This window comes from Nocardia sp. NPDC019219, assembly GCF_040632645.1.
Taxonomy (GTDB): domain Bacteria; phylum Actinomycetota; class Actinomycetes; order Mycobacteriales; family Mycobacteriaceae; genus Nocardia; species Nocardia sputorum.
Genome location: NZ_JBEYCG010000016.1, coordinates 56,842 through 172,184, shown reverse-complemented (window position 1 = coordinate 172,184; position 115,343 = coordinate 56,842). Strand labels below are relative to the sequence as shown.

At 68.8% G+C, this 115,343-nt stretch carries 94 protein-coding genes and 2 pseudogenes (2 of these 96 only partly in view); 28 read left to right on the top strand and 68 right to left on the bottom strand.

Annotation, left to right across the window (positions count from 1 at the left end):
* Window positions 1-349, top strand: partial view of a type VII secretion integral membrane protein EccD gene (gene eccD / locus ABZ552_RS26530; protein WP_357440462.1) — the 3' end only. It extends 1,118 nt beyond the left edge of the window; the window shows 349 of its 1,467 coding nt (coding positions 1,119-1,467); the start codon falls outside the window, past its left edge; its stop codon occupies window positions 347-349.
* On the top strand, window positions 346-1,752 hold the full coding sequence (gene mycP / locus ABZ552_RS26525; RefSeq protein ID WP_350356427.1) for a type VII secretion-associated serine protease mycosin: 1,407 nt from the start codon (window positions 346-348) through the stop codon (window positions 1,750-1,752). The genes eccD (ABZ552_RS26530) and mycP (ABZ552_RS26525) overlap by 4 nt, the downstream gene beginning before the upstream one ends.
* A gap of 156 nt (window positions 1,753-1,908) precedes the next feature.
* Here mycP (ABZ552_RS26525) and ABZ552_RS26520 read toward each other — a convergent pair whose 3' ends face one another.
* Together ABZ552_RS26520 and eccB (ABZ552_RS26515) are read right to left on the bottom strand one after the other, a co-directional pair.
* Window positions 1,909-2,178 carry a hypothetical protein gene (locus ABZ552_RS26520; RefSeq protein WP_281916653.1) on the bottom strand — a complete coding sequence of 90 codons (270 nt, stop codon included), beginning with the start codon at window positions 2,176-2,178 and terminating at the stop codon, window positions 1,909-1,911.
* A gap of 1,002 nt (window positions 2,179-3,180) precedes the next feature.
* Window positions 3,181-4,671 carry a type VII secretion protein EccB gene (eccB, locus tag ABZ552_RS26515; protein WP_281916652.1) on the bottom strand — a complete coding sequence of 497 codons (1,491 nt, stop codon included), beginning with the start codon at window positions 4,669-4,671 and terminating at the stop codon, window positions 3,181-3,183.
* 112 nt (window positions 4,672-4,783) lie between these two features.
* On the opposite strand from eccB (ABZ552_RS26515), the gene eccE (ABZ552_RS26510) reads away from it, so the two are divergent.
* On the top strand, window positions 4,784-6,427 hold the full coding sequence (eccE, locus tag ABZ552_RS26510) for a type VII secretion protein EccE (protein WP_357440459.1): 1,644 nt from the start codon (window positions 4,784-4,786) through the stop codon (window positions 6,425-6,427).
* 122 nt (window positions 6,428-6,549) lie between these two features.
* A complete protein-coding gene (locus ABZ552_RS26505) occupies window positions 6,550-6,801 on the top strand; it encodes a hypothetical protein (RefSeq protein WP_357440456.1) in 252 nt (83 codons plus the stop codon).
* Between the two features lie 184 nt (window positions 6,802-6,985).
* Here the strand turns inward: ABZ552_RS26505 and ABZ552_RS26500 are convergent, their stop codons facing one another.
* Window positions 6,986-7,546 (bottom strand): NAD(P)H-dependent oxidoreductase, encoded by a 561-nt coding sequence (locus tag ABZ552_RS26500; protein ID WP_357440453.1) that lies wholly within the window; start codon window positions 7,544-7,546, stop codon window positions 6,986-6,988.
* A gap of 215 nt (window positions 7,547-7,761) precedes the next feature.
* Window positions 7,762-8,571 carry an S-methyl-5'-thioadenosine phosphorylase gene (locus tag ABZ552_RS26495; protein ID WP_281875493.1) on the bottom strand — a complete coding sequence of 270 codons (810 nt, stop codon included), beginning with the start codon at window positions 8,569-8,571 and terminating at the stop codon, window positions 7,762-7,764.
* A gap of 199 nt (window positions 8,572-8,770) precedes the next feature.
* On the opposite strand from ABZ552_RS26495, the gene ABZ552_RS26490 reads away from it, so the two are divergent.
* Window positions 8,771-9,094, top strand: coding sequence for a metal-sensitive transcriptional regulator (locus tag ABZ552_RS26490; RefSeq protein WP_195084603.1), 324 nt, complete (start codon window positions 8,771-8,773; stop codon window positions 9,092-9,094).
* Between the two features lie 5 nt (window positions 9,095-9,099).
* On the opposite strand, the gene ABZ552_RS26485 is transcribed toward ABZ552_RS26490, so the two are convergent.
* The 5 genes from ABZ552_RS26485 to ABZ552_RS26465 all read right to left on the bottom strand — a co-directional run bounded on the left by ABZ552_RS26485 (window position 9,100) and on the right by ABZ552_RS26465 (window position 14,646).
* Complete coding sequence (locus tag ABZ552_RS26485; RefSeq protein WP_357440450.1) at window positions 9,100-10,035, bottom strand: TAXI family TRAP transporter solute-binding subunit; 936 nt, start codon at window positions 10,033-10,035, stop codon at window positions 9,100-9,102.
* Window positions 10,032-11,504, bottom strand: coding sequence for a HAMP domain-containing sensor histidine kinase (locus ABZ552_RS26480; protein WP_281916649.1), 1,473 nt, complete (start codon window positions 11,502-11,504; stop codon window positions 10,032-10,034). The genes ABZ552_RS26485 and ABZ552_RS26480 overlap by 4 nt, the downstream gene beginning before the upstream one ends.
* 28 nt (window positions 11,505-11,532) lie before the next feature.
* Entirely contained in the window at window positions 11,533-12,192 is a 660-nt protein-coding gene (locus ABZ552_RS26475; protein WP_281875496.1) for a response regulator transcription factor, read from the bottom strand.
* A gap of 46 nt (window positions 12,193-12,238) precedes the next feature.
* Window positions 12,239-13,645, bottom strand: a complete 1,407-nt coding sequence (locus ABZ552_RS26470) for an MFS transporter (protein ID WP_281875498.1) — start codon at window positions 13,643-13,645, stop codon at window positions 12,239-12,241.
* A 167-nt stretch (window positions 13,646-13,812) separates the two neighbouring features.
* Window positions 13,813-14,646 (bottom strand): LLM class F420-dependent oxidoreductase, encoded by an 834-nt coding sequence (locus tag ABZ552_RS26465; protein WP_281916647.1) that lies wholly within the window; start codon window positions 14,644-14,646, stop codon window positions 13,813-13,815.
* Window positions 14,647-14,819: 173 nt separating this feature from the next.
* Between ABZ552_RS26465 and ABZ552_RS26460 the strand changes: the two are divergent.
* Window positions 14,820-15,251, top strand: a pseudogene (locus tag ABZ552_RS26460) (Hsp20/alpha crystallin family protein); the annotation flags it as partial.
* Window positions 15,252-15,398: 147 nt separating this feature from the next.
* Here the strand turns inward: ABZ552_RS26460 and truA are convergent.
* The 8 genes from truA to infA all read right to left on the bottom strand — a co-directional run bounded on the left by truA (window position 15,399) and on the right by infA (window position 20,340).
* Window positions 15,399-16,268, bottom strand: a complete 870-nt coding sequence (gene truA, locus ABZ552_RS26455) for a tRNA pseudouridine(38-40) synthase TruA (protein ID WP_281919455.1) — start codon at window positions 16,266-16,268, stop codon at window positions 15,399-15,401.
* A 97-nt stretch (window positions 16,269-16,365) separates the two neighbouring features.
* Window positions 16,366-16,893, bottom strand: a complete 528-nt coding sequence (gene rplQ / locus ABZ552_RS26450; RefSeq protein ID WP_281875502.1) for a 50S ribosomal protein L17 — start codon at window positions 16,891-16,893, stop codon at window positions 16,366-16,368.
* Window positions 16,894-17,021: 128 nt separating this feature from the next.
* Complete coding sequence (locus tag ABZ552_RS26445; RefSeq protein WP_039796155.1) at window positions 17,022-18,080, bottom strand: DNA-directed RNA polymerase subunit alpha; 1,059 nt, start codon at window positions 18,078-18,080, stop codon at window positions 17,022-17,024.
* A gap of 107 nt (window positions 18,081-18,187) precedes the next feature.
* The gene (gene rpsD, locus ABZ552_RS26440; RefSeq protein ID WP_063021328.1) at window positions 18,188-18,793 is read right to left on the bottom strand and encodes a 30S ribosomal protein S4; all 606 of its coding nucleotides are present in this window, start codon (window positions 18,791-18,793) and stop codon (window positions 18,188-18,190) included.
* 20 nt (window positions 18,794-18,813) lie between these two features.
* Entirely contained in the window at window positions 18,814-19,227 is a 414-nt protein-coding gene (gene rpsK, locus ABZ552_RS26435) for a 30S ribosomal protein S11 (RefSeq protein WP_039795647.1), read from the bottom strand.
* Window positions 19,228-19,236: 9 nt separating this feature from the next.
* Window positions 19,237-19,608 (bottom strand): 30S ribosomal protein S13, encoded by a 372-nt coding sequence (gene rpsM, locus ABZ552_RS26430; protein ID WP_039795645.1) that lies wholly within the window; start codon window positions 19,606-19,608, stop codon window positions 19,237-19,239.
* 248 nt (window positions 19,609-19,856) lie between these two features.
* Window positions 19,857-19,970 (bottom strand): 50S ribosomal protein L36, encoded by a 114-nt coding sequence (gene rpmJ, locus ABZ552_RS26425; RefSeq protein WP_011207363.1) that lies wholly within the window; start codon window positions 19,968-19,970, stop codon window positions 19,857-19,859.
* A 148-nt stretch (window positions 19,971-20,118) separates the two neighbouring features.
* The gene (infA, locus tag ABZ552_RS26420; RefSeq protein WP_003418601.1) at window positions 20,119-20,340 is read right to left on the bottom strand and encodes a translation initiation factor IF-1; all 222 of its coding nucleotides are present in this window, start codon (window positions 20,338-20,340) and stop codon (window positions 20,119-20,121) included.
* A gap of 2,959 nt (window positions 20,341-23,299) precedes the next feature.
* On the opposite strand from infA, the gene ABZ552_RS26415 reads away from it, so the two are divergent.
* Window positions 23,300-24,778: an AAA family ATPase gene (locus ABZ552_RS26415; RefSeq protein WP_357440510.1), complete on the top strand. Its 1,479-nt coding sequence runs from the start codon at window positions 23,300-23,302 to the stop codon at window positions 24,776-24,778.
* Window positions 24,779-24,828: 50 nt separating this feature from the next.
* Here the strand turns inward: ABZ552_RS26415 and ABZ552_RS26410 are convergent, their stop codons facing one another.
* Window positions 24,829-25,140, bottom strand: a complete 312-nt coding sequence (locus ABZ552_RS26410; RefSeq protein WP_281875507.1) for a DUF4254 domain-containing protein — start codon at window positions 25,138-25,140, stop codon at window positions 24,829-24,831.
* A 358-nt stretch (window positions 25,141-25,498) separates the two neighbouring features.
* On the opposite strand from ABZ552_RS26410, the gene ABZ552_RS26405 reads away from it, so the two are divergent.
* Both ABZ552_RS26405 and ABZ552_RS26400 read left to right on the top strand, forming a co-directional pair.
* Window positions 25,499-26,302 carry a GntR family transcriptional regulator gene (locus ABZ552_RS26405; protein WP_281916645.1) on the top strand — a complete coding sequence of 268 codons (804 nt, stop codon included), beginning with the start codon at window positions 25,499-25,501 and terminating at the stop codon, window positions 26,300-26,302.
* A 3-nt stretch (window positions 26,303-26,305) separates the two neighbouring features.
* Window positions 26,306-26,911: a GNAT family N-acetyltransferase gene (locus tag ABZ552_RS26400; RefSeq protein ID WP_281875511.1), complete on the top strand. Its 606-nt coding sequence runs from the start codon at window positions 26,306-26,308 to the stop codon at window positions 26,909-26,911.
* A gap of 149 nt (window positions 26,912-27,060) precedes the next feature.
* On the opposite strand, the gene eccCa is transcribed toward ABZ552_RS26400, so the two are convergent.
* Genes eccCa through eccD (ABZ552_RS26385) form a run of 3 tightly spaced genes read right to left on the bottom strand, consistent with a single transcriptional unit; the run spans window position 27,061 to window position 34,062 of the window.
* Window positions 27,061-31,131, bottom strand: a complete 4,071-nt coding sequence (gene eccCa / locus ABZ552_RS26395) for a type VII secretion protein EccCa (RefSeq protein WP_357440442.1) — start codon at window positions 31,129-31,131, stop codon at window positions 27,061-27,063.
* A 46-nt stretch (window positions 31,132-31,177) separates the two neighbouring features.
* Window positions 31,178-32,557, bottom strand: a complete 1,380-nt coding sequence (mycP, locus tag ABZ552_RS26390) for a type VII secretion-associated serine protease mycosin (RefSeq protein WP_357440439.1) — start codon at window positions 32,555-32,557, stop codon at window positions 31,178-31,180.
* Between the two features lie 32 nt (window positions 32,558-32,589).
* Complete coding sequence (gene eccD / locus ABZ552_RS26385; protein WP_357440436.1) at window positions 32,590-34,062, bottom strand: type VII secretion integral membrane protein EccD; 1,473 nt, start codon at window positions 34,060-34,062, stop codon at window positions 32,590-32,592.
* 245 nt (window positions 34,063-34,307) lie between these two features.
* On the opposite strand from eccD (ABZ552_RS26385), the gene eccA reads away from it, so the two are divergent.
* On the top strand, window positions 34,308-36,140 hold the full coding sequence (eccA, locus tag ABZ552_RS26380) for a type VII secretion AAA-ATPase EccA (RefSeq protein WP_281875519.1): 1,833 nt from the start codon (window positions 34,308-34,310) through the stop codon (window positions 36,138-36,140).
* A 12-nt stretch (window positions 36,141-36,152) separates the two neighbouring features.
* Here the strand turns inward: eccA and eccB (ABZ552_RS26375) are convergent, their stop codons facing one another.
* Entirely contained in the window at window positions 36,153-37,661 is a 1,509-nt protein-coding gene (gene eccB / locus ABZ552_RS26375) for a type VII secretion protein EccB (RefSeq protein WP_357440433.1), read from the bottom strand.
* Window positions 37,662-37,803: 142 nt separating this feature from the next.
* Between eccB (ABZ552_RS26375) and eccE (ABZ552_RS26370) the strand changes: the two genes are divergently transcribed.
* Complete coding sequence (eccE, locus tag ABZ552_RS26370; RefSeq protein WP_357440430.1) at window positions 37,804-39,579, top strand: type VII secretion protein EccE; 1,776 nt, start codon at window positions 37,804-37,806, stop codon at window positions 39,577-39,579.
* A 72-nt stretch (window positions 39,580-39,651) separates the two neighbouring features.
* Here eccE (ABZ552_RS26370) and ABZ552_RS26365 read toward each other — a convergent pair whose 3' ends face one another.
* The 19 genes from ABZ552_RS26365 to dtd all read right to left on the bottom strand — a co-directional run bounded on the left by ABZ552_RS26365 (window position 39,652) and on the right by dtd (window position 67,168).
* Window positions 39,652-39,945, bottom strand: coding sequence for a type VII secretion protein EsxR (locus ABZ552_RS26365; RefSeq protein ID WP_281875522.1), 294 nt, complete (start codon window positions 39,943-39,945; stop codon window positions 39,652-39,654).
* Between the two features lie 60 nt (window positions 39,946-40,005).
* Complete coding sequence (locus ABZ552_RS26360) at window positions 40,006-40,311, bottom strand: WXG100 family type VII secretion target (protein ID WP_281875523.1); 306 nt, start codon at window positions 40,309-40,311, stop codon at window positions 40,006-40,008.
* Window positions 40,312-40,405: 94 nt separating this feature from the next.
* Complete coding sequence (locus tag ABZ552_RS26355) at window positions 40,406-41,197, bottom strand: ESX secretion-associated protein EspG (RefSeq protein WP_357440426.1); 792 nt, start codon at window positions 41,195-41,197, stop codon at window positions 40,406-40,408.
* Window positions 41,194-42,192: a PPE domain-containing protein gene (locus tag ABZ552_RS26350; RefSeq protein ID WP_357440423.1), complete on the bottom strand. Its 999-nt coding sequence runs from the start codon at window positions 42,190-42,192 to the stop codon at window positions 41,194-41,196. The genes ABZ552_RS26355 and ABZ552_RS26350 overlap by 4 nt, the downstream gene beginning before the upstream one ends.
* 43 nt (window positions 42,193-42,235) lie before the next feature.
* Window positions 42,236-42,577 carry a PE family protein gene (locus ABZ552_RS26345; protein ID WP_281875527.1) on the bottom strand — a complete coding sequence of 114 codons (342 nt, stop codon included), beginning with the start codon at window positions 42,575-42,577 and terminating at the stop codon, window positions 42,236-42,238.
* A gap of 32 nt (window positions 42,578-42,609) precedes the next feature.
* Window positions 42,610-43,986: a hypothetical protein gene (locus ABZ552_RS26340; protein ID WP_357440419.1), complete on the bottom strand. Its 1,377-nt coding sequence runs from the start codon at window positions 43,984-43,986 to the stop codon at window positions 42,610-42,612.
* Window positions 43,983-44,300 (bottom strand): type VII secretion target, encoded by a 318-nt coding sequence (locus tag ABZ552_RS26335; protein WP_281875529.1) that lies wholly within the window; start codon window positions 44,298-44,300, stop codon window positions 43,983-43,985. Before ABZ552_RS26335 ends, ABZ552_RS26340 begins: the two co-directional genes overlap by 4 nt.
* Window positions 44,301-44,399: 99 nt before the next feature.
* The gene (locus ABZ552_RS26330; RefSeq protein ID WP_281875531.1) at window positions 44,400-44,699 is read right to left on the bottom strand and encodes a YbaB/EbfC family nucleoid-associated protein; all 300 of its coding nucleotides are present in this window, start codon (window positions 44,697-44,699) and stop codon (window positions 44,400-44,402) included.
* A 25-nt stretch (window positions 44,700-44,724) separates the two neighbouring features.
* Entirely contained in the window at window positions 44,725-45,081 is a 357-nt protein-coding gene (locus tag ABZ552_RS26325; RefSeq protein WP_357440416.1) for a hypothetical protein, read from the bottom strand.
* Window positions 45,082-45,094: 13 nt separating this feature from the next.
* Window positions 45,095-45,883: an ESX secretion-associated protein EspG gene (locus ABZ552_RS26320; RefSeq protein ID WP_357440413.1), complete on the bottom strand. Its 789-nt coding sequence runs from the start codon at window positions 45,881-45,883 to the stop codon at window positions 45,095-45,097.
* Window positions 45,884-45,891: 8 nt separating this feature from the next.
* Window positions 45,892-47,736 (bottom strand): hypothetical protein, encoded by a 1,845-nt coding sequence (locus ABZ552_RS26315; protein WP_357440410.1) that lies wholly within the window; start codon window positions 47,734-47,736, stop codon window positions 45,892-45,894.
* 513 nt (window positions 47,737-48,249) lie between these two features.
* Entirely contained in the window at window positions 48,250-49,842 is a 1,593-nt protein-coding gene (locus ABZ552_RS26310) for a hypothetical protein (protein ID WP_357440407.1), read from the bottom strand.
* A gap of 107 nt (window positions 49,843-49,949) precedes the next feature.
* Window positions 49,950-50,393 carry a hypothetical protein gene (locus ABZ552_RS26305; RefSeq protein WP_357440404.1) on the bottom strand — a complete coding sequence of 148 codons (444 nt, stop codon included), beginning with the start codon at window positions 50,391-50,393 and terminating at the stop codon, window positions 49,950-49,952.
* The gene (locus tag ABZ552_RS26300; RefSeq protein ID WP_357440402.1) at window positions 50,390-50,881 is read right to left on the bottom strand and encodes a DUF6301 family protein; all 492 of its coding nucleotides are present in this window, start codon (window positions 50,879-50,881) and stop codon (window positions 50,390-50,392) included. Before ABZ552_RS26300 ends, ABZ552_RS26305 begins: the two co-directional genes overlap by 4 nt.
* Window positions 50,882-50,909: 28 nt before the next feature.
* Window positions 50,910-51,194: a hypothetical protein gene (locus tag ABZ552_RS26295; RefSeq protein ID WP_281916627.1), complete on the bottom strand. Its 285-nt coding sequence runs from the start codon at window positions 51,192-51,194 to the stop codon at window positions 50,910-50,912.
* 48 nt (window positions 51,195-51,242) lie between these two features.
* A complete protein-coding gene (locus tag ABZ552_RS26290) occupies window positions 51,243-65,657 on the bottom strand; it encodes a hypothetical protein (RefSeq protein ID WP_357440399.1) in 14,415 nt (4,804 codons plus the stop codon).
* Between the two features lie 37 nt (window positions 65,658-65,694).
* Window positions 65,695-66,195 carry a YbaB/EbfC family nucleoid-associated protein gene (locus ABZ552_RS26285; protein WP_281875546.1) on the bottom strand — a complete coding sequence of 167 codons (501 nt, stop codon included), beginning with the start codon at window positions 66,193-66,195 and terminating at the stop codon, window positions 65,695-65,697.
* 18 nt (window positions 66,196-66,213) lie between these two features.
* The gene (locus tag ABZ552_RS26280) at window positions 66,214-66,537 is read right to left on the bottom strand and encodes a hypothetical protein (protein WP_281875547.1); all 324 of its coding nucleotides are present in this window, start codon (window positions 66,535-66,537) and stop codon (window positions 66,214-66,216) included.
* 187 nt (window positions 66,538-66,724) lie between these two features.
* Window positions 66,725-67,168, bottom strand: a complete 444-nt coding sequence (gene dtd / locus ABZ552_RS26275; protein ID WP_281875548.1) for a D-aminoacyl-tRNA deacylase — start codon at window positions 67,166-67,168, stop codon at window positions 66,725-66,727.
* 168 nt (window positions 67,169-67,336) lie between these two features.
* Between dtd and ABZ552_RS26270 the strand changes: the two genes are divergently transcribed.
* The 4 genes from ABZ552_RS26270 (at window position 67,337) to ABZ552_RS26255 (ending at window position 70,929) form a co-directional block, all read left to right on the top strand.
* A complete protein-coding gene (locus tag ABZ552_RS26270) occupies window positions 67,337-68,860 on the top strand; it encodes a hypothetical protein (RefSeq protein ID WP_281875549.1) in 1,524 nt (507 codons plus the stop codon).
* 348 nt (window positions 68,861-69,208) lie between these two features.
* Window positions 69,209-69,667, top strand: coding sequence for a DNA-directed RNA polymerase subunit beta (locus tag ABZ552_RS26265; RefSeq protein ID WP_281875550.1), 459 nt, complete (start codon window positions 69,209-69,211; stop codon window positions 69,665-69,667).
* Entirely contained in the window at window positions 69,664-70,092 is a 429-nt protein-coding gene (locus ABZ552_RS26260) for a DUF4254 domain-containing protein (protein WP_281875552.1), read from the top strand. The genes ABZ552_RS26265 and ABZ552_RS26260 overlap by 4 nt, the downstream gene beginning before the upstream one ends.
* Window positions 70,093-70,128: 36 nt before the next feature.
* A complete protein-coding gene (locus ABZ552_RS26255) occupies window positions 70,129-70,929 on the top strand; it encodes a class I SAM-dependent methyltransferase (RefSeq protein ID WP_281916624.1) in 801 nt (266 codons plus the stop codon).
* Between the two features lie 426 nt (window positions 70,930-71,355).
* On the opposite strand, the gene map is transcribed toward ABZ552_RS26255, so the two are convergent.
* The 9 genes from map to rpsH all read right to left on the bottom strand — a co-directional run bounded on the left by map (window position 71,356) and on the right by rpsH (window position 76,897).
* Window positions 71,356-72,153 carry a type I methionyl aminopeptidase gene (gene map, locus ABZ552_RS26250; protein ID WP_357440393.1) on the bottom strand — a complete coding sequence of 266 codons (798 nt, stop codon included), beginning with the start codon at window positions 72,151-72,153 and terminating at the stop codon, window positions 71,356-71,358.
* A gap of 30 nt (window positions 72,154-72,183) precedes the next feature.
* Window positions 72,184-72,729 (bottom strand): adenylate kinase, encoded by a 546-nt coding sequence (locus ABZ552_RS26245; protein WP_043687391.1) that lies wholly within the window; start codon window positions 72,727-72,729, stop codon window positions 72,184-72,186.
* Window positions 72,726-74,048: a preprotein translocase subunit SecY gene (gene secY, locus ABZ552_RS26240; RefSeq protein WP_357440390.1), complete on the bottom strand. Its 1,323-nt coding sequence runs from the start codon at window positions 74,046-74,048 to the stop codon at window positions 72,726-72,728. The genes ABZ552_RS26245 and secY overlap by 4 nt, the downstream gene beginning before the upstream one ends.
* 172 nt (window positions 74,049-74,220) lie before the next feature.
* Window positions 74,221-74,664 (bottom strand): 50S ribosomal protein L15, encoded by a 444-nt coding sequence (gene rplO / locus ABZ552_RS26235; RefSeq protein WP_281875560.1) that lies wholly within the window; start codon window positions 74,662-74,664, stop codon window positions 74,221-74,223.
* Between the two features lies 1 nt (window position 74,665).
* The gene (rpmD, locus tag ABZ552_RS26230) at window positions 74,666-74,845 is read right to left on the bottom strand and encodes a 50S ribosomal protein L30 (protein ID WP_039795559.1); all 180 of its coding nucleotides are present in this window, start codon (window positions 74,843-74,845) and stop codon (window positions 74,666-74,668) included.
* Window positions 74,845-75,504: a 30S ribosomal protein S5 gene (gene rpsE, locus ABZ552_RS26225; RefSeq protein ID WP_063021309.1), complete on the bottom strand. Its 660-nt coding sequence runs from the start codon at window positions 75,502-75,504 to the stop codon at window positions 74,845-74,847. Before rpsE ends, rpmD begins: the two co-directional genes overlap by 1 nt.
* Before the next feature lie 31 nt (window positions 75,505-75,535).
* On the bottom strand, window positions 75,536-75,943 hold the full coding sequence (gene rplR / locus ABZ552_RS26220) for a 50S ribosomal protein L18 (protein WP_281875564.1): 408 nt from the start codon (window positions 75,941-75,943) through the stop codon (window positions 75,536-75,538).
* A 2-nt stretch (window positions 75,944-75,945) separates the two neighbouring features.
* Window positions 75,946-76,485, bottom strand: coding sequence for a 50S ribosomal protein L6 (gene rplF, locus ABZ552_RS26215; protein ID WP_063021307.1), 540 nt, complete (start codon window positions 76,483-76,485; stop codon window positions 75,946-75,948).
* Window positions 76,486-76,498: 13 nt separating this feature from the next.
* The gene (gene rpsH, locus ABZ552_RS26210) at window positions 76,499-76,897 is read right to left on the bottom strand and encodes a 30S ribosomal protein S8 (protein ID WP_039795549.1); all 399 of its coding nucleotides are present in this window, start codon (window positions 76,895-76,897) and stop codon (window positions 76,499-76,501) included.
* Between the two features lie 325 nt (window positions 76,898-77,222).
* Here rpsH and ABZ552_RS26205 point away from each other — a divergent pair, with 325 nt between their 5' ends.
* The 3 genes from ABZ552_RS26205 (at window position 77,223) to ABZ552_RS26195 (ending at window position 78,633) form a co-directional block, all read left to right on the top strand.
* Window positions 77,223-77,834 carry a Uma2 family endonuclease gene (locus ABZ552_RS26205; RefSeq protein WP_357440385.1) on the top strand — a complete coding sequence of 204 codons (612 nt, stop codon included), beginning with the start codon at window positions 77,223-77,225 and terminating at the stop codon, window positions 77,832-77,834.
* Window positions 77,835-77,929: 95 nt separating this feature from the next.
* The gene (locus tag ABZ552_RS26200) at window positions 77,930-78,307 is read left to right on the top strand and encodes a type II toxin-antitoxin system RelE/ParE family toxin (RefSeq protein ID WP_281875567.1); all 378 of its coding nucleotides are present in this window, start codon (window positions 77,930-77,932) and stop codon (window positions 78,305-78,307) included.
* Window positions 78,307-78,633 carry a helix-turn-helix domain-containing protein gene (locus ABZ552_RS26195; RefSeq protein ID WP_067807919.1) on the top strand — a complete coding sequence of 109 codons (327 nt, stop codon included), beginning with the start codon at window positions 78,307-78,309 and terminating at the stop codon, window positions 78,631-78,633. The genes ABZ552_RS26200 and ABZ552_RS26195 overlap by 1 nt, the downstream gene beginning before the upstream one ends.
* 356 nt (window positions 78,634-78,989) lie before the next feature.
* Here the strand turns inward: ABZ552_RS26195 and ABZ552_RS26190 are convergent, their stop codons facing one another.
* Window positions 78,990-79,532, bottom strand: coding sequence for a hypothetical protein (locus ABZ552_RS26190; protein WP_357440381.1), 543 nt, complete (start codon window positions 79,530-79,532; stop codon window positions 78,990-78,992).
* Window positions 79,533-80,286: 754 nt separating this feature from the next.
* On the opposite strand from ABZ552_RS26190, the gene ABZ552_RS26185 reads away from it, so the two are divergent.
* The gene (locus ABZ552_RS26185) at window positions 80,287-81,186 is read left to right on the top strand and encodes a helix-turn-helix transcriptional regulator (protein WP_281875570.1); all 900 of its coding nucleotides are present in this window, start codon (window positions 80,287-80,289) and stop codon (window positions 81,184-81,186) included.
* Entirely contained in the window at window positions 81,176-81,382 is a 207-nt protein-coding gene (locus ABZ552_RS26180) for a DUF397 domain-containing protein (RefSeq protein ID WP_281875571.1), read from the top strand. Before ABZ552_RS26185 ends, ABZ552_RS26180 begins: the two co-directional genes overlap by 11 nt.
* A 227-nt stretch (window positions 81,383-81,609) precedes the next feature.
* On the opposite strand, the gene ABZ552_RS26175 is transcribed toward ABZ552_RS26180, so the two are convergent.
* From ABZ552_RS26175 to ABZ552_RS26160, 4 genes are read right to left on the bottom strand one after another with little or no spacing between them, the layout of a single operon-like run.
* On the bottom strand, window positions 81,610-81,954 hold the full coding sequence (locus ABZ552_RS26175) for a hypothetical protein (protein ID WP_281875572.1): 345 nt from the start codon (window positions 81,952-81,954) through the stop codon (window positions 81,610-81,612).
* On the bottom strand, window positions 81,955-83,295 hold the full coding sequence (locus ABZ552_RS26170; protein ID WP_357440377.1) for a hypothetical protein: 1,341 nt from the start codon (window positions 83,293-83,295) through the stop codon (window positions 81,955-81,957).
* Window positions 83,292-83,591 carry a WXG100 family type VII secretion target gene (locus tag ABZ552_RS26165; RefSeq protein WP_281875574.1) on the bottom strand — a complete coding sequence of 100 codons (300 nt, stop codon included), beginning with the start codon at window positions 83,589-83,591 and terminating at the stop codon, window positions 83,292-83,294. The genes ABZ552_RS26170 and ABZ552_RS26165 overlap by 4 nt, the downstream gene beginning before the upstream one ends.
* A gap of 10 nt (window positions 83,592-83,601) precedes the next feature.
* Window positions 83,602-84,108 (bottom strand): WXG100 family type VII secretion target, encoded by a 507-nt coding sequence (locus tag ABZ552_RS26160; protein ID WP_357440374.1) that lies wholly within the window; start codon window positions 84,106-84,108, stop codon window positions 83,602-83,604.
* A 21-nt stretch (window positions 84,109-84,129) separates the two neighbouring features.
* Here ABZ552_RS26160 and ABZ552_RS26155 point away from each other — a divergent pair, with 21 nt between their 5' ends.
* Together ABZ552_RS26155 and ABZ552_RS26150 are read left to right on the top strand one after the other, a co-directional pair.
* On the top strand, window positions 84,130-84,468 hold the full coding sequence (locus ABZ552_RS26155; RefSeq protein ID WP_357440371.1) for a hypothetical protein: 339 nt from the start codon (window positions 84,130-84,132) through the stop codon (window positions 84,466-84,468).
* A 554-nt stretch (window positions 84,469-85,022) separates the two neighbouring features.
* Window positions 85,023-85,682 carry a hypothetical protein gene (locus tag ABZ552_RS26150; protein WP_357440368.1) on the top strand — a complete coding sequence of 220 codons (660 nt, stop codon included), beginning with the start codon at window positions 85,023-85,025 and terminating at the stop codon, window positions 85,680-85,682.
* A gap of 266 nt (window positions 85,683-85,948) precedes the next feature.
* On the opposite strand, the gene ABZ552_RS26145 is transcribed toward ABZ552_RS26150, so the two are convergent.
* From ABZ552_RS26145 to rplN, 5 genes are all read right to left on the bottom strand, one after another.
* Window positions 85,949-87,502 (bottom strand): acyl-CoA carboxylase subunit beta, encoded by a 1,554-nt coding sequence (locus ABZ552_RS26145; RefSeq protein ID WP_195080372.1) that lies wholly within the window; start codon window positions 87,500-87,502, stop codon window positions 85,949-85,951.
* A 392-nt stretch (window positions 87,503-87,894) separates the two neighbouring features.
* Window positions 87,895-88,080, bottom strand: a complete 186-nt coding sequence (locus ABZ552_RS26140; RefSeq protein WP_014981705.1) for a type Z 30S ribosomal protein S14 — start codon at window positions 88,078-88,080, stop codon at window positions 87,895-87,897.
* 4 nt (window positions 88,081-88,084) lie between these two features.
* Window positions 88,085-88,648, bottom strand: a complete 564-nt coding sequence (rplE, locus tag ABZ552_RS26135) for a 50S ribosomal protein L5 (protein WP_067807951.1) — start codon at window positions 88,646-88,648, stop codon at window positions 88,085-88,087.
* 1 nt (window position 88,649) lies between these two features.
* Entirely contained in the window at window positions 88,650-88,967 is a 318-nt protein-coding gene (gene rplX / locus ABZ552_RS26130) for a 50S ribosomal protein L24 (RefSeq protein WP_039795507.1), read from the bottom strand.
* A 1-nt stretch (window position 88,968) separates the two neighbouring features.
* On the bottom strand, window positions 88,969-89,337 hold the full coding sequence (gene rplN / locus ABZ552_RS26125) for a 50S ribosomal protein L14 (RefSeq protein WP_067807954.1): 369 nt from the start codon (window positions 89,335-89,337) through the stop codon (window positions 88,969-88,971).
* 337 nt (window positions 89,338-89,674) lie between these two features.
* Between rplN and ABZ552_RS26120 the strand changes: the two genes are divergently transcribed.
* Window positions 89,675-91,723, top strand: coding sequence for a M13 family metallopeptidase (locus ABZ552_RS26120; RefSeq protein WP_281875582.1), 2,049 nt, complete (start codon window positions 89,675-89,677; stop codon window positions 91,721-91,723).
* A gap of 48 nt (window positions 91,724-91,771) precedes the next feature.
* On the opposite strand, the gene ABZ552_RS26115 is transcribed toward ABZ552_RS26120, so the two are convergent.
* Window positions 91,772-92,431, bottom strand: a complete 660-nt coding sequence (locus tag ABZ552_RS26115; protein ID WP_281875583.1) for a TetR/AcrR family transcriptional regulator — start codon at window positions 92,429-92,431, stop codon at window positions 91,772-91,774.
* 69 nt (window positions 92,432-92,500) lie between these two features.
* Between ABZ552_RS26115 and ABZ552_RS26110 the strand changes: the two genes are divergently transcribed.
* The 3 genes from ABZ552_RS26110 (at window position 92,501) to ABZ552_RS26100 (ending at window position 94,984) form a co-directional block, all read left to right on the top strand.
* Window positions 92,501-93,949, top strand: a complete 1,449-nt coding sequence (locus tag ABZ552_RS26110) for an MFS transporter (protein ID WP_281875585.1) — start codon at window positions 92,501-92,503, stop codon at window positions 93,947-93,949.
* 100 nt (window positions 93,950-94,049) lie between these two features.
* A complete protein-coding gene (locus ABZ552_RS26105; protein WP_281875586.1) occupies window positions 94,050-94,439 on the top strand; it encodes a cupin domain-containing protein in 390 nt (129 codons plus the stop codon).
* 104 nt (window positions 94,440-94,543) lie between these two features.
* Window positions 94,544-94,984, top strand: a complete 441-nt coding sequence (locus ABZ552_RS26100; RefSeq protein WP_281875588.1) for a nuclear transport factor 2 family protein — start codon at window positions 94,544-94,546, stop codon at window positions 94,982-94,984.
* Here the strand turns inward: ABZ552_RS26100 and ABZ552_RS26095 are convergent.
* Both ABZ552_RS26095 and ABZ552_RS26090 read right to left on the bottom strand, forming a co-directional pair.
* Entirely contained in the window at window positions 94,933-96,066 is a 1,134-nt protein-coding gene (locus tag ABZ552_RS26095; protein ID WP_281875589.1) for a DUF6545 domain-containing protein, read from the bottom strand. The two genes, ABZ552_RS26100 and ABZ552_RS26095, sit on opposite strands and share 52 nt — an antisense overlap.
* 139 nt (window positions 96,067-96,205) lie before the next feature.
* Window positions 96,206-96,487: pseudogene (locus ABZ552_RS26090) on the bottom strand (MFS transporter); the annotation flags it as partial.
* Between the two features lie 65 nt (window positions 96,488-96,552).
* Here ABZ552_RS26090 and ABZ552_RS26085 point away from each other — a divergent pair.
* The gene (locus ABZ552_RS26085; protein WP_281875590.1) at window positions 96,553-97,533 is read left to right on the top strand and encodes an ABC transporter substrate-binding protein; all 981 of its coding nucleotides are present in this window, start codon (window positions 96,553-96,555) and stop codon (window positions 97,531-97,533) included.
* Between the two features lie 38 nt (window positions 97,534-97,571).
* On the top strand, window positions 97,572-98,942 hold the full coding sequence (locus ABZ552_RS26080) for a SagB family peptide dehydrogenase (RefSeq protein WP_357440362.1): 1,371 nt from the start codon (window positions 97,572-97,574) through the stop codon (window positions 98,940-98,942).
* 104 nt (window positions 98,943-99,046) lie between these two features.
* On the opposite strand, the gene ABZ552_RS26075 is transcribed toward ABZ552_RS26080, so the two are convergent.
* The 5 genes from ABZ552_RS26075 to nbtC all read right to left on the bottom strand — a co-directional run.
* Entirely contained in the window at window positions 99,047-102,529 is a 3,483-nt protein-coding gene (locus ABZ552_RS26075) for an amino acid adenylation domain-containing protein (protein ID WP_357440507.1), read from the bottom strand.
* 113 nt (window positions 102,530-102,642) lie between these two features.
* Entirely contained in the window at window positions 102,643-103,719 is a 1,077-nt protein-coding gene (locus ABZ552_RS26070) for an MAB_1171c family putative transporter (RefSeq protein WP_357440360.1), read from the bottom strand.
* Between the two features lie 89 nt (window positions 103,720-103,808).
* Window positions 103,809-108,845 (bottom strand): amino acid adenylation domain-containing protein, encoded by a 5,037-nt coding sequence (locus ABZ552_RS26065; protein ID WP_357440357.1) that lies wholly within the window; start codon window positions 108,843-108,845, stop codon window positions 103,809-103,811.
* 55 nt (window positions 108,846-108,900) lie between these two features.
* Entirely contained in the window at window positions 108,901-113,436 is a 4,536-nt protein-coding gene (locus ABZ552_RS26060; protein WP_357440354.1) for an amino acid adenylation domain-containing protein, read from the bottom strand.
* 35 nt (window positions 113,437-113,471) lie between these two features.
* Window positions 113,472-115,343: the 3' portion of a nocobactin polyketide synthase NbtC gene (nbtC, locus tag ABZ552_RS26055; protein WP_281875599.1), read on the bottom strand. It continues 1,170 nt past the right edge of the window; only the last 1,872 of its 3,042 coding nucleotides appear in the window; its start codon lies beyond the right edge, outside the window — the gene reads right to left on this strand; the stop codon is at window positions 113,472-113,474.

Here is a 115,343-nt window from a genome sequence, read left to right as displayed (position 1 = left end):
GTACTGGCCCGGCATCGCGCTCGCCCTGGTCTGCGCGGCGGTGCTGATGTTCCGCAGCCGCACCTACGCGGGCGCGGAGCAAGCCGTCGTGCTCATCGCGGGCGGCGCGGGCATCGTGCTGATCATGCTGGTGGGCGCCGGTTTCGCGATGCACCAGCCGCTGGCCGTCTTCGGCGCGGCGATGGTGGTCTTGGTCGCGGCGCTGATCCTCGGCATCATCATCCCCAACCAGTCGGCCACCCCACCGATGCGCCGCGGCGTCGAACTGCTCGAGTACACGTTCGTCGCCGCGGTCCTGCCGCTGGTCTTCTGGGTAGCGGACCTCTACGCCATCGTCCGCGGGCTGTGAACCGGGCACTGCGCACCGGTGCAGCCGCAGCGGTGCTGTCGCTGAGCGTGTCGTTCGGAGTAGGTGCGAGCCAAGGCGTCGCCTACGCCGACCGCCCGCCGCCGGTGGATCCCGGACAATTGCCCGCAGGGGATCCCGCACGGCCGCTCGACAAGACCGAGCGTCCAGGTAATACGCCCTGTTATTCGACCCAGCAGGGCGGCGACGGTCCCGCCCCTCCCGCCCCGCAGCGCTCGCTCGACCTGCCGCACGCATGGGAATTCTCCCGGGGTGAGGGCCAACTCGTCGCGGTGATCGATACCGGCGTCGCTCGTCATCCTCGCCTGCCCGACTTGGAGGCGGGCGGCGACTACGTGGCCGACGGCGGCGACGGGGTCAGCGAGGACTGTGATGCGCACGGCACCGTCGTCGCCGGAATCATCGCCGCCAAGCCACAGGCTGGACAAGGATTCTCGGGTGTGGCGCCGGAAGCGCGAATTCTATCGATTCGCCAGACCAGCGCGCTGTACGACTACGCGAACCGGCAGGACAGGAAGCCGGAAGATCCCCCAAATGGGTACGGCAGGGTCGAGGCACTCGCCGCCGCGATCCGGCGTGCCGCCGACCGGCACGCGTCGGTCATCAACATTTCGCTCGTCTCGTGCATGCCCAATGGTGTGAGCTTCGGCGATGGCGCGGTCGGCGCCGCAGTGCGTTACGCCACCCTCGAAATGGACGCCGTTGTGGTGGCCGCCGCGGGCAATACCGACGACAAGTGTAAGGCGAGCAATCCGGGGATCGACCCGCTGAATCCGAATGGCGATCCGTGGAACAACGTGACCACCAACGTCACGCCCGCGCGTTACGACGAGTACGTTCTCTCCGTCGGTTCGATCGACCAGAATGGCCTGCCATCGAGTTTCACCGTGCCGGGACCTTGGGTCGGCGTGGCCGCACCCGGCGAGGACATCGTCTCGCTGGATCCGCGTGGAACCGGCACCATCTCGGGCAAGTACGTCAACCAGAGCCTCGTACCGCTGAAGGGAACGAGCTTCGCAGCACCGTATGTGTCCGGAGTGGTCGCCTTGGTGCGCGCTCGTTTTCCGGAACTCAGAGCCCCGGACGTGATCAGACGTATCCAGGCGACCGCCCACGCACCAGGCGAAGGCTGGAACCCCTATATCGGTTACGGTGCGATCGATCCGATCGCCGCGCTGACCGCCGAGGTCCCGAGAACACTTCCGCCGAAACGACCCGCGGCAGCCCGAAGCGTCCAATTGCAGGTGCCGTCACCAGCTCCGCCGCCCGACAACCGCGCCCGCAACGTGGCGCTGATCGGCAGCGGCAGCGTCGCGGCACTGCTGGTCCTGGGCATGCTCGCCTCCTTCCCAATCCGGCGCCGGCTCGGCGTCCGCGAAGACTGAGGAAGATCCGCTCACCGCACCGTCGAAACAACTGTGGCCCGTCGTTCGACGGGCCACAGTTCCTACAACAGCCACATCACCTCAACCGAAATACGCACTGGCGCAGTCCGTCTCAGGTGATGCAAGTCTGCAATTCAGTTCACCGAGGAAGATTGCTCAGCCGACATAGATCTTGTCGACATAATATCCGTTCTGCCCCTTCTTACAGCTATAGAACGGCGCCCACGATGGTGATGTCGATGTCGGTTCCTCACGCCTACGCCGACGTTCGGCCTCGTTTTCGGGATCCTTGCGGCTCAGCTCATCCTTGACCTGTTCGCAGTGCGACTTGGTCATACCGTCGCCCGTGACAGGCTCTGCATTGGCAGCACCCGCCATTCCGGTCCAGCCAGCGCTTACAACGACCAAGGTACCGATTCCCGACACGACTACACGCCTAGACTTCATGTGTTCCTTCACCTTCCGATAAGCCCAGCGAAGAAACCGCTGAGCTCGACGACCCGAGTTGAACTACCAGAATTCGTAAAAGTACAGATGCTCCGTTGCCGAAGGAGTGGCGCTTTCGCGATGTTGTGATTTCGATGTCACGGCCGCACCGGCCCGAGTACCTAGTTGCCGCTGTAATAGACGGTGATCGAAGGCCACGCACCTTCGGACGTGATCTCGTTGTGCAGGACCAGGTCCTGGATGGAGACGTCTCCGAGCTGTTCGATCGAATCTGCCACTGTCCGAAGCAGTTTCACAACGTCCCCCTGCCCTGGACCGGCCGGGTTCGATTGCGAGAAGTGATTTATTTGATACTGATCGCCTGCCATGGCTTTCTCCTCTAGACCTCAGACCTTATCGGCGGTTGCGCTTCTGCTTGTTCCTATCCCCGTTGTACTTTTCCGCCTGCTTGATCTTCTGCATAGCACGGTTGTACGCCGCCTGATCGTAGGGACGACCCGCGTTCTTGTTATCGACGGCCTCTTGCTCTTCAGGAGACAGCTGAGCCGGAGACGGCGCTTCCTTGACGACGCCAGAAACCGGGCTGCCGCTATCGGCGCGGTACCGACCGCACCGGCGCCAAAGGCGGCAAGCAAATCGCGGCTGCAGCGATTGTGTGGCGAGTGTAGGACACGTGACTTCCCCTCCTGGTTGTGTACAACACTGACATCGCGCTCGATGCGCGATGCAAAATCCGCATGTTATGCGGCTTCCGAGGGTGGGGATGACGACCCTCAACCTCCGATGCCCTTGATGCAGACTTTGCCTGTCATTTCTATAGACGCGCCCCATCGAAGATCGGTTCCCTCGATCTTCAAAATATTTTGGGTAACCAGCTTCCCAGGTCAGCGCCGCCACGCAGCGACACATGATGAACGGCACGTGGCAGTACTGTTCGCGCCGACAAGTGTCCATGCGCCATGGAACTCAGCTGTCCTCCGGTTATTTGGCCGAGGCGACCGGTTGTTTGGCGGGGGCCGGGTCCGGGGCGACGCCGTCGTGGGCGACCATGGCGGCCTCGCGGCTCAGGGTGGGTCCGCTCGCGAGCAGCCCGACAATCGGCCAGGGCGCGGGTTCCGGAGTCACGCCCGATTCCTTGTCCATGCCGAGCGCTTTCGCGGCGTCGTTGTCTCTGATGCCGAAGCGGACACCGGTGTCGGCGATGTAGAACATGCTGTCCTTGCGGCGGCTGTCCGGTTCGATGCCGGTGGTTTGGACGAAGGCGCCCGAGCCGGGCTTGAAGTACACGGAATCCACGTTGTCGCCCCTTCCGTCGGCCTGAGCGAGCGGAACCAGCTTGGCGCTGCTGGACATCGGCAGGTCGCTGCCGTCGATGAGGGTGAGCTCCGCACGTACGGCGACGTCGGTATTGCTCGCGACTCCCGGAATCGGTTTCCAGGACAGGCAACTCACCGGTCGAGCGGTGGGCTGGATGATGGTCGGCGCCACCTCGGGATAGGTGTCGACCTTCAACGCTCTGGACTGCGGCGCATGCGTCTGCTCGAAGTCACCGATAGCGGCGCCGTGATCCGGGTTGCGCTGCGAGCTGCGGATGACTTCTGCCGTGAACGGGCTGATGGGCTGCAAGCCGTTGTGCAGGATGACGAAGTTCTGGTTCGACTTGCCTGCCACCTGGACGACGGTGCCGATTCGCAGGCCATTGATCGAGTAGCTGGGCTGCCCGCCCGGATCATCGATCCTCGGCGGGACGATCGCGTCCACCTCGGGAATCGCGTTCAACAGACCCTCACTGATCGGGCGCGGGGTCATGCCGCGGATTCCCAGGGCGCCTGTGACGGCCGGCTCGTTCATGTCCACCCGAGCGCGTGTCTTGTTCCAGACGAGGTACGTCGCGTCCTTGCCCTTCACCAGCAGCGCCTTGTCCCGACCTGTCGCCGAAGCCTTGTCACCGAGTTCCGGGTCGCCGATGAGGACGGAGGTGCTGCGGTCGTCGGTGCCGTCCGTCTTCAACGAATCACACACCGTCCAGGCGCGCCCCTCGCCCTCCTTGTCGAAGTGCAGCGAGCCGGGAGCGCCTGGGATGCCGATCAATTGGCCGCGCGGCTTCTTTCCGAGCTCGGACTCCTTCACGGTCGCGGGCTTGGCCGCCTCGCCCGCGGCCAGGCGGGCGGAGGCGAGGTTGAGGGCCGGGTGCACCACGTCGTCGAGCACCACGTAGACGGCGCCGGAGTCCTTGCCGATCAGGATCTTGTTGTCGTCGCCGATCTTGCCCTGCGGACGCAGCAACGCGAGCACGCCGCACCCGGCCAGCACGACGCACGCCAGGATCAGCCCGGCCGCGTACGCGCGGGACTGGGAACGCATGGGGTCGTGCAGCATTCGCACGTCCCGGCGCACCAAGGCGTGCTCCATTCGCCGGACCAGAAAGCGGTAGCCGCTCACCTGCCAGCGTGTGGTGGGTTTTGAAGGCATTATTCCTCCCCCGAACAGTGCTCACGTTCGCCGAACACAGTACAGTTCCCGAGGACGTTTGTTCAGCTCGGCCACAGCGCACCGGCCGACATTGGGTACTTGGGGGACGACGATGGCGGAACCGGCAGGCGCGGGACCACGACCGCTCTTCGGGCGCGTCTCGATGCAGAACCTGCTGATCGCGCAAGTCATCGGGTTGCTCGCCGCGGTTGTCGCGCTGTTCGCCGGCCTGCCGGGTCTCGCCGCGTTCGGCGTCGCGGTGGTCGTCGGGCTGATCCCGCTGATTCCCGTCGCCAAACGCACCCCGCTGGACTGGGTCGCCACCTGGTGGCGCTACCTGACCCACCGTGACTACGAGATCGGCGACACCGTCGACTTCCGCGGCGCGGACGGACGTTCGCTCGGCCTGTTCTGGGACGGCAGCCGCGTGGTGACGGTGGTCGAGGTGCTGCCCCCGCCCGGCGGACTGACCAGGATCGCCCGCACCACGGTGCACGCCTCGCACCTGCTTCCGCTCGCCGAGCTGGCGAAATGCCTGAACCAGCACGACATCCTGCTCAGCGGCATCGACATCATCAGCCACGGGCACCGCAGCCGCTCCGGCACACCCGCGGGCAAGATCTACGAATCGCTGCTCGGCCCGCTGCCCGCCACCGCTCATCGCACGGTGTGGCTGGCGATCAGCTTCGACGCGGTGGCCTGCCCGGAGGCCGCGGACCGGCGCGGCGGAGGAGCCGAAGGCGCCTCGCGCGCGGTCACCATCGCCACCCAGCGGATCATGCGCACGCTGGAGGACGCCGACTGCAACGCCCGCATCCTGACCGCACCCGAGATCCGCCAGGCGGTCCTGCAGATCACCAGCGGCTACGACCCGCGCACGCTCGAACACCGCTGGCGCTACGCCGAGATCGGCAACAGCGTGAACGTCGGCAGCGCACTGGATCCCAAACGGCTGGAATCCGACTTGCTCGCGCAGCTGTGGGTGGCGCCTTCGCGCGGCACGACGGTGGCGGTGCGGTTGCGTCCCGGCAGTTCGGCAGCCTCGGTGAGCATCGGCGCCGCCTGGCGCCTGACCGCGCGAGAGCTGCCGGAACGCTCCGAACTTCCGGGCATGATCTCGATGAACGGACGCCACCGCGACAGCCTGCTGGCCCATCTGCCCATCGCGGTTCCGGGCGTGGACGACACCGTCCCGATGATCGAGCACCTCATCGACATCGTCGACGATCTGCATCTGCCCTCCTCCGGCTGCGGCCAGTTGATCGGATCGGACGACGAAGGAAACGGCGTCGCGGTCCGTATCGTGGGCGCGGGCATCTCGACGGTGTATGTCGCGGGCGAGCTGTATCTGGCGCAGCAGTTGGTCTTCCGCGCGCTCGCGGTCGGTGAACGGATTCTCATTCGCACCGACCGGGCGCGGGCATGGGAGAACCTGGTCACCACGATCGGCAATCCGGAGCGGCTGACCATCGCGGTCGAAACCCACCAGTCCGACGCGGGTTTCACCGCCACGGTGGTAGACGGCGTGCTCGCACCCGCTCCGCACGCGGGTGTCACCACCATCTACGTGACGGGCGATCCGATGGGCTGGCCCGCCAGCCGACCCGACCTGGCCATCCATCAGCCCGGCGCGATCGGCAACCACGTGGTGCTGCGCACCGGGACGGCACAGGTCGACCTCACGCTGGTGTCGATCCCCGCCGAGGCCACCTACATCGGCCAGCCGCGTGGACGCCGGGCTATGCAGCCGCAATAGAACGCAGCCGCGCGAGCAAGCGCGTCGTCGTCGGGTTGACGGTTTCGAGATCGTGAAGCTAACGTCTGGCGCGGCGGCTCGGTACGGGCCGTCCTGGTTGGGAGTTCCAGGAGGGGAAATTCATGAGGCTGTCGGCCTATGTGTTCACGTCATTGTTGGCCGCGGGCGTCGCTTCGGCGGTGCTGAATCCGGGCGTCGCGAGTGCGCTGCCGTCGAGTTGTCATACCGGTGGTTTCGGGGTCTCGTGCAAGACCGCGAAAGACTGCGAGGCAGCGCGCTCGGAGCTGAAGGGCAAGCATCCGTCCATCAGCCGTTGCTATCGTCAACAGCCGGACAAGGAGCGGTTCTCGTACGTGTATTCGGCGAACTGGTAATCGTCGGTGCACGTTACGAGGATCCGTTTACGCGGTTCTCTGCAGGCCTCCCGTCGGCCGCCGGCTCAACGGCCGACGGAATGCCCGGCGCCGCAGGCACTTCGCGAAATCGTATACGGTGACGCGATTGTCGATGGCGTATGAGCGCCCTGTCCGATGGAAGGGCCCGCTTGTCGCGGCGGGTCTATCCGGGGTACGGGTCATCCGTCCTCGCCGCTCGTAATGTGCGTCCCCACCAGGCCAATTGACGGAGCATTCGTTCCGCCGCGTCGATCGCGGCGCCGTCGCGGGTCTCTCCCGTCTCGTCGAACCGCTTCTTGGCCTGATGGAAGCTGACCGTCTCGCGGACGGAGACCATATGGATCTCCGCGACGACCTGACGCAGCTGTTCCACCGCACGCAGGCCACCGGAGAGGCCCCCGTAGGAGACGAAGCCGATAGGTTTCGCACGCCACTCGTGTTTCGCGGTGTCGAACGCAGTCTTCAGCGACGCCGGATAGCCGTGGTTGTACTCCGAGGTGACGACGACGAATGCGTCGGCATTCCGCAGACGCGCGCGATAAGCCGCGGTCTCCTCGTTCTCGGTGAGGTCCACGGGCAACGGTGTGTGCGCGAGATCGATAAGGCCCGTGTCGAATTCGGTATGGTCGCGCACGGTGCGCAGGAACCAGTCCGCGACCACCGGCGCGAACCGCTCCGGACGCACACTGGCCACGATGACCTCGAGCCGCAACGGGGTATCCACCGCGCGAGCCTAACCCGTGCCCCATCCGTCCTCGCCCACCGGCGCGCTTCCCTCGATCCACCTCCCCCAGGTGCACCGAATACCTCGGCCGGAGCACCATGAGTTCGACATGGCCGCATGCCTGAGCACGCACAGCCGGCCGACCCCAGTCGTTGCGGCTGATCGAGCAGGTCTCGGTGCCGCCGCACGCGGGACCGGCCGCACCCGCATCGAACTCAGGGCAGCTCGAACGGCAGCGACACTCCCGCGTGGACGCGGCACCGGTCGCACGTGTCGGTGGCGTCCACCGCGGCCACCGCGCGGCGGATGAGCTCCTTGAACGGCGTGAGATTGCGCTTGAACTCGGCGAACACGTCGACGGCGTGCACTCCCTCGCCCTCTTCCAGACCGGCGTCCAGATCGGTCACCAGAGCCACGGCGGCGTAGCACATCTCGAGTTCGCGGGCGAGCACCGCTTCCGGGTGGCCGGTCATGTTCACCAGTTCCCAGCCCTGCGCGGCGAACCACCGGCTCTCGGCGCGGGTGGAGAAGCGCGGGCCCTCGACGACGACCATGGTGGCCGCGTGCATCATGTGCAGTGCGTCGGACTGGGCCTTGATGGCGGCCGCGCGCAGCTCCTCGCAGTACGGGTCGGCGAAGGATACGTGGATGCCGCCGCCGTCGAAGTAGGTCTGCGGGCGACCGGAGGTCCGGTCGACCAGCTGATCCGGCACCGCGACCGTGCCCGGGCCCCAGTCCGCCCGCAGGCTGCCGACGGCGCAGGGCGCGAAGACGCGGCGCACGCCCAGTGATCGCAGGGCCCACAGGTTGGCCCGGTAGGGCAGGGTGTGCGGTGCGAATTCGTGGTTCTTGCCGTGGCGCGGCAAGAACGCCACCGGCCTGCCCTCGACCTCTCCGACGGCGATACCGGCACTCGGGGCGCCATAGGGGGTCTCGACCTCGACGGTGGTCGCCTCGTTGTCGAAGAAATCGTAGAAGCCGCTGCCGCCGATGACGGCGAGCGCGGGCCGAGGGTGCGAACTCATAGGTCCAATTGTCTCGTCCCGCGACGGCGGTCGCGCGCCGGGATCCGCGTTACCCTGCTTCCGTGGCGGCCCCGAGGCTGCTCACATACCGGGTCCGCGCCGTCGTCAGGCCGCCGGACCTGACAAGACGACCCGGTAGCTGTACCCTAGGGGGGTATGAATCCGGTTCTGGCGACCGGCAGGCAGCGAGGAGACATCGGTGGCAGATTCCCCCCACGACCACACGGCGGGCGACCACGCCGCGCACGGCTACATCACCGCCAAGGACGACTACCTCAAGCGGCTGCGGCGCATCGAGGGCCAGGCCCGCGGTCTGCAGCGGATGGTCGAGGAGGAGAAGTACTGCATCGACATCCTCACCCAGGTCTCGGCCATGACCAAAGCCCTGCAAGCGGTGGCGATGGGCCTGCTCGAGGACCACATCAGCCACTGCGTGGTGGACGCGGCCGTCGCGGGCGGCCCGGAGGCGGAAGCCAAGATCAAGGAGGCCACCGACGCCATCGCCCGCTTGGTCCGGTCCTGACGCGACTACCCGTGCCAGCGGCGGTAGACCGCGGCCGCGCCCGGGTGTAGCGGAATCGACCCGGTGCTGATCAGCGACCGGCCGTCGAGGAACTGGGTGCCCGCCGCCTCGGTGGGCACCAGCGCGTCGGCGTGCCACACCAGCAGTTCGATGATCGAAGCGGCCACCTCGTCGGGCATGCCGCCCGCGGCGAGCAGCAGATTCGCCACTCCGATGGTGTGCACCGCGGCACCGCCCGGATAGGCGTCCGCGGGGATCGCGACCCGGTCGTACACCGGCCCGAACAGCTCTCGCATCGGCGTGGCCAGTTCACCCATGTCCACCAGCCGCATTCGGCTCGGCACCGCGAGCAGCGCGGTCGGCACGCCGCCCGCCCACAAGAGCGCATCGACGTCGCCTGCGTCGAGGGCAGCTACCGCTGCTGTCAAGGGCCGATGGACGATCGCCACGTCGGTACCCGGATCGAGCCCCGCGACGCGCAGGATCCGTTCGCCGGTCAAGGCCGCGCCCGATCCCTCCGCGCCCAGGCTCACTCGTGTCCCGCGCAGATCCGCGACCGAACCGATCGGGCTGTCCGAGCGGACGACCAACTGCAGGTAGTTCTCGTAGACCCGCCCCAGCGCGAACATCTGACCGGCACTGTCGCGGACCGAATCCGCGAGCGTGAGCGCGGCATCGACCTCACCCCGCGCCAGCAACGCCAGATTGGCTTGCGAGCCCGAGGTGGTGACCCGCTCGATCCGCACGTCTCCGATGTCCGCGGCGGCCAAGCCCAGCAACCCAGCGAAGGCATGATAGAAACCGCCTACCTCACCGGAAGCCAGTCGCACGGTGGCGCCCCGGCCGCTCGGCGCGCACCCCGCGGCACCTGCCGCGACGGCCAGCGCGAGAAAGCCGCGCCGCCCGATGCCGCGCCGGCCGATCGGTTCCCGGCCGGTCATCGAGCCTCCGCCGCCGGCAATCGCACGGTCACCGCGAGGCCGTGCGGACGTACCGCCGCCACGGTGAGCACGCCGCCGCGCGCCTGCGCCAACGCCGCGGCGATCGGCAGGCCCAGTCCGGAGCCACCGGTCCCGGCGGACGAGCCGCGGAAGAAACGCGTGGTCAGCTTGTCGATCTCGGCGGGGGGAACACCGACGCCGTCGTCGCGGACGGTCACCGTGACCCAGCCCGGTTCGGTTGTGACGATCAGCTCGACGCGCGCACCCGCGCCCGCATAGCGCGTCGCGTTACTCAGCGGTACATCGAGCATCTGCGCGAGCACGTCGGCTGGGACCGCGACTTCGGCGTGCTCGCCCGCGGCATTACCGGTGTCGACCGCACCGCCCAGCGTCGCCGCGCGAGCCGCCGCGGGCGCCACCCGCAGCTCCTGTCCGGCCGCCTCGAACGCCGAGCACCAGGCGTCGAATCGGTCGGCCACCACCTGCACGGCGTCGCACTGGTTCTCTCCCTCGGTGGCGTGAGTGACGTCGAATGCCGCGGGCGTCTCGGCGACGGCCAGACTGAGCAGGCCGTCGAGCAGTGCGGTGAGCCGGTCGACCTCGGCGCCCGCGCTGCGAAAGGTGCCCGCCGCGCTCGCCGGGATCGCGGGCTCCAGGGAATCCAGGCGAATGGTCAGCGCGGCGAGCGGATTGCGCATCGCGTGCGCGGTGTCGGCGACCAGCTGACGTTGCGCGTCGGCCGAATCGGCGACGGCCAAGGCCATGGCGTCGAAGGATTCCGCCAGTGCGCGCATCTCCGGTGGCCCTCCGTAGCGTCCCGCGATCGATACGGGAGCGACAGTGTCGGCGCGCGGTTTGGGCAGTGTCGCGGTCAACTCCGCCACACCGTGCGACAGCGCCGCCAACGGCCGCAGCACCCAGCGGCCGATCGTCACCGCCAGCAGCACGAACAGACCCATCGCGACGACGCCGCCGAGCACGATCATCGCCCAGGTCCGTGCGATGTCGCCCCGGGCGCGGGCGGTGGACGCCTCGATCACCACGGCTCCGTTCACCTGCACACCGGTCCCGACCGGCCGCGCCACCAGCATGGTCGGCGCGCCCCACGGCGTCAGTTTGTCCGCCGCGTGCGGGCGCTGGTTGCGGCGCGCGGCCGCCACCGCCGCGATGACGCCGGCATCGTCCACGTCCGCGCCCGCGTTCACGGTCGTCGCGCCGGTGGCGTCGACCACGAGCACGTTGTCGCCGTACAGCTCGTGATAGCGGAGGACCTCGTCGGCCAGCGCTCGGCTGTCCCCGGCGGTGACGGCGTTGTCCGCGAGGGTGGCGAAGCGATCGGCGTCCCCGGAGCGCGCCAGCACCAGCTGCTGGGTGCGGCTGGTGGCGACGGTCAGCGACAGCGGGACCGCGAAGCCCAGCACCGCGATGGCCGCGAACAGCGTCAGCGCGACGAGCAGGCGACGCCGCATGACCTACCTCCGGCCCACCGAACCGTGCTCACTGCCCCCACCGGTATCCGTATCCGCGGATGGTGGTGATCAGGCCGGGCCGGTTGAGTTTCGCCCGCAAGCCGGTCATGTGCACATCCAGCGAACGCGAGACCGCGACGAAGGCGTCACCCCAGATGCGGTCCATCAACTGCTGGCGGCTCACCGCCGCCCCCGGCCGTTCCACCAGCGCCTCGACCAACTCGAACTCCTTCTGGGTCAGCGACACCGGCTCCCCGGCCACCTCCACCACGCGGGCGCCCAGATCGACCCGCACGTCACCGGTGACGACCACCGACTGCGCCTGCCGCGCCGCTGCGGCCGCTCGCCTGGCGACCGTCTCCAGCCGCGCGACCAATTCGGCGATCCGCGGCGGCTTCACCAGATAGTCGTCGGCGCCCCCGCGCAGACCCCGCACGATCGAGCGCTCGTCACTGCGAGCGGTCAGGATCAGCACCGGAACCGAGCTCACCTCGCGCAGCCGGCGCAGCACGTGCAGACCGTCGCCGTCGGGCAGTCCGAGGTCGAGGATCACCGCGTCGTAGTCGCGATGGGCGATCAGCAGATCCGCGCCGCGACGCTTGCGTTCGGCGCGGTACCCGCGGGCGTTGAGCGCTTCGACCAGCGCGTCTCCCACGCCGTCGTCGTCCTCGACCACCGCAAGCCGCACGCGCCGATCCTCCCACAGGGGGTGGATCGGCGCGTGTGCCGGTCGGTCAGTCACGCACGGTGACCATCGGCCGTCCCGGCTCGGCCGCCGCGGCGCCGGGCCCGGTATCGGCGCCGGCGGCGGGCTCGGCCGCGTCGATCGCCGACGAGGCCGAGGTCTCCCGCATGAAGTAGTAGGTGACCAGCGAGACGGCGATGCAGCCCGCGACGTACCAGAAGTACAGCGATTCGTGGCCGCCTTTCTTCAGCGCCAGCGCGATCGTCTCCGCCGTGCCGCCGAAGATGGCGACGGTCAGCGCGTAGGGCAGACCCACGCCGAGCGCGCGGATCTTCGTGGGGAACAGCTCGGCCTTCACGATCGCGTTGATCGAGGTGTATCCCGTGATGATCACCAGAGCGCCCATCATCAGGGCCCACGCGGCGACCGGATCGGTGGTGTGCGCGAGCACCGTCATGATCGGCACGGTCAGCAGGGTGCCGGCCACGCCGAAGAAGATCAGCAGTTTGCGCCGGCCCACCCGGTCCGACAGCGCGCCCGCCAGCGGCTGCAACACCACGAAGACCAGCAGTGCGATGAAGTTGATCCACGCGACGGTCGACTTGGAGATGCCGGAGGTGTTGATCATGAACTTCTGCATATAGGTCGTGTACGTGTAGAACGCGACCGTTCCGCCCAGCGTCAGCCCGACCACCAGCAGACACTCGCGAGGGTATTGCAGCAGGATACGCAGCGAACCACGCGACTGCCGCGCTCCGGCTGGCGACGCGCCCTCTGCGCGCTCCGCGTGCTGCCCGGATTCGGCGCGGAACTGCTCGGACTCGTCCATGCCCCGCCGCAGCCACATGACGATCAGCGCACCGGCGGCGCCGATCACGAACGGGATCCGCCAGCCCCAGGCGTTCATCTGGTCCGCGTCGAGGAATTGCTGCAACACGATCTGCACCCCCAACGCGACGAGCTGGCCGGCCACCAGCGTCACGTATTGGAAGCTCGAGTAGAACCCGCGCCTGCCCGGGGATGCCACCTCGGACAGATACGTCGCACTGGTGGCGTACTCACCGCCGACCGACAGGCCCTGCAACAGCCGGGCGACCAGCAGCAGAGCTGGAGCGGCCAGACCGATGGTCTGGTAACCGGGCGTCGCCGCGATCAGCAGCGAACCGGCCGCCATCACGGTCACCGACAGGGTCAGCGCCGAGCGCCTGCCGAACCGGTCGGCGTACCGGCCCAGCGCCCAGCCGCCGATCGGGCGCATCAGGAAGCCGACCGCGAACACGGCGGCGGTGGACAGCAACTGCGCGGTCGGATCGTCCTTAGGAAAGAACGTTTTCGCGAAGTACACGCTGAACGCGGCGTAGACATACCAGTCGTACCACTCGACGAGATTGCCGATGGAGCCGCGCAAAACGTTCGCGACCACCCGGCGCTCGCCCACGGGCTGTGTCGTAGTCACAAGATCTCCTTCTCCGACGCCTCATCACGTCGTCGCAGATCAGTGTGTCGGCAGTCACACGCGCACGGAATGGCTCTCGAGGCTTCCTAACAGTCCCTTAGGACGATCGGAGAACAGATCCGGCCCCCGGCCGCGAGGCCGGGGGCCGGAGGATTCCGTCGGATCGCTCAGGACCGTTTGGTCAGCAGCGGGGCAAGGGTGCGCAGCGCCGGGAGGTAGTTGTCGCCGAGGATCTGCACCGCGACGTGATCGGCGCCCGCGTCCAGGTGTTCGGTCAGCCGGTCTGCGATCCGCTCCGGCGTGCCGTGCGCGATGACGGCGTCGAACACGCGATCACCCGGCGGGACGGTGAGGTCGGCGTCGGTGAAGCCGAACCGGCGCAGGTTCGACACGTAATTGGTCAGGCCCAGGTAGAACGCGACGGTCTCGTCGGCGACCGTGTGCGCCGCGCGGGCGTCGTCGGTCAGCACCACCTTGTGCTCGGTCGCCACCAGCACGTCCGGGCCGACGATCTCGCGAGCCTTCGCGGTATGCGCCGAGGGCACGAAGTAGGGCAGCGCGCCCAGGGACCGCTCGGCGGCCAGCTTCAGCACGCGCGGGCCGAGCGCGGCCACCGCGCGGCGTTCGGCGGGTACTCCCGCGGCGTCGAGGTCGTCGAGGTACTCGGCCAGCGCGTCGTACGGTTTGCGGTACTCGCCGGTGTGCTCCGGGTGGCCCGCGCCGATGCCGAGCAGGAACCGGCCGGGGAAACGCGCCTCGATCCGATGGAACGAATCGGCGACCTCCTTCGCGGGCGCCGCCCAGATGTTCACGATGCTGGTGGCCACGGTGATCGTTTCGGTCGCCTCGAGCAGCGGTTCGACCACTGCCAGATCCGCCGGGGGCGAGGCCCCCAACCACAGCGCGCCGTAGCCCAGCTGCTCCAATTCCCGTGCGTCCGCCGGACTGAACCCGTTGAACGCCCGCCACACTCCGAACCGTCCGAGACTGTCGAATGCCATGTCCCGAGCCAACACGTGCCCGGGGGCGGCTATTCCGGCTCCGCGGATCTCCCGCTTGCCGGAACCGTCGAGTCGATGCTCTGCGGATTGCCGAGGGCTAGTGTGGCTATTGCACAGCTATCGGCGCCCGCCGCCGTGGCGGTCGCCACCACGAGGAGATGGAGGTGATTGCTGTGCTTCGATTCGATCCATTCCATGACATCGACACCGTCGCCCGCCAATTGCTGGGTGAAAGCGTCGGAACCGGACGCGCACCGCGATTCATGCCGATGGATCTGTTCAAAGCGGGAGATCACTACGTCTTGAACGCGGACCTGCCCGGCGTCGACCCCGGCTCGATCGACGTCAGCGTCGACAACGGCACGCTCACCCTGCGGGCGCAACGCACCGTGCCTAGCGAGGAAGGCGTCCAGTGGATCGCCTCGGAACGCTTCGCGGGCACCTTCATGCGCCAGATGTCCCTCGGGGAGAACGTCGACGTCGAGAACATCAGCGCGACCTACAACAACGGCGTGCTGTCCGTGACGATCCCCATCGCGGAGCGGGCGAAGCCGCGCCGCATCCAGATCTCCGGGGCGTCCCAGGAACCGAGGACCATCGAAGCGCAATCGAGCCGGTCCGGGCAGATGTCGCCGACGCAGCAGGAACAGAGTCAGCAGCCGGGGCAGTCGCAGCAGCAATATCCGCAGTCGTCGAAGTGACCGTGCCGCTACCCGCACCCACGCACGGGTGCGGGTAGTCCACGGACGTCCTCAATCGCCGCAACAACCTCCGCCCGCAACCGGAACCGACCGCATCTCCCGTGTCTGCGCGTTGCGGGCGGCGAGTTCTTCGTCGGCCGGGTAGTCGACGCCGATCAGGCTCAAACCGTGTGCGGGCGCGACGGTGACCGAACTGGAACGCTCCGTCTCCCGCAACAGATCGCTCACCCATTCCGGTGTGCGCCGCCCCTCGCCGACGGCCAGGACCGCACCGACCAGGCTGCGCACCATCGACCAGCAGAACGCGTCGGCGCTGACGTAGGCGACCAGCAGATCGCCGTCGCGCACCCAGTCGAAGCGCTGCAACTCCCGGACCGTCGTCGCGCCTTCCCTGCGTCGGCAGAACGCGGCGAAGTTGTGCAGCCCCAGCAACTTTCGCGAAGCCACCCGCATGGCGTCGACATCGACGTCGGATCGGCAGGCGACCACGCTGCGCGCGTGCAGCGGCTCGGCCCCGTACGGCGCGGTGGTCAACCGATAGGCGTAGTGGCGGCGGACGGCGGAGAACCGGGCGTCGAACTCCGGTGCGGCCGGGGCGGCCCGCTTGATCCGCACGTCCTTCGGCAGGAATCGCGCCATCCGGTGCACCAGTTTTCCCGGGTCCAGTTCGCCGGACGTGTCGAAATGCGCGACCTGTCCCTCGGCGTGCACCCCCGCGTCCGTCCGGCCCGCCACGGTCAGCTGGATCGGCTCGCGGAACACTTTGCTCAGCGCGTCCTCCAGCACGCCCTGCACGGTGCGCAGCCCGGGCTGGCTGGCCCAGCCGAGGAAATCCGTGCCGTCGTAGGCGATGTCCAGCCGCACCCGGACCCGCGACGACTCGGGTTCGCCCGGCGCGTCCGCGCGCGGCCGGTCCGGCATCGATACCTCCACGGTCACATGATCCTCTGGTCGAAACGAACGAGCCCGCCGACCCAGTGCGGGTGGCGGGCTCGTGCGCGAACTCCGACGCTCAGCGTCAGGCGTCCTTCTTGTCCTCGACGGCCTCGTCGGCAGCCGGAGCCTCGGCCTCGGCGGTCTCGGCGGTGGCCTCGTCGGCCTGCGCCTCGACGACCTCGGCGGCCGGAGCCTCCTCCGCCTTCTTCGACGCGGCGACGCGGCGAGCGCGATCGGCCTCGTTGGTCACGGTCTTCTCCCGGACCAGCTCGATGATCGCCATCGGCGCGTTGTCACCCTTACGCGGCAGCGTCTTGGTGATGCGCGTGTAGCCACCCTCGCGCCCCTCGAACGACGGGCCGATCTGAGCGAAGAGCTCGTGCACGACGTTCTTGTTGCGGATCACCTTCAGCACCTCGCGACGGTCGGCCAGGGTGCCGCCCTTCGCCTTGGTGATCAGCTTCTCCGCGTAGGGACGCACGGCCTTGGCCTTGGCCTCGGTGGTGGTGATCCGGCCGTGCTCGAAGAGCGCCGTGGCCAGATTGGCGAAGATCGCCTTCTGGTGCGACGCCGACCCGCCGAAGCGGGCACCCTTCTTGGGCTTGGGCATTGTGGTGTTCTCCTGTGTCTTTTTGCGGCGCTCCCGGCGCCCTGCGTGGTTACGCTCTGCTACCGCCTCCGGGCGCGTCGCTCACGCCGCGGGTACGAGGCCGGGACCGGGGCGCCTACCCCGGCGGCCTAGAGCTGTTCGGTCTCGGCGTAGTCCTGCTCGCCGCCATCGGTGTCACTGAACGTGCCGCTGTCGCTCCACGTGCCGGTGCTCGCGTCGTAGCCCACCACGCTGGACGGATCGAACGACGCCGGGCTGTCCTTCAGCGAGAGGCCGAGCGCGTGCAGCTTGACCTTGACCTCGTCGATGGACTTCTGGCCGAAGTTCCGAATATCCAGCAGATCCGACTCGGTGCGGGCGACCAGCTCGCCGACGGTGTGCACACCCTCGCGCTTGAGGCAGTTGTAGGACCGGACGGTGAGGTCCAGGTCCTCGATCGGCAGGCCGAACGAGGCGATGTGGTCCGCCTCGGCCGGCGAGGGGCCGATCTCGATGCCCTCGGCTTCGACGTTCAGCTCGCGGGCCAGGCCGAAGAGCTCGACCAGGGTCTTGCCCGCCGAGGCGAGCGCGTCCCGCGCGCTGATGGAGTTCTTGGTCTCCACGTCCAGGATGAGCCGGTCGAAGTCGGTGCGCTGCTCGACACGGGTGGCCTCGACCTTGTAGGTCACCTTGAGCACCGGCGAGTAGATCGAATCCACCGGGATCCGCCCGATTTCCGCGCCGGACGCCTTGTTCTGCACGGCGGGGACGTAGCCGCGACCGCGCTCGACGACGAGCTCGATCTCCAGCTTGCCCTTGTCGTTCAGGGTCGCGATGTGCATGTCCGGGTTGTGCACCACGACGCCGCTGGGCGGGACGATGTCACCGGCGGTGACGGTGCCCGGGCCCTGCTTGCGCACGTACATCGTGACCGGCTCGTCCTCCTCCGAGGACACGACCAGGCCCTTGAGGTTCAGGATGATGTCGGTGACATCTTCCTTCACGCCCGGGACGGTGGTGAACTCGTGCAGGACACCGTCGATGCGGATGCTGGTGACCGCCGCCCCCGGAATCGAGGACAGCAGGGTACGCCGCAGCGAGTTGCCGAGGGTGTAACCGAAGCCCGGCTCGAGCGGTTCGATGGTGAACTTCGAGCGGTTCTCCGCGACGACCTCTTCGGTCAGCGTCGGACGCTGTGAAATCAGCATGGGGATCATCCTCCTTTTTGGGCGCCCGCTATTTGACGCCTCGTCTCAGGGGTTGTGCGTGGCCGCCCAATCCAGAGCGACCACGCACCAGCAGCACGTGTGCCGTGTTACTTCGAGTAGTACTCGACGATCAGCTGTTCCTGCAGCGGCACATCGATCTGGGCGCGCTCCGGCAACTGGTGGACCAGGATCCGCAGCCGGCCCGGGATCACCTGGAGCCAGCCGGGGACCGGACGGTCGCCGAGGGTCTCGCGGGCCACCTGGAACGGCAGGGTGCCCAGCGACTTCTCCTTGACATCGATGATGTCGTACTGGGTGACCTGGAAGCTGGGAACGTCGACCTTCTTGTTGTTCACCAGGAAGTGGCCGTGCGAGACCAGCTGGCGAGCCTGCCGGCGGGTACGCGCCAGACCGGCGCGGTACACGACGTTGTCCAGGCGGGTCTCGAGCAGACGCAGCAGGTTGTCACCGGTCTTGCCCTTGAGGCGGTTGGCCTCTTCGTAGTACCGGCGGAACTGCTTCTCCATGACGCCGTAGGAGAAGCGGGCCTTCTGCTTCTCCTGCAGCTGGAGCAGGTACTCGCTCTCCTTGATCCGCGCGCGGCCGTGCTGGCCGGGCGGGTAGGGGCGACGCTCGAACGCCTGGTCGCCGCCGACGAGGTCGACGCGCAGACGACGCGACTTGCGGGTGATAGGGCCTGTGTAACGAGCCATTGTTCGTTATTCCTTTCCCGCTAGACGCGACGCCGCTTGGGCGGACGGCAGCCGTTGTGCGGCTGCGGGGTGACATCGGAGATCGTGCCCACCTCGAGGCCGGCGGCCTGCAGCGAGCGGATCGCGGTCTCGCGGCCCGAACCGGGGCCCTTCACGAACACGTCGACCTTCTTGACGCCGTGTTCCTGCGCCTTGCGGGCGGCGTTCTCGGCGGCGAGCTGCGCGGCGAACGGGGTCGACTTGCGCGAGCCCTTGAAGCCGACGTGACCCGACGACGCCCAGGAGATGACGTTGCCGTTCGGGTCGGTGATCGACACGATCGTGTTGTTGAACGTGCTCTTGATGTGCGCGTTGCCGTGCGGGACGTTCTTCTTGTCCCTGCGACGCGACTTCTGGGTCTTCTTCGGGCCCGCGGCCCGACTCTTCGGAGGCATCGGTTATCCCTACTTCTTCTTGCCGGCGACGGTGCGCTTCGGGCCCTTGCGGGTGCGCGCGTTGGTCTTGGTGCGCTGGCCACGCACGGGCAGGCCACGACGGTGGCGCAGACCCTGGTAGCAGCCGATCTCGATCTTGCGGCGAATATCGGCCTGCACCTCGCGGCGCAGGTCACCCTCGACCTTGAACTCCGAAGCCTCGATGTAGTCACGCAGCTTCGTCAGATCGTCGTCGCTGAGATCCTTCGAACGCAGGTCCGGGCTGACGCCGGTGGCCTCGAGGATCTCCTTGGAGCGGGTACGGCCAATGCCGAAAATGTAGGTCAGTGCGATCTCCATGCGCTTCTCGCGCGGGAGGTCGACGCCCATGAGACGTGCCATCTGGCAGTTTCCTTAATCGTTGCGGAGGTCTGCTCCCTGTCCGTCCCCTCGTCGTGGTGGGGCACCGGCCTCCGAACCGGTGGTAGGCGCACACGCCCCAGGGCGAACCCTGATTTCCGCAGCGTGCGGCTGGTGCTGGGAGTTCTTCTTGCCAATCCGAACTGCGGTTCGGTGCTTGGCTGGTGTCGCGTCGAGCGGCGCCTTCGGCAAGCCTCGGGCGGGTGGGACGAGGTCGCCCTCGCCTTCGCTCAGCCCTGGCGCTGCTTGTGGCGCAGGTTGTCGCAGATCACCATGACCCGGCCGTGACGGCGGATCACCTTGCACTTCTCGCAGATCTTCTTGACGCTCGGCTGAACCTTCACGTCCGTCCAATCTGTTGTGGTTCACAGGGGTGTGAACACAGTTTTTCCCCAGTCGGCGACTGGGGAAGCTCTGAGGTGAGTCTTTCGACTCGGCCCCGGCTCGCGCCGGGACTGCCGGTGCGCACCGACCCGATCGCGGCGGGCGCGATCACTTGTAGCGGTATACGATCCGGCCACGCGACAGGTCGTAGGGCGAGAGCTCGACGACCACACGGTCCTCGGGGAGGATGCGAATGTAGTGCTGCCGCATCTTCCCGCTGATGTGCGCGAGAACCTTGTGCCCGTTCTCGAGCTCGATCCGGAACATCGCATTGGGCAGCGGTTCGACAACTCGACCCTCGACCTCGATGGCCCCGTCTTTCTTCGCCATGTCCTCCGCGATCCCGGTTACGCTCAACCTGGTTTGTTTGCCTGGTTCTGTTCGGATGGATCGGCCGCCGGAGCGGACCGCTCGCACACAAACAGGCGGCGCGTAGGTGCACCGCCGCTCCAGCTTACCGATCCGTTCCGCTTCGGGCAAAAATGCCTCCCTGTATACCCGTGTCGCCAGGCGTTTCGCAGCCGACTTCCCAGCCGTGGCGGGCATCGGACGCTGTGCCGCGACGGCCCCTGGTTGTCGCGTAAACTGGCCGCTGTCCAGGTATTTGGGTCGAACGGATCGAGGGGGACGCGTGAGCCGGCGCAGCGAGCGAGGCACCGGCGGAGGCGCTCCTCGGTCGGGTCGAAGCGAGCGGCAGGGAGGCGAGGCCGTGAGTAAGCGTAGCGAGCGAGTCACCGGCAGAGCACTCCTGGTCACGACCGAGCCGAGCGGCAGCGAGGGCAGTCGTGGCTGAGCACAGCGAGCGGATCGACGACACGCCGAGCGGCAGCGAGGCGGAGTCGTGAGCCGTAGCAATGACGGCCTGCCCATGCTGCCGCCGTGGCTGTCGGAGAGCGATGTCGGCCAGAGCGGCTACGAGGCGCCGGTACAGAACCTCCCGCACGACGAACTCATCGAGGACACCCCCAACCGCAGGCGCGGCCGTTTCAAGAACCGAGCGCCAGAGGCGGAACGGCCGGAGGCCGCGCGCCCGGAGAAGCGCCGCAAAGGCTGGCGCCGCGACAAGCACGACGGGCCCTCCGACGAGGAACAGCGGCAGAACGTGGCGAACCGTGCGCCCGCGCCCGGTCCGGACGAGCCCGCGCCCGGCCCGTTCGCAGGCGAGTCCTGGCAGCAGCAACCCGGCTACGACCGGCCCGCCCCGGCGCAGGGCAGCCCGTGGCAAGCGCCGCCTCAGCACCACAGCACTCCGCAGCACGGTCTGCCCACCCGCAACCCGTCGCAGCCCTCACCCGGTTTCCAGCCCCTGGGCAGCAGGTCCGCGGACCAGGCCGCCCCGAACGACCGGCAAGCCGGCAGGCCGGATCTCCCGCCACCGCCGCCCCGGCAACAGGCCGACGAGCGGCCCGCTCCAGCGCCGGGCGGCGAGCACGTCCGGCCGCCACGCGGCGAGAGCACACCCGGCCCGGCAGCGGGCGGCCGCCCTCCGGCCGGACCGCAGCACGGCGGTTGGCCGTCCACCGGCAATCCCCGGCTCGACGCCGCGCTGTCGGCGGTGCTCCCGAACCACTGGCCGGCCCCGCCGGCACCCGGCCAGGCCGCTGCACCGGCGGCTCCGGCCCCGGCCGGAGACGAGACAGCTCACCTCGGTAGCGGGTCGCGCGGGTTGTCGCCCGCCGGCCCGAATCAAACGTGGCCCACCGGCGACCGCCCGGCAGGTCCGGCCAGCGCCGACGCGTCCGGCGACCCGGCAACTCCGCCACCCGGCCCGACCCACGCGGCATGGCAGAGCGAACACTCGACGCCGGGTGCGCAATTCGCGCCGCTACCCGGCAGCGACCAGGCGATCCCGACCACCCGCCCGGGCTCAGCTGGGGCGCCGACCGGCGGCACGTCGGCCGAGATTCCGGACACCGGCCCGGAGCACATCGCGGGGCAAGGCGGTCGGCTGCCGACCGGCACGCATCCCGCATCGCCGGTCGCGACTCGCGCGGCATCCGGCGGCGGACCGGCGGCTGGGGCACCGGCCGCGGCCGAGCACACGGGGTGGCAGGCGTCCGACCCTCGGATAGAGCAAGATGCGGCGGACCCGAGCCGCGGGCGGCCCGACTTCCCTGCCGACGAGCAGACCCGGCGATTCGGCGAACCCACATCCACGTCCGGCGAGGGGAGCTCGGCGTCCGAGGAAGCGGACGCGTTCGGGCAGGCCGGAAGCCACCGAGCCACGCCGTCCGCAACGTCGCCCAGCGGCGTGAACTCGGCGGAGCAACCGCACGGCGGGACCACCGCCGCCGCGCCGAGCCCTGACGCGGCGCCGGTCCAGCAGCCGACCACGTCGGCAGGTGGCCCGGCCGCAGGAACGAGCGGCACCACGCCCTCGCCTGATGCCACCCGCGCCGACCATTCGGCAGCGTCGGCGATAGACACGAGCAGCGGCACAACACCGATCGATGGCGGCACGCCACCCCACGGCGACCATCAAGCGTCGACGACGACCGGCACCACCCCTCCAGGCGACGCCCACCCGACACCCCACGGCCACCACCAACCGTCGGCCACGACCGGCACCACCCCTCCAGGCGACGCCCACCCGACACCCCACGGCCACCACCAACCGTCGGCCACGACCGGCACCACTGCTCCAGGCGACGCCCACCCGACACCCCACGGCCACCACCAACCGTCGGCCACGACCGGCACCACTGCGGGCGAAGTCGACCTGAAACCGGACGGCGGCCATCAGGCGTCGGCGGCGCAGGCTGGCGCGCCCGATTCCACCGCGGTGAGTTCCGATGGTCCGCCGCCCTGGCTCGCCGCACCGCGGTCCGAGCAAGCCGAGGTGCCCGCGACGGACGCGCCCCGCCGACTGCCGCCGCTGCCCGACCCGCCCGCGCCGCATGAGCGGCCGCAGAGTGGTGTCGTTCCAGTACCGGCACACGACGAGCACCGTCCGCCGACGCGCGGTGCGGATGGTCCGCCGCCCTGGCTCGGACACACCGCACCGTCGCAAACCGGTCGTCCGGTCCAGCCCGCGCCGCAGGACACCGCCGCGCAGGCCGATCGAGCGCCCACCCACTCGACGCCGGAACCCGGCGTCCCCGCCGATCACCTACTGGCGGCGCACCCGCGGCCCGTGGACCACGGCCCTGTCGAACCGACCGCCGCGTCCGGTCCGCACCGTGAACAGGGTGGCGCCCTAGTACCGCCCGCGCCCCACACCGTCTTCGCGACCGGGGCTGCGCCTACCGCAGTCCCTGCACCGGAGTCCGCCGCGCAGTCGGCTGGATCGGTGGACGCGACGCGCGCGCAACAAGATGCCGGGATCCCGGCGCCTGGCTGGACCAGCGCGCATGAGGCAGGCGCTGCGTCGGCGCGCTCCGCCGGTGGACGGCATCGGCTCTCCGCCGACCCGAACGCCCCGTCGGCTCCGCAGGCGCCGGTCGAACAAGCGCCGGATCTCGATCAACAGCCGGTCCCCCCGCAAGGGCCGGATCCGGCCTACAACGCGGGCGGCCCGCAGCCCGGTCCCGATGCCGCGAGCGGCATGAACACCGGCCATGCAACACATTTCGCTGGAGTCCAGACACCCGGTCCCGCTCCGCAGGCATCCGCCGACCAGTGGCGCAATGCCGCCGCACCGTCCGCCGCGCCCGAATCGATCCCGGTGCCACCGCATTCCGCGCCGCCGCCGTATCCCGCCGAACATCAAGGCACGGGGCAACCCGCTCCGCAGTGGAGCGCTCCCCCCGGCTACGCCCAGCCGCCGGGCATCCAGTTCCAGCAGCCTTCGCCCGACTACGCCCAGCCGCCCGCGCAACATCCGGGCGCGCAGTTCCAGCACCCTTCGCTGGACAATGTGCCACTGCGCCGGGCCAAGAAGGCACCGGCGGGATCCGGGTGGCGCAAGGCGGTGCACCACGTGTCCGGCGGCGCGATCAACCCCGGCATGTCCGCCGAGGAACGCAGGTTGCAAGAACTGGTCGCGCGGATCAGGCAGCCCGTGCGCGGTGACTACCGGATCGCGGTGCTCTCGCTCAAGGGTGGTGTCGGGAAGACCACCACCACAATGGGTCTCGGCTCCACCTTCGCCTCCATCCGCGGCGACCGGGTGATCGCCGTCGACGCCAATCCCGACTTCGGCACGCTGTCGCAGCGGGTGCCGTTGCAGACCCGCTCCACCGTGCGCGACCTGCTCCTCGATTCCACGATCCAGCGCTATTCGGATGTGCGCAGGCACACCTCGCAGGCGACCAGCCGCCTGGAAGTGCTGGCCAGCGAACGTGATCCGGCCGCGTCGGAGGCGTTCAGCGAAGACGAGTACCGCGCGGTCGCCCGGATCCTGCAGCGGTTCTACAACATCATCCTCACCGACTGCGGCACCGGGCTCATGCATTCGGCGATGGCGGGTGTGCTGGACCTAGCGCATTCGCTGGTGTTGATCTCCTCCCCCGCGATCGATGGAGCCCGCAGCGCCGCAGCGACTTTGGACTGGTTGTCGCTGCACGGCCATGACCACTTGGTCCGCAACGCGGTGGTGGTGATCAACTCCCCGCGAGCCGGATCACCGAATGTCGGTATCCAGCAACTGCGGGAGTACTTCCTGTCCCGGTGCCGCGCGGTGCACATCATCCCGTTCGACCCGCACATGTCCGAAGGCGCCGAGATCGATCTGCATCGGCTGCACAAGCAGACCAAGCGGGCCTATGTCGAGCTGGCCGCGACCGTCGCGGACGATTTCGCCACCGATCACCGTCGTTACCGCCCCTGACACCCGCCGGGCAGTGGCCCGGCGGGCAAGGGAGCGAACGGATCAGCCGCTCACCACTCGGGCAGGCGCCGCCTGCCGGCCATGACGTCGCGCACGAGATCGTCGTAGGCGTCCGCGAGTTCGGCGAGATGATGCCACGCGTTGTGCAGCAGCTCGTCGTGCGCGTTCAGAGTCATCAACGCGTGGTGCGCGCGCACCGACGACTCGGCGAGGCGATCGATGACCGCACCCACCGTTTCGGTGTGCAAGGTGGCGCCGAGCCGATGCTGCGGCACACTGCGCATCACCCAGTCGTCGATGGCCATCACCAATTCGACTCTGCGACGCTCGATTTCGCGGACCACCGCCACGGAGGTGTCCACCGATCCACCGCGGCCGACCAGGCGGCGCTCATGTAGCACTGCCAGATCACGTGCGAACCACAACAGCGGGCCACCGACCACCCGGTGCCCGCGACACGCCCGAACCAATAGGTCGGACGTGGGAAGTAACCCCGGCGCCGAAGAGCGCACCGAAGGATCGACACACCGCGGTGTGCCAGGGAGGGCCATTACGACCGTTGTATCCGAACCTGCCACGTTGCCTCGCCGTCATCGCCGCACAACACCGGATCAGGACTTCATTACAATAAACCTCTGAAGGCACCTGTCAAGCGTTAACCGGCCGTATGGAGTCACGAAGAGTACACTTCGTTACCTGCATGACCAACCGAGGAGCAAGATGCCGGACGGTCCGACTTATCACCGGATCGCAGACCTCCTCCGCGAGGAGATCCGCGCAGCAAAGTGGAAACCGGGCGATCGACTGCCCAGTCATTCCGAGCTTGCCGATCAGATGCAGGTCTCGATAACCACCGCGCGCAACGCGATCCAGGTGCTGGTGACCGAAAATTTGGTCTATACAGCTACTTCCCGCGGAACCATCGTTCGAAACCAAGAAGTTCTGGAATCCGTGGTGACCGACTCTATCCGCCCCGACCGGCCGCAGACCCCGCACGACATCTTCGAGGAGATCGCGCGGGCCGCGAACCGGGAGCCGTCGAAGGAGTTCAGCGCGAAGATGGAGCCCGCAGGCCCCGACGTCGCGTCATGGCTGGGTGTACCGCCGGATTCCTGGGTCCTGGCCAGGACCGTGGTCCAGTACCTCGACCACGAACCGTGGTCCTGGGAGGTCAGCTTCTATCCCCGGGATCTGGCCGAGGCCACCGGAATCGACTCCCCGCACGACATTCCGGAGGGCACCACCCGCCGCCTCGCCGACCGGGGACACGCCGAGACCGCGCACCGCGACACGCTCGTCGCACGGCCGGCCACCGCCGAGGAAGCCCTGGTGCTCGGCGTCACCGCGGGCACCATCCTGCTCGACCATCTGCGTATCGGGGCCACCCACGAGCGAGTCACCCGTGCCACGCGGCATCGTTCCCTCGCCACCGGGAATCGGCTCGCCTACGAACTCGGCGACGCCGAGGGCACCGCGGTCATCCGGAGCACGCTCGCCGGTTCGCCCGGGTCCGGTTCGGCCTAGCCCATGACCATCGCGCTGCGCCAGGCGACAATCGGAGATCTCGGCATGATCTGCCGCCTGCGCGTGCAGCGCACGGCGTGGCTCACCGCGCGCGGCTCCGACCAGTGGACGGTCGCCGGACGCGGGCTGCCGATCGAGATCTTCGCCCGCGGCGTCGGACGCTCGCTGGACGCGGGCGAGACCTGGATCGCCGAAGTGGCGGGCGAGCCCGCGGGAACCATCACGGTCAACGACCGCGCCGATGCCGGTCTGTGGTCGCGGTGGGAACTCGAGGGCGCGGTGATCGTCCATTTCATGATCGTCGACCTGCGCTTCGCCGGGCAGCGCGTGGGCCACCACATGCTCGCGCACGCGGGAATGCTCGCCCGCTCGCACAGACGCGCCTGGGTGCGGCTCGACGCCTGGACCACCAATACCGGCCTGCACGACTACTACCGTTCCGCGGGGTTCCGGTTGGTGCGGATCGCGGGGCCGCTGGCGCTGGGACCGTCGCGCGCGCTGTTCGAGCGGAGGGCCGACAGCTGGGATTCCGCGTTGCCCGTGACAGTTCCGGCCGTCGGTCGCCCGGCCGCTGCGGCGCTCTTGCGCCCACCACCGCCGAACAACTGATCGGAACGCCACAGCGGCGACACGTGAACGGCCCGGGAGTCCGGCGCGACACGATGATCCGTTCCGACGACCACTACCGAGAGGACGTCGGACGAAGACGCGGGCCGGGCACAGTGCGGCACGTCCTGCGCGAGTGCCCGGCGCGCCGGTCAGATGGGCGGCAAGTGCGCGATGTGCACCATCTCGATACCCCTGCTGCGCGAGACCAGGGTTCCGCGCCCGGGCGGCAACTTGCTCGGCCGCACGTCGCCGATCAGCTTGCCCTCGTCGCGCGACCCGCTCATGATCAACGTCTCCACCGACAGGTTCTTCATGGTGCCCAGGATCGGGTCGTACAGCGCGCGGGACACACCGCCGCTGCGGCGCGTGACCACGAAATGCATGCCGATGTCGCGGGCCTGCGGCAGGTATTCCAGCAGTGGCGCGAACGGATTCATGCCCGCGCCGGTGGCGACCATGTCGTAGTCGTCGACCACGATGTAGATCTCCGGGCCGCTCCACCAACTACGTTCGCGCAGTTGCTGCGGGGTGATGTCGGAACCGGGAATCCGTTTGGCCAGATACCCGGCCACCTCCTGGATCATCGGACCGCAGGTCTGTGACGACGTGGAGTACCCGGCCAGGTGGTCGCCCTCGACCACGCCGAGCATGGTCCGGCGGTAGTCGACCATGATGATCCTGGCCTGCTCGGTGGTCGACTGTTCGACGACCCCCAGCACGATGTTGCGCAGCAGGGTGGTCTTGCCGCACTCCACGTCCGCGAAGGCCATGAAGTGCGGTTCCACGCCGAAATCCAGCACCAGCGGCTGCAATTCGGACTCACCGAGTCCGACCACGACGCGGGTGGGGCCGAGCTCGATGCCCTGCGCCTTCGCCGAGGACATCAGCTCGTCCCTGCCGAAACGCAGCGGCAGCATGCGCACTTCCGGCGCGCGACGGTCCGGGTACTGCTGTTCGAGTCCGGCCCGCGCCTGCCCGACGCCGTCGGCCAGGCTGCCCGCATCGGAGTCGGAGTCCAGGCGCGGCAGGGCGATCAGCATGTGCAGCTGGTCCCGGGTCAGACCGCGGCCGGGGCGACCGACCGGGACCTGGTGCGCGGTGCGCCTGCCCATCTCCGAGTCCGACGGATCGCCGAGCCGCAGCTCGATGCGGGTGCCGATCTGGTCCTTGACGACCGGACGGATCTCCGCCCAGCGCGAGGCGCCGATCATCAGGTGGATGCCGAACGACAGACCCTGCGCCGCGATGGCGTTGATCTGTGGTTCCAGCATGTCGAATTCTTCGCGGATCGCGGCCCAGCCGTCGATCACCAGGAAGACGTCGCCGAACTTGTCGTCCGCAAGCGGATCGGCGGTCCCGGCCGCGCCGTCCGCGACACGCCGGTCGGAGCCGAACTTGCGGCGCCGGAACTCGGCCATCGACTCGATGCCCAGTGCGGCGAACCGCTCCTCGCGCTGCCGCATCAGCGTGGTGAGCTCGGCGACGGTGCGGCGCACCCGGTCACCGTCGAGGCGGCCGGCCACCGAACCCACGTGCGGCACGCCGGACAGGCCCGCCATGCTTCCGCCACCGAAGTCCAGGCAGTAGAACTGCGCCTGGTCGGGGGTGTGCGTGGCCGCGGTCGCGATGATGATGGTGCGCAACGTGGTCGACTTGCCCGATTGCGGGCCGCCGACCACCGCGACGTTGCCCTGGGCGCCGGCCAGATTGATGGTGAGCACGTCGCGGCGCTGCTCGTAGGGCTTGTCGATGACGCCGATCGGCATCCACAACTGGCCGTGCCGGTTGACCGGCGAGCGCCAGTCGGGGTCCGGCAGCAGCATGTCCACCGTCGGGGATTCGTCCAGCGGCGGCAACCACACCTCGTGCGCCGGGCGGCCGTGCCCGGTGAGCCGCTTGACGACCACGTCCAGCAGCGTGTCGGGGATGCCCTCGTCGGCGCCCGGCGCGCCGCCGACCGCCGACGGTGGCGGCGGCAGTTCCAGCAAGGGGTTCGACGGCGCCGTGGGGTGCTCTTCGTCCTCGATCGGCTCGGGCAGTTCCACCGGCGCGGCGGTGAACAGCGCGGGCCGATGTCCGGAGACCGGGCTGCCGTCGTCCGTCACCGTCCCCTGCGGCGCGACGTAGGGCCCGGAGACGTAACTGGCGTTGAACCGCAGCGGATCCGACGCATCGCTTTTCAGATAGCCGGACCCGGGCACGCTCGGCAGGTGGTAGGCGTCGGTGATGCCGAGCACCGCGCGTGATTCGTTGGCCGAGAACGTGCGCAGGCCGATCCGGTAGGACAGATGCGATTCCAGCCCGCGCAGCTTGTTCTCCTCCAGGCGCTGCGAGGCCAGCAGCAGGTGCACGTGCAGTGATCGGCCCAGGCGGCCGATCATCACGAACAACTCCGCGAAATCCGGCTTCTGCGAGAGCAGTTCGGAGAACTCGTCGACCACGATGAACAGCGCGGGCAGCGGATCGAGCGGCACGCCCGCGGCACGCGCCTTCTCGTAGTCGGTGACGTTGGCGTAATTGCCCGCCGAACGCAGCAGCTCCTGGCGGCGGTTCATCTCGCCGGCGAGCGCGTCCTTCATGCGGTCGACCAGCGACAGTTCCTCTTCCAGGTTGGTGATCACCGCGGCGACGTGCGGCAGCGAGTCGAGACCGAGGAACGTCGCGCCGCCCTTGAAGTCGACGAGCACCAGGTTCAGCGCGTCCGGCGAATGCGTCGTGACCAGCGAAAGCACGAGAGTGCGCAGGAATTCGGACTTTCCGGAGCCGGTGGCGCCGATGCACAGGCCGTGCGGGCCCATGCCGTTCTCCGCCGATTCCTTGATGTCGATCTCCACCGGGGTGCCGTCGGGGGTGATGCCGATCGGCACCCGCAGCCGCTCCCGGCCGGTGCGCGGCCGCCACACCCGCGCCGGATCGATCTGGGCCGCGTCCGGGATCTTCAGCAGCGCCATCAGTCCCGGGTCGGTCGTGGTCCCCTCACCGAGACTGACGATCTGCGCCGCCGTCGCGAGCCGGTATCTGGCCAGCGAGCGGGCGAAGGACTCGGCCTCGGCCGTGCTCACCTCGTCGGCGGCGGCGAACTTCTCCACTCCGGCCGCACTGCGCGCGGCCACCTCGCCGTCGGCGGCGACCAACTGCAGCCCGCGGCGCGCGGCGAGCCCGCCCTCGGGCGCGGTGAGGTCGAGCACGGTCACCGAATCCAGGCCCGATTCGCTGACCAGTCGTTCGCTGCCGCTGACGTAGCCGTCATCGATGACGACCACGAGGTGCAGCCGCCCCTGGGTCGGCTGGGGGTTGCGCATGAACCGGCCGCGCTCGAGCAGCTCGGCCGCCAGCGCCGTCTCCAGCTCGCCGAGCGAGTGGTACATCATCCGCGCCGAGCCCATGCCGTCGCGCTGCGTCGGATGTTGCAGCTGCGGTAGCCATTTCGCCCAGGACCAGGCGGGGCCGTCGGGGTCCGAACAGACGATCGCGATGGCGAGATGGTCGGGCCCGTGGAAGGCGGCCAGTTCCATCAGCATCGCCCGCACCAGCATGCGCGCGTCCTCGGCCGGACCGCTGATGTTGATCGCGGGGAACGCGCGCAGCGACACGGCGGTCGGCAAGCGGTGCACCACCGAATGGGTGCGCACGAAACGGCGCAGGGCCACGGTGGACACCGGCTCCAGGTCCTCGAGCGGCCCGGTCTCCGGGCGGGCCAGTTTGGTGGCCAGCCGGTGGCTGCCGACTCCGACGCGCACGTGGCCGAAGTCGGGATCGTTGGGTCTGCGCTCCCACATCCGCCTCGTCCCGATCAGGGAGGTCAGGTCGGCGGGCTCCGGATGACTCCACCGGAGCGTCTCCAGTTGCTTGCCGCCGGTGCGGCGCACCTCTTTGCGGACCTGGTCGAGGTAGCGGAAGTAGTCCTTGCGTTCCTCGTTGAGTTCGACCGCGCGTTTGGGCCCTCCGCCGCGGTAGCCCGCCATCATGCCGACCATAGACATGAGCATCATCATCGGGAACATCATCATGAACGGATTGGCCAGCAGGTTGCGGCCCATCATCGCCATCATCGCGATCATGCCGACCACGGCGACCACCATGACGATCGGCATCAGCTTCATCATCAGCGGCGCGGGCAGCGCGCGGGCGATCTCCGGTGGAGCGGTCAGCGCCACCTCGCCGCCGGGTGCCCGGGGCGGTGCGATGCGGGGGCGGCGCACAAAGCCTTCGGTAGCCATGATTCCTTCGTTCGGTCGGCGACGAGCGGTCGATACGTCGCCCGCGCTACGGATCGAATTCGGCGTTCAGGTCCTGCCTGGTCCGGCGGAACGGGATCGCCAGCGCGAGTCCGATGGCGAGGCAGGACAGGCACACGATGGAGCCGATCACGGCGACCCGGCGCGGCCGTGGGTCCGGGCCGGGCGGAAACACCGGCGCGGCAACGGCTCGCGCGGTGTCGGCGCCCGCGCTCACGGGTTTCTCCGGCAGTTGCGCGGTCAGCGCGGCGAGCGGATCGATCAGGCCGTGCCCGATCCGGTCGTCGCGTCCGGTGCCGGGTCCGTGCGCGGTGCGGATGATGCGGTCCATCACCTGCTGCGCGGTGAGTTCCGGGAAGCGGGCCCGCACCAGCGCGGCCAGCCCGGCGACGTAGGGCGCCGCGAAGCTGGTGCCCTCCACGGACCTGATCCCGTCGGTGGTCTGGACGCCGTCGACCAGTCCGGTGGCGCCGGGTTTGCTGTCCAGCGACACGATGTTGCGGCCGATCGCCGCCACGGCCACCCACGGGCCGTGCAGCGACAGCTCCGACACCTGGCCCGTCGAGTCCACCGAGCCCACCGAGAGCACGTAGGGCGTGAACCAGGCGGGGCTGGCGATAGTGGCCACCGAGTTCCACCCGGAGCCCTCGTTCTGTTTCGAGCACGCGCCGTCGGGCTGCAGGTTGCCCGCGGCGGCGACCACCACGACGTTGCGGTCGTAGGCGTACTTCACCGCCGCGCCGAGCGAGGCGTCGGCCGTATCCGAACCTGCTGCGGTACAGGCGACTTCGGAGATATTGATGACGGTGGCGCCGAGGTCGACCGCGCGGACGACGGCCGCCGCCAGCGTGAGCACGCTGCCGTAGCCGTCGCTGCTGATCTTGCCCGGCGGGTCGCCCCGGCCGTTGCGGTCCTTCGGCTCGTAGGCCAGACTCAGCTGCCGGATGGTGAGCAGGTCCGCGTCGGGCGCGACGCCGGCGAAGGCGTCGCCCGGACTCGGCCGGGCCGCGATGATTCCGGCCACCAAGGTGCCGTGACCGTCGCAGTCGACCGTTCCGTCGCTGTCGGAGACGAAATCGCCACCCGGTTGCAGGGAACGCAGCCGCGGGTGTGGATTCACCCCCGTGTCGATGACGGCCACCTTCTGTCCGGCGCCGCGGCTGAACTGCCACGCCGACGGTAGATCCAGCACCCGTTGCGCCATCGGGGGCTCGCTGGGCGCAGCGCCGGTGAGCAGGGGTTCGGCGCAGACGGCGCGCTGTTCGGTCGGTTCCAGCGGCGCGGGGCGCGCACTCAAGCCTTGTGCGGCGCCGAGTGCGCCGGGATCGATCCCCGGCGGGGAAATCGCTTGCGCGCTCGGCCATGGCACCGCGAGTCCGGCGCCCATCACCGTTGCGGCGCAGACCATCCGCAGGACACTTCGGCGGAAGGCGCTGCGAATCATATGTTCCGGGCCATCGAATAGATGTCCATCACCCACAGCACCAGGGGGATCACCGAAACGATCAGCAGGTACTCGAAGATCTCGATCAGCCGCCTGGTCACCGGGGTGACTTCGATGTGCGGACCGATGACGCCGAAGCCGACCACGCCGGTCGCGAACGCGAGCAGGAGGCCCGCCGCGAACAGGGTGTGATCCGCGTCGCCCAAGGCGAAACCGACGGTCAGCGCGAGGGAAGCCAGGCACCCGCCCGCGATCATCGTCGCGGCCTGGGTGAGGTCGGCGAACGAGCGGCCGCGCAGTGCGAGGATGATCGCGGTCACGACCGCCAGGGCGCTGCCCTGCCACCGCGCGGAACCCAGCGGGTCGGCCACGCCGAACGCGCCGACGACCGCGCCGGCGGTGCACGCCGCGATCAGACCGGACTGGAACTGGTTGGCCGTGCGAGCCCGGACCCCGAGCCCGGCGGCCGAGGGCAGCGCGCTGGCGCCGATGGCGCCGATGCCCTCGATGGTCGGTCGCGGTTCGTGGTCGGCCGGGTCGATCGCGCCGCCCGCGGTGGGAACCGGCGGAATCGGCAGCCGCGCGAGCACGGCCGCCAGCCGCGGCACCGCCGAGATGATCGCGATGCCCGCCACCAGCAGACCGGCCGCCAGCTTCGGCAGGCCCGGATGCCACACCAGGTAGACCGCCGCCGCGAGACCCGCGATGACGGCCAGCGCTGCGGCACAAGAGAACAGCGTCGCGCCCGCACCGGTGATCCGATAACCCACCAGCGCCGCGACCAGCAGCACCGAACTACCGAGCAGCAGATGGGCACTGCCCAGCGTCCCCGGCACCAGCAGTGCGGCGCCGCCGAACAGCAGCAGCAGGCCGTCCAGCGACAACCAGGTCGCGGTCACCGTGTCGGTGTACCGGTGCGTCGCGATGCCCGCCGCGGTGAAGGCCGCGATGCCCGTGCCGAGCAGGGCGAACGCGGGCGCGAGCGGATCGCCGTTTCCGCGCGAGACCACCAGTACCGCCAGCGCGACCAGCACGGTCAGCGCCGAGACGACCAGGCCCATCCAGCGGGCGGCCACGCCGGACCAGCTGCGGAATTCCTCTGCGGTCAAACGCGATACCGCGTCGATGACGTCGTCGAACAGCGCGGGCGATTCCTTCGCCGCGACCGACCGCAACACCAGCAGCTCGCCGTCGTAGACCTCGGCCTCGGTGAGGGTGCGGCTCGGCGCGATCGCCTCCCGGCCGAGCCGGGCCAGCGTCCAGTGCCGCGCGTCCAGCGGCGCCGACTCCTCCTCGGCGTCGGCCCGCTCCGGGTTGCGCGATTCGATCAGCGCCACCAGATCGCCGATGAAGGTGGCGATCGGCACGGTGGCCGGCAATCCGACATCGACCTGAGTGTTTCCACCGATGACCGAAACCCGGCTCAATACGGGCTCGGTGGCACGTGTTCCGCTCGCCGACTCGATCAACGGCAACCTTCCCCCGCCCTCATCCGGAACAACGATTCACGCATCGATAATATTTGCTGGAACACGTCCTGAGTGAACGACTTCACCACTCGTCAAGCACTCTCACACATAGACGACTCTTGCGTTGCGACCTCCCGGCAGCTGAACCTAATGTAACGGACGCACCGGGCCCCGCGCGATCGGTAGTCTGGTATCCAGATGAACGTCTCTACTACGAGAAAAGAAGATTTCGGGGTTCGACAGCAATGACCGGCAACCGTCAAGCGCAACGGGCATTCGATGCCGGAATCCTGTCACTCGGATTGTCCATCGAGGGGCAAGAATCCGCGCGTGATCTCGACTACGCGAAACTGGCTTTTCAACGCGCCACGGAGTGGGACCCCACGATGTGCGACGCCTGGCTCGGCCGCGCCGCCGCCGGCGAGCTGACCAAGGACGTTCTGTTCAATCTGTACAAGACCAGTACGAGCACGCTCTATCGCGAGCAACGCAGGCTCGGTCTGCGTCCGCGGGAACTCGCGGGCCGGTTCCTGCCGGGCTTGTACATCGACTACCCGTTGGCCAACCACACCGAGATCACGCTGGCCTGGGCGGCGCAGCTGATCGCCGACAAGGAGTACGACGAGGCCGAGCGGGTGCTCGACGAGCTCGACACGTTCCGCGTCGGTCAGCTGAGCAATCCCGAGGCCGAGATCGACAACCGCGTCTGCGCGTATGTCCGTGGCGTACTGCACTACAACACCCAGCGCTGGCCCGATGTGATGGCGGTGCTCGCGGGGTCGGCGGACTGGGAGGATCCGTACCTGGCGGCGGGCGCGCACGTGATGGTGGGCACCGCGTGTGCCCAGCTCGGCTTGTTCGGCGAGGCGATCCGGCGGATGCAGCAGGCCGAGGCGGGCCCGATCCCGGCGGCCCGGTCCACCGCGATGTTCTGCCGCGGTCTGTGCCTGCGGGAATCGGGCAACGAGGAGGAAGCCCAGGCGCTGTTCGAGAAGGTGTATTCGCAGGCGCCGGATTTCGAGGCGAACGCGGCCGCGATGCGCGACCGCACCTACCGGATCACCGTCACCAGCCGCGAGGTGATCGATGCGCGGACCGACAAGTGGGATCCGGCGTCCTCGCCGTCGATGGAGCAGATGGAGCAGGCCGAGAGCCAGGACCGGGCGAAGAAGATCCTGGTCGAGGCCCGTGCCGAGCTGGACGCGCAGATCGGCCTGGCGTCGGTGAAAACCCAGGTGGCCAAGCTCCAGTCGTCGGCGCAGCTGGCGAAGATCCGGGCCGAGAAGGGGTTGGCGAGCCAACCGCGCGGCCAGCACCTGGCCTTCACCGGGCCGCCCGGCACCGGCAAGACGACCATCGCCCGGGTGGTCGCGAAGATCTATTGCGGCGTGGGCCTGTTGAAGACCGACAAGGTGGTCGAGGCCAAGCGCGTGGACTTCGTCAGCCAGAACCTCGGCGGCACCGCGATCAAGACCGAGAAGCTGATCGACACCGCCATGGACGGCGTGCTGTTCATCGACGAGGCGTACACGCTGATCCAGACCGGCCTGCAAGGCGGCGACGCGTTCGGCCGCGAGGCGGTGGACACGCTGCTGGCGCGCATGGAGAACGACCGCGATCGGCTCGTCGTGATCATCGCGGGCTACGACGGCGAGATCGACCGGCTGCTCGCCGCCAACGACGGTCTGGCGTCGCGCTTCTCGAAGCGGTTGCAGTTCCCCTCCTACACCCCAGGGGAACTGGGACAGATCGGCCAGGTCATCGCCCGCAAGCGCGACTCGGACCTGTCCGAAGGCGCGCTCGAGCAGCTGGTCCGTGCCTGTGAGCGCCTGTACGCGATGCAGAGCACAGATCAGAGCGGTCAGCCGCGCCGCGGTGTCGACCTCGCGGGCAACGGGCGGTTCGTCCGCAACGTGATCGAGGCGGCCGAGGAGGAGCGCGAATTCCGCTTGGCCAACGACGAATCGCTGGACCTGACCGATATCGATGAGGCGGTGCTGCGGCGCATCGAGGCCGCCGATATGGAGCTGGCGTTGTCCGGGCTGCTCAGCACGCTGAACGTCGGCCGGACGGACTGACGCCCCCGCAGGTCAGGGGTGGGACAGTGAGTCGTGGGCGACCAGCGCTTCGCGCGCCGACAGCGTGGGCCCGGGAACCATCTGGCCGATGATCGCCCAGGGTGCGAGGCGCGGGGCGGTGCCGAGCCCGAGCACGGTCGCGGCGGCCGCGTCCGGAATGCCGTAGCGGACACCGGTGTCGGCGATGTAGAACAGGCTGTCGCGGCGCGGGCTGCCCGGCTCCATGCCGGTGACCTGCACGAACTCACCTGACCCCGGTGCGATGTAGGCCGCGTCGATCCGGTCGCCGACGCCGTCGGAGGTGGACAGCTCGACGGGTTTCGCGGATTCCGCGATCGGGAGGCGGGTGCCGACCAGCAAACTGATCGCCGCGCGTTCCCCGGGCCCGTCGCCCGCGTTGTCCGTGCCCTGCCCGGGAGCGGTACCCGGGGACTTCGACCAGGTCACGCACGCGACGGGCGCGTCCTCGGCAGGCAGGATCCTGGGGGTTCGCACCGGAAAGTCGTCTAGCGGCAGCTGCCGGACCACCGGGACCCGGTCCAGCACATCGGGCGGCACGGTCGCGATCTCCCGCATCCCGTGCGAATCGGCGTACCTGATCACCTGGGCGGTGAACGGTGACACCGGTTGCAAACCGTCCGCTAGCACCACGTACAGCGCGGAACCGCCGTCGGGCCCCACGCCGGACACCGAGATGACGCCGCCGATCGGGAGGTCCGACAGCGGGCCAGGACCTCGTTCGCCCGCCTTGGGAATCTGCGGCGCGGCGAGCGCGGGGACCTGCGTCGTCGCGCCGAGCAATCCGGTGCCGACCGGCCGGGGCCGCTGCGATTTCAGGTCCAAGGCCCTGGCCATCACCGAGTTCGCCGGGTCGACCTCGGCGCGTTTGCCGTCGTAGACCAGATAGGTCTTGTCGCCGCGGCGGACCAGCAGCGCTTCGTCCTGATGCGAGGTCCTGATCCGGTCGGTGAGCGTTGGCCGGCCCGCGATCACCGTCGTCGTCCCGCCCGAGGAGGACGCGGCGCTGCCGCCCTCCGACAGCGCGATCGACTCGCACAGCGACCATTCCGAGCTGTTGCCCTGTCCGGACCCGGGCAGCGCGGCGGGCGCGCCCGGGATGCCGAGCAGCGGGCCGCGCGGCAGGTCGTTCAGCTTGTCGTCCTTCACCGCATGTGGCTCCGCGTCGGTGCCGGTGATCAACCGGGCCGACGCCAGATTCAGCACCGGGTGCAGGGTCTTGTTGCCGTCCGGGCCCGATACCACCACATACAGCGCGCCGCTCTGTTTTCCGGAGACGATCAGGGCATCGCCGATCGCACCCTGCGGGCGCAGGAAGGCCAGGATCGCGGCGCCCGCCACCACGAGCACGCCGAGCACCGCGCCGACGAGCAGCGAGCGGATCTGGGAGCGCATCGGATCGTGCAGCATGCGAACGTCGCGGCGAACCAGCGCGTGATCGAGCCTGCGCAACAGGAATCGGTATCCGTTGACCTGGGCGCGGGTGGTCAGCTGTGCCGGCACATGGTCTCCATCGAGCTATCGATCACCATTTCCTCCGACACGGTACCGTAATTCCCCGACGGCCCTGAACCGTTGGAATCCGAAGCCGAACAACGGCGGCCGCACGCAGGTGAGGCAGGGACAAACAACTGTGAACGAGACGATGAACGACGGGACAACCGCCGGCGAAATTTCGAATACGCCGACGCCGGGAAATAGACGCCGTTCGGACTATGACACGCTGCGCGATCCGGAATTCTGGTTGTTCCGTATTTTTCCCTTGCGGGTGACGGTGCCCGTCGTGTTATCGGCCGCGGCCACCGCGTGGATTGTTCTCGCGCTCAGCGATTCGATCCGGTGGGCGATCGCCGCGGGCGCGATATTCGCGCTGGCCGGTCTGGTACCGATCGGCGGCCATACGCCCGCCTGGCGCATCGGCAGCGCGATCGCCCGCAGGCGCCCCGGCCTGCGCCCGGCCGAGCGCCTGGCGCAGGCGCCCGCGCTGGACGTGCCGCTCACCGAAGGCGGCGGTTACGGCGTGCGCTGGGACGGCGATCTGCTGCTCACCATGCTCCGGATCGATCCGCCGCCGGACACGCTGACGCTGCTGGATCGCGGATCGCTCAGCACCGACCAACTGCTTCCGCTTCCGGAAATCGCCCGCTGCCTCGATCAATTCGATCTGACCCTGGCCGGTATCGACGTGGTCAGCACCGGCGCGCGCACCGCGGGCACCGGCGTCGCCGCCCAGCTCTACGACCGCATCCTCGGCCCGCTGCCCGCCATCGCGCACCGCACCTGCTGGCTGGTGCTGCGGATGGATCCGCTGGCCAACGCCGAGGCGGTGGACAACCGCGGCGGCGGAGGCGACGGTGCGCTGCGCACCGCGATCATCGCCACCCGCCGGGTCGCCAACCGGCTCGCCGCGCACGACATCGCCGCTTCCGTGCTGACCGCCACCGAGATGAACACCGCGGTGCGCCAGCTCACCCACGGCTTCGACGTCGACCAGCTCGCCGAGTCGCCGAAATGGCTGGAGTACCAAGGCCGTTTCCTCACCCAGTACCAGATCGCGGCCGACATGATCGGCCCGCGCGGCCTGGCCGACGTCTGGGCGGTGCCCAGTTTGTCCACCACGGTGACGTTGCGTTTGCGGCCGGGAGCAGGCCGCCGCGATCGGCACACCGATTTCGCCGACACCGTGGTGCTCAACGCCCTCGTCCGGTTCGACACCGTCGCACCGCCCGGGGAACCGCCGCTGCCCGGCTTGCGTGAACTGGTCGGCAGCCAGCTGCGAATCCTGCTGGACACCTTGCCCATCGGCTACGCGGGCCGCTGGGGCAGCGACATCGCCTATCGCGGCACCCTGGCGGCGCTCACCGGATTCGCGGTGCCCACGGCGGGCTGCGGCCAGCTCATCGGCGCCGACGAGCGCGGGCAGGGCATCGCGGTGCCGTTGATGGGCGAGGGCACCAGGCACCTCGAGGTGATCGGCAACCTGGACCTCGCCCAGCAGGTGATCCTGCGGGCCACCGCGCTCGGCGCCCATGCCATCGTGCACACCGCACGACCCGAGGAATGGCACACCATGGTGGCGAATCTGAATGCACCACATGTGCTTTCGATAGCGCCGCGCGCCGCGGGCGCCAGCTACCACCCACCCGCTCCCCCGCCGCCGCCCGCAGCGCCGTACCCGAGCACGACGGTGCTGGTGTTCGACGGGATCCCGCCGATCGCGCACGCGGGCGGCGCGACGATCGTGCACGTGCGACGGCCGGACGATCCCGGCGGCTCGGTCGACGCGGACGTCACGCTGATCCAGGATCCGGACGCGCCCAACCGCATCACGGTGCGCACGGCCGCACGGAGCGCGACCGTGCTCATGGTCACCACCCCGGACGAGATGCACTACATCGGAGAGTCGCTCGCGGCGCGCTGACCGCCGGACACCAGAAGACGGCCGGCTGGAACCCTCACGTTCCAGCCGGCCGTCGTGCGTCGCGATCCGCGCTCAGAAGGCGGCGAAACCGTCGCCGACCTTGCCGTCGGCCTCGATGGCGCGCCCCAGCGCGTTCTCGACCTTGGCGGCGAGGTTGTCCAGCTTCTGGAGGGTGTCCTCCAGCTCGGTGGTCAGGTTCTTGTGCGCGGTGTCGAAGTTCGAGACCGCCTGCTCACCCTGCAGGTTCTCGCGGAACGCGGCGGCCGCGCCGTTGAGCTCATCGATCTGCGCCTTCATGTTGGAGCCGTACTGGTTGAGGTCACCGACCATCTCGGTGATGGCGGGCGAGTTGTACTTGATCGTCATTGTTGTTTCCTTCTGGTCGTGCGATGGGCGATCCGGCTGGACGGCAGGGCCATCCAGCGGTCACAGGCCTGCCGCGTCGGAGCCGACAATGGTGTTCTTGCCCGAGGTCACAGCCTGCGAGAGCCGGTCGAGCTTGCCGTTGAGCGCGGTGACCTCGTCGTGCCATTCGGTGGCCGCGGTGTTGAACTCGCGGTGGGCGTCACCCTGCCAGCCGCGCGCGACGGCCTGCACCGACTCGTCGATCTGGTTGATCGAGGTGCGCAGCGTCGAGATCGAGTCCTCCATGCGGCTGACGACGCTGTCGATGCCGCCCTCTTCGACACCGTAGGTGTTCCCCGAGCCGTCGCCGAGAGTTGTGTAAGCCATTTCGTTGTGCCTTTCGTCAGAACTTGTGATGGTGGGGAGATCCGGACGATCTCACCGAGCGATGTGGCAACCGAGTTTTCTTGCGACTCGACAGCTACTGAGGCAGCCACCTCCCCCCGGGCAGCCCTTCCAGCAAGGTGGCGACCGCCTGAGTCACGCGGTGGTCGGTGCCCGTCGTGACCGTCGACCAGATCTGCTGATCCGGCGAGACCATGGGGGCGACGACGATGCGCCCGCGACCGGTGTCGTACACCGCCACCGCGCCGGGCGCCCGGTTGGTCAGCCCGTCCTGATGGGTGTAGGCCACGACCTCGGCGTAAGCGCGGCAGGAGCCGAAAGCCAGCCCGAGCACCGCGGCGTCGCGTTCGCCGACGCCGAGGGCGTACATCGCGTCGGCGTAGTCGGTGGAGCGCTCGGCCGCGTCCAGTCGGTCGGCCAATTCCGCGGCGAGCGCGCTGAATCCGGCGACCTCGGCGGGATCGCACGGGCCGAGTGCGGCCAGCAGCGGACGAGCCAGCGACACGTCCGAGCCGTCGGCCCAGATGGGGTGAACCTCGAAACTGTCACCCGAGCGCACGGCGAGCGCGTGCTGTTCGCCCCGGCGCGCCAGGCAGAAGCGGCGAGCGCCGTCCCCGGTGTAGATGCGGGCGACGAGCTCGCGGTCCGGCTGCGCCAGGACGAACAGCGCACCGGCCAGTTCCGCCGCGACCTCGCCCTCGGCATCCAGCAAGCCGTCGCCGATCAGTGCGGTTGTCGCGCGCTCCCGCGCGGCGCGGTATTCCTCGATCGAATCCTGCTGCGGGCCGACGGCGAGCGCCAGCGGCAGCGTCTGCACGCCGAGCCGCTCGGCGACGACGAGCAACGCGTCGTTCGTCAACGACGTCACGCCGCACCTCCCGTCTCGGGGCCGGCCTCTTGCGCCACGGCGCGCGCCGCGGGTTCGGGGCCGCCGAGGACCGCGGGCGCCGCTTGGATGCCGCCCTCGAACTCGATCTGATCGCTCGCCTCTGTGGGGAGGCCGGCGCGCGGGAACCGAGCCCCGTCCTGAGCCTGCCCGGCCTGTCCCAGCGCGCCGGGGACGAGCGGAGCGGGCTGCCCGCCGGTGCTCACCGTGGCCTGCGGGGCACGCGGCACGACTTCGGCCGTCGCGGCCGATTGCGCGTACACGGGCGCCTGGTACGCGGTGGGCACCCGCGGCATCGCCGGGACGGGTACCGTCCCGATCGGCAGCGCACCGATCGGCGCCGCCCCGCGCGGCAGCGCGGCCGACGGCGTGGCCTCGGCCGACGCCGCGGTCCGTTCGGCGGTCAGCGCCTGTTCCGGGGCCACCACGGGCGGCTCCCGGTGCTGCCATGGCAAGGCCAGCGGTTCGGTGGCCTTCTCGTAGTTCTGCATGACCCGCGACGCCACCGCTTTGGCCATGTCGGCCTCGGCGTCCGTGTCCGCCGCGATCGCCCGGATCGGCGCACCGACCATGCCGCCCATCGACTCCAGCATCCGCTGTACCTGCTGGAGGGATTCGAGGTCCCCGGTGTTCGGCACCGCCAGCCGGGCGATCTCATAGGCGGCGACCTGTGCCTGGAACCGGGTGGCATTGGCCGCCGCCGCCGCGGCCGCGTCGATCAGCCAGTCCCGCAGGGTCGAGACGCGTTGGATCACTTCGTCGCTGCGCCCCGACTGCCAGGCCCCGCGCAGGTCCGCGAGGACTTTCTCGTACTCGGCCACAGCGGCGCCGAACGACGCGGCGAGGCGCGACCATGCGGTGACGGCCTCGGCCATCGGCACGGCGCCCGGCCCCGTGGTGAGGTCACGCGCGAGCCGCTCGGGCGGGCGCGCGGTCCACACCACGCCGGTGAAACCTGGCTGCGGTGGTTCGATCATTGCTGGGGAGGACCTTTCGGTTGCTCGACGACGCCCGCGACGATCAGGCGGACCGGCCGCCCGTGGTGTCGAAATCCGCCGTGTTGGCCGATTCCATGCCGTCGAACTGGTTCGACTGCCGCCGCAACGTGGCCGCCAGCTTGCGCATCTCGTGCACGCCGGCCTGCGCGCCGGCCAGATACGACGACGCCACGTCGTTCGCGGTCCGCGCGGCCCGGCCGGAAACCTCGTCGGTACCGGCCGGAACGACGGTCAGCGCTTCCTCGGCGGCACGCAGATCCGACGCCAACCGGTCGGCCAGCGCGTCCAGCCCGGATGACGCCTTGCCCGCCGTGACCGAGTCGAATTGCACGCTGTCGTACACCTCACCCCGCCCGTCACTCATCAGACCCTCCTGTGTACTGCTCGGCACTCGCGTCAGAGCGTGAGTTCCTTGTCCGGCGGTGGTTCCGATGTCGTGTCGGCCGCGCCGACCACCGGCAGCGAGACCCCTTCGATCCGCCCGACCACTTCGTCACCGTGCCGGCCGGTGACCATCTGGCCGCGCAGCGCGTCGGTGCCCGATTCGCCTTCGCGGGCCAGGCCGGCGCCGGCCGTGCCCGCACCGCCCATCGGCAGGTATCCGGTGCCGGTTCCGGTGCCCGCCGCGGTGGTGGACACCGCGGACGATCCCGGCCCGGTACCGGCCGCGGTCGCACCGCCGATACTGCCCAGCGAGCCGCCTGCGACCCGGGTGCCCGGCCAAGGGTTCAGCGGGGCGGCGGCCGCGGGGATCCCGCCGGGGACACCGCCGCCGACGCCACCCACACCGCCCGGGCCCCTGCCTGCCTTGGCTTCCTCGGCGTCCTTGCCTTCCCCCGGCTCGTCTTCGTGAACACCGGGTGCGGCGATGGGTTTCGGCGCCGACAGCGACGGGTTCGCCGCGGCGAGCTGCCCCAGCGACTGGGCAACCTGACCGGCCGTGCTGATCAGCGGCGTGATCATGCTCATCAGCTGGGTCAGCTGCTCGGCCGACTTCACGCCGGTCGGCGCGTTCGTGATCGGCACCTTCTGCCCGGCCTGCGTCATGCTCGCGCTGTGCCCGACCATCTCGGCCTTCGTCTTCGCCGTGATCGCCAGCGCCTCGGTCATCGCCTCGATCGCGGAGGCGACCAGGAAACCCTGTCCGCCCGGCGAGGCCGCCAGCAGCGGCGCGAAGGCCATGGTGGTGGAGAACTTCGCCAGCACCGCCGACATCAGGCCCGCACCGGTGAACACGCTGCCCGCCGCGCTCACGAGCACCGACTTCTCCTGCGTGCTCTGCGCCGCCAGCTCGCTCGCGTCGGTCTGCGCCTCGCCTGCCTTCTTCGCCGCCTCCATCGCCGCCATGCCCTGCCAGACCGTCATCAGGGTCTGCACCAGCGACGAGCCGACCTGCATCACGGTCTGCATCACGGTGGACACGTTCTGCAGCAGTTGCGTCGGGTCCACCGGCGGCGCGGCGGGCGCGGCCGCGTTCGCACCGGCGGGCGCCTGCGGGGGCGGCGGCGCGCCGAGCTGACCGGTGCCGAACGCGGAGGCGAGATCGGTCAGCGGGCGCATGAGCGCGCCGAGATCGATCGTCGGCAGCGGCGGCAGCTCCGGCAGCTGCACGAAGGCGGGCAGCTCCGGCAGATTCGGTAAACCCATGCTGCGCAGGACATCGTTCACCGGCAGGTCCAGCATGGGCGCAAGAGCGCTGGCGCGCAGCAATTCCAGAACTGTCGGATCCAGCGGATCGGCGCCAGGCGGTGGAATGGCTCCCGGCGCGGTCATGACTGCGTGCGGATCGCTCCGATGGCCGCGCCCGACGCGGTGTCCGTGCCCTCATAGGTAGCGGCGGCCTGATGCGCCGTCAACGCGGTACCCGCGTGCACCGCGGCGAGCTGCGCCACCGATGACAGGTGATTGGCCTGCGCGAAAGCGTACGAGACGAGGAACTCCTGGCCGATCAGGCCGAACACCGGGACCACCGCGGCAACCGTCGCGGCCTGATCGGCCGCCGCGATCGCCCCGACACCGGCAGCCATGGCCGCCGATTCGCTTCCATATACACGCAGCGCATCCGGGACTACTTCAATATGGCTCATGATCATCGTCCAATCCCGAAACATCCCCCGATGTTTCGTATTCAACCTTACCTAGCGAGGACCACGTATCGCGATCCCGACGTGGTTAACATCCGATGACTACCCGGTGGCCTCCTCATTGAATGCGGTGATAAGTTCCCCGCGTTCCGCGAAAGCCTTGTGCGCTGCCGCTCTTGCGGTGCCCACAACAGTATTCTCGAACTCCTCCGGCGAAAGCCGGGATACCGCAGCGGAAAAGCGGAGACCGACCAGCGCGGCGTTTCCGTCCACTTCCGCTGTCACTGCGCCGTCGGGCGATGTCTCGGTAACCCGGATCGCATTCATGGCTTCGTTGAGATCGGTGAGCCGGTAGAGCTGATTCTGTACGCGAGCAATCAGCTCGTCCATTGTTTCGACCATGCCGGCCTCCTGAATCCCCTGCCGCTCAGATCGATCGCAGCCAGCTCTGCGGTTCGGTGTCGTACTCCTGCTCGTCGATGATCTCCTGTGCCGCCACCTGCTGTTCGGTGGGCAGTCCGGTCAGCGACAGCATCTCCGAGGTCCATCCCAGTTGCCGCAATTGCGCTCGACGCGCCAGGCCCGCACGGTTCGCCGCCTGTTTGCACAAGCGCAGGATCTCGCTCGCCAGCGCCTCCGGGTCACGGCGCAGCTGATCGGCGTCGACCTTGACGCCCAAGGGCAGGCCCATTTCGGTGGTGCGCACCGAAATCGACCCCGTGAGCGAAGTGGCCGCGAATTCGGTGGGAAATTCACCTGCCTGTCCCGGCTGCGCTGCGGTCATCGGTATCGGCCCCTTATCCTCGTTCGTCTTTGATGGCGCGGACGACTTCGGCGATGCGCGCGTTGATCACCGAGACCATCCGTCGCCCGTCGGCCGCGGTCGCGACCGGAGGGTGTCCGTCATCGATCACGTAGCGCCCGTCGTCCACGAGATCCCGCCATTTCAAACGGTGCCGGGTCATGCCACGCGGGCCGAAGATCGAGTGTGCTTGCAGCACATCGATGAATCCGAAACGTTCGGTCGCGGCGGACCGGAAATCGGCCGAACGATCGTGCACCGATCCCTGAAACGAATCCCGCACCGCGGAGGCGCCGTATTCGTAATCCAGTTCCGCGCCCTCGTCTTCGTCGGCGAGCACGATATCGGCACGCTTACCGGATTCCACCTCCGGCAGCGCCCGCACGACTACATCGGCCAGTTCCACCGCCGCGCACTCGGTGACAGTGAATCCGCCACTATGACCGACGGTCTCCCCGGGCAATTGCGTCACCAGATACCCGCGATCCGCGCGACGCGCCGCCATCAGCCGCACATTGTTCGCCACGTTCGTGTAATCCCGGCCATCGAATGCGAGCACCCGCAGACGGATGTCCGGGCGATGGAGATCCTTGAGCATCTCTTTCCGTGCCGGAGTCGACGAGGCGAGCAGCGCCGCCCGGGTTTGCGACTTCTCCACCAGATAGTCGTTCCACAACGGCGTGCGGCTGGTGAAGGAGAACGGCCTCGGCACGCCGACCTCACCGAAATCCTCCCAGAGCACGAGGAATTCGAGATCGGTAAATTTCCACGTGTGCGTCGCCACCCCGGCCGTCATTTCTCGACCACCGGTTTCGCCACGACCGGAGCCTCACCGATCGCCTCTTCCAGATGCTCGGTGGAGTCGAGGTAGTCCGCGCGCTTGTGCTCCTTCTGCTGTCCGCCGGCGGCGGCGCCGGGACCACCCATCGGCATGCCGCCCATCGGGGCGCCCGCCATTCCGGTTCCTTGCGCGAGCCCCGCCCGCACACCGGCCGCCGTGGCCGCGATGTCCGTCGTCGCGCGGGGGAACAGCTTGGACGCTCGCTCGAGGTTCTGCCCGCCCGGTGGGGTGGCCTTGCCGATCCCCGGCCCCGGCCCACCGCTGCCCGTCGCTCCCTTCGCGGCTGAGCTCATCTTCTTGGCCGCGTCCTGGAAGTCCGGCAAACCAGCCGGCAGACCCGGCAATCCGGCGAGGGCGCTCTGCTGCGCGATCTGTTGCGCGGCTTGCTGCGCGGCCTGCTGCGCGGCACCGGCCAGCTGCTGGCCGACCTGTTGCGCCTGCTGCGCGGCTTGTTGCATCGCCTGCTGGGCGGCCTGTTGCGCCTGCTGCTGTTGTTGTGCGGCGGCGCTCTGCCGGGCCTGTTGCTCGGAGGTGCGCCGCGCTTCCTCCAGCGCCTTCTGCTGCTGCGACAGCGCCTGCCGCTCCTGATCGGACTGCTCTTGCGCGGCACGCAGCGCCGCCAGTTGCTGTTGCGACGCCCCCGGAGCGGCCGTGCCGGGTGCCGCCGTACCGGGCGAGGCCGTGCCGGGTGGGCCGGGCGGTCCCGGCGGAGCGGGCGGCTGCGCGGGCTTCACCGTCGGGGCGGGCAGGATCGGGATCGCGGCGTTCGTGTACCCCATGCCCTCGACGTACCAGTTCTGGAATCCGCGCCGGTGCCAGAGATCCAGGCAGCTGTCCTCCTGGATCTCGCGGTCGACGTAGCCGCCCTTGTCCCGGGTCTCACCGGGCATGAACTTCTTGGTCTCCGACAACCAGCCCGCGGTGTAGGTGAGGTTCTGGCTCAGCGCGCGCATGCTGGTGGTCAGCGCGTTGGCCTGCGATCGGTACGTCACCGCGGCCGCGATCGCCGCGTTGATGCCGCCCTCGCCTTGTGGCGACTGCCAGGATCCCTCCAGCGGGAAGCGCGCCAGCCGATTGTTCAGGTCTCCGAAGGTCCCGTCGAGTTCCACGGCCATCCAGTCCCAGACCAGAGCGTCGCTGACGACCGCAACGGGATCGAGTCCGGTCTCGAATGATTCGAAGAATGGATGATCCTTTTCATACGGGTTCTCGACATCGATCGGAGTGGTGTCCCGGCCCTCCTGCGCCCGCGACAGTGCGTCCATTTCCGAGAACTGCCCGCTCGAATTGATGTGCTCATCAGAGGGTTTCTGCAGCTTGTCGCCGAAGTATTCGTGGTCGCGCAGGAAATCCGGGATGTGGTGACTTCCGCCCACCGGAGGCGTGGCGGGATTTCCGCCCTGTCCGGCGTCCGCGCGCCGAGGCGTATTGTCCCGGATTCTCCTGAACTCCGCGCCCGAGTCGGTATCGGTTTCGTTGTACCGCTTTCCGGCCGCCAGGAAGGTCTCACCCATGGCGTTCAAGATCTCCAGGAAGCGCCGGAGGATGTCATCCAGGTCTCCGGCCGCTTTCGCGAACTTCGCCTGCAACAGATAACTCGATTGCGCGGCCCCGAAACCCCGGGGATTCAGCACATCCGCCACATGGCGCTTGACCAGTTCCACCGCGTTCGCCGCCGCGGCGGCGAGTGCGGCCGCTTCCCCGGCCGCACTGTCGCTGAGTTGCAACGTGCCGCTGTGCGCCTGCTGGTTCAGGCCGGTCCACGGGTTGTCGGTCTCGGGCTTCGGCTGTGCCATATGTCACGCTCCCGACCAGGTGCTCGACGATCCATAGTCGGCGCGGGCAGACCCCCACCGGTGGGAATAGTGGCCGGAACGCGGTGCGGCGAAGGGCGATACGATGCCGACGTCCGATCCCGGAGCCCAAGACTCCGACCCGCACAACTGAAGACACATCCCCCGACGTGGGCGTCGAGTATGCACGCGCCACGGCGCGGTGACCCGTCCGCCCCCGCGCACGGGATCATGCTGCTGCGCCCGGCAACTCATACGCTGACGACCCTCCTCATCGCTGGCGTGCCGCGACCGGCGGTGCGCCACACGTCAATATGGCAGCCGGTTCTTACGGCACACCAAATATTGTCTTACGACGCACCAACGATTCTATGGTCAGTCGGGTCGCTTCCGCATGTACAGACCCGAATCCTGGCGGCCTCTCCGCGCCTGACCAGTCGGTTCGCGCCGCGGAAGAACCTGACCGCGCTGACCCGACGTGCGCCGTGCGCGGCCGTGGATGTCACCGATTGCGGCTCAGGGCTTTTCGCGCTGTGGCCAGAACGCGCCCACCGGGCCGTGCCGATCCCGGAACCGCCGCTCGAACTCGCCGATGTACACCGACGGCGCCACCGAAGACGAAGAGCGTTCCAGCACACCGTCGTCGGCGATGTAGTAGATCGCCCGGCCGATCGCGATCTCGCCCGGCTCGACCGGGACGTACACCATCCAGCCCACGTCGAGCCGATCGGCGCGCAAGTCCTCCAGCGGATAGCGCACGGTGGCGGCGCCGCTGTCCCGGATGAACCGCTCGACCAGGGCGATCGCCTCCTCCCGCGGCATCGGCCCCGGCGCCGTCATGGTCACACCGGCCATGGTGAGCTGGAAGAAGGCGCCGTCGACATCGAACAGGTCGTCGTCGCCGAAGACGTCCGCGAGCGCGTCACGGGTGACGACACCCGCCTCCGCCGCGGACACGAGCGCGTCGACCGCCGCACGCCGCTGCGCGTCCACGTCGTCGCCGAGCAGGCCGCTCACGATGTCCACCACGACCGCCGCTGTCCACACACCCGGCACCGCTTCGGCGAACCGATCCGGCCCCGGGGACTCACCGCGGTACCAGCGGCCGTTCTCCCACCAGTAGCAGAACGACAGCAGACCGCTGGCGCAGCGATGGTTCAACACCTGCCCCGCCACCCACTCCGGCGCACCCGCGTAGAGATCGGGCAACCTGGCGCCGTCGTTGTAGGCCGCGGCCAGCTCCGGCGCGTTCCATACGCCGCCCGAGAGCACCGCCCGCCCACCGGGCAGCGCGTACAGCGAACAGCCGCTGCGCTTGGCGCCCTCGAACCAGCTCACGGACGGCAGCAGCCGTGGACCCCACTGGGATCCGGCCGCGACGAACGCCGCGGCGAGCACCGCCCACCGGGCGGCCATGAGCGGGAACGGGGGCAACTCGTCCTCGCACGGCACGGCGCGCACGCCCGCCTCCCGATCCGCCCGCGTCCGCGCCGCCGCGACCTGCGGCGACCGCAACTGGCGGTCGCCGTGACCGACGTAGGCGCCGAGCCAGACCGGCAGCGACTCGCGCGGAAAGGCCGCCAGGTCCGCGAGGTAGACCTCGGGCGGGAACAGCTGATCGTCCGGGAACGGTTCGTCGCCGTAGTCGTAGTCGACCTCCATCCGGCCCGCGCTGGTCACCGTGAAGAGCAAGCGCCAATACGGTCCGTCACCGAACCCGGCCGCCAGCTGCCGATGCTCCCGGACCAGCGCCACGATCCCGGGATCGGGAGTCGCCCGCACGGTGCGTTCCCGCTCGTCGGAGTAGACGGCCACCGCCACCTCCGCGGCCACGGTCAGCGTGAATACCGCGTCCACCCGCTGCCAGCCCGGCGGGCCGCCAGCGCCCAGCTCGCGGGCGACCTGATGCATGAGCGCCTTGGCTCGTTCGGCGACATCCTCCACCGGCGCCGCGTCGGACAAGGTGAAGCCGACATCGGGCTCCTCCGCACCGGATGCGGTGGCCTCGGCCTGCTCCGCCTCATCGGCGGACAGCTTCGGGTGCGTCTCGGTCGCGTCCCCCGCCCCGGCGGGCTCGTCGCCGGTTGCCTGGCCGCCTGGTCTGGTCACGTCGCGGAAATCCCCTCATCCACCACATCGCGGCAGGCGTGCCCGCCGCGATGCCTGCTTCGTTCGTCGTTCATCCTGGCACGGCGCCGGTTCGCGCGCGGCCCGCGTCAGGGCTCCTGCCGCAGGCCGAGCAGCGGCAGCTCCAATCGGCGATTCTCCGAGCGTTCGTCCCACGCGGTGTAGGCCAGGGCGGTGGGAGCGTGGATGCCGAACCCGTCGCGCAACCCGGTGACGACCATGTCGGCCAGTCGGCGATAGTCGACCGTGGGACTCGGCCAAGGCAGCTCGGTCCACCAGTTGACATGGCCGGCATCGCGTTCCCGCCACCCCGACTCGGCGATCAGCGCGCGTCCCGCCGCGCCGGCGCGCGCCTCCGGGGCGAGCCATTCGTCGTCGACCAATTCGGCGGCGAGGGCCTCATCGAGCTGGAGGAATTGCGCGTATCGCCGCCGCGGTCCCGTGCCGGACTCGACCAGCTTGACGATGGAACCGGCGCGCAGCGCGGCGAGTTCCGCGGCCAGGCCGGCGGCGAGATCTCCCCATCCCGTCAACTCCGCTCCTGTCGCCCCAGCTCGACGGCCTGATCGTGCAGTCGCAACCAGGAGTTGGCCGTCAGGGACAACTGCACCGAGCGGCCCAGATCCTCCAGCACCAAGGTGGTCTCCGGACCCGCCCAGCGGACCTCCGCGGTGACGCCGGGGACTCGCGTGGTCGGATCGCCGAGTGCGCCGGTCAGCGCCGCGGCCATGGCCGCGAACGCGTCCCGCGACCGTGACCGCCCGTCCGCGTCGTTCGGCGCGAAATCCGTGACGCGCAGCTTGATATCGACGATCAGGCCCGCACGTCCATGAATCTTCCCGCTGGCCATCCCGAATCCGGCATCCAGCATCGCCCGGTCCGGATGGGCGGTCAGCACCTTCCAGCCGAAATCTTCCGCCAGCCGCGGTACCGCGTCCATCGGCTGGGAGCCGTCGAGCGAGCGCAGGCCTGCGGCCAGGTCGACGATCTCGCTGTCGGTCAACGCGCGCCACTCGGTCATGCGCCCACCTTAGGTCGTGACGTCGGGATCACCGGGCCGGCCGGCGACGGTTGATTTCCTCGATCTTGCGCGCCAGCGCCTCCTTGCGCGCACGGGCGTTGGAGCCGTCGAGCTGGCCTGCGAAAGCCGCGCGAGCCGCGTCGACCAACGCGTCCGGCACGTCGGGGTACGCACGGGCGATCGCCCACAGGGCGTCCTCGGTCTTCATGTCGAGTCCGGTCTCCGTGCGGATGCCGCCGCCGGTCAGCACGGAGCGCAGCATCTCGTCGAAGTTCTCCCGCAATTCGTCATCGGTCGGATGGTCGATCCGCATCCGTCCTCCTCACGTCGATGGTTATCTCGGGACATCGTCGGCCTCCGGTCATCCGGCGAAGATCTCGGTGCTGCGCACGGGGTCGGCGACCACGGCCCGGATCAGCGCGCCGATGTCCATCTCCTCCGGCACCGAGCGATAGGTCAGCTCGCAGAAAACGGCACCGCCGACGACCACCGCGAATCGGGTGGTCCGCCACCCGACCGTGCCCCACTCGACGCCGACGGGCCCGTCGAGATCGACCGTGCGATCGCCGAAGCGCAGGGTGAGCCTGCCGTCGTGCCGATAGAACACCACCGGGACGCCACCGAGTTCACCGTAGACGCCGTTGTTCGTGCCCGTCTCCGACGGGTTGGCGCGCAGCGCGCCGGTGATCGGATCGAACTCGGCGGGCACGCCGAAGCCCGCGAAGGGGCGGACGAACAGACGACCTCCCGTATCCGGGCCGCGATGCCCGTCGCCGCGCCGACCGCTCGTCCGCGAGCCGCCGTTCGCCGGAGGGGGCACCGGCATGCCCGGCGGCATCGGGGGCATGGGCATGCCTGGCGGGATGGTGCCGTCAGGATGGCCTGAGCCGTTCTGGTCAGCCGGCCAGGCCGGTGCGGTGGGTGGATACGGCGGTGCCGACGGTGCCGGAGCCGGTATCGACGGGTACGAGGGTGGGGCCGACGGGTACGGGGGCAGCGGTCCTGGCGGCGTCGGGTATGGGGGCGTCGGCTGGGTAGGTGTAGGCGCGCCGGGTGGGGGCGGCGTCGGTGGGGCCGGAGGCATCGGCGGAACCGGAGATGTCGGCGGCTCAGGTCGTGTCGGCGGAACCGGAGATGTCGGCGGCTCAGGTGGTGTCGGCGGAACCGGAGATGTCGGCGGCTCAGGTGGCGGTGGCGGAACCGGAGGCATCGGCGGAACCGGTGGCGACGTCGGCGGCGGCGTCGGTGGGACCGGAGATGTCGGCGGCTCAGGTGGCGTCGGCGGAACGGGAGGGGTCGGCGGGACCGGAGGCATCGGCGGCTCAGGTGGCGTCGGCGGAACGGGAGGGGTCGGCGGGACCGGAGGCATCGGCGGCTCAGGTGGCGTCGGCGGAACCGGAGGGGTCGGCGGGACCGGAGGCATCGGCGGAACCGGAGGGGTGGGCGGTGTCGGCGGGGCCGGAGGCCGTGGGGGCTGGGGTGGGTTCGGCGGCTGTGGAGGTTCCGGCTGCGGCATTGGGACGGGCCACGGCTCCACCTCGTTCAGGAACGGGCCCGGCATCTCGAAGTCGTAGTCCTTCGGCGGATGCGGAATGTGTGAGCGCAGAGCCCGGTCGGGCGGCATCCATCGGGGACGTGCCGGGTCCGAAGCCGACGGACCTTCGGGCGGCTCGGAATCACCGTCGCGGTCGGAGCGGGAGCCGGCCGAGGGCCGATCGCCGCCATTGCGATTGGCGCGAGGGCCGCTGTCCAGCGAATCCTCACCACCATCGCGATTCGTCCGAGCGCCACCGTCCAGCGAATCCTCACCACCGCCGCGATTCGTCCGAGCGCCGCCGTCCAGCGAATCCTCACCACCGCCGCGATTCGTCCGAGCGCCGCCGTCCAGCGAATCCTCACCACCGCCGCGCACCGACCACGACGCGTCCACATCCGGTTCTCCGCCCTCGCGAGCCACCCGGGGCCCGGACTGCCTCTCGTGCGAAGAACGATCCGGTGAGCGCTCCCTACCGGCGTTGCGCACCGCGTCTTCCGCCCGCGCAAGCTCCTCCTGAGCGTTGAACACCCGCCGGGCAGCACGCTCCAACTCCGCAACCCGCTCCTGCCATGGACCCTGCTCGTCCACCCGCATCGTGCGTCCACGCAGACCTTCGAGGGCATCGTCCAACGCCTCGCGCGTCAGATCCTCATCATTCATCGGCAGACCGCGCCGAGCCTCCGCGAGATCAGCCTGTGCATCCGCCAGTTCCCGCGCGGCCGCATCACGCTGCGCGGACACACGCGCCCGCTCCGCATCCGCCGCAGCGCGCCCGGCTTCCTCGCCAGAACTCGAATCCGATTGCTGCGAACCATTTCCCAAGCGGATATGCGCGTCCCGCGCAACCCGCGCAACGGCCTCATTCGACCGCGCGAGTTCGTCCTCGGCGTCGAACACTCGCCGGGCAGCGCGCTCCAACTCGGTGACCCGCTCCTGCCACGGACCCTGCTCGTCCACTCGCATCGTGCGTCCACGGAGGTCATCGATGGCGGCGTCCAGCGTCTGGCGCGTCAGATCCTCGTCGTTGACCGGTAGACCACGCCGAGCCCGCACTAGATCGGCTCGTGCACCAGCCAATTCGCGCTCGGCGGCATCACGCCGCGCGGATGCACGCACCCGCTCCGCCTCCGCCGCGAGTCGGGCCGACTCTTCCGATGCCGGCCCAGCCGGTTCTTCCACTCCGTCCCGCACCGGCGACTCGGCGACTCGGGTGGCCTGCTCGAGCATGTCGTCCAACCGTGCGAGTTCGTCCTCGGCGTCGAACACTCGCCGGGCAGCACGCTCCAACTCCGCAACCCGCTCCTGCCATGGACCCTGCTCGTCCACCCGCATGGTGCGTCCACGCAGACCTTCGAGCGCATCGTCCAACGCAGCCCGCGTCAGATCCTCATCATTCACCGGCAGACCGGGCCGAGTCTCCGCAAGGTCAGCCCGGGCATCCGCCAGTTCCCGCGCCGCCGAGTCACGCTGCTCGGACAGACGCGTCCGCTCGGTATCGGCATGCGACACCTCCGGGCGACCATCCGCCTCCCGTGGATGCGGTTGCTGGGCAGCATCGTTCGCGGCCGCTTCGACCGCGTCGTCCAAGCGAGCCTGTTCCGCCTCGCCGTCGAAGACACGTCGGGCGGCGCGCTCCAACTCCGCAACCCGCTCCTGCCATGGACCCTGCTCGTCCACCCGCATCGTGCGTCCACGCAGACCTTCGAGCGCATCGTCCAACGCCGCGCGCGTCAGTTCCTCGTCGTCGACCGGCAGACCACGCCGGGCTTGCGCGAGATCTATTCGTGCCTCGGACAACTCGCGTGCCGCCGCATCACGCTGAGCCGTCGAGCGATCGATGTCGGCGCGGGCGGCGCGCTGGACGAGGTCGGTGAGGGCCGCGATGTCCTCGGCGCGCTGGACGACCTCGGCGCGCAGCTCGGCCTGCACCTCGGCGAGCTGGGCCGGGGTCAGGCGCTCGTGCTGGTCGAGCTTGCCGTCGCGGTAGACCTCGTAGACCTCGGCCCACCGTTCTGGGCCCGCGTCGGTCAGGTCCACGCCGACCAGGCGTGCGAAGTCTCGGCTTGCGCCGCGGTCGGGGCCGGGCGGTATGTCGGTGGCGCCGTCCAGCATGCCGAGGCGGCCGGGGGCCTCGGTGAGGTGGGCGACGTCCCCGATGACGTCCAGCAGATGCCGGACGGCCTTGTCGTGCACCGGGAATTCGACATCCGACACGCGGGGATCGATCGCTCGATCGCCGTGGGCTCGCGGGTCGAACACATCGACCGCGGCGAGCGCGTCGGCGTAGTCGGTGAGCGCGTCGACGAGATGTGGGTGCAGGTTCGGCCGCTGCGACAGGTTGGCGATCACCTCGCCGAGCTGGGCGATGCCGGTGATCCGCACCGTCCCCGGCACGGCGTCGAGGCGCCGGATCAGCCGGTCGTCGGCGGCATCGATCGCGGCCCGATCCATGCCGCGCAACAACTTCGCGTACTTGACCAGCGCCTCGGCCCGCTGCTGACGCAGGGCGTTGCGGATGTCCGGGTCCGCCATCGACTCGGCGAGGCGCTGCGGTGTCAGATCCGCCGGGTCCAGGCCGAGCCGGTGCGCCAGCAGATTCCGCGCGTCGCCGACCTGGTGATAAGTGTCGATGTCCCAGGCGGTGCGCGCGTAGTCGATGATGGCCTCGATCTGGCCCGCGCGGATCGCGTTCTCGTCGCGCAGGGTCGCGAGCCGCTGGGCGAGCAGTTCGGGGGAACCCAGTTCCGCTTCGGTGATGCCGAGGCGCTCGGCCAGTTCGCCGATGGCGTCGCCGATCTCCTCCCGCGACAACGCCTCCTCCGCGACGGGAAGCGCGTCGGGGTCCACGGGCGCGTCCGGCACGACCCGCCAGCCGTCGCCGTCGTTCACCACGGTCACGTCCAGCCTGCGGGCCTCGACCTCGCCGGTGAAGTGCCGCACCTGCGTCGCCCCACCGTCGACGATCGCGATCCGGTCCGGACGGACGTCGGTCACCAGGTAGTGGACCTCGACGATGCCCTCGTTGACCGCCTCCGCGAGCCGGGGGTGCGCGGCGAGCGCGTCGGCGATGACCCGGTCGTGGTCCAGGCCGCCGTCCACGACCACCAACCGCATCGGTGCACCGGGCTCGCCGGGGACCAGGCCGAGCCCGGTGCCGTCCTCCAGCAGCGCACCACCCCGCGCGAGCACCCAGTCGCGGCCTGCCATCTCGCCGATGAGGCCGGTCAGCTCGTCCGCCGCGGCGTCGGCGAGGAAGAAGTCCTCGGCGTCGGCGAGGAACGCGGTCAGGCCGCGGGCGTGTTCGCGGATGCGATCCATCTCCTCGGCGAGCGCGTCCGCCAGCTGACGCGCGTCCAGCGCGTGCAGATCGGCGCCCAGCAGCTGCGCCCAGACGGAGCGCTCGTCCTTGATCTGGTCGCGGCGCAACGCGTTCTCGAAGAACGAGCGCAGACCCTGGTCCTGCCCGGGCTGGTCGGTGTCGTAGAGGTCACCCCACTCGCGGCTCGGTTCGCCGCCGTTGTTGACGCCCTCCCAGTCCAGCAGGGTGGGATCGCCGCCGAAGGCGCGCGCGACCTCGCCCAGGAACCGGTTCATCGGGTTGGCGTCGAAGAAGCCGATCTCGTCGCGGTACGGGATCCGCCCGTGCTCGGCGTTGTACCGGCGCGACGCCTCGGCGAGGCCGGTGAGCGCGCCGATCCGGCGGATCTGCTGATACCGCAACAGATCGACGGCCCGGCGGACGTTCTCGGCGGTCGGTTCACCGAGGTCGACGCCGAGCGCATCGGCCGCGGCCGCCAGGGCGTAGGCCAGTTCCTGCCGCCGCGCCGAGGCCTCGGACAGCTCGTGCAACCAATCCGCGAGCGCACCGGAGGCGGGCAGTTCTTCGCCGGGCCGCTCGGACAGGTCCGCCGTGGCGTCGCCGTCGGTCAGCTCCGGCCTGGTCTCGGGCCCGGGGATCGCACGGGCGGCGCCCTCGGCCTGACGCTTCAAATCGTCGAGTTCCACCCCGAGTTCCCGGCGCACCAGCTCCGGATCTGCCTCCTCCAGCCAGTACCGGTATTCCTCACCGTCGCGGGTGGTCGGGGTGTCGTACTCGGCGGCCTGGTCGTCGATCCGGGAGGTCAGGCGCTTCAGCAGCGGAATCAGCTCCCGCTTGCGCCACATGGTGACGGCTTCCTTGAGGATGCGGACCGGGCTGAACTTTGTTTGCAGCACCTCGTATTCGTCGCCCGGCGCGGGTGTCGGATCGTAGTGCTTGGTGAGCGGCAGCCCCGCTTCGTGGGCGAGCAGCGACTGACCCGCGCTGTCGACGCCGGAACCGGACGGGTATTTCGGGCTCTGTCCGCGGAAGCCGGCGTTCAGCGCCTCCCACAGGCGGCGCAGCCGTGACTTCGGCCGCGCCGGTTCCCGTGGCGCGGGCGCGTTCGGATCGGCAGGCTCGGGGGCGTCCAGACGCTCGGGCACTTCGACCCGCCATCCGTCGTTCTCGTCGGCGACCAACCGCGCCTGCACCCGCTCGCCGTCGACCTCGAGGGTGTATCGGCGGGTCTCCCCCGGCGCGGGCGGCTCGGCGCCGGTCGTTCCGCGCGCCGCCTGAACGGCGTCGGCGAGGTCGGTGATGGCTCGCGAGTCCCGGCGCACCGCTGCCCGTGCCTGGGCCAGCGTCCCGGCGGGGTCGCGGTCCAGGTCCGCCGGATCGATGCGCAGCCGCCGCGCCCAGGCATCGCGGGTCGCCGTCACCTGCGCGCGCAGGTCGGGGTGGCCGGTGTCGCGGGCCCGCTCGGTCGCCGCGGCCAGCGCCTCGACCGCGCCCGCTCGCAGCAGGTTTCGGTAGCGCAGGTCGGCGATCGTCGCGCCGAGGTTTTCCGGCGACAGATCGGACTCGTCGAGGCCGAAGCGGCGCGCCAGCCGGTCGCGGGTGCGGTCGATCGGTTCGGGGCGCGGGGCGCGGTGCGCTGGGTCACCGGCCCCCGCGTCGCGCGCCGGGCGCTCGGACTCCGCCTGGCGGGCATCCGGTTCCCGGCCGTGCGCGGACCGCTCGGCATTCCGAACTGCCTGCGCGAGGGCTTCTTCCAGCCGCGCCGCTTCCGCTTCGACGTCGAAGACGCGCCGGGCGGCCTGCTCGAGGCTCGTGAGACGGTCCTGCCAGGGGCCTTGCTCGTCCACCCGCATCGTGCGTCCGCGCAGACCGTCGAGGGCGTCGTCCAACGCCTCGCGCGTCAGATCGCCGTCATCGACCGGCAGACCACGACGAGCCTCAGCGAGATCCGCCCGCGCCTCCGCCAATTCCCGCGCCAGCGCATCCCGCTCACCAGTCAGGCGTTCCACATCGGCGTCGGCCACAACGCGATCGGCAGTCGCGGGATCGGCTCGGCGCACAGCGTCATCCGCGCGAGCCAGTTCATCTTCGGCGTCGAAGACGCGGCGTACGGCACGTTCCAGCTCCGCGACGCGCTCCTGCCATGTGCCCTGCTCGTCCACCCGCATCGACCGGCCGCGCAGGGCCTCGAGTGCGTCGCCCAATGCCTCGCGGGTCAGATCCCGTTCATCGACGGGCAATCCACGACGAGCCTCCGTGAGATCCGCCCGCGCCTGTGCCAGTTCCCGCGCCGCCGCATCGCGGTCGGCGGTCAGGCGATCCAGGTCGGCAGGAGCCGGATGGCCGGTGTCGGCGGACCGGGCCGTAGTGGCGGGATCGACGGGTGGAAGGGCATTCGGGCTCGTCGGGGCAGGCAGTCGCGGTGGTCGCGGGTCCTCGACCGGCAGGCCCGCGCGGCGCAGGTCGTTTTGGACCTCGCGCAGGCTGTCGTCGAGCGCCTCGGCCAGCCAGAATTGTTCGTCGCCGTAGCGTTCCGCGCTGGTGAGCGGCTCGAAATCGGCCGGGAAACGCATGTGGGGGCTGTCGGCATCGTCGAGGAAGCCACGGGCGCGGGCGAGTTCGGCGAGTTCGGCCAACGCCGCGAGCGGGTCACGCAGCCCGGTGAAGGTCTCATCCAGACCCAGCGCCTCGGCCAGCCCGCGGACGTGCTCGGCCTCGGCCTCGGTGAGCGGGTCGGCGGCGCGCTGGTTGGGCCAATCGCGTTGTTCGCGCAGGAAGGCGAGCACGTCGCGGAGGGGGTTCCCGGCGCGGGGATGATCCGGACGACCGCCGGCTGGCGGCTGCGCGGCAGCGGGGGGAGTCGGCGGGCCGGAGGGCGGGTCGCCACCCGCACCGTCGCCGGCGGCCTGCGGCTCTGTCGGCTCCCGCGCCACCGTATCCCGCCGCACTGCCGGACGCGCCTGCTCCACCTCCCTCTCGGCACGCGCCGATGCGCCGGTTCGATGCTCCACATCCCCTGAATCCGGCCGGTCTCCGGCAACGAATCTGGTCGCGCGCGCGTCGGTCACGGTGCCCTGGATGAGGACCTGGGAGAACTGATCCGGCAGGTCGAAGATCGGTTTGAACTTCCAGGACGCGCCCTCCGGCGGCAGCCCGGTGCGCCATTCCAGGATCACCCCGTCGCCGTTGGCGAACCGCTCGGCGGCGCCGCGCGTAGGCGACCACGACGTGGTGTCGCTCTCCGCGGCGCGGCGCTGGCCGATGTGCTCCTCGGCGGACAGGTCCACGGTCCCCCGCGGCACCGCCCGTCCCGAGACTGCTTCGAGGAACGCGGGATTGACCGATCCGTCGGACAGCAACCGGGGGATGCCGCGGTACAGCGGCGTCCCGTCCTCCGGCAGGTCGCCCTCGAACAGGATGTCGCCGTCGCGGCCGAACGCGTCCGCCTCCTGGCCGTCGTCCGGAAGGTCCACGTGGTCGGGCTCGAGCGAAAGGGGTGCGTCACCGGTGGTCGGCGGCTCGGCGGCCGCCCGGGTCAGTAGGTCGTGCAACGCGCGAGCGGGGGCGCTGACCGGGTCGCCGTCGTCGCCACGGAGCACCTGATCCGCGAACGCCTCGGGCAGCGCCTCCTCCGGCCGCAGGTTGCCCTCCTGGTCGAAGCTGTGGCCGCTGAGCTGGTGCAGCCAGTCCTCGAAGCCGACATCCGGGGCACGGGTGTCGTCGTCGAGATAGCGCTCGTAGAGGTATTCCTCGGCGCGATGGCGCGCGCTCTGCTGACTGGCGTAGTCGAGCGCGTGCCCGTATTCGTGCGCCACGACGGCACGTACCGGACGGCGCAGCACTTCCGGCGAGAACCGGCCGTTGTCGACGCCGAGCTGCATCCGGTCCCGGAAGGTCTGCGCGCTGCTCGCATGGTCGTAGCCGAGCACGATCGATTCGGTGTACATGCGACCGGAGGCGTCCAGCCGTGGCTGGGCCATGCCGATCACCTTGGGCGGCAGCCCGCCGATGCCGATACTGCGCAGGTCCACGGCCGGGAACCGATCGGCCAGGTCGACCAAGGCCCGGGCGTACTCCCGCACCACCTCCGGGTTCAGACCCTCGAGGTCGAAGCCGAATACCTCGAAGCCGGGATCGCGCATCGCGTCGCGCAGGTGCTCCTGCAGTCGCTCTCCGACTTCCTCCGGACCCAGGTGCGACCATTCGTCCGCGCCCGATACGCCGAGCAGTTCCCTGTCCCGGGCGTCCGCCGCATCGCTGTCCTGTGGAAGAGACGATTCGTCCGCGTCACGCGCCACGTCATCGGTGTCACGCGCCGCGTCATCGGCGTAACGCGCCGCATCGTCCGCGTCACGCGCCGCATCGTCCGCGTCACGCACCGGGATGGTGGAATCGCGCGCCGCACCCTCAGCGTCACGCCCCACACCCTCGGCGTCACGCAACGGAGACGCGGCGTCGCGCACCGGAGCAGCGGCATCACGCGGTCCACTCTCGGCGTCGCCTGCTCGGGTCTCACCATCGCGCACAGGACCCGCGGCATCACCCGCCGGGCCGGCGGCATCCCGCCCCGGAGACGCGCTATCACGCGGCGCACCCCCGATATCGCGGGCCGGAGCGGCGGCATCACGCGGTCCACCCTCGGCGTCGCGTGCCGAAGCCGAACCATCACGCCGCGGCCCGACCGACGCACGCACAGGGCTCGGGGCCGCACGCGCCGCAGCGTCACTGTCGCGCGTAGGGCTGTCGGTCCCACGCACCGGAACTTCGGATTCAGCCACCGGAGACTCGGCGTCAGGCCCCGAGGTCTCGTCATCACGCGTCCGGGTCTCCCCATCGCGGGCCGCGCCCTCGGCATCGTGCGCCGGTGCCCCGGCGACCGGCGTCTGGCCCGGTATCCGCACCAGCGCCGGGGATTCGATGCCGCCGATGACATCGATCCGCACGAGTACACCGTCTCGTTCGAGATCGAACTCGCGGGAGATGACGTCACCGTTCTTGGCGACGTGCACGAGGTGGTATTCGACCTCGAGCGTTCCGCCCCGATGCGCCTGCAGCAGTTGCTCACGTGCCCGTAGCAGCGCCCGGCCCTCCGGGCTGTCCGGCTCGACTCCGCGCGCCGCCATCTCTGCGGGCGTCTCGGTCAGGATCCGCCGCAGGTTCTTGTCGATCGCGGCCGTGCGACGCAGGTACTCCGGCGAACCCTGTTGCGCCTCGGCGGCTTTCGAGCCACCGAGCTGCGAACCCACGCCCTTGGCCTCGATCACCACGAGCTTCGGCGGCCCGCCGTCGACACCGGGGACGAGCACCGCTATGTCGACGGTGTCCGCACCGTCGATCGCGCCTTCGAAAGGGCTCAGCAGCACCGCGTTCGGCCGCTGATCCGCGTCGAGCGCGAACGCCCTGCCGCCCAGCTCGCCGAGCGTCTTGGACGCGTTCACCAGCAACGGCCCCAGCCGGTTGAATTCCGCTGCGTTGCGCTCCATCTCGCCGAGACGATCAAGTTTCGCTTGTTTCTCGTCGTCGGAGAGATCGGACTCCAGGATCTCGATCTCGAGATCCGCCATGCGCGGGCCGAGTTTTTCCTCGGCGAGGTCGCTGATCTTCTCGATCCCGAACTCCGCCATGTGGCGCTTGACACCGTCGTTGGCCGTGTCGCGTTGCGTCTGCAACGTCGCCCGCTCGGTGACCGCCTTCGCGATCTGCCTGGCGATCACGTCGTCGACCACGGTGTACGGATTTTCCGGGCCGGGATCGGCCATGAAGCGGTACGGCCGCTTCGTCAGATGGTCGGGGACGTACTCGTTGCTCGACTCGTCGCGCAACCGGAAGCTGTCGTCGCGGTAGGTGCCGGGGTCGTCGTCCTGGTGATGCCAGGTGCCGTCGGGGTCCCGGTACGAATCGGGGCGATCACCGAACTTGTGCAGCAGTCCGTCGGCATCGCGGTACATGCCGTTCGGGACGTCGTCACCGTGCTCCCACCCGTGCTCGACGTCGTCGGATTCACCGAGGAAGTCCGGCGTCTCGTCGAGGGTCCGATCGGGGACGAGCCGCGCCGCATCCTCGCCGTCCGGCCCGGCGCGGCCGGGTGCCGCCATATCCCGCTCACCCGGTTCCGCCCCGTCGTCTACGCGGCGGCGCGAGGTCGCCGGGTCGGAAGGCTGACTCGCCTCGTCCGTGCCCGAGTCGCGGTCGGGCCGCGCCGAGTCATCGTCCACCCCGCCCAGGTCACGATCGCGGGCCGACCGTGCCGCACCGTCCACCCCGTCCCCGCCGCGCTCGCGGGCCGGCTCCGCCGCATCGTCCGCTTCGCCCGCTGCGCGCGAGTCGCGATCGGCCTTGGCTGCGTCATCGTCCGCGCGGCGGTCACGATCGCGAACCGACTGAGCCGTGCCGTCCGCCCGGTCGCCATCGCGATCGCGAGCCGACTGCGCCGCATCATCCACCCCGCTCTGATCGCGATCGCGGGTCTGCGGTGCCGCATCGTCGCCCACCCTGCCGTGGTCACGATCGCGAACCGCCTCTGCCGAGTCGTCCGCCCGGTCGCCACCGCGATCGCGATCGCGGGTCGACGGTGCGGCGTCGTCGGACCCGTCGCCATCGCGGTCGCGGATCGGCGATGCCGCGTCGTCCAGCCCGTCGCGGTCGCGGATAGGCACCGCCGCCGCGTCCTCCGCACGCCGGGGTGAAGTCGCGGGATCGGAGAGCCGATTCGCCTCGTCTCGGTCGCGGTCGCCCCGTGGAATCCGGGACGGCTCCGGTGGATCGGACTCGTCGCGCGTGCGCGCCGGATCCGGTTGCGGAGTCGGGTCCGACGGCGCACGCGGCGGGATCGGGGCGTCCTCCGCAGGCCGTCCACCGGCGACCCGCCACCAGGTGTCGGCATTCTTGCGGAACTCGCGGGCATTCCACTCCGCCTGCGCCGCCCTGATCCGCAACGAACGTTTGGACACTCCTTCCGGCAGGTCCGCCTCATCGATGCGGTCTACGAGATCGCGCAGCCGCCGCGCCTGCTCGGCTTCCCCGCGGGAATTCATGTCGGCCAGTTCGGCCCGCATCCGCGCCCGGAACTGCTTCGGCGTCTCGTCGCCGCGCCGACCGGCGATCTCGCCGTCGCGGCCGTAGATCGGGCGGTCGTCGGTCGGTCGCACCCGCGGATCGGTTCCGTCGGGCGGCACGACCCTGCCCTGACCGTCGAACAGGATCGCCGACACCGCGCGGAGGTCCATCGGCGCGTCCGGCGGAAACCCCTTGCGCCTGTCCGCCCCTGGATCCGACACTTCGATGCGGAATCCGCCGGTGTCCGCGTCCACGCGCACGGTCAGGGTGTAGGCGTGCGCGCCGACTCCGTGTTCATCGACCGGTCCGGTGTACTCGTCCACCACGAGCGCGCGCGGACCACGGCCCTCGGCGACATCGCGGGGGTCCATCCCCTCGGCCATCCGCAGCAATTCGTCGGCGATGCCCTGGTGACGAGGCTGGTCCGGTCCGCCGTCCGGGTAGTCCCACAGGCGGCCGCCCGCCGCGTCCTGGATCTCGCGCAGCGACATGCCGCGTTCGCCCACCGGCTCGTCCGGAGGACGGATGGTATCGCTTCCGGTGGCCTGCTGGATCTCCTCGAGCGAGAGCCGGGCGCACTCCCCGCGATTCTTCGGCTCTCGCTGCGGCGCATCGGTATCCGGCTCGTCGCGGGAGTTCTGGTCCGAGTCCCTGCGCGCCGGACCGTCGGTGTCCGGACCCGGTCGGCGCGCCGGTCTGGACTCTCCCGCGTCACCGGCGAGGGGCAGCACGACCGGTTCGGCGGTGTCGCGCCGTCCGTCGTCGGATTCCGGTGTGTCGCGGGACCGCGACGGCTCGCCCTCCGGCCGGTCCGCGCTCGCTGCACGTGGCTCACCGGGGCGCGTCGCACTGTCCTGACGCGGCTCACCAGCCGGGCGCGTCTCACCGACCTGACGGGTCGCACCGGTTTCCCGCCTGGATTCGGCGCGCGGCGCTTCGGAGTCGGTCTTGCCCGCTCGCACCGCGGGTTCGTCGCGGACGGCCCCGGAGGAGCGATCCGCGATACCGGCCCGGCCCCTGTCGGCGGCAGCCCTGCTGTCCGATGTGGGCTGAGGGCGCGCGTCCGCCGACGACGCGGGCCGTGCATCGCTCGTCCCCGGCGAAGCGGGCGACGCGTGGGTAGTACCCGCACCGGTCGAGGGCGGTGCGCCCGCAGCCGTCGGCCCGGTGGCCGGCGTGGCCGCCGGACCGGTCAGCGGCGCGCCGCCGATCGGTGCCGCGCCCGTCGGCGGCGTGTCCGACACCGACCGCGTCAGCGGGTTCTGCACGCCGTCGCCTGCGCCGCGCTGCGAACCCGCCGGGTCGCCAGCCGCGCTGTCCTGACGGCCCGCGGAGACCTTCGGCTCCTCGGCGCGGTGGGTACCGGCCCCGTGGTCCTGTCTTCCTTCGTCGGCGAGTCCCGCGCCGGTGTCGGACGCGGACCGCTCGCCCGACGTCGACCGCTCACCCGACGCGGACCGCTCACCCGACGACGCACGCTCACCTCCGGAACCCTGCTCACCGGACGTTTGCGCCGGAGTACCGGACTCACCGCTCCGCCCGGCCTCGACATCCGCCTGCACCCCGCCAGTGGAGGAGCTCGAAACCCCTTCTCCGGCAGCAGAACCCGTGTCACCAGCCGTACCGGAGCGGTACGTGTCCGCGTTCCCGGCGTTCGACGACCCACTGCTGCCGTTACCCGCCGCGGCGGGCATTCCGGCGCGCGGAGCACCCGCGGGGTTCTGCGTCCCGGCCCCCGGAGCCAGGCCGCTGCCGTCGCCCGCCCCGGGTGTTCCCGCACCGTCGGGCCGGTAGCCGACCCGCGGTCCGCTCGCGTCGGCGAAGAGGTTGTCCAGGCGAGTCCCCAGATCGGGGCGGCTCATCGTGGTCGGCATCAGCTTGTTCCACATGCGCGCGGAACCGACCTTGGCCACACTGGTCATCGCGCCGTTGGAGGCACCCGCGGTGAACATGCGCCAGTCGACCGGCGTGTTCCCCAGGTTCTGCAGCGCCTGGTCCAGCCCGTCGGTCGCCGCGTCGAAGCCGAACTGCGTCGCGGTCGCACCAACGAAACCCGCTCCGGCGCCGACCAATCCCGCCGCCGTCCCGGTGATCGCGCCGTGCAGGAACGGGTTGAAATCCGGCCCGAACCGCCGCGTCAGCGCGTGGCCGAGCTTCTCGCCCAGCGGCCCCGCCACGGCGCCGCCCGCCGCGGAACTGACGGCGGTCACGATGACCTGCTCGACGTTGATGTTCTCGCGGTGCCCCTGCTCCACCTGGTATGCCTGCACCCCCAGTTCCTGCATGGTGCCGAGGATGGTGTCGATCGCGACATGCCGGAGCAGGAAGCTCACGAACCGGTTCGCGACGATCCGCCCGACCCGCTGGATCACCGCCTGCACCAACCGCTGACCGATGATGCGGACCGCGATGCGGGTGGCCGCGATCGCCGCCGCGTCCACCGCGGGCTTGAACGGACCGGAGAAGAACGACGCCGCCAGCTCCGCCGCCAGCAACGCCAGCGACGACCAGTACATCAACTTGCCGTACTCGATCTCCGTGCCGACGTCGTAGGCGGAGTCGCCGATCTCCTTGAAGTAGTCGGCCAGCTTCGACAGCGTCTGGTCGTCCTGCGGGTTGCCGCCGCTGAAGGTCAGGAAGCTGTCGAAGGCTTTGACCATCTCCTCGAAACCGTCGCCCGAGGGATAGGCGGTCATCGACGCGCTCTTGGCCGCCTCGATATCGGGGATGACCGAACGCAACTCGCTCGCGGCGGTGCGCCAATCACCGCCCAGGCCCCACATCTGGTCCTCGTTGCCCTCGGGCCACTCCATGCCGACGATCGGCTCGAGGTATTTCAGCGCGGCGGGCAGCTCGATGGCCATGGGCAGCTACCTCGATCGCCCGGTGCGGCTACCGAGTTCACCAGCTGGAATCGGTGACCGATCCACCACGATCGCGTTCTACGGTCTCGGTATCGGTGAAGCGCATGCCGCTGCCGTCCGAGAACTCCCTGCGCTCCTTCGCGTTCGGCGGCGCCGTCGGGGCCGGGACGGGTTCCGGTGCGCGCAGGTCGGGCATGCCCTCGACCAGGTCGGACAGCTTCGGCATCCGTGCCCGATGGGTGTCCAAAGGCGCCATCAGGTCTCGCGTCTTGCGGGCCACCTCGGCGCTGGCCTGCTGCGCGGCGTCGGTGATCGCCTTGGCGATCTCGGCATAGCTGAGGTCATCGATGTTCGGCCCGAACTGGGTATCGATGACCGTGTTGTCGGCATTGACGACCACCGTGACCCGCTTGCCGCGCACCGTCGCGCGGCCGGTGAGTTCGGCGCGTTCCTGTTGCAGCCGTGCGATGATCCGCATCTGCTCCTGGACGCCGTCGAGGATGTCGGCCAAGTCCGCCTTGGCTTGCTCGTTCGTCATGGGTCGGTGAACCTCGCGTCAGCGGATGCCGTCGCGGTTGCCGTGCTCCATGTCGCGCAGGAGATCGGCGGTCTCGGTCTGTCCCTCGCTGAAGTTCTCGAAGGTCCCCGCCACGTTGCGCGCGCCTTTGATCAGGTTGTCCCTGGTCGTCGTGTAACCGCCCGAACCATCGGGGCCGTTGGCGAAGTTCCGGCCGATGGTGTCGTTGCCCCAGCAGTTTCCCCGCGCGGCGATCGACGTGCTCAATCTGTCGATGATGCCGGTGATCCGGTCCTGGACATGCCCCGTCTTCTGGGCCGCCTTGCGGAACAGATGCTCATCGAATTCGACATTGTCCGCCATCGCGTCCGCTCCTCCACCCGCTAGTCCTTCCCAGCCACGGTAACACCGGATGACTAATCACCAGTGACGCCAATGTGAACGGGAACTTCCTCGGTGTTTGCGGGCGTATTCCGTGCCCAGGTCGAGCAAAGTGCCGGATCGGTGGAGGCCGTCGCCGCCCCCCAATTTTCGGGGCAGGACAACGACTTCACAGTTCCAGCAACACGGTGACCGGGCCGTCGTTCACCAAGTCGATGTGCATGTGCGCACCGAACCGCCCCGTCGCGACAGTTGCGCCGAGTTCGCGCAACGCCTGCGCGAAGACGTCGACCAGAGGTTCGGCGATCGCGCCGGGAGCCGCCGCCGACCAGGACGGACGCCTGCCTTTCCGGGTATCCGCGTACAGGGTGAACTGACTCACCACCAGGATCGGCGCGTGCAGGTCCGCGGCCGAGCGCTCCCCGTCGAGGATGCGCAGCCGCCACACTTTGTCGGCCAGTGCCTTCGCGGTCGCCTCGGTGTCGGAGTGCGTCACGCCGACCAGCGCGACCAGGCCGTGCGGGACACCGTGGGCGGCCGGGTCGATCCGGCCCACGACCTGGTCGTCGACGGTGACCTGCGCGGAACTCACGCGCTGTAGGAGGGCTCGCACAACCCTCGATCATGCCTTCCGCTACGGCGGCGACCGCCGCACGGGTCCCCGGCCGTCGGACAACCCGGTCTGCCTGGCCGGATACAGGTGCGCGCGGACGGCAAGCGTGACAAACTCGGTGCGCAGAGAGTTGCGTTGCGCGGGTTTGCCGCGCGTTGGCGGAGGATCATGCTGGAAACAAGGAGCGCGATGGATCTGGACGCGATGGAGCGTCAGATCGCCGCGGATCGGTATGCGGCGCTCGACCGTACGGTCGAATCCGAATTGCGCTTGGCCACCTCCCTCGGCGAACTCGCCAAGGGTCTGATCGCCACCAAGACCAACGGCTCGACGCGCGACCGCACGCGGGAGGCGCTGGCGCCGGCCGAGGAGGCGGTGGCGATCCGCCTGCGCCTGCTGTCCAGGGGCCAAGTGCTCACCGCCCGTCTCGCCGGCGAGTTGAACGATGCGCTGCGCTCGTTCGAGCAGGCGGCACGGCACAGCGGCCGCAGGGAGCTGGCCACCACGACGATCCGTCGCGCCTGTGAGGTCTACCGCCAAGTGGCGCGGGAGCACCCGGAGGTCGCGGGCCCGTGCGCCGACGGTCTGTCCAAGTGCGGTGTCTGGCTGGGCAGGCTGGACCAGGACGCCGCCGTTGCCGCGACCGAGGAGGCCGCCCGCATCCGCGCCGCACTGGCCGCGGCGAACCCGGAGCTGTCCGGCAAGTACCTGGCCAGCCTGAGCACGCTGCTGCGCACGCTCATGGTCGGACGGTCGCGCAAGCAGGCCATCGCCATGTACCGGGAGCGGTACGCCGCGTTCACCTCGACCACGATGTCGATCCGGCTGCGCGCGTGCGGCATCCAGGACCTGGACCTGACCCCGAAGTCGCACCGGGCGCTGGTCGAACTGGGCTGCCGCACACTGGAGCAGGCGGGGCGGCTCACCCAGCAGCAGATCATGTTCAAATCCTCCGGCGACCTGTCGACCGTCGAGGAGATCAACTGGAAGCTGGCCCTGGTCGGCCTGCGGCCGCTCGCGCCGGGCGCCGAGCAGGATCAGCCCGCGACGCCTGTGCAGATCGGCTCCACCTTCGGCGCGCTGAGCGTGTACTTGCCGGAACGGGACGCCATCGCCCAGGTGCGCGCCGCGATCATCGCGGCCTACGCCGTCGACGACGCCTACCCGCTCGACCGGGAGAGCTACCTCGGTACACATGGGTCGAAGTGGCAGACCCGCGAGCCGAAGCTGAACACCTCCGCCACCCTCGGCGACGACATCGTGCTGATCGACCAGCCCTACGGCGGCTGGGTGACGGTGCTGAGCCTGAACTGGGAACTCACCCCGGTGGCGAAACACCCGCTGGCGCTGCGCCTGTCCCAGGACTGGCCCGTCGCGGCGATCACGGTGACGGAGAACGTGGCCTACGAATTGTGCTGGTACGAGCGCGGTGCGGCCACCCAGTACGCCGCGCTCGGCCGTCCGGCGGGGCAGGCTCCCCTCGACAAGCCGCTCGCGCCACTGGACTTCGAAACGCTGGCCTTGTACAACCCCGACCGGGCAACCGAGAGCAAACTGCGCGCGGCCTTCGGCAACACGAAGGTGTTCGCCAACCTCACCTATCTGCCGGACTGCGGCCTGCGCCAGCTCAGCGTCAACACGCCGTTGTCCGAGCACGGCGACCGCGTGCTGTTCTTTCGCACCACGCCCTGAGACCGGAGCGGGATGACGCTGCGGCGGGATCGATTTGCGGCAAAGTAGCACCGACGGTGAACAAAATGCCGGAGGTTCCCGCCCCCGCATCTCCACAGGTCATTTGACCAGCAGATACGTACGCCGAAGTGAACGCCGGGCTATGCCGCGAAGCCTGCCGGTCACCGCACCCGCCGGTAACCGGCAGGCAAACGAATTTCTCGCGAACTAATTGAACGGAATGTTTGATCCGCTCCATGGAGTGCTCTACTGAGACAACGCTCGCACGGTGTACCGGATCACAGCACGGATGCCGCAGCGCCGTCCGGGCGGCTTGGAAAAAATCACACGAAGCTACCCGAGGGCTCTATGGACCAACTGGCGTTGGCGGACACCCCGACCGCCCGATGCGCCTACTATCGACACACTTGCGACCTGCCCGCCGGAGTTCATCCGGAGATCGGCCGAATCGTCCTGCGCGCCGGATTCGTCGGCGCGATCACGATGCCGGCCGCGCTGGGACAAAAGGTTCGCGACGATCTCACCCGGCGCCGCAGCGAGCTGGGTCCGATCATCTCGCACGTCCGGTCCAAACGCTGGACCTTCTTGACCCGCCCCGATTTACCGGACGACGTCCGGTTGTTCGCCGAGCTCTTCCGCCTGAACGTCTCGATCGTGCCCAGCGGCGGTGAGATCGCCTTGCCTTCGCCTGCCGCCGCCGACGCCGACTATCGGCACTGGATCGTGGCTCCGGAGAACAACTTCCGACCCTCCGGCGCGTCCATCGTCGACATCGTCCGGTCCTGCACGAGAACGGCCAGGCGATGACAACCGGGGCCCTGCCCGCGAAACACCAAGTGCTGCAAGCCTGCCGAGGTGAACTACACGAAAGCAACCCGCTGCTGCGCTGTGCACACGAGCTCACCACGTTGCACGAACGCAGGCTCAGCGCGGGATCCGACTCGCTCGACGAGATCGATGCGTTGCGGGCCGGCCTGATCCGGGACATCGACCGCTGGATCACGGTGCAGCTGCCACCCGCGCACGGCGCGGCGCACGTGCACACCGAGACCGTCGGCGCCGTGATCGATCGGCTGGCCCAGTTCACGGCGAACGCCTATGCGGCGCTGGCCAGTGCGTCGGAATGGGACCTGTGGGACGCCTGGCAGCGCTTGGCCGAGCTGGCCGTCGGTTACGACGACCTGGCGGCCGAGGTCTGCGCGGGCGTGCGCAGACTTCCTGGCGCATCGTAGGTTCGGCCGCGGCTCCCCATCCGTATGGTGGTATGGATGGGGAGCCCGGACGACCGCGCCGACGACAAGCTCGCTCTGCACGTCAGAAGGGCGGGTTCGTTCGGGTCACACGCTGCCGCGTATGCCGAGCACCGTCCCGACTATCCCGCCGCCGCCATCCGCTGGGCGCTGGCCGCCGTCGCGCATCGGCGACCGCTCACCGTCCTCGACCTCGGTGCCGGAACCGGCAAGCTGACACTCGGCCTGCTCGAAGCCGGTGCGACGGTGATCGCCGTGGAACCGGACGAGCACATGCGCGCCGAACTGACCCGCCGGCTCCCGGCCGTCACCGCGCACGCCGGGACGGCCGAAGCCCTTCCGATCCCGGATGATTCGGTGGACGCGATCGTCGCCGGGCAGGCATTCCACTGGTTCGACCTGGACCGCGCTTATCCGGAGTTCCTCCGGGTGCTGCGACCCGGCGGCGTTCTCGCAGCGCTGTGGAACACCGATGACAGCACCGTGGACTGGGTCGCCGGGCTGAAGCGAATCGCCGGATCCAGCGCGTCCACGGCTCTGCCGTTGCTCGGGCAGCTCGAGGTACCCGACCACGCGCTGTTCCGCGAGCACGAGTTCGAACACAAATCTTTCCCGCATCGGCATCGGCGCACGGTCGAGTCCCTGACGGCGACCATCGGCACGCATTCGCACACGCTGGTGATCTCCCCACAAGAGCGGGCCGAGGTGCTCGCTCGTATCACGGCCTATCTGCGCGAGCGGCCGGAGACGGCCGAGGGCGAATTCGATCTGCCCATCGTGACTTCGGTGCTGCGATCGACACTTCGCCCCGTGGACTGAACGGCTACTTACGCACACGAAATACCCTGGCCACAGCGTTCCACGCGCCATCACGGAGTCGGTGGGCAGGCCCGGATGACGGCGAACTGCGGCGTGGGGCAAGCGAATTCGAGTAGCGGTCTACTCACGTCACCGCCACCTGCCCGGCCATACGCTGACGGCATCGTTCAGCACAGTATCGAACCAAGGAGAAGTAAACGTTCCGCCCACACGGGCACTCCCCGGACCCACGCTTCGGCTCGACGCGCAGGACGCGGGTGCAAGGAACGACGTCACCGATCCAGCGGAAGCTGGGTATCGCCCGGTGCCGGCGCATGGCGTCGGCACGCGAAAAACGGCGAGATCGACCAGGACCCCTGGCGTCGGTGCGGCTCGTTTCCTCGCCGCGCAGTGTTACCCGAACGCCGACCGTCCGGCGGTCGCCCGCTACTCCGGACGCAGCGTCAGGATCCGGGGTCCGTCCTCGGTGACGGCGACCGTGTGCTCCCAATGTGCCGCACGACTGCCGTCCACGGTGACCACGGTCCAGTCGTCGTCGAGCACCTTCGTCTGGGTGGTGCCGAGCGTGAGCATCGGCTCGATCGCGAGCACGGAGCCGACCACGAGCTTGGGGCCCTTACCCGGTTCGCCTTCGTTGGCGAGGAACGGATCGAGGTGCATCTCCCGCCCGATGGCGTGCCCACCGTAGCCGTCGACGATGCCGTACGCGCGCCCGTGCTCCTTCTCGGCCGCCCGGGTGCCCTGCTCGATGGCGTGCGAGACGTCGGTCAGCCGGTTGCCGGGCAGCATCGCCGCGATACCGGCCTCCATCGACGCCTTGGTCGCCTCGCTGAGCAGCCGATCGGCCTCGATGATCGTGCCGACGCCGAAGGTCCAGGCCGAATCGCCGTGCCACCCGTCGAGAATCGCCCCGCAGTCGATGGAGACCAGGTCGCCCTCGGCGAGAATCTCCTCCGCGGTCGGAATCCCGTGCACCACACGGTCGTTCACCGAGGCGCAGATGGACGCGGGGAAGCCGTGGTAGCCCTTGAACGACGGAACCGCGCCCGCCTCACGGATCACCTGTTCGGCGACCTCGTCCAGTTCCAAGGTGGACACCCCGGGCTTGGCTGCCGCGCGCACGGCCACCAAGGCGTGGCCGACGATCGCGCCGGCCGCCGCCATGGCATCCAGTTCACCTGCCGTCCGGAACGGCACGACCTTCTTCTTGCGGTGGAAGACCATCCGGGCCTCAGCGCTCCATCGCGAGCTGACTCAGTGGCCCAGCGCGCGCAGCGCCCGCGCGTTGACGTCATCGACCTCGCCGACGCCGTCCACCGAGACGACCAGGCCGTCGTAGTGGTCCAGCAGCGGTTCGGTCTCTTCGCGGTACACCCGCAGGCGGTTACGGATCACGCCCTCGTTGTCGTCGGTGCGACCACGGGCGAGCATCCGCTCGACCACGGTGTCCTCCGGCACCACGAAGCGCAGCACCGCGTCGAGCTTGGTGTTCATGTCCTTGAGGATCTTCTCCAGCGCGTCGGCCTGGTCCACCGTGCGCGGGTATCCGTCGAGCACGAACCCGTTGGCGGCGTCGGGCTCGTTGACCCGCGCCTCCACCATGCGGTTGGTCACGTCGCTGGGCACCAGGTCGCCCGCGTCCATGTACTTCTGCGCCTCGCGGCCCAGCGGAGTCTGCTGGCTGATATTCGCGCGGAACAGGTCCCCGGTGGAGATGTGCGGAACGCCCAGCTTCTCCGACAGCAGGACGGCCTGGGTGCCTTTACCGGCGCCCGGCGGACCGAGCAGTACAACTCTCACTTGAGGAACCCTTCGTAATTTCGATTCATCAGCTGGCTCTCGATCTGCTTCACGGTGTCCAAACCGACGCTCACCATGATCAGCACCGCGGTACCGCCGAACGGAAGGTTCTGCGTACCGCCGGAGGCGCCGATGTCGAGGAACAGGTTCGGCAGCACCGCCACCAGACCGAGATAGATCGAGCCGGGGAGGGTGATACGGCTCAGGACGAAGTTGAGGTAATCGGCGGTCGGCTTGCCGGGCCGGTAGCCCGGGATGAAGCCGCCGAACTTCTTCATCTCGTCGGCGCGCTCCTCCGGGTTGAAGGTGATCGCGACGTAGAAGTAGGTGAAGAACACGATCAAACTGAAGTAGATCGCGATGTACACCGGGTTGCCGGGATTCACCAGGTATTTCTGGATGATCTCCTGCCACCAGCTCGGATTCTGGTTGTTCTGCGCCCCGGTCAGCTGTGCGATCAGGTTCGGCAGATATAGCAGCGACGAGGCGAAGATGACCGGGATGACACCCGCCTGGTTCACCTTCAGCGGCAGGTAGGTCGAGGAGCCGCCGTACATCTTCCGGCCCACCACGCGCTTGGCGTACTGCACCGGGATCCGGCGCTGGCCCTGCTCGACGAAGATCACGGCGGTGACGATCGCCAGCGCGGCGACGCACACCAGACCGAACACCAGGCCGCCGCGGCTGTCCAGAATGGCCTTGCCCTCGCTCGGGATGCGAGCGGCGATACCGGCGAAGATCAGCAGCGACATGCCGTTGCCGATGCCGCGCTCGGTGATCTGCTCGCCGAACCACATCACCAGCGCCGCGCCCGCGGTCATCACGAGCACGATGATGATCATGCCGAAGATGCTGGTGTCGGCCAGGATTTTTTCCTGGCAGCCCACCAACAGCTGATCACGGGCAGCCAGCGCGACCAGACCGGTGGCCTGCAGGATCGCCAGGGCGATCGAGAGGTATCTGGTGTACTGCGTCATCTTCGTCTGGCCGGCTTGGCCTTCCTTGCGCAGTTCCTCGAACCGCGGGATGACGACGGTGAGCAGCTGGATGATGATGCTCGCGGTGATGTAGGGCATGATGCCGATCGCGAAGACCGACAGCTGCAGCAGCGCACCACCGGAGAACAGGTTGATCAGCTGGTAGATGCCGCCGGAGTCACCGCCCGAGACCAGGTCGATGCACTCCTGGACCGCCTGGTAGTCGACGCCGGGGGACGGCAGCGAGGCACCCAGCCGGTACAACGCGATCAACCCCAGCGTGAAGAGAATCTTCCGCCGTAAGTCCGGAGTCCGGAAGGCCGATACGAAGGCGGAAAGCACTGATCCTCCTGGCGAACGACATGGTCATGACATGGATATTCAGCGATGGTCCCTGCTCGACACAGAAGGGACGCCGAAAACCACGGCGAGGCTGGCAGACAACAATTGAACTCTAACAGTGGCACCGGACGAGCTCGTCACTCGTCCGGTGCCACTGTCATGCAGAGTACCGTCAGCCCAGCTCGGTGACGGTGCCACCGGCGGCGGTGATCTTCTCCTTCGCCGCACCGGTGACCTTGTCGGCGGTCACCTGGACCGCGACGCCGATCTCGCCGTCGCCGAGGACCTTGACCAGCTGGTTCTTGCGAACCGCGCCGGCCGCCACGAGCTCGGCCTTGCCGACCTCGCCGCCCTCGGGGAACAGCTTCGCGATCTTGCCGACGTTCACGACCTGGTATTCCGTGCGGAACGGGTTCGTGAAGCCCTTCAGCTTGGGCAGCCGCATGTGGATCGGCATCTGCCCACCCTCGAAGGCGGCAGGCACGTTCTTGCGCGCCTTGGTGCCCTTGGTACCGCGACCCGCGGTCTTGCCCTTGGACGCCTCACCGCGACCCACACGGATCTTCTCGGTCTTGGCGCCGGGAGCCGGACGCAGGTGATGCAACTTGATGGTCATGTCAGACCTCCTCAACGGTCACGAGGTGGCGCACGACGTTGATCAGCCCGCGGTTCTGGGCGTTGTCCTCGCGGACCACGGTCTTGCGGATACCGCGCAGACCGAGGGTCCGAAGGCTGTCCCGCTGATTCTTCTTGGCGCCGATCGAGCTCTTGATCTGGGTCACCTTGAGATCTGCCATTACTTGACACCTCCGGCAGCCTGAGCGCGCGCACGCAGCATGCCGGCAGGGGCGACGTCCTCGAGCGGCAGGCCACGGCGCGCCGCGACCTCTTCCGGACGCTGCAGCTGCTTGAGGGCAGTGACAGTCGCGTGCACGACGTTGATGGCGTTGTCGCTACCGAGCGACTTCGCCAGAATGTCGTGGATACCGGCGCATTCCAGCACGGCACGAGCCGCGCCACCGGCGATCACACCGGTACCCGGCGAGGCCGGGCGCAGCATGACCACACCGGCGGCCGCCTCACCCTGAACCGGGTGCGTGATGGTGGAGCCGATCATCGGGACGCGGAAGAAGTTCTTGCGAGCCTCCTCGACGCCCTTCTGGATGGCCGCGGGAACTTCCTTGGCCTTGCCGTAGCCGACGCCGACCAGGCCGTTGCCGTCACCGACGATCACGAGGGCGGTGAAGCTGAAGCGCCGACCACCCTTCACGACCTTGGAGACGCGGTTGATCGCGACGACCCGCTCGAGCTGGTTCTTCTCGGCGGCGTTGTCGCGACGGTCGCCGCCGCCCCGACGGTCGCCACCACCGCGACGGTCGCCGCGGCCGCCCTCGGGGGCGCTGCCATTCTGTCCGGCGGGTCCGTTTCCGCCGTCACGCCTCTGACGTCCCGGCATCAGACGTTCCTTCCGTTCTTGTTGACGATCATCAGAATTTCAACCCACCTTCGCGAGCGGCATCGGCCAGTGCGGCGATCCGGCCGTGGTAGTCGTGCCCACCACGGTCGAACACGACGGCCTCGACACCGGCGGCCTTGGCGCGCTCGGCCAGCAGCGCGCCGACCTTCTTGCTCTTGGCCGACTTGTCGCCGTCCACCGCGCGCACGTCGGCCTCGATGGTCGACGCGGCGGCGATGGTCTTGCCGACCGAGTCGTCGACCAGCTGCGCGTGCAGGTGCCGCGAGGAGCGGTTGACCACCAGGCGCGGACGCTCGGTGGTGCCTTCCACCTTCTTGCGCAGGCGGAAGTGACGGCGCGTCTTCGACAGACGGCGCTGCGTCGACACGTCCTTGCCCAGGGGGATGCGCTTGGCCTTCTGGTTTTCGGTTTGCGCCATGATCACTTACCCGTCTTTCCGACCTTGCGGCGAACGACCTCGCCGGCGTAGCGGATGCCCTTGCCCTTGTACGGGTCGGGCTTGCGCAGGCCGTGGATGACCGCCGAAATCTGGCCGACCTTCTGCTTGTCGATTCCGGACACGGAGAACTTGGTGGGCGACTCCACCGCGAACGTGATGCCCTCGGGCGCCTCGATCGGCACCGGGTGGCTGTAGCCGAGGGCGAACTCGAGGTTCTGGCCCTTCAGCGCGACGCGGTAACCGACGCCGAAGATTTCCATCTTCTTCTCGTAGCCCTGGGTGACGCCGACGATCATGTTCGACACCAGAGTGCGGGTCAGGCCGTGCAGCGCGCGGCTGCGGCGCTCGTCGTCCGGACGGGCGACCTCGAGCTGGCCGTCCTCGCCCTTGGCGACGGTGATCGGCTCGGCGACGGTGAGCGACAGGGTGCCCTTGGGCCCCTTCACCGAGATGTCCTGGCCGTCGATGGTCACATCCACACCGGCCGGAAGGGCGATGGGCTTCTTACCAATACGCGACATTGTCCCTGCTCCCTTACCAGACGTAAGCGAGGACTTCGCCGCCCACGCCCTGCTTGGCCGCCTGCTTGTCGGTGAGCAGACCGGAGGACGTGGAGATGATCGCCACGCCGAGGCCGCCGAGCACCTTGGGCAGGTTGGTGGATTTCGCGTACACGCGCAGACCGGGCTTGGAGACACGGCGCACGCCGGCGAGGCTGCGCTCACGGCTCGGGCCGTACTTGAGGTCGACGATGAGCGTCTTGCCCACCTGTGCGTCCTCGGTCCGGTAGTCGGCGATGTAGCCCTCGCGCTTGAGGATCTCGGCGATGTTCGCCTTGAGCTTCGAGTGCGGAGCCTTCACCTGATCGTGGTACGCCGAGTTGGCGTTGCGCAGACGTGTCAGGAAGTCTGCGATCGGATCAGTCATGGTCATGGTTCGACCTAGACACCTTTCTCGCCGCGGTTCCCATACAGCGCTGACATGCACATCGGCATGCCCAGCGGTGGGCCTACGACAATTCGGATGGTCCGGCCGACACTTGCCGACCGGAGGAGGTTCGATCACCCGGGCGCACGCATGCGGGCATGGAGGTGCCCAGGCAACCGCCCTAGTGTAGGCAAGGGGTTCACCGGGGCAAAATCGGGGTCTGTCCGGAGCCCGCTCCACTGGACCCATGACCAGCGAAAACAGCCCTTAGCCGGGCTAACATGGGCCTATGTCGAGCCCAGGCGTCGAACGACCCGACCTTCCGGAGTCCATGACCTGGGAGGAGCTAGAGCAGCTACCCGAGGAGATCGCCGGACAGATCGAACTGCGCAACGGGCGCGTCGTCTGGCGACAGCGGGGACCTGCCGAACATCAAGCGTTCACATTCGCTCTGACCAGCGCACTCAAGCGCTGCGCACGCGATGGCATGGCCGAGCAGCCGCAAAGCTGGTGGCGCGTCGACTTCGAAACCAACGTCTTCTTCGGCAAAACCGGCAAGTCGGACTTCGCCACCCCCGACGTGCTCGTCTACCGCCGCCTCGATACCCCCTACCAGGACATCCGCGCCGATGACGTGCTGCTTGTCGGCCACATCAGTTCTCCGGCGAACATCGAAATCGATCCGCACGAGGAGCAGCGACGCTACGCCGATGGGGGCATCCCCTGGTATTGGCAGGTGACGCTCGCGCGCAAGAAGAGTGCCATCGCGACGGTCCGCGCGTACGCCCTGGAAACCGTCCCCGGCGAACTCCCACCCGGCGTACGCCCGCTCTATCCGACGAACTATCTCCTGATCGGCAAATGGTCACCGAACGATTCCGACGCCATCACCATCGACTTCCCGTTCCCCATCCACATCCCCTGGTCCGAGTTGAAACTCTGACGCGCAGGTCGGTCGGTCTCTCACACTGGTCGAATGGGCACTCCCGGCCCAGCACGCACCGCAGACATGTCGTCAACGACATATAGACTGATGACGTGGAGTCGCTCTACTCGATTGAGATCGAGCCCGAAGTACGGGCTTGGCTGGAGTCGCTTCCGGCTAAGCATTTCCTCAAAGTCGAAGCGTATGTGGCCCTACTCGCCGAACGCGCGACCACACTCGGTGAACCCTTCTCCCGCTATCTGGGCGAGGGGGTGCGTGAACTTCGCCCGACGCTGGATGGAGCCGCCACGCGGATCACCTATTGGTTCCGATCCGACCGCACGATCGTCTTGCTGACAACATTCCGTAAAACCAAGGACCGCGAGGACGCCGAGGTCAAACGCGCTATCGAGATGCGAAGAATATGCGAGGACGAACACGGCCCCGCTCACGAGGAGTTCCTCCGCACTATCGAGAAAGGAGAGCTGTGATGCCCCATAGTCGATGGAAGACGGGTAGAGACCAGGGACTGACCGAGCCCGAGGCCGTCAGCGAAGTGCGTCATGAAATCCGACTGGCCATGGAGCTCGCCGCCGCCGTGTACAACCGTCGCACGGAGCTCGGCCTCACCCAAGCCGAACTCGCCGACCGGGCGGGACTGACGCAGGCGAAGATCTCCCGGATCGAGGGATCCGACGCCGTCCCCACCCTTCCGCTACTGACAAAGCTGGCACGAGCCCTGGACGCATCCCTGAACATCGCCATCGATGCCGACGACGCACGCGTCAGCTTCACACCGCACACCAGCGCGGCGTAGCGCTCGCTGCGGCTTCGCTCGCCCGCGAGTGGCACACCACTGCGCCATCGGCCGAGTAAGCCTCTCGATGGTGCCACTCGGGGTCCCCCTCGCACGAGGGTGGTTGTGCCCGAGTCGAGGATTGGTCCGCAGCTTGGGATGCGCGCGTCTTCACGGTGGTAAGTAGAGGCGCTCGCACGGCAAACGCGGCAGCCCGGCGGCATCGCCGGGAACAACGACGAGGTCGGCAGCGGCGCGTACGGCGCACCACTCTCGGATGAATCGCATGGCTGCGGTGTGGCAAGCGGCGAAGTCCAGACTCAGACCGCAGAGCAGGACGCGCAGGTGGACATCGGGCTCCTCTGGACGCGGAGTGGTCACGTTGCCGGGTCATACGGTTCGGCGGCCGCAGCCCCAGGCTGCTGGGTGCGCGGAATCCGCAATCGCACCTGCCCGGCGGCCACGGCTTCGACCATGGCGTTGAACCCCTCCCAGTGCCGCACATGGTGGAGCACCTGGTCCTCGGTTATTCCGCCGGGTTGGCGCTCCTCTCGGCGGCAGCGCACGAAATCGGCGGTGAGCAGGCTGACCAACTCGCCGTAGGAGTAATGCATCTCCTGGGCGTCCGCGGTAGGCCGGTAGCCCTCTCGGCGCGCCGATTCGAGTATGTCTTCCACATATCGGTCGATGGCCCAGATATGCAGATCCATCAAATAGGCCAAACGCTGGCTCATCGGATGGCCGGGCTTGCGGGTCTCGTAATGCCGGACCCACACGCCGAGCAGCCCCACGGCCGACACCATCAGCGCGTCCGCCGGCTCGACGCGGGCGTTGAAGATGTCGAAGAAGGCGCGGGTGCCCGGCAGGCGCGGCGCGCGAACCTGGTTGCCGCTCAGCGGACTTCGGGAATCTGTTGTCACCGAACTTCCCTGGCCCGGGTGGAAACTCCGGAGATGCCGAGCGCGGACAGGTTGATCGCTCGCGGCGGAAGGCATCGGCTGATCGCCGCGACCACCACCATCCCCGAGGGCCGGAAACCGTCCCGAGGCGGCTCGACCCAATGCCGCACCGCAGGAGGCCGGTCAGTTGGCGACGGCAACGCGATTACCCGCCCGTGGGCGTAAACCGTGACACCAGCCCGATACAACTGGGCGAACGCGGCGGTCGAGTCCGGAAGATCGGGACGCACGAGAAAGACCCAGCAGCCCGACCTCGGGTACGACACGATCGGTCCGGTAGCGCTTCCCCGCCGCCGCAGTTCCTCGCGGACCTCGTGGCCGAGATACGCCGCAATCCCCAATCCCCATACGCTGCCAGCCGGGACCGTGATGCGTCCGGTGTGCGGGTCCACGCCTGCGGCGAGTCCGCCGATACGGCGATAGAACGCGCACCTGGTGGTTGGAGTGTCTCGAAAGGAGCCTTCCTGCATGGTGTTCCCCTGCCGTCGAATGAGTCCGAAGTGCGCCTATCGCGGATCGCTCGCCGCTTCCGAACCGACAAAGCCCTGTTCAGCGGCCCGGCGCAGGCACAGCACACCAGCCGGGCACGGCCCACTTCGACCTGATTCGCGTATTCCCGACAACTTCGCCGAAAGCCCTGGACGGCATCGAACTTCGGTGTATCAATGGATGCAGTTCAGACCGTGTGCTGGATTCATTCACCTGGGGAAAGCCGATGACCGAAGTCGAGTCGCCGACGCTGCTGCGCCGCCAGCTCGGCAGATTCCTGCGCGAGGCGCGTGAAGGCTGCGGCCTGACGATCGCCATCGCCGCGAAGGAAGTTCAACTCAGCTTCAACGGATTACAACGCCTGGAAACCGGACGAGCGGTCAAACCACGCCGCCAGGACGTGCGCGAACTGTGCATGCTCTACGAGGTGACCGCCGAGCAGACCGAACAGGCGGTGGGACTGGCGTCGCGCGCGGCGACGGCGCGAGACGAGGACGGCATCACGCCGCTCGGCGGACTGTTCTCGGATGCTTTCAACATGTACGTCGGGATGGAGCGGTCGGCCCAGCGGCTTACGTCCTACGAAGTTCAGGTACCTGGACTGCTGCAAACCGCTGACTACGCCCGTGCCTTGATCGGCGCGTTTCTGCACGATGGATCGGCCGAGGAAATCGAACAACGCGTGCGGGTTCGCCTCAACAGGCAGGTGGCTGTGACCCGGAAGACCTGCCCCGTGGACCTTCACGTGCTGCTGGATGAAGCAGCGCTGTACCGGATGGTCGGCGGGCCGAAAGTGATGGCCGCTCAACATCGCTACCTCGCTGATGTCAGCACTCGGCCGAACGTCACACTGCGCATCCACCCGTACTCGGCCGGATACACGGGTGGCATCTTGCACGGTTCGTTCGTTCTCTTGGACTTCGGCACCAACAGCAAGGGATTGCCCATCGAACCGCCAGTCGTCTACCTCGACGGCGGGATGAGCAGCGATCTCTATCTCGAAAGGCCCGAAATAGTGCGGCGTTACACTGAGATGGCCGAAGCCATCCGCCAGACGGCGTTGGACGAGAAGACCTCGCGAGACCTGCTCCGCCGGGTAGCAAGGAGTTTTGACGGTGACCGCTGACCTATCTGGAGCCCGCTGGTTCAAGAGCAGCTACAGCGCCTCCAACGGCCAATGCGTAGAGATCGCCCACCTGACCAACGGCACAGTCGGAATGCGCGACTCCAAAAATCCGACCGGCCCCACCCTGACCTTCACCCCCACCGCCTGGGACACCTTCCTGTCCGCAACCAAAAGCGGCCATTTCCCCAACAGCTGACCCCTCCGAGCCCACCCGCGCCCCGCCGGGCTCGACACTTCCCCGCCTAGCCAACTCCCCCGGCCGACGCCCGCGAGTGGCACACGGCTGCGGCAAAGCGCGAGTAGACCTCTCCGCTGGTGTGCCACTCGCGGGCAACCCACGTGACTGCGCATCACGGCTTCCCGAGAATTCTGGGGTGCGATACACCGAGCGTATCCCATTCAACTTTCGAACGACCGACAGAATCATCGGGCCAACGACACATCTTTGATCCGGACAGGGTACACCTCTACGGTTAATTCACCCGACAAATCTACTCCACTGGTCGATATCTTTATTGTGCCGCCACCTCCGACCGCAATGCGGTTCACCTGTTCCCGAAAAATATCCACCAGCACAGTCGAGTCCTGGTACCACCGCACCCGCGCGGATCGCGCTATTACATCGTACGATAGTTCCAGTTTGTTCCGGTCGTCGGAATCGATACTCACCACAAAGGAAGCAGTAGCCCCGGGGATGGCCACACGTTCGGCCCCGAACGCCTCCAAGAACTCCGACTCTTCCGGCTCTATGAACTCATAGTCGGCCATCTACGCTCCTCCACCCTTCGGAATCACAGTGGTCAAGCGTAGACCTTCCGGCGTCACCTGCCACGTTGTTTCAAACTTCAGAATACCGTTCGGACCGACGAACAGCGACTCTCGCACTTGAAAGTCCCCATAGTCATTCGAAAAGGTTCGGGCGATATTACTGTCAGTACGGACCACCTCGTCGAAATGACTGTTGAGCAAATCTCTCCCAACCTGGTTGTCGAAAACGCCGACACGGTTCAGTTGCGAGAGATTCTGCATCGATCTAGGCGAGTTGTGCGCATCTTCTGCCGCCCTACCAAAGAGATACTCGTACTTCTTCTCGTCTACAATCGCCTTCGACGGTGGTCGTGGGCCGCTTGCTACGTCACCAGCGTGCTTCCCGCGCAGTCGAGCACGTAGATCGGTAACGACTTTTCTGGCCTTGACAGCGGCGTCCTTGGCCTCCTGCCTGACTCCCGCGATCTCGAGCGCCTTTCGGGCTCGCCAGGCGACGATGCCGTCTTTGATCTTTCCGGCCCACTTCTGTACCGTGAGCAGCGCCTTTCCTGCGGTGACCGCTCCCGCTCCGAAGCTGATCAGCGACAGGCCCACGGTGATCGCGGCGTCGATGGCGAGTTCTTGGACGAGAGAATCCAAGAAGCCCTTGATCTCGTTGCGCAGTTCCGTCAGCGCGTCCTTGTATGCGAGGCAGGACTGGCTGATCTGCGTGCAGGCGGTCAGCAGTTGATCGATCGAGTTCGCAAGAGATTTGAGGTCGTCTCGGATGTGGCCCGCGTCGTCGGCGGTGACGCTGTCGAACAGGCTCGCCGCGATCGTGATCTTGTCTCGGGCGTTCGTGTTCTGGTAGATCGTGCCGAGGCGGTCCCAGGCATCGGCAGCCTTCGCGAGTTTTCCGGTGTCGCCGTCGGGAACCGGTATGCCGATGTGGCTGATGATATTGATGCCCTTGTCGATGATCCCTTGACCAGGGCCACCAGCCGAAGCCGGGACCGAGAACGGGCCGAACACAGGCATTCCCGGGTCCGTGGGCCGGTCCGGCTGCGGTGCGCCCTTCATGGTGGCGTTTGCTTGCGCGTGCGTGAAGCCGATGTCGTTGAGGGCGCTGCCGTACGCGTACAGCGTGGAGTGGACGTCCTGAAAGAATCCCACCGCCTCGTATGCGGAGGTGTTATACGAGCGCGCCCATTCCTGGCCGTTCTCGTCCACGCCCGCCATCGATCCACATTCGGACAGCTCCGCGAAGATATACAGAAAGCTGTCCCGTAACGCGGATGCGGCGTCGAAGCAGTTGGTGGCCGCTTGGTAGTAAGCCTTCGGATCGACAGCCAGAGCCGTCATACCCCGAGGATCCTCAAGCCCTCGGCAACAGCGCCGGTATAGCCATCGTGGGCGAGCTTCACGGCCTCTTCCAAAGCAGTGAGCCCTTCTCGGATATCTGTAGCGCCCCTGAGCCATTCGCCGTGCGCCTCACGGTAGGCCACCATTGCCGCACCGGCCGACGCGGCATCGACCTCCTTGACCTTCTGGTCGATCGCCGCAAGCTGATCGGAAAGCAATCCCGCGAAGCCTCGAATTCGGGCGGCCAAGTTTTCGAGCTTGTCGAGATCGACCGAAAACGCCTGTTCATCGGACATACGGTCCCCCTCAGGGCAGATCGAGCGAGCTGACGCCCGCCGCGAATGATTGATCGGCGCCGCGCACGGTGTCCGCGGTGATCCCCAGCTTCTCCGCCAACTCGAACAACGCATCCCACACCCGCACCGCACCCTGATGGAACTCTTCCCACCCGGTCGCGAAAGCGCCGGCGTTACTACCGGTCCAGCTTCCCAGCATGTCCCGGACATCGGTCTCCAGCGCCGAGTACCCGTCCCGGCATTGAGTGGCGACATCGAACGCCAAGCGCCCCAATGCCTTGACCTCAGCGGTATCGATCGACAGTGATGGCTGTTCCCCCGCCACGCCTCTGCCCCCTCTACCAGCGAATGATTCAAACGAATGTACCCGAGTCGCGCTGCGGCCGTCACTGATCGGATGTTGCATCCGCCAACACGAAGAGGGGATCTTCCGCGTCACCGAAGACACGATCGACATCGTCGCCGCCGACGGCAGCTCCATCGCGAGCGTTCCGCGCGCGCTCACGCTCGACAGCACGTGATCACGTTGGAGCCGCGTGTGGATGTCAACGGCACCACGCTGGTCGCCGATGTCTCCGCCCAGGAGGTCGGCTATTGGCGCAAGACCTCGCCACGGCAGCGCAGCATCGAGGCGGGCATCGCGATGGGCGGTCTGATCGGCGGCGTCGGCGGCACCATTGTCGGCCTCGTCATCGGCATCGCCGCGGGTGGACTGCTGCTTCCGATCAGCCTGCCGGTGAGCCTGATCGTCGGTGTGTTGGGCGGCATGGCGGTCGGCGGTGCTGCGGGCGCGTCGATCCCCAACTCCGATGTCCCCGACCAGTGGGACTACCAGGAGGAGTGCCACAACAGCGGGCCGTACCGCTACTGCTGGTAGTTTGCGGCGGCAGTCGATAGGGGCCGAAGGTCAATGTCGGTCCTCTTCGCAACACACCAGCACCACAACGGCCGATCTGATCGCAGCTATTCGCAGCAGGATTCGGCACATGTTCTTGGTAGCAGCCCGCTCACGGCCTCTGGCACCGGCTGCTTTTGGTCGACCTGGCGCCGCCGACTCGACTGATCACGCGGTCCGGCTGGAGTATCGAATTGCTGCGCGACGCCGAGACGCACAGGTAGACCGAGGACGCACTGAACGATATCAACATGTGGGCCGGGGAGCAGTGCGTCTCGACGGGGGCGAAACGAGAGCTTCCACCTGGCAGTCGCCCGAGTCGACGGCTGGGTCGGCGACAGCATCGCTTTCAGTTTGCCGAGACCTCATTTCGGATCAATTACCATGTTGCTCAATCGGTTCCACATTGTGGACAATCTCACAAGGTTTGCCTTGACGGTCGTGCAGTCGCTACCAATAGTGCGTTCACATCACACGAAACGACGTTCGATTCGTCCACGTGGGGGTGTCGGGGGTCGGGGAGGAGAATGAATTCAATGGTCTATCGCGCTGCAATTCGGGTCGGTCGGAAGGCGCTCATCGGTGCGCTGCCGCTGGCCGTGGCGACTACGTTCGCCGGTGCCGGAGCCGCATCGGCCACCAACTACGCCGAGCAGCAGGCGCAGCTGGCGCAGGCGATTTCGACGTCGGGCACGTCCGCGGACATCGGCTACCACACCACGGTCGCGCCGGACCTGCGCAGCGTGTCCGCCACGCTGGACGCGGGCACGTTCCAGCTCGGCGATGCCTCGATCAAGGTCGTGGACAAGGCCGGCGCGGCGGTCACCGAGCTTCCGCGCACGCTGGCCACGCCGTCCGGTACCACCATCGCCCTGGATGCCAAGGTGTCCGAAGACGGCCGCACGCTGTCGGTGACGACACCTGAGGTCTCAGCGGCGACGGGCGCGGAACTGAAGGACATCGCGACCAATCCGGGCGCGCAGTACCCGGATCCGGTCATGAACGGTGCGGCCGCGGGCGCGGGTGTCGGTGCGGTCGCCGCCCTTATCACCTGCATTCCGACCCTGGCGATCTTCGTGGTCGGTTACGCGCTGTGCGCCGCGGTCGGCGTGGTGACCACCGCCATCCTGGGTGCCGTGGTCGGCGCGGTCGTGGGTACGGTCGCGCCGGATGTCATTCCGCAGGTGCTGCCCTGACAATCAGCGATTGATCTGCTGAGCTGAAACGCGAAAAGCGCTGCGGCGGACACGATCCGCCGCAGCGCCTTGCTTCTGGTCGTCCATGGTTCGCTACTTGGCGCACGCTCGGTGGTCACACAGCCGCGCGGACTCCGACGCGTCCGCGATTACCGGTGACCTCAGGGCTGACATCGGTCGAGGAGGTCGCCAGATGCCTCTTCCGGCAACCTGTCGGTGTGACAGCCTCGGCGTGCCATACGCCCAGCTGCGGAGTCAACGGGAGATCACATCGGGTACACCGGATGCTTGCGCGGGTTGAACTCCGGCTTGACCGGCGGCTTGTCCCGCAACAGGCGTAGCGCGTTCCGGATCTCCAGACGGGTCCGCGACGGTTCGATGACCGCGTCGATGTAGCCGCGTTCGGCGGCGATCCACGGGGTGGCGATCGTCTCGTTGTACTGGTTGATCATGAACTCGCGCGCCGCTGCCCGATGCTCCTCGGGCACCGCCGCCAATTGCCGCTTGCCGATGAGGTCGACCGCGCTCTCGGCGCCGATCACCGCGATCCGGGCCGTCGGCCAGGCGAAACTGATATCGGCGCCCACCTGTCGGGCCGCCATCATGCCGTAGGCGCCACCGTAAGACTTGCGCACGACCAGGTTGATGATCGGGACCGTCGCCTCGATGATCGCGCGCGGTACCCGCCCGCCGCGGATGATCACACCGTTGGCTTCCTGCTCGAGGCCCGGCAGCACGCCCGGGGTGTCCGCGACGAACACCAGCGGGATATTGAACGCGTCGCAGAGCCGGATGAAGTAGGTCGACTTGTCCGAGCAGGCGGCGTCGATGGAACCGCCCAGCACCAGCGGCTGGTTGGCGATCACACCGACCGGATAGCCGTCGACCCTGGCGAACCCGGTGATCAGATTCGGGGCGAACGCGGCGCGGATCTCGTGGAATTCACCGTCGTCGAAGATCCGCAGCAGGATCTCGTGCATGTCGTAACCGGCGCGATCGGAATCCGGGATGATCGTGTCGAGCTCCCGGTCGGTAGCAGTGATCTCCGGCTCCAGGCCGGGGTTCACGATCGGCGGCTGCTCGAGACAGCTCGTCGGCATGTAGCTCAGGTAGTTGCGCGCCCACTCGTAGGCTTCCTGCTCGGTGTCGGCCACGTGATGCAGGGTGCCGCGTTTGGCCTGGACCTCGGCGCCCCCGAGCTCCTCGGCGGTGATGTCCTCACCGTTGACGGCTTTGATCACCTCCGGCCCGGTGACGAACATGTAGGAATCCTTGGTGCCGATGAGCACGTCGGTGTTGATCGGCCCGTACACCGAACCCGCCGCGCACTTGCCGAGAATGATCGACACCTGCGGCACATACCCGGACAGTTTCTCCAACACCCGCGAAATATCACCGAACGAAGCGATCGAACCCACCGCGTCCTGGATACGCGCACCGCCGGAATCATTGATCGTCACCACCGGGCATGCGTTGTCGAACGCGAGTTGCAGCGCCCGCATGAACTTTCGGGCGGACGTGATACCGACCGACCCGCCGTACACGGTCTGATCGTGGGCGATCACCACCACCGGACGGCCCCCGATCAGGCCGCGACCGGTGACCAGCCCGTCACCGTAGAGAGCATCCGGTCGGTCGGGCTGACGAGCCAACGCACCGGTCTCGATGAACGTCCCGGGGTCGAGCAGCATGTTCACACGCTGGCGAACGCTCGGAACGCCCTTCTTCTCCCGCTTGGCGACACCGGCCTCACCTGCCGGTTCCGCAGCAATCGTCAGGATCTTGACCAGTTCCTCGAGCTTCGCCTCGGTACCTGTCACGCTCGCCGCCACCTTCCGAACCAACTGTTGTGCCCCCGCGACGTTAAGCGCTATCGACACAAAACGTGTCATCGAACTGGATATCCCGGACAAATCACAGCCGAGGTCGGCCACACATCAGATCCTCGACAGTCAGAGGAACGAAGGACTGGCAAGACGCCGTTGCATGGCGATGATCGTTTCGGGCGATTCGAAGGCACGGTCGCGGCGGCCGAGCCGGCGCAGGATTCCACCTTCGGTCGAACACTCCACGGCGGCGTCAGCGGCGGGAAACCGCGTCCGATCAGTGTTGCCGCGGTGTAAGCGCCTCCATGAAAGGCGAGGGCACGGACTCTAATGAGTCCGTGCCCTCGGCGTCTTGCTATTCAAGCGCGCTCACGAGGAGCGCGAGCTCACCAGGAGCTCTTGTGCACGCCGGGCAGCTCGCCCCGGTGCGCCATTTCGCGCAGGCACACGCGGCAGAGGCCGAACTTGCGGTAGACCGCGTGCGGGCGGCCGCAGCGCTGGCAGCGGGTGTAGGCGCGGACAGCGAACTTCGGCTTGGCGTTGGCCTTGTTGACCAGTGCTTTCTTAGCCATGTGCTCAGTTCTCCTTGAACGGGAAGCCGAGGTGCTTGAGCAGGGCACGGCCTTCTTCGTTGTTGGTCGCGGTGGTCACCACGGTGATGTCCATACCACGCGGGCGGTCGATCTTGTCGACGTCGATCTCGTGGAACATCGACTGCTCGCTCAGGCCGAACGTGTAGTTGCCGTTGCCGTCGAACTGCTTCGGCGACAGGCCGCGGAAGTCGCGGATACGCGGCAGCGCGATGGAGACCAGGCGGTCGAGGAACTCCCACATCCGGTCGCCGCGCAGGGTGACCTTGGCGCCGATCGGCATGCCCTCACGCAGCTTGAACTGCGCGATGGACTTGGTCGCCTTGCGGATCTGCGGCTTCTGTCCGGTGATCAGGGCCAGGTCCTCGACGGCGCCGTTGATCAGCTTCGCGTCGCGTGCGGCGTCGCCGACACCCATGTTGACGACGACCTTCACCACGCCCGGGATCTGCATCACGTTGGCGTAGCCGAATTCCTTGTTCAGCGCGTCCTTGATCTCTTCGCGGTAGCGCTGCTTCAGCCGGGGCTGCACTTTTTCCGTCGTGGTCATGTCAGATGTCCTTCCCGTTCTTACGGGAGATCCGGACCCGCTTGCCGCTCTCCTCGTCGGTCCGGTAGCCGACGCGGGCCGGCTTGCCGTCGGAGTCGACGACCATCACGTTCGAGACGTGGATGGGGGCTTCCTGGGTCACGATGCCGCCCGAGGAGGCGCCGCGCTGGTTGGCGGAGTTCGCGACGTGCTTCTTGATCCGGTTCACGCCCTCGACGAGAACCCGGTTCTCCTTCGGGTAGGCCTGGATGACCTTGCCCTTGGCGCCCTTGTCCTTGCCCGAGATGACGAGCACGGTGTCACCCTTGTGCACCTTCATGTCAGAGCACCTCCGGGGCCAGCGAGACGATCTTCATGAACTTCTTGTCGCGCAGCTCGCGGCCGACCGGGCCGAAGATGCGGGTGCCGCGCGGGTCGTTGTCCGCCTTGATGAGCACGGCCGCGTTCTCGTCGAAACGGATGTAGGAACCGTCCGGACGGCGGCGCTCCTTGGTGGTGCGCACGACGACGGCCTTGACGACGTCACCCCGCTTCACGTTGCCGCCGGGGATGGCGTCCTTCACGGTAGCGACGATGATGTCGCCGATACCGGCATAGCGACGCGACGAACCACCGAGAACGCGGATGCAGAGGATCTCCTTCGCACCCGTGTTGTCGGCGACGCGCAGTCGCGACTCCTGCTGAATCACTTCAGCGTCCTCCTTGACCTGGACGTATGTGCACGCCGGATTGCCGACCCGACGGGCATGGTCGGTTGCCCTCCGGACGCGCGCCTGCCAGCGGTTTTCTCGGTTCGAGCAAGAAACGCGGAACCAACCACTGGGGGTTCACTGCCGGATTGCGGGCACAGCTCCCGCAGGCAACCGGTCTAGTGTAGGGGAATCCGCAGGTCGTTCCCAAATCGGGGCCACACGGCGGTGCCCGTTTCCCCAATCCCGGCCGGTCCGGCGCCGCGCCGGTAGCCTCGTGTCCTGCAAGGCTGCCTTCGTACACCAGCGGCACCGCCGCGTCGGGGAGAGGATTCTCGTGACATCTACCGGTCGGCCAGCGAAGCTGGATCGTCGTGCCTTCCTGATCGCCCTCGGGGCCGTTCCCGCCGCCGCTGCCCTGGTCGCGTGCTCGGACGACACCGAACCCGCGAGCAGGACGCTCACCGGCGTCGATCTCAGCGGAGCCGACGAGACGGTCCGGCCGCAGGACGATCTGTACCGGCACGTCAACGGGAAGTGGCTGCGCGAGTACCAGCTGCCGCCGGACAAGGTCAGCTACGGCTCGGGGAGTGAGGCGGGCGATCGCACCGAGCAGCAGCTGCGGGAGATCATCGACGGCATCCGGGACCCGAAGCCCGGCTCGGAAGAGCAGCAGATCAGGGATCTCTACGACGCCAGGGTGGACTGGGACGAGATCGAACGGCTCGGCATGACGCCGCTGGCGCCGCTGTTCGCCAAGATCGACGGCGCCGCCACCAAGGCGGACCTGGCCAAGGTGATGGCCGAGCTGCCGATCGGCGGGTTGATCGGGCTCGGCATCGGCGTCGACCGGAAGAATTCCAACGCCTACATCCCTTCGGTCGGACAGTCCGGGCTCGGCCTGGGCGAGCAGTACTACCGGAAGCCGGAGTACGGCGAAGTGCTCTCGCAGTACCGCACCTTCCTGGAGCGGATCGCCGCGGGGGCGGGGTTCGCCGACCCGGCCGGGCTGGCCCAGCGGGTGTTCGACCTGGAGAAGCGCATCGCGCCCGCCCATTGGGACAACGTGCGCAACCGCGACACCGACGCGACGTACAACCTCTACAGCTGGGCCGATTTGACCGCGCTCGCCCCGGGCTTCGACTGGGATCCGTGGCTGGCGGGGAACACCGACCGCCCGCGCGAGTTGTTCGCGACGATGGTGGTGAGTCAGCCGTCCTTCATCACGGCGGCGGGTCAGCTGTGGACCGAGGTGGACATCGCCACGTGGCGGGACTACCTGAAGCTGTCGGTGCTGCGGGAGTTCGCGCCGTATCTGCCCAAGGCTGTCAACGACGCGAATTTCGATTTCAAGGGCCGGATTCTCAACGGACAGGACCAGCGCCCCGAACGGTGGAAGTACGGCGTGGGCATCGTCGACGAAAAGCTCGGCGAGCAGCTCGGGAAACTGTATGTGGCCAAGCACTTTCCGCCCGAGGCCAAGGAGCGGGCCAAGGAAATGCTCGCCGACGTCATCGCGGCGTATCGGGAGAACTTCACCAATTCGACCTGGATGTCGCCCGCGACCAGGGCGGCGTCGCTGGCGAAACTGGACAAGATCGATCCCAAGATCGGCTACCCGGACAAGTGGATCGACTATTCGACGCTGAAGATCACCAAGGGCAAGTTGATCGAGTCGCTACTGGCCATCAACGAGTTCGAGGTCAAGCGGGCGTTCGCGCGTCTGGGCACCCCGGTCGACAAGTCCGAGTGGGGCATGTCGCCGCAAACGGTGAATGCCTACTACTCGTCGACTTCCAATCAGATCGTCTTCCCCGCCGCCTACCTCCAGCCGCCGTTCTTCGACAAGGACGCCCTGCCCGCCGTCAACTACGGCGCGGTCGGGTCCACCATCGGGCACGAGATCGGCCACGGCTTCGACGACCAGGGCTCCAAGTACGACGGCGACGGCAACCGTCGCGACTGGTGGACGCCCGAGGACCGCGCCGCGTTCGACGCCAAAGCCAAACAACTGGTGGACCAGTACAACGCGCTCGTCCCGGAGGGGCTCGAGCCGAACCAGCATGTCAACGGCGAACTGACCGTGGGCGAGAACCTCGCCGATCTGCGCGGCCTGCAGATCACGCTGGCCGCCTTCCGCATCGCCGAAAAGCGCCGTGGCATCGACGATCCCGACTATCGCACCATGTTCCTTTCCTGGGCCCGCAGCTGGCGCGAGAAGCAGACGAAGGAGCTCACCGTCCGCTACCTCAGCATCGACACGCACTCTCCCAACGAATTCCGCTGCAATCAGGTCGTGCGCAATCTCGATGAGTTCTACAAGACGTTCGATGTGAAGGAAGGCGACAAGTTGTACCTGCCGCCGGATCAGCGAGTGACCTTCTGAGCGTTCCGACCGCGCATTCGAGCCCGTCCTTCGCGGCGGGCTCGATCGCTATGCGGACCGGAGCAGGCCGTCGATGAGCGCGGCGAGGCCGAGGTCGTAGGTGTCGCGGGCGGCGAGGGAGAGGTAGTCGGAGCCGAGGGCGGCGAGGCGAGGGTAGGTCTCGGTGTCGAGGTCGGCGAAAACCTGTGCGCGGAAGGTGGGACGGTCCTCCGCGGCCCGGCGGGCGGATCGGGCGCGCACGATGAGGTCGCCCGCCGTGTAGTGCCAGATGACGCGGTACGCCTGGGCGGCGCGGTCCAGCGGCAGCCCGCCCGCGACGAATCCGTCGACGATGGATTCGCTGACCCACAGCGCCGAGACGCCCAGAAGATCGTCCGCGGCGAGGATGTCCACGATCCACGGCCGCGCGGCGAGAGCGTCGCGCATGGCGCGCGCCGCGACGCGCACGCGGTCGCGGGGTTCCTCCGGCAGGTCCGGCCAGACCACCTGGTCGGCGTACTCGTTGAGCAGTAGCCGCAGTAGGTCTTCCTTGTCCCGGACGTGGTGGTAGAGCGCCATCGGCGTGCAGCCGAGTTCGGTGGCGAGGCGGCGCATGGTCAGTTTCGCCACGCCCTCGGCCTCGATCACCGAGTTGGCCGCCGCGAGGATCTCCGTGCGGGAGATACGCGCGGGGCGACCGGTGCGCTGTGGTTGCGACGAACTCGGCATGGGTCCATCTTCCCTCATCCGCCGAATCGGAGGTGGACACGGGGCGGCTCGCGCGGCTATTTTCTATACATGTATAAAAACTCTCCTGGGCGGCCGGCCTTCGCCCTGACGGCGGTGGCCGTCGCGCAGTTCATGGTCGCGCTGGACCTGGCGGTGGTGAATGTCGCGCTGCCTGCCATCCGCGCGGATCTGGGCTTCGCTCCGGTCGATCTGGCGTGGGTGGTGCACGTCTACGCGCTGACCTTCGGCGGGTTCCTGCTGTTGGGCGGAAAGGCGTGCGACCTGTTCGGGCGGCGCAGGTTGTTCACCACCGGGCTTGTCGTGTTCGGCATCGCCTCCCTGGCGGGCGGGTTCGCGCAGGAGCCCTGGCACCTCGTCGCCGCGCGGGCAGTCCAGGGTCTGGCCGCGGCGGCCGTGGCTCCCGCCGCGCTGGCCACATTGACCACGACGTTTCCGGAAGGTCCCGTCCGGGTGCGAGCGCTCGGCGTATGGAGCGCGGTGAACGCGGCGGGCGGCGCGATCGGCGTGCTGGTGGGCGGATCGCTGACCGAGTACGCCAACTGGCGCTGGGTGATGCTGATCAACGTTCCGATCGTGGTGATCGCGGCGGTCGCGGCGGTGGCCGGTGTGGCGGCCGATCGAGTGAGCGGCCGAGCGCGGATCGATGTGCCGGGCGCCGTCCTCGCCACCGGCGGAATCGGTTTGCTGGTCGTGGGCGTGGTGCGGACCGAACACTACGGCTGGCTCTCCGCCGCCACGGCCGTGACCCTCGCGTCCGGGGTGGTGCTGCTCGCGGCCTTTCTCGCGGTGGAGGCACGGACATCGACGCCTTTGGTTCGGCTCGGGCTGTTCGGCAACCGCTGGGTGGCGGGCGCGAATCTCTTCGTATTCTTCGCCGCCGCCGGGCAATTCAGCGCATTCTATTTCCTGTCGCTGTACCAGCAGCAGGTGCTCGCCATGAGCGCGGGCGCGACGGGTGCGGCTTTCGTGCCCTTCTCCCTCAGCGTCATCGTCGGCACTGTGGTGGCCACCCGCGTGGGCGGGCGCCGCTCCCCGAAAGCGGCGCTCGTTCTCGGCGGGGCGCTGACCACGGCCGGGATCGGCTGGTTCGCCTTCATCAGCGTCGACGGCAGCTTCGTCGCCGATGTCCTCGGCCCTTCGCTGCTCGGCGGCTTCGGTCTCGGGCTGTGCCTGGCTCCGGTGGCCGCCGCGGCGACCATGGGCGTCGTGCCGCAGGAAGCGGGAATGGCTTCCGGCGTCTTCAACAGCGCGCGGCAGCTCGGCGGGTGTGTCGGGGTAGCCGTGCTCGCCACGGTCGCGGCGGCGCGCACCGGCGACAGCACCGCGCCCGCGGCGCTGAACAGCGGTTACGCGCTCGCGTTGTGCTGTGCAGCGGGACTTTTCGCCGTGGCGAGCGTCGTTGCCGCGACTGTGCTGCCGAGGACGAGCCGTGTGAGTCCCACGGCCGGAGCAGACCTGATGCGGCCGGAAGCCGAAATGTCCGCAGCGCGCCCATGAAGAGCGAAATACCGCCTGCGAGCCGGAACGGGTCGGATCGCCACCGAGCCGCACTCGATCAACCCGAAAGTTTCACCCATCGCAACGAGAGGAACCCATCATGAACCAGGCCCCGATCGACTTGTTCGGCCGCGCCATCCGTTTCTGCCACGACGGCCGCGTAGCGGCCGGTGAACGGCGGATGAGCAGCGGCGACGGCGACTGGCAACTCGCGACGTTCCATGTCGAATCCGACGCCGACGTGCATGCCGATCATTGGGAAGTCCACCCGAGCGGCGATGAGGCGGTGTGCTGCTTGACCGGCGCGCTGCGCCTCTACCTGCGACCCGAGCGGCCCGGCGACGACGAATCGATGGTGCGCCTCACCGCGGGCACCGCTTTCGTCGTCCCCCGCAACCGCTGGCACCGCATCGAACTCGACGAACCGTCCGACATCATGTCCATCGGGCTGCGCCATGAAACCCGGCAGGAGCCCGTCGCCGCGCGGTGAGTCGCCGTTGTTCCCGCGCATGGAGCCGGTGCGCGGGAACAACCCTGCACCGCAACGTCCGATTACCGCCGGTCACGCCCCTGCCGAGCGGACAGACTGGCCGCATGACATCGACCACGACCGACTCGATGACCATCCTGACCGGAATGTACGCGGCAGAGGCCGAATACCTGGCGGCCGGCGGACCGGGCAGCGCGTCGTTCGAGCTGCTGGCTCCGTTCTTCCACACCACAGTGGTGCTCCACCAGGCCGAGAACCTGCCGTACGGCGGAACCTGGCGCGGCCACGACGGCATGGAGCGGTTCTTCCGCGCCATGCGCGACACCTGGGCGCAATTCGACCTGCTCGAGCAACGCTTCCTCGCGACCGGGGAGACCGCCGTGGTGCACACCGAGGTGCACGCCCGCGCCCGCGCGACCGGCCGGGAACTCACCTTCGCGATCCTGCAGACGATCGGCTTCACCGACGGGCGCATCGCCGAGGTGCGTCCCTTCTATTGGGATACGGCGGCGGTCGTCGGCGTCTGCACTCCGATCGACCGGTAATCCACCGCGGCAACGGCTCCCGGCCATAGCCGGGCCAGTTCCAAAAGAAACCGGAACTCCGCCGCACGATCGCGAACCTCGGCCTGCGCTGTACCCGCGACGGCGGAGTTCGAAGCCGGCGTGCTTCCGTCGCGCTTGGCTCGCACGGCCAGCGCGACCTGAAACGCATAGTGGCGCACGTCGTTGTCGATCGACTCGGGCGAGCCGGGCTCGGACGAGGCGGCCACATATGGCTTCAAGTGCAGCAACGCGTCCCAGATCTCGACGGTCATCCGGTAGAGCTGGGACGTGGCTTCCCTGGGCGCGGAGTGATCCTCGGCCAGGACCACTTCGGGCACCACGGCGGTGAGGTCTCGCCACAGCGGCCGCAGCCGACGGCAGGCACGTCCGGTCCGATCCAAGCCCGCCCACGCCATCAGCGCGGCGACCAGCGGAATCACCGCCAACAGGGTGACCGCCGAGAACGTGAGGACCGCCGCGACCGCCCACACCTTTCCCGGCTCGCTGGGCCGCGTACCGGTGAGCGAGCGACCGACCATGATCGTCATCGAGATCAACCAGTAGACCGAGAACGCGAGCAACACAGCGAAGGTGAGCTTCTCCCGCACCGCGACGCCTCTGGCGCGCAACTCGCGAACGCAGGCACGGCCGAAAAGCAAGCCACAGAACGCCCCGGGAAGCGCCGACAACGTCCAGACGACTTCGACGTAGTCGATCCGCCAGGCCCACTGCAGGACCGGTGCGACGACGATCAGCGAAACGGCGACGGCAGCCGCCGTCGCATCGTATCGCCGCTGCCGCCGGTGAACGGTTGCCACATCGGCACCGTCGACGAGCCTGGCCAACCCGTAGAAACTGGCGAGTGCCAGGAGACCACAGCCGAGGTAGAGGCGCGGCCCGAGGTCGGGACGATGCACTGCGACGGCCACCTCGTACAGCAGCAGGCCCAGGAGGTTCCAGCTGAACGTACGGTTGATCAGCCGATCGGTGGCCGTCTCGTCGACGAGCAGCCAGCGCCCTGCGGTCATGAGCGCGACGAAGACGACAACCGACAGCACCACCGGAGCCGGAACAGCGTTCATCTCTATCGACGGTATTCCGTCGCGCGGCGCGAGGCCAACTCGAGCGCCCGACCGCCGCGGCGGTCCCGATCAGCGAGCCGATACCGCGGCGCTCAGGTCCGCCGCCGGATCGGCGTCGGCCTGCTCGGCCGCCTCGTCGTAGACGCATGAATTGCATGCCGCCGCGGCCGATCGAGACCATCAGGTTCGCGAAGTTGCCGAGCCCGAATACGCGGTGGCGGAACAGCCCCAGGTGGAACATCGGATCGGGCACCCGGGTCTCCACCACGCAGAACGCCACGAGCAGCACGATGCCGCCGAGTACCGCGGACAGCACCCACGGGCTGGTCCAGCCGGTCGCGTGCCCACCGTAGGGCTGGATGCCGTAGGTGATGCCGGTGAGCAGCGCCGTGAGTCCGAGGCCGAAGGTGATGGTCCCCGCCGTCGCCCACCTCGGAGCGAGATAGGTTAGCCTTGGCTAGCTTGCTTGGAAGGAAGGTGCGACAGATGAAGTCTGTTCGGACGGGCGGCCGTTGGTCACGAGCGGCGCTGGCGGTGCTGGCGGGAGTCTTCGCTCTCGGCGTCACCGCGTGTGGCTCCGCGGAGGACGACTCGGCATCCGGCGGCGAGAAGGTGACCATCACCCACGCCCGCGGCGAGACGACCATCGAAGGCACCCCGGAGAAGATCGTCGCCCTGGGCAACCAATGGCTGGACGCCACGCTCGCGCTCGGCGTCGTCCCCGTCGGATACCTCGACAACGTCGCGATGGCGTCCAAGAGCACGCCGCCGTGGGAACCCAAGAGTCTCGAGTCGGCGAAGTCGCTCACCACCACCGGAAACCTCGCCGAACAGGTCGCGACGCTGGAGCCGGACCTGATCCTGGTCGACCCGTTCATCGCCGACCAGAAGACCTACGACGAACTCTCCCGCGTCGCCCCGACGCTGCCCGCGCTGAGCAAAGAGGCGGTCGCGCCGTGGCAGGACCAGGTCACCACGCTCGGCAAGGTGCTGCGTAAGCCGGACGAGGCGAACAAGGCGATCGCGAAGGTGGACGACAAGATCGCCGCCATCGCCGCGGCGAACCCCGGACTGAAGGGCAAGACGTTCGCCAGTACCTGGCTGGCCGGTCCGGCGCAGCTCATGGTGCTGACCGACCCGAACGACGGGTCGTCGAAGGTGTTCGCCCAACTCGGGCTCGGCATTCCGAAGAATCTCACCGACTCCGCCGCCGATCAGGGCAGGCTCGCGCTGTCCCCCGAGCGAGTCGACGAACTGACCGCCGATCTGTTGCTGGCCGGCTACGCCCCCGGTCTGGACGAGAGGTACCGGCAATTGCCGGGATACGCCGACCTGCCCGCGGTCAAGAAGGGCTCGGTCGTATTCCTCACCACCCAGGAGATCAGCGCGGTGAACACGCCGACGGCGCTCTCGGTGCCCTACATCCTGGAAAAGCTGGAGCCCGCCTTCGCCGCCGCGGCGAAGTAGGCGGGCGCGCCCGTCAGTTCGCCCCGACAAGCGGAGGTATGCGTTCTTTGCCCGCCGCCACGTATCCCCAGCAGACCAGATTCGCGTTGCGGCACGGCGTCACATGCCTGACCACCACGGCCGGTGCGGTGCTGATCGGTCCGCGGTGCGAGGAGAAACTGACCGATCTGAGCTCGGGTCGGCTCCTCGCGCTCGAAGCACTGACCCGAGGACCCGCGACGTTGCCGGAGCTGTCGGCGGCGAGCGGCGACGACGTCGGCCAACTGATCGGCAGGCTCACCGACGGCGGCTGGCTGTCGGTCACCGTGCGCGACGGCGGGCGCGATCTCTACACCATCCGCCCGTTCGGACGACCCGCGCCGCGACCGGACACTCCGCTCCCCTGGTCGGCGACGCTGTCGAAATTCGCGGTGCTGCATCGCGATTCGGAAGGCTTCGTGCTCGAGCACCCGCGAACCCGGTGTGATCTGCGCATCCACGATCCGCGCCTGCTGGCGTTGCTCGACGGGCTCGGCGCGGCCGATGCCGCCGTGCCGATCGCCGTCAAAACACAGTTCGCCGACGACCTGTACCGGTGCGGATTCCTGGTGCCGGACGCGGATGCCGAGGACGACGAATTCGCCACACACGGGTGGAGTTTGCCCGATCTGTGGTTCCACCGCCGCAGCATGCCGGGCGAGCGCGCCGACTCCGTGGCGCGATTCGGTCCGACCGCGTGGGCGAAGGGCCGACTCCCGCAGCCGCCCGCGCGGAAGCCCGAGTACCCCGGGGACGCGATCGACCTGCCCGTCCCGGACCTGGCGGCCCGGCGAGCCGAGGACCCCACCCTCACCGCCGTTCTGGAGGATCGGGTGTCGACCCGGACCTTCGACGCCGCGCATCCGATCACCCTCGCCCAAGTGGCCGAATTGCTCTACCGCACCGCGCGGACTCGTGGCACCCCACCGGAGGGCGAGGAACCCGTCTCGCGCCCGTACCCCTCAGGCGGCGATGTGTACGAACTCGAGCTCTACCCGGTGGTGCGCGATGTCGCGGGACTGGCGCGCGGCATGTACCACTACGACTCGTTCGAGCACGCGCTGCGCCCCGTCGCCGCAGCGGATTCGCCCGCGGTGACACGACTGCTGGAGCCGAGGCCGACCGTAGCCGCCCAGCCCCAGGTCCTGCTGCTCATGGCGGCCCGGGCGGGCCGGGTGACGTGGACCTACGAGCGGGGCGCCTACGCCGCCGTCCTTCAGCACGTCGGCATCCTGACGCAGACGATCTACCTGGCGGCGACCGCGATGGGGCTGGGCGCCTGCGCGGTGGGCGCGCCGGATACCGAGGCTTTCGCCGCGGCGACGGGCCTCGACGAACTCGAGGAATGCGCCGTCGGGAGCATGATCCTGGGGTCTGCCTTGTCCTCCTGAGCGCGCCGCAGTCGCCTTCGGGGCGCGGCTGGTGCCGGCCACACCGCAACCGTCGCGCCCCGGCGAGCCGCGAACGGTTGCGTCGTGAACGACCGCTACCCGCCTCACGTCTGCGCGAGGATCTCCTCGTCCGTCATCGATGCCACCTCGAGGTAGAGCCGGGCGACCGCGGGCAGCCTGCCGTCCAGGCCCTGCTGGGCTTCACGTTCCCGCAGCCGCTCCGCCAGCCGCGCGACGGTTCGGGTGGCGAACAGGTCCGCGACCAGCGCGTGATCGGCTTGCAGCCACTCGCGGACGCGGGCGATCACGGTCGTGGCGAGAACGGAATCGCCGCCACGGCCGAAGAAGTCGTCGTGCACGCCGATCGCGTCGATGCCGAGGACGGCCGCGACGATATCGGCCAGCGCGGCCTCCACGTCATCGCGAGGAGCGGTGCCCTGGTCGTCCTCGCTTCCTGGTTCCAGGAGGGCGACCACGGCACGGCGGTCCAATTTGCCGTTGGCGGTCAAGGGCATCTGCTCGAGGAACTCGACCCGGGTGGGCACCATGTAGGCGGGCAACAGATCCGAGACCGCCGCGGTGATGTCGCCGATCTCGCCCACGTCACCCGCGACGGCGGCGACCAGCTTGGGCGCGCCCGCACCGACGACCGCGGCGACGGCATGCCGGACGCCGGGCACCGTGCGCAACGCGCTCTCCACCTCGCCCAGTTCCACGCGGTACCCGCGGATCTGGACCTGATGATCGGCGCGGCCGAGGAATTCGATCGTGCCGTCGGGCCAGTACCTGGCCATGTCGCCGGTCTTGTACCAGCGGAGGCCGTCGTGTTCGACGAAACGCTCGGCGGTCCGCTCCGGGTCGTTGCGGTAGCCCGCAGCGACGCAGACGCCGCCGACCCATAGTTCGCCGGGCACCCAGTCCGGGCAGTCGCGGCCCGCGGGACCGACGACCCGGCATCGGACGTTGCGCAGCGGAACGCCGAACGGCACGGTCGCCCACTGCGCGGGCGGCTCGCCGTCGACCTCGCAGATGGTGGTGTGGATGGAGGTCTCGGTCGCGCCGCCGAGACCGGCGAACCGGCAACCCGGCACCTGGGCCGACAGCCGGCGGGCCAGGTCCGCACCGACCCAGTCCCCGCCGAGGATGACGGCACGCAGCGAATCACCCAGTCGGTCACCGCCGATCTGCAGGATCATGTCCAGCATGCTGGGCACGCAGTTGAGGATCGAAACACGGTGGGTACGCAGCAGTTCCACCCACGCGGACGGATCGGCGCGTTGCTCCGGATCGACCGCAACGACGGTGCCGCCGACCGAGAACAGACCGAAGATGTCGTAGACCGAAAGGTCGAACTCCAGAGCGGACAACCCCAGCGCGCGATCGCCGCCGCCGACCCCGAACCATTCGTTCAGCGCATCGATGGTGTTCATCGCGCCGCGGTGCGGGATCTCGACGCCCTTCGGCACGCCGGTCGACCCGGAGGTGAAGAGCACGTAGGCGATGTCGCCGGTGTCCGGATAGACGGGCGCCGCGAGCGGCTGCGGGTGGTCACGGGCCGCATCGATGGACACACACGTGATCGGTGCGTCCATCCGAGCGCCATCGATGGTCAATGCCGTGTCGACAGCTCCGGTGCGGAGGATCTCCGCGCGACGTCCCGTCGGTTGATCGAATCCGATCGGCACGTAAGTCGCTCCGGCCGCGAGCACGCCGAGCACCGCCACCACCTGGTCCGGTCCTTTCGGCAACTGGACGGCGACCGACTCGCCGGGCCGCACACCTTCGGCGCGCAGGGCGCCCGCCACAGCCAGCGCGCGGGCGGCCAGTTCCCCGTAACTCCATTCCCCTCGCTCGTCGCCCAGACCCCACACCACCGCGGGCGCCTCGGGCTGTGCCGCGGCGTGTTCGAAGAAGCCCTGGTGCAGGCAACGCCCGCTGACCGGGCCGTCGGTGGCGTTGACCGCGGCCCGCACCTCGGCCTGGGCCACCGGCAGCCGCACGGCGGCCTCCGCGTTCCACCCTGCCGCGCCCTCGCCGAGCCGTCCGATCGCCGCGCAGTAGCGGGCGAACATGGCGTCGATCATGCCCTCGGGGAAGGCCGACGCGCGCACATCCCAGTTCAGCAGCAGTCCGCCGCGAACTTCGGTGACCTGCGCGTCGAGCAGCACCTGCGGTCCCTGCGAGATGATCCACACGGGTTCGCCGAAGGTCTCGGTGACCTTGCCGGCGAACAGTTCGCCGAGGTTCAGCGCGCTGGTGTAGACGACCGGGGCGAGCACGGGCTCCCCGCGATGCCTGCCCAGGTCGCGCAGCACCTCGAGCCCGGAATAGGCCGTATGCGCGCCGCTTTCGTGCATGCTGCGTTGCAGCGCGCGGGCACGGTCGGTGACCGACATGCTCTCGGTGACGTCGACCTCGAGCATGATCGATGATGTGAAGTCGCCGATCACCCGATCGATGTCCGGGTGCACGGGATCGCGGTGGAACAGCGGCACGTTCAGCAAGAAGCGGCTCTGCGCCGACCAACCGCCGATGGTCTCGGCGAACACCGCAGCGAGCGCCATCGCGGGAGTGATGCCGCGTTCGTGCGCGGCGGCGAGCAACCGCTGCTTGGCTTCCGGCACCAGCCAGTGGTCGTAGCGCACGGTGCGATTCGGGTCGGCGCGCTCGCTGACCGCCACGGTGGGCAGTTCCGGTGCGCCGGGCAATTCGGGCAGCCGCTGTTGCCACCACTGCCGGTCGCGCTCGCGGGCGGCGACGTCCTCGCGGTGCTCGGTGCGGTGCCGGCGGTAGGTGTAAGCGGGGACCGGCAAGGTCGTCCCGTGGTAGAGCTCGGCCAGGTCGGAGATCAGGATCCGGTAGCTCATGGCGTCGCCCGCGAGCATGTCGACATCCAGATGCAGCCTGCTGCGGTCTCCGTCGCGCAGGGTGAGTGTGACGTCGATGGCCTGGCCGTCTTCGATGGCGAGGCGCTGGTGAGTCTTGCGATCGCGCAGTTCGGTGAGCGCGGCCTCGGCCTCCTCGGGCGACCGGTCGCGCAGGTCGACGACACTGAACACCGGCTTGCCCGGGGCCGTCATGGTCTGCTGCGTGCCGTCCGGCAGGAACCTGGTGCGCAGCATGGGATGCATGGCGACCAAGTCGGCCACTGCGCGCTCTAGACGCGCGGGATCGATGCGGCCGCCGTCGAATTCGACGTACAGGTGCGCCGCGACTCCGCCGAGTTCTTGCTCGTCGGAGCGGCCGATCCAGTACGCGTGCTGCATAGTGGCCAAGGGGAAGGGCGCGGCCGGATCGTCGTCCGCCGCCTCGGCGGGGATCTCAGCCGACGCCGGCCCGGACACCTGGTCGCCCGCCGCGTCTTTCGCGCCGAGCAGGCCGTGCCAGGCAGCCACCGTGGGATCGGCGGCCAGCTGGGCGAAATTGATGTCGGCGCCGCGTTTACGCCAGCCGCCCGCGAGCTTCATGGTGCGGATCGAGTCCAGCCCCAGCTGGATGAGGTCGTCGTGATCGGCGATCTCCGTGGCGGCGAGCCCCAGTTGACCGGCCACCGCCGCCCGGATCTCCTCCAGGCCGATGTCCACCATTCCCTTTGCCCGACGCTGTGTCGACTCCATCGCGCTGCCACTCCTTGCCTGCCACCGGAACCGGTGGACCGAGACTGCCGGGGCATAGCTTAGCCGACCCTAAATAGGTTTGCCTAACCTACATCGGCGCGAGCTTTCGGCCATTCGAGCGCCAAGTCGAGCAATTGCCGCAGGCCATTGGCACGATCGTGGCCGCCGGTCGGCATGGCGGCGAGCGGGGCGGTCTGCGCCACGGGACGCAGTCCGGCGGCTCTGCCTCGGACGGCATAGGCGACCTGACGCGCATAGTCGCGGACGCTTTGCCCGGCGGCCGCAGATCCCAACGCCTGCGCCGGGGGCGGCATGTAAGGCCGCAGATGCAACAGGGCGTCTTGAATTTCCACCGTCATCCGATACAGCCGAGACGCCGCACCGCTGTCCCCGTCGCCGGTTCGGGTCAAGACGACTTCCGGGACCGCGGCGGTCAGGTCACGCCACAGCGGACGGAGACGACGGCAGCGCCGACCGGCTCGGTCCAGCCCAGCTCGGGCCAGCAAAGCGGTCACAAGCGGCATCGCCGTCAGTGTGGCGATGACGAGCATGCAGACGAACGACGAGACCGCCATTGCGTTGCCCGGATGACTCGGCGGGACACCGCAGAGCGCGCGGACGATAGTCAGCAGTGCCGCCACCGCCCAGTACACCGCGAGGGCCAAAAGGACCGAATACGTCAGCTTCTCTTTCACCATACGAGCAGCGGTACGCAGTTCACGGAAACTGGCCCGCGCGACGAGGTATCCGCTGACCGCCATAGGAATCTCGGAGAGCGTCCACACGATCTCGTCGAGACCGACATGCAACACATCCCGTGCGGCGGGTGCGAACATCAGCAGCACCGCCGAAGTCACGGCGGCGACGACGCTGTAGACCTTCTGCCTGCGCAGCATCACCTCCGGCTCCGCGCCCGCGGCCAGTTGCGCCAGCACCAGGACCATGGCGGTGGTCATCAGTCCGCAGCACAGGAACAGCCGCTGACCGAGCCCGGCAAACCCCGCCGCCGCGGCGAAGACGTACAGCGCCAGGCCACCGAGATTCCACGTCCACGCATGGTTGATCATGCGATCGGTGAAGGTGTCCGCGACCAGAAGCCACCGTCCCGCCGCGATCGCCGCGACCACCAGAATCACCGGGAACATGATCCAAACAGGCACCGAATCCATCGGCATCAGACCCTAATCGCCGCCGCCCGCCGCGCCAATCGCGGTGAGCCGGTGCGGGTGCGCGACCGGCTCACCACGCGTCACCGCTGCGCGGACCAGGATTCGCGCAGCATGGCCAGCGCGTCACCGGACAGACCCGACGCCGACATCGGCTCGTACCGATGCTCCTGCGCCGGCCGCTCCGACACGCTCGCGCCCTGAGCCGTGGCCGCGTCCACCGCCGCCGCCAACTCGTAGAGCGTGAAGTGCTCGAAGATCAGCTGTGGGGTCAGCGCAAGGCCCGCCTCGCCGGCGCGCGCCGCCCATTGGATGGCGATGACGCTGTCGCCGCCGAGAGCGAAGAATCCGTCCGTGCGGCTCACGTCGGTGATCTCGAGCAATTCCTCGAGCAGCGCGGCGAGGGCGCGCTCGGTGTCGGTCCGAGGCGGGCCCGCCTCGGCTTCGCCGGTCGCGACCTCGGACGCCGAATGGCGTACCACGGTGCGCGCGGTGTCCCACCCCTCCGGCACGACATTCGAGTCAGCAAGCGCCACATCGGGTTTCGTGGCGAACACGGTCAGGATTCGCACCAGCGTGTCGGCGAAGATCTCGCCGGTGGCCGGCTCGTAGAGCTCGGAGTTGACCACGACCCGGGTCAGCAGCTCGCCGCCGGGCTGCACCAGGAAGTCCAGATGGAAGTCCATGAACGCGGCGTCGTACTGCGGCGTGAGCGGAGTCAGGGTGGTCTCGCCGCGCGCGGTGAACTCGATGGTCGGCGCGGTGTGCCCGAACTGCATGATCACCTGGAACAGGGGATTGCGGCCCAGTACCCGGGGCGGGTTGAGCGTTTCGACAATCCGCTCGAAGGGCACGTCCTGGTGACCGAGGGCGCTGAGCGCGGACTCGCGCACCCGCTCCAGCACGGTCCGCGGTGTCGGGTCGCCCGACAGATCGTTGCGCAGCACCATCATGTCGGCGAACAGCCCGATCAGCCGGTCCACCGACCGCCCGGGCCGGTTGGCGACCGTGGCCCCGATCGGCACGTCGTCACCGCCGCCGAGCGCGTGCACCAGCATCGCGGCCGCCGCCTGGCACAGCATGAATTCCGTCGCGCCCGTCGTCTCGGCGAGCGATCGCAATGCCTGCCATGTCTCGGCCGGGAGCACCCGCGTCGCGCTCACCCCGGCGTAGCCGAGTCGCGTGGGACGTGGGCGATCGTGCCCGACCGCGATCTCCACCGGCAGCCCCGCCAGTGCGCCGCGCCAGTAGTCGAGCCGGCTCCTGCCGTGATCGCTGAGGTCGTCGCGGCCCGGCGCGTGGTCGAAGGTGTTTCGTTGCCACACCGCGAAGTCGGCGAATTGCACCGTCAGCTCCGGCCAGGACGGAACCGTGCCGCTCACCCGCGCCCGGTAGGCGGCGGTGAGGTCCTCGATGAACACCCGGCACGATTCCCGGTCGGTGACCATGTGATGGGCCAGCACCGACAGCACATGGGTGCGCTCGTCCAGGACGAACAGCCGCAAGCGGACCAGCGACTCCCCAGCCAAGTCGAAGACATGGTTCGCCTCGGCTTCCAGCGCCTCCGCCAGACGGACCGAGACCGCGTCCGCCGCGCCCTCGAGCACGGTGCGGGGCAGCTCGACCGGGCCGACCGGAGCCACCCGCTGATACGGCGTCCCGTCGTGCTCCGGGAAGCTGGTGCGCAACGACTCGTGGCGGGCGACGACGTCGGCGACCGCGTCGGCGAGCGCCGCGACGTCGAGTTCGCCGTCGAAGCGGATGGCGAACCGGAAGTTCTCCCATCCGAACGGGCCTTCCAGCTTGCGGCGCAGCCACAATGCCCGCTGGGAGTACGACAACGGGACCCGCTCGGGACGCGCCTGTTTCGACGGCGTCGTGACGTCCCCGCCGACGGGTCGTCCAGTGGGAGCGACTTCGTCGAGATTCTCCCCGAATTGATCGTGATACCGGGCGACCAGATGCGCCGCGAGACCCGCGACCGTCGGGGTGTCGAACGGCGCGCGGACGTCGACGTCGACACCGAAGGCATCGCGGATCAGGGCGACCAGCCGGGCCGCGAGCAGGGAATGGCCGCCGAGCTCGAAGAACGAGTCGTCGGCGCCTACCCGGTCGGTGTCGAACAGCTCGCCGTACAGCGCGGCGACCCGGATCTCGGTGGGCGACTCGGGTTCCCGGTAGGTGCGGGTCTTCGCCAGCATCGGCTCCGGTAGCGCGCGGCGATCGAGCTTGCCGTGCGCGCTCAGCGGCACCTCGTCGATCACGGCGAAGGCCGCCGGGACCATGTGCTCGGGCAGTGTCGCCGCGACCGTCGCGCGCACCTGCTGCACATCGATCTCGTGTCCCGGCGCGGGTACCAGGTACGCGGCCAGAATCGGGCCGAGCCGCTCGTGCTCGGTGACGATCGCGACGCACTGCGCGACACCGGGATGGTCGGCCACCGCCGCCTCCACCTCGCCGAGCTCGATGCGGAAACCGCGCACCTTCACCTGTTCGTCGGCGCGGCCGACGAATTCGATCTCGCCCTCGGCGGTGCGCCGGGCCAGGTCACCGGTCCGGTACAACCTGCCCCCGGGCAGGAAGGGGTCGGCGACGAACCGCTCGGCGGTCAGGGCGGGCCGGTCCAGGTAGCCGCGGGCGAGCTGGCGTCCACCGAGGTAGATCTCGCCGATCACGCCCGGCGGCACCAGCCGCATCGACTCGTCGAGCAGATACACGTAGACGTTGCGGTTCGGGTACCCGATAGGCACGATCCTGGTTCCCTGCGGCCCCTCGACCGGCATGGAGGTGGAGCAGACCACCGCTTCGGTCGGGCCGTAGTGGTTACGCAGGTCGGCGTCGAATTGCGCCGCGAAGCGGTCGGCGATCTCGCCGGGCAACGCCTCGCCGCCGACCGGCACGTGCCGCAACGCCCGCCAGTCGTTGGCCTCCGGGAGCATGAGGAACGTCGCCAGCAGCGAGGGCACCATGTGCAACACGGTGATCCCGTGCTCGGCGATCAGCTCGGCGACATACGGAATGTCGCGGTAGGCGTTCGGTTTCGGAACGACGATGCTCGCACCCGCGATCAATGGGAGGAAGATGTCGGCCAGCGACGCGTCGAAGCTCACCGAGGTCGCCTGCAGGACCCGCTCCGGGATGCTCGCGTCCCAGTCAGCCGCGAAGTTCACCAGGTGATCGGCGATCGCTTCGTGCGGGACGGGCACGCCCTTGGGCTGGCCGGTGGAGCCCGAGGTGTAGATGACGTAAGCGATGTTCGACGGCCGTAGCGGCGACTCGCGGTCGGCGTCGGTCGGATCGGTGTGCGGCAACCCGGCGGCCTCGGTGATCGCCGCGGCGATCGCCTCGGCGTCGAACGACAGCGCAGGCCGCGCGTCGGACAGCAGGTACTCGATGCGGTCTGGTGGATAGGCCGGATCGATCGGCAGGTACGCTCCGCCCGACTTGAGCACCGCGAGGGCCGCGACGATGAACTCCACGGAGTTCGCCATGCGCAACGCGACGAGCCTCTCGGCGCCGACACCGCGTCGAATCAGCCAGTGCGCCAGACGATTGGCCCGCCGGTTCAACTCGGCGTAGGTGTACTCGGCTTTCTCGGACACCACCGCGACCCGATCCGGGGTCGCCGCGGCCTGCCACTGCACCAGTTCCACCAAGGTGGTCGCGGGAGCGTCGACGAGCGGACCGTGCGACGCGGCGAGGATCTCTGCGCGGTCAGCGGCGCCGAGCATATCGATCGCGCGGACCGGCTGCCGGGGATCGCCCACCGCACCGGCGAGCAAAGCCAGGTAGTGGCGCAGCAATTGGGCCACCACCGAGCGGTCCAGCTCGTCGACCAGATAGGTGGCTTCCACCCGCGCGCCCGCGTCGTCGAGCACGACCATCAGCCCCAAGGGCTCCTGGGCGACCGCGCTGCCCCAGGGCAGCTCGGTGGAGCGGACGTCGGCGAGATCGAAGCCGTTGGCCCCGCCGCGCACACTGAAGCTCAACTGCACGAGCTGGGCCAGCCCGTCGCTGCCGGCGATCCGGTCGGCGCTCACCTCGCGAACGACCCGTTCGACGCCGACACCCTGGTGCGCGAACGCGTCGCGGGCGGCGTCGCGCGTCGCGTCGACCAGCGCGCCGAAGGTCTGCGCCGGATCGATACGGGCGCGCAAGAGCAGCGTGTTGCCGAAATAGCCGATCAGCGCCTCGGCGTCGCGGCCGCGGCGGTCGGTCACCGGCACCGCGACGAGAAAGTCCGTCGCCGCGGTGTACCGCTGCACCAGCGCCTGGAACGCCGCCAGCAGCACCATGAACGGCGTCGCGGAGCGATCACGCGCCACCTCGGTGACCCGATCGAGCATTTCCGGCGGCAACGGCAGCACGCACTTGTCGGCGTTGCGCGTGGCCCCGTTCCCGCCGAGCGCTCCGGGCAGCTCGAGCCGGTCCGGCAGCGGCGTCAACCGCTCGCGCCAGTACGCCAGGTCGGCGTCGTCGTCGGCGGGTCGCTCGGCCGACGACACGTCGACGTACTGCGATCGGATCTCCGCGAGCGAGTCACCGCGGTAGGCGGCATTGAGCTCGGCGAAGAAAACCGACCAGGAATCGTCGTCCCAGCCGATGTGGTGGATCGTCAGCACCAGAACGTGTTCGGCCGGACCGGTGCGCGCGAGCGTCACCCGCAACGGCGACTCAGAGGTCAGGTCGAACGGACGGGTGAACTCCCGCCTCGCCAATACTTCGAGCCGCCTGCCGCGGCCTTCCTCGGTGAGATCGGTGAGGTCGTGCTGCTGCCAGCCCGGTCCCAGGTCGGTGTGCGCGACCTGGTAGGGGTTCCCGTCGGCGCCGACGTGGTAAGTGGTGCGCAGGATCTCGTGCCGCGCGACGACGGTGTCGAAGGCGGCGCGCAGGCGCGTGGCGTCCAGCGGGCCGTCGAGACGATAACCGACGCAGACGTTGAGCGTGGTGTCCTCCGGCGCCACCGTCTGCAGGAACCACATCCGCTGTTGCGCGGAGGACAGTGCGGCCGGTTCCCCGGGGCGCCTGCTCGGCTCCGCTTTCGCCGCCGGCGCGAGTTGCTGATCGCGCAGTCGCTGCTGGAGCAGCCGCTTGCGCCGCTCGAGGATCTCGTCTGACATGGTGGGTCCTCCAGGCTGGAAGTTCGAAGAAGGCTGAGTGGCTCTGGAATCGCGGTCAGTCGGCGCCGACGGTCACCGCGGAGACCGCGCGCTCGAGTGCCGCGACGGCGTCGTGCCACAGTGCGGCGAGCCGGTCGACGTCCGCGGCGGTGAACACCGCTTCGCTCCAGCGGAGCATGGTGACCAGCTGCGGCCCCTCCCCGGTGGTGCGCACCGCCGACACCACGTCGAGCGCATAGCGCAGCGGGAAGTCGGGCTCCGCCACGAGCGGCAGGCATTCGTGCAACGCCAGATCCGGGATCGGAGCCCAGGGCCGGCCCGCACCGGCCAGGTCGAACCGGCCCAGATAGTCGAACAGCACCTGCGGCTGCGGCGCGTCCGCCAGTTCGGGAGCTTCGCCGAGATAACGGAGCACGCCGTAATCGATGCCGCCGTTCGGCAGGTCCGCCAGGTGTGCCGTGACGTGCTCGAGCAGCGCGGCGGCACGAGCCGGAGCCGCCAGCGCCGTAGCCACATCCACGCTTGCCGCGCCCACCCCGAGCCTGGCCGGCACGATGCTGGTGAACCAGCCCACCGTGTGCGCGCTGTCCACATCGGCGCCGAGCACCGCGTCCTCCCGGCCGTGGCCCTCCATCGCGACGTACGCGCCCGCCGCCGCGTCCTGCCCGCGTTCCAGGCGCCAGCTCGCCAGCGTCATCGTCAGCGCGGCGAGCAAGAACTCGCGTACTCCCGCGCCGCCGCCACCGAGGTTGTCCAGAATCGCCGCGCTGGTCGCCGCCGGAGTGGGCACGGGGTGGACGCGGTAGGAAGCCCAGGTGTCCACTCCCGGGTCGGGGCGCCGGTTCCCGAGCACCGGGTCCGGCGGGGCGACTTGGCGGATCCAGTACTCGCGTTGCGCCGCAACCGCTTCCGTGCCGACGCGGGCGTTCAGCAGCCGGGCCCATCGCCGGTAGCCGGTGTGCTCGACCGCCGGGGTCGGCGTGCACCCCGACGCGACCTCTGCCCAGCAGGCGGCGAGGTCGGCACAGATGATGTACCAGGAGACCGGGTCGACGGCCAGGTGATGGATGGTCAGCAGCAGCACGTCCGGAGCGCCGGACCGGCCGAACCGGACGGCGCGCACCAGATCGCCGGTGAACGGATCGATCTCATCGGCGACCGCACGGCCGTGAGCCGCCAGTGTCGCCTCGAAGTGTTCGCCTTCCTCCACCCGGGACAGGATGTCCTGCGCGCGCACGCTGCCCGGTGCGCGCGTCTGGAGTTCGTATCCCGACGGTGCGGTGACGAATCGGGCACGCAGCATGTCGTGTCCGTCGAGCAGCGCCTGCAGCACGGCGGTCAGCCCGTCCTGATCGATGCCGTCGGGCAGCTCGAGCAGATTGCTGAGGGCCAGCCTGCGGTAGCCGCCGTACTCGTGCATCCACGACACGATCGGGGTCGGATCGACCGGACCGTAACCCTCCGAGGCCGTGGTGCGTTCCTGGTCGGTTCCCGCGTCGATCCGCGCGGCGAGCTCGCGAATCGTCGATACGCTCAGCACCGTCTTCGGGCTGATCGAAAGACCGTCCCGCCGTAGCCGGTTCACCAGCGAGATGGCCACGATGCTGTCCAAGCCGATGCCGATCAGGTCGTCGTCGATGCCGGGAACGGGACCGCCGGACAACTCGGCCACCGCGGCGCACAGGCGGTGTTCGGTACCGGTGCGCGCGGGCGCGGCCCCGGTCCCCGTACCGGCGGTACGGTCTTCCGCCAGCGCGGCGAGCCGCTGAGCGTCGAGTTTTCCGTTGCTGGTCACCGGCAGCCGCTCGACGACCAGGATCCGGTTCGGCACCATATACCCGGGCAGCCGCTCGGCCAGCGCCGCGCGCAACCGCACCGCGTCGAGACCGTCACCCACCGCGAACGCGGCCAGGCTGGGCCCGCCGGCGCGCCGTACCACGATCACCGCGGCGGCCCGCACGCCCGGCAGGGCCAGCAGCGCCGTCTCGATATCACCGATCTCGATCCGGTAGCCGCGAATCTTCACCTGGTCGTCCGCGCGGCCGACATAGGCGAGATCGCCCGAGGGCAAGCGGCGCACCAAGTCCCCGGTGCGATACATCCGTTCGCCCGTGCGGTGCGGATCGGCGACGAATCGCCCTGCGGTGCTCTTCGGCATGCCGATGTAGCCGCGGGCGACCTGCGCGCCGGAGAGATACAACTCGCCCACCACGCCGACCGGCGCCTGCCGCAGGCGCGAATCCAGGACATAACCGGTCATTCCGGTGACCGGCGCCCCGATGGACGGCTCGGCCTCGCCGTCGGCCACCGCGGCGACTACCGCCTCCACCGTGGTCTCGGTGGGGCCGTAGCAGTTGTGCACGGCGGTGCCGGGCAGCGCGCACAGCTGCTTCCACAGCGGCGCCCCGATGGCCTCGCCGCCGAGCGCGAGCACGGACAGCGGCGTCGTGCCCGCGTCGACCAGTCCGGCCGCGGCGAGCTGGGCGAACATCGACGGTGTCGTGTCGATCATGTCCAGGCCGTGCCGCACGATGCCGTCGACGAGGCGGTGGGCGTCGCGCATTTCCTCGGCGTCGAACAGGTGGACGGCGTGTCCGTCGAGCAATCCGATCAGCGGCTGCCAGGACGCGTCGAAGCTGAGCGACCAGGCGTGCGCGATCCGCAGCGGCCGCCCGAGCCGCGTCACGGCGGGCCGGTACACCCGGTCGCGGTGGTCGGCGAAGTACGCGGCCAGCGCGGCGTGGGTGCCCACGACGCCTTTGGGTTCCCCGGTGGAACCGGAGGTGAAGATCAGGTAGGCGGACTGGTCCGCTCGGCCGGGCGCGGGCGCGAACATCACTGCGCTATCGGGGGTCTCGTCCATCCGCAGTATCCGCGAGCCGTCCACGATCGCACCGAGCACCGGCGGGGTGGAACCCTCGACCAGGATCAGGCGCGGACGGGACCGGCGCAGGATCGATTCGACGCGGGCGGCGGGCAGCGCGGTATCGACCGGCACATAGGCCGCGCCGGTGGCCAAGACGGCGAGGATCGCGACGATCGACCGCGCCGAACGCGGCAACGCCACCGCGACGACCTCTTCCGGTCCGGCGCCATGTGCTGCGAGCGCTCCCGCGAATCCAACTGCGGCATCGGCCAATTCGCGGTAGGTGTAGCGGTCGTGCTCGGTGCTGAGCGCGAGCGCGTCCGGCGTGGCGGCCGCTTGGCGCGCGAACAACTCCCACACGGTGACGCCACGCACGTCCGCCGCGATCTCGGCCGGTGGCCGCGCGCTCTCGCCCGGCAGCAACACGTCCAGTGCGTCGGGCCCGCGCTCGCCGATCACGGGCAGCTGCCGCAGCACCGAGATCAACCGCGCCCCGATGTCGGGACCGGACAGGGTGCGCAGCGCCGCCTCAACCGCCTCGATCGTCACCACCAGCTGCCCCTCGTACACGAACGAGGTCACCGCCAGTGGATAGTGCGTCAGGCTCTCCGACGTGATCGGCTCGACCCGGACCCCGTCGGCCAGGTCGATGGGGCGCAGGATGTCGGACATGGGCGCGTTCTCGAACACGAACAGCGTGTCGAACAAAGTGCCGGAACCCACCGATCGCTGGATCGCCGACAGGCTCACGTAGGCGAGATCACGCATCGGTGCCGACTTGCGTTGTAGCCGCGCGCAATCGCGCACCACGTTCTCGGCGCCGACGGCCACACGGACGGGGACGGTGTTGATGAACAACCCGATCATGGTCTCAACACCGGACAACTCGTCCGGCCGGCCCGAGACGGTGGTGCCGAAGACCACGTCGCGGCGGTCGGTCAGCCTGCCGAGCAGGACGGCCCATGCGTACTGCACGACGGTGTTCATAGTCAGGCCGTTCGACCGCGCCCATGCCGTCAACCTGCTGGTGTCGGCCGCGTCCAGGGTGACGGTGTCGATGCTGGGCACAATGGTGTTCACCGCCGCGTCGCCCCGGTCGGCGAGGATGAGCGGATCGAGATCATCGAGATAGTCGCGCCAGGCACGCAACGCGGCGTCGTTGTCGCGGGCGGACAGCCAGCCGATGTAATCCCGGTAGGGCCGGGGCAGGGGCAGCGCGTCGGCCGCGGCGCCCGCCTGGTACAGGGCGAACAGCTCCCGGAAGAACACGCCGAGCGACCACCCGTCGAGCAGGATGTGGTGCGCGGTGAGCACCAGTCGCCGGGTGTCGTCGGGCAATCGCAGCAGCAGCACGCGCAACAGCGGGCCGCGGGTCAGGTCGAACGGCGCCCGCGTCTCCGCGGCGATGACGGCGTCGAGCTCGGCCGGGTCGATCGCGCGTTCGGCCCACGGCAGCTCCGCGCTGGTGGGCACGATCTGCACCGGCCGTGGAAGGTCGCGATCCCAGAACGAGGCGCGCAGGTTGGGGTGCCGCCGCAGGATCACCTCGACGCTGCGGCGCAGCAGCGTCACATCGACCGGGCCGGTGATCTGGTAGACGAACTGCAGGGCGTACAGATCACCTTCGCCGGCCAGCCTGGCCAGCGAGAACAAACCCTCCTGCAACGGGCTCAACGCGAGCACGTCCTCGATCTCGGGCATGGGCGCCTGCGTGTTCTCCGACATTGAGCGGCCTCCTGAGCCAGTGTTCTCGGGCACCATCAGCCTCGGTTCTCGGACATGAGCGCGACGACGTCGTCGAGGGACGCGCCGCCCATGATGGCCGCGACCGGCAGTTCGCGGTTCAACGTCGTCTTGATCCGCGCGCGCAGGTCGACCGCTTGCAGCGAGTCGACGCCGAGCGCGACCAGCGGGACCGAGCCGTCGATGTGATCGGGGCCGTCGACGAGCATCACCTGCCCGAGCTCGCGCCGGAGGATCTCCGCGAACGTCTCCGTCACGTCGGCTTCCGGCGGGGCGGCGGGCGTCTGTGGCGGAGGCGTCGGCGTGACCGTCGGCGCCGAGGGCTCATGCGCTGCCAGCGTGGGCGCGAAGATCGGTGTCAGACCGACGATCTCGACCGTCTCACGCAGCCGCTCCCAGTCCGCGGACAGCACCATGCTGTTGTCTGCGCGGTCGGCGAACCCCGCCTCGATGGCGGGCGCGGCGGGCATGGACTGGAGACCGGCGCCGAGAATCCTGGCTTCTACAGCGGCGTGCTCCGCGCCGGGCAGACCCCACAGTCCCCATTGCACCGACACGCAATCCCTGCCCTGCGCGCGTAGCCGCACGGCGAGACTGTCGAGCATGCGATTCGTGGCCGCGTACAGCGCTTGGTCGCGTCCACCGAGCGTGGCCACGAACGAGGAGCACAACAGCACGGTGCAGGCGGCGGTCTGCGGCACCGCGCGCAACACTTCTCCGAGCCCGAGGACCTTCGCGGCGACTGCCTCCGCGACCGCCGCCGGTTCGAGCCGCGCCCACGCGTACTGGACGGCGGCGTGCACGACCACGCTCACGGGGCGCTCGGCGAAACGCCGCGCCAGCTCGGCGACCGCGGCGGCGTCGGTGATATCGCAGGCCACGACGTCGATTTCGGTAGGACCGAGCTTGCGCAGCTCGCGCAACCGCTCGGCCACGGCGCTCGTGTCCCCGCGACGGTTCACCAGCGTGATTCGGCCCGCTCGGCCCCGGACGAGCTGCTCGCAGAATTCGAGACCGACGTATCCGGTTCCGCCGAGGATCAAGACCTCGCCGAGATCGGGCGGCGTCGACGCGTCGGACGGCTCGGCTGGGACGATGCGCTTGGCGTGCAACTTCCCGTCCCGCAGTGCGAGTTCGGGCTCGTCGAGCACATGGATGGCTTCGAGGATCTTGTCGGCCAGCGCGGCCGGATCCTGTGTCGCGGCATCCGGCGGCAAGTCCAGGTGCCGGAAGGCGATGCCGAGATGATCCGGAGCAAGACTGCGGTACGCGGCGCTCACCGCCGAGTGACCGAGCGACGGGACATCGTCCGGTCCGACGGCTTCCGCGCCGGTGGTCACCAGCCAGCAGGCGCCGACGCCCGGACCGAGCGCGGCCAGTCCTCCGGCGGCCGCGGCGAAGTCGGCGAGTTCCGCTACCGCGCCTGCTTCGTCCGTGGCCGCGATCGGCGGGAGCAGCAGCACCACTGTGTCGGCCTCGGCGTCGGAGAAGGCTGCGCCGTGGCGCGGGGCCCGCGCGCGAAGCGCCGCCGCCAGTTCGTCGGCGCGGCCGTCGTGTTCGGCGAGCCGCACGGTCCGCGGCGTGCTCAGCCCGAGCCGGGACAGCTTCCTCCATTCTTCGCGCAGCCGTGCGGGAGGCGCGGTGATCGGGACCGGCGCTTCCACACCCGACTGATACGGCGCCCACAGCCTTTTCGGGTTCATCACGGTGGACGGGAAGTCACGCAGCGGCAGCACCGGCGTCGGATCGCCCGATCCGGTGCGCAGGGCCTGCCAGCCGTAGTGCAGATCGTGTACCGCTACCTCGGCCAGATTGCGGGTGAATTCGCCCAACCCGCTCGCGGTGCGCAGTGACGTCCCGACGATGCGGAAGTCGCGGGCGGCCGCCGC

Excerpts from the sequence above, each read along its gene's own strand:
- ABZ552_RS26185 (WP_281875570.1), top strand. The coding sequence starts at position 80,287 with ATGACCGAAGTCGAGTCGCCGACGCTGCTGCGCCGCCAGCTCGGCAGA.
- ABZ552_RS26140 (WP_014981705.1), bottom strand. The coding sequence starts at position 88,080 with ATGGCTAAGAAAGCACTGGTCAACAAGGCCAACGCCAAGCCGAAGTTC.
- ABZ552_RS26265 (WP_281875550.1), top strand. The coding sequence starts at position 69,209 with ATGGACCAACTGGCGTTGGCGGACACCCCGACCGCCCGATGCGCCTAC.
- ABZ552_RS26115 (WP_281875583.1), bottom strand. The coding sequence starts at position 92,431 with ATGCCGAGTTCGTCGCAACCACAGCGCACCGGTCGCCCCGCGCGTATC.
- ABZ552_RS26255 (WP_281916624.1), top strand. The coding sequence starts at position 70,129 with ATGGGGAGCCCGGACGACCGCGCCGACGACAAGCTCGCTCTGCACGTC.
- ABZ552_RS26350 (WP_357440423.1), bottom strand. The coding sequence starts at position 42,192 with ATGATCGAACCACCGCAGCCAGGTTTCACCGGCGTGGTGTGGACCGCG.
- ABZ552_RS26165 (WP_281875574.1), bottom strand. The coding sequence starts at position 83,591 with ATGTCCGATGAACAGGCGTTTTCGGTCGATCTCGACAAGCTCGAAAAC.
- ABZ552_RS26150 (WP_357440368.1), top strand. The coding sequence starts at position 85,023 with ATGGTCTATCGCGCTGCAATTCGGGTCGGTCGGAAGGCGCTCATCGGT.
- ABZ552_RS26080 (WP_357440362.1), top strand. The coding sequence starts at position 97,572 with ATGCGTTCTTTGCCCGCCGCCACGTATCCCCAGCAGACCAGATTCGCG.
- ABZ552_RS26060 (WP_357440354.1), bottom strand. The coding sequence starts at position 113,436 with ATGTCGGAGAACACGCAGGCGCCCATGCCCGAGATCGAGGACGTGCTC.
- map (WP_357440393.1), bottom strand. The coding sequence starts at position 72,153 with ATGGTCTTCCACCGCAAGAAGAAGGTCGTGCCGTTCCGGACGGCAGGT.
- mycP (WP_357440439.1), bottom strand. The coding sequence starts at position 32,557 with ATGGTCTGCGCCGCAACGGTGATGGGCGCCGGACTCGCGGTGCCATGG.
- ABZ552_RS26110 (WP_281875585.1), top strand. The coding sequence starts at position 92,501 with ATGTATAAAAACTCTCCTGGGCGGCCGGCCTTCGCCCTGACGGCGGTG.
- ABZ552_RS26100 (WP_281875588.1), top strand. The coding sequence starts at position 94,544 with ATGACATCGACCACGACCGACTCGATGACCATCCTGACCGGAATGTAC.
- rplQ (WP_281875502.1), bottom strand. The coding sequence starts at position 16,893 with ATGCCCAAGCCCAAGAAGGGTGCCCGCTTCGGCGGGTCGGCGTCGCAC.
- ABZ552_RS26345 (WP_281875527.1), bottom strand. The coding sequence starts at position 42,577 with ATGAGTGACGGGCGGGGTGAGGTGTACGACAGCGTGCAATTCGACTCG.
- eccCa (WP_357440442.1), bottom strand. The coding sequence starts at position 31,131 with ATGGCTACCGAAGGCTTTGTGCGCCGCCCCCGCATCGCACCGCCCCGG.
- ABZ552_RS26335 (WP_281875529.1), bottom strand. The coding sequence starts at position 44,300 with ATGAGCCATATTGAAGTAGTCCCGGATGCGCTGCGTGTATATGGAAGC.
- eccE (WP_357440430.1), top strand. The coding sequence starts at position 37,804 with ATGAACGACGGGACAACCGCCGGCGAAATTTCGAATACGCCGACGCCG.
- rpsH (WP_039795549.1), bottom strand. The coding sequence starts at position 76,897 with ATGACCATGACTGATCCGATCGCAGACTTCCTGACACGTCTGCGCAAC.
- ABZ552_RS26480 (WP_281916649.1), bottom strand. The coding sequence starts at position 11,504 with ATGCGGCGTCGCCTGCTCGTCGCGCTGACGCTGTTCGCGGCCATCGCG.
- rpsM (WP_039795645.1), bottom strand. The coding sequence starts at position 19,608 with ATGGCACGTCTCATGGGCGTCGACCTCCCGCGCGAGAAGCGCATGGAG.
- ABZ552_RS26340 (WP_357440419.1), bottom strand. The coding sequence starts at position 43,986 with ATGACCGCGCCGGGAGCCATTCCACCGCCTGGCGCCGATCCGCTGGAT.
- ABZ552_RS26330 (WP_281875531.1), bottom strand. The coding sequence starts at position 44,699 with ATGGTCGAAACAATGGACGAGCTGATTGCTCGCGTACAGAATCAGCTC.
- ABZ552_RS26325 (WP_357440416.1), bottom strand. The coding sequence starts at position 45,081 with ATGACCGCAGCGCAGCCGGGACAGGCAGGTGAATTTCCCACCGAATTC.
- rpsE (WP_063021309.1), bottom strand. The coding sequence starts at position 75,504 with ATGCCGGGACGTCAGAGGCGTGACGGCGGAAACGGACCCGCCGGACAG.
- ABZ552_RS26280 (WP_281875547.1), bottom strand. The coding sequence starts at position 66,537 with ATGGCGGACAATGTCGAATTCGATGAGCATCTGTTCCGCAAGGCGGCC.
- eccE (WP_357440459.1), top strand. The coding sequence starts at position 4,784 with ATGGCGGAACCGGCAGGCGCGGGACCACGACCGCTCTTCGGGCGCGTC.
- ABZ552_RS26505 (WP_357440456.1), top strand. The coding sequence starts at position 6,550 with ATGAGGCTGTCGGCCTATGTGTTCACGTCATTGTTGGCCGCGGGCGTC.
- ABZ552_RS26405 (WP_281916645.1), top strand. The coding sequence starts at position 25,499 with ATGCCGGACGGTCCGACTTATCACCGGATCGCAGACCTCCTCCGCGAG.
- ABZ552_RS26445 (WP_039796155.1), bottom strand. The coding sequence starts at position 18,080 with ATGCTGATTTCACAGCGTCCGACGCTGACCGAAGAGGTCGTCGCGGAG.
- eccA (WP_281875519.1), top strand. The coding sequence starts at position 34,308 with ATGACCGGCAACCGTCAAGCGCAACGGGCATTCGATGCCGGAATCCTG.
- ABZ552_RS26085 (WP_281875590.1), top strand. The coding sequence starts at position 96,553 with ATGAAGTCTGTTCGGACGGGCGGCCGTTGGTCACGAGCGGCGCTGGCG.
- ABZ552_RS26095 (WP_281875589.1), bottom strand. The coding sequence starts at position 96,066 with ATGAACGCTGTTCCGGCTCCGGTGGTGCTGTCGGTTGTCGTCTTCGTC.
- ABZ552_RS26290 (WP_357440399.1), bottom strand. The coding sequence starts at position 65,657 with ATGGCCATCGAGCTGCCCGCCGCGCTGAAATACCTCGAGCCGATCGTC.
- rplX (WP_039795507.1), bottom strand. The coding sequence starts at position 88,967 with ATGAAGGTGCACAAGGGTGACACCGTGCTCGTCATCTCGGGCAAGGAC.
- ABZ552_RS26260 (WP_281875552.1), top strand. The coding sequence starts at position 69,664 with ATGACAACCGGGGCCCTGCCCGCGAAACACCAAGTGCTGCAAGCCTGC.
- ABZ552_RS26105 (WP_281875586.1), top strand. The coding sequence starts at position 94,050 with ATGAACCAGGCCCCGATCGACTTGTTCGGCCGCGCCATCCGTTTCTGC.
- ABZ552_RS26485 (WP_357440450.1), bottom strand. The coding sequence starts at position 10,035 with ATGACCGGCCGGGAACCGATCGGCCGGCGCGGCATCGGGCGGCGCGGC.
- ABZ552_RS26205 (WP_357440385.1), top strand. The coding sequence starts at position 77,223 with ATGACCTGGGAGGAGCTAGAGCAGCTACCCGAGGAGATCGCCGGACAG.
- ABZ552_RS26270 (WP_281875549.1), top strand. The coding sequence starts at position 67,337 with ATGCTGGAAACAAGGAGCGCGATGGATCTGGACGCGATGGAGCGTCAG.
- ABZ552_RS26170 (WP_357440377.1), bottom strand. The coding sequence starts at position 83,295 with ATGACGGCTCTGGCTGTCGATCCGAAGGCTTACTACCAAGCGGCCACC.
- rplR (WP_281875564.1), bottom strand. The coding sequence starts at position 75,943 with ATGGCGCAAACCGAAAACCAGAAGGCCAAGCGCATCCCCCTGGGCAAG.
- ABZ552_RS26495 (WP_281875493.1), bottom strand. The coding sequence starts at position 8,571 with ATGAGTTCGCACCCTCGGCCCGCGCTCGCCGTCATCGGCGGCAGCGGC.
- rplE (WP_067807951.1), bottom strand. The coding sequence starts at position 88,648 with ATGACCACGACGGAAAAAGTGCAGCCCCGGCTGAAGCAGCGCTACCGC.
- ABZ552_RS26360 (WP_281875523.1), bottom strand. The coding sequence starts at position 40,311 with ATGGCTTACACAACTCTCGGCGACGGCTCGGGGAACACCTACGGTGTC.
- infA (WP_003418601.1), bottom strand. The coding sequence starts at position 20,340 with ATGGCGAAGAAAGACGGGGCCATCGAGGTCGAGGGTCGAGTTGTCGAA.
- rpsD (WP_063021328.1), bottom strand. The coding sequence starts at position 18,793 with ATGGCTCGTTACACAGGCCCTATCACCCGCAAGTCGCGTCGTCTGCGC.
- ABZ552_RS26195 (WP_067807919.1), top strand. The coding sequence starts at position 78,307 with ATGCCCCATAGTCGATGGAAGACGGGTAGAGACCAGGGACTGACCGAG.
- ABZ552_RS26465 (WP_281916647.1), bottom strand. The coding sequence starts at position 14,646 with ATGGCATTCGACAGTCTCGGACGGTTCGGAGTGTGGCGGGCGTTCAAC.
- eccB (WP_281916652.1), bottom strand. The coding sequence starts at position 4,671 with ATGCCTTCAAAACCCACCACACGCTGGCAGGTGAGCGGCTACCGCTTT.
- ABZ552_RS26300 (WP_357440402.1), bottom strand. The coding sequence starts at position 50,881 with ATGACCGAGTGGCGCGCGTTGACCGACAGCGAGATCGTCGACCTGGCC.
- ABZ552_RS26075 (WP_357440507.1), bottom strand. The coding sequence starts at position 102,529 with ATGGTGGACATCGGCCTGGAGGAGATCCGGGCGGCGGTGGCCGGTCAA.
- ABZ552_RS26285 (WP_281875546.1), bottom strand. The coding sequence starts at position 66,195 with ATGACGAACGAGCAAGCCAAGGCGGACTTGGCCGACATCCTCGACGGC.
- ABZ552_RS26315 (WP_357440410.1), bottom strand. The coding sequence starts at position 47,736 with ATGGCACAGCCGAAGCCCGAGACCGACAACCCGTGGACCGGCCTGAAC.
- rplF (WP_063021307.1), bottom strand. The coding sequence starts at position 76,485 with ATGTCGCGTATTGGTAAGAAGCCCATCGCCCTTCCGGCCGGTGTGGAT.
- ABZ552_RS26365 (WP_281875522.1), bottom strand. The coding sequence starts at position 39,945 with ATGACGATCAAGTACAACTCGCCCGCCATCACCGAGATGGTCGGTGAC.
- rplO (WP_281875560.1), bottom strand. The coding sequence starts at position 74,664 with ATGACCATCAAGTTGCATCACCTGCGTCCGGCTCCCGGCGCCAAGACC.
- truA (WP_281919455.1), bottom strand. The coding sequence starts at position 16,268 with ATGCCGGACCGGCCGCGCGCGGACGCGCCGGGCGAACCCGAGTCGTCG.
- rpmD (WP_039795559.1), bottom strand. The coding sequence starts at position 74,845 with ATGGCAGATCTCAAGGTGACCCAGATCAAGAGCTCGATCGGCGCCAAG.
- rpsK (WP_039795647.1), bottom strand. The coding sequence starts at position 19,227 with ATGCCTCCGAAGAGTCGGGCCGCGGGCCCGAAGAAGACCCAGAAGTCG.
- ABZ552_RS26295 (WP_281916627.1), bottom strand. The coding sequence starts at position 51,194 with ATGCGGATCGACCATCCGACCGATGACGAATTGCGGGAGAACTTCGAC.
- ABZ552_RS26175 (WP_281875572.1), bottom strand. The coding sequence starts at position 81,954 with ATGGCCGACTATGAGTTCATAGAGCCGGAAGAGTCGGAGTTCTTGGAG.
- ABZ552_RS26400 (WP_281875511.1), top strand. The coding sequence starts at position 26,306 with ATGACCATCGCGCTGCGCCAGGCGACAATCGGAGATCTCGGCATGATC.
- ABZ552_RS26065 (WP_357440357.1), bottom strand. The coding sequence starts at position 108,845 with ATGTCAGACGAGATCCTCGAGCGGCGCAAGCGGCTGCTCCAGCAGCGA.